98 protein-coding genes and 1 pseudogene are annotated in these 93,534 nt (G+C 66.4%); 50 read left to right on the top strand and 49 right to left on the bottom strand.

Features of this window, described 5'->3' with window-relative positions:
* From CHB74_RS21630 to CHB74_RS12885, 8 genes and pseudogenes are all read right to left on the bottom strand, one after another.
* Nucleotides 1-110: pseudogene (locus CHB74_RS21630) on the bottom strand (IS5/IS1182 family transposase); the annotation flags it as partial.
* 79 nt (nt 111-189) lie between these two features.
* Nucleotides 190-663 (bottom strand): hypothetical protein, encoded by a 474-nt coding sequence (locus CHB74_RS12915; protein ID WP_089220030.1) that lies wholly within the window; start codon nt 661-663, stop codon nt 190-192.
* Between the two features lie 217 nt (nt 664-880).
* The gene (ssb, locus tag CHB74_RS12910; protein WP_089220029.1) at nt 881-1,450 is read right to left on the bottom strand and encodes a single-stranded DNA-binding protein; all 570 of its coding nucleotides are present in this window, start codon (nt 1,448-1,450) and stop codon (nt 881-883) included.
* Nucleotides 1,451-1,572: 122 nt separating this feature from the next.
* Nucleotides 1,573-4,794 (bottom strand): autotransporter outer membrane beta-barrel domain-containing protein, encoded by a 3,222-nt coding sequence (locus tag CHB74_RS12905; protein ID WP_089220028.1) that lies wholly within the window; start codon nt 4,792-4,794, stop codon nt 1,573-1,575.
* A gap of 196 nt (nt 4,795-4,990) precedes the next feature.
* Nucleotides 4,991-7,450 (bottom strand): TonB-dependent receptor, encoded by a 2,460-nt coding sequence (locus CHB74_RS12900; RefSeq protein ID WP_089220027.1) that lies wholly within the window; start codon nt 7,448-7,450, stop codon nt 4,991-4,993.
* Nucleotides 7,423-8,388, bottom strand: a complete 966-nt coding sequence (locus CHB74_RS12895) for a FecR family protein (protein WP_089220044.1) — start codon at nt 8,386-8,388, stop codon at nt 7,423-7,425. The genes CHB74_RS12900 and CHB74_RS12895 overlap by 28 nt, the downstream gene beginning before the upstream one ends.
* Before the next feature lie 48 nt (nt 8,389-8,436).
* Nucleotides 8,437-9,009 (bottom strand): RNA polymerase sigma factor, encoded by a 573-nt coding sequence (locus tag CHB74_RS12890; protein ID WP_179220829.1) that lies wholly within the window; start codon nt 9,007-9,009, stop codon nt 8,437-8,439.
* The gene (locus CHB74_RS12885; RefSeq protein WP_089220026.1) at nt 8,966-9,655 is read right to left on the bottom strand and encodes a YggS family pyridoxal phosphate-dependent enzyme; all 690 of its coding nucleotides are present in this window, start codon (nt 9,653-9,655) and stop codon (nt 8,966-8,968) included. The genes CHB74_RS12890 and CHB74_RS12885 overlap by 44 nt, the downstream gene beginning before the upstream one ends.
* A 58-nt stretch (nt 9,656-9,713) precedes the next feature.
* On the opposite strand from CHB74_RS12885, the gene CHB74_RS12880 reads away from it, so the two are divergent.
* On the top strand, nt 9,714-10,232 hold the full coding sequence (locus CHB74_RS12880) for a thiamine phosphate synthase (protein ID WP_245842890.1): 519 nt from the start codon (nt 9,714-9,716) through the stop codon (nt 10,230-10,232).
* Here CHB74_RS12880 and CHB74_RS12875 read toward each other — a convergent pair.
* Nucleotides 10,222-10,812 (bottom strand): hypothetical protein, encoded by a 591-nt coding sequence (locus CHB74_RS12875; protein ID WP_342746596.1) that lies wholly within the window; start codon nt 10,810-10,812, stop codon nt 10,222-10,224. The two genes, CHB74_RS12880 and CHB74_RS12875, sit on opposite strands and share 11 nt — an antisense overlap.
* 407 nt (nt 10,813-11,219) lie before the next feature.
* Between CHB74_RS12875 and CHB74_RS12870 the strand changes: the two genes are divergently transcribed.
* From CHB74_RS12870 to holA, 4 genes are read left to right on the top strand one after another with little or no spacing between them, the layout of a single operon-like run.
* Complete coding sequence (locus CHB74_RS12870; protein WP_089220024.1) at nt 11,220-11,666, top strand: DUF3576 domain-containing protein; 447 nt, start codon at nt 11,220-11,222, stop codon at nt 11,664-11,666.
* A gap of 11 nt (nt 11,667-11,677) precedes the next feature.
* The gene (gene leuS, locus CHB74_RS12865; protein WP_089220023.1) at nt 11,678-14,197 is read left to right on the top strand and encodes a leucine--tRNA ligase; all 2,520 of its coding nucleotides are present in this window, start codon (nt 11,678-11,680) and stop codon (nt 14,195-14,197) included.
* Nucleotides 14,194-14,697 carry an LPS assembly lipoprotein LptE gene (lptE, locus tag CHB74_RS12860; RefSeq protein WP_089220022.1) on the top strand — a complete coding sequence of 168 codons (504 nt, stop codon included), beginning with the start codon at nt 14,194-14,196 and terminating at the stop codon, nt 14,695-14,697. Before leuS ends, lptE begins: the two co-directional genes overlap by 4 nt.
* Entirely contained in the window at nt 14,694-15,722 is a 1,029-nt protein-coding gene (holA, locus tag CHB74_RS12855) for a DNA polymerase III subunit delta (RefSeq protein ID WP_089220021.1), read from the top strand. Before lptE ends, holA begins: the two co-directional genes overlap by 4 nt.
* 24 nt (nt 15,723-15,746) lie before the next feature.
* Here the strand turns inward: holA and CHB74_RS12850 are convergent, their stop codons facing one another.
* From CHB74_RS12850 to CHB74_RS12825, 6 genes are read right to left on the bottom strand one after another with little or no spacing between them, the layout of a single operon-like run.
* Nucleotides 15,747-16,643: a ParB/RepB/Spo0J family partition protein gene (locus CHB74_RS12850; RefSeq protein WP_089220020.1), complete on the bottom strand. Its 897-nt coding sequence runs from the start codon at nt 16,641-16,643 to the stop codon at nt 15,747-15,749.
* A complete protein-coding gene (locus CHB74_RS12845; RefSeq protein WP_089220019.1) occupies nt 16,640-17,434 on the bottom strand; it encodes a ParA family protein in 795 nt (264 codons plus the stop codon). The genes CHB74_RS12850 and CHB74_RS12845 overlap by 4 nt, the downstream gene beginning before the upstream one ends.
* Nucleotides 17,431-18,069, bottom strand: a complete 639-nt coding sequence (rsmG, locus tag CHB74_RS12840; RefSeq protein WP_089220018.1) for a 16S rRNA (guanine(527)-N(7))-methyltransferase RsmG — start codon at nt 18,067-18,069, stop codon at nt 17,431-17,433. Before rsmG ends, CHB74_RS12845 begins: the two co-directional genes overlap by 4 nt.
* Nucleotides 18,066-19,925, bottom strand: a complete 1,860-nt coding sequence (gene mnmG / locus CHB74_RS12835; RefSeq protein ID WP_089220017.1) for a tRNA uridine-5-carboxymethylaminomethyl(34) synthesis enzyme MnmG — start codon at nt 19,923-19,925, stop codon at nt 18,066-18,068. The genes rsmG and mnmG overlap by 4 nt, the downstream gene beginning before the upstream one ends.
* Before the next feature lie 54 nt (nt 19,926-19,979).
* Nucleotides 19,980-21,266 carry a tRNA uridine-5-carboxymethylaminomethyl(34) synthesis GTPase MnmE gene (gene mnmE / locus CHB74_RS12830; protein ID WP_089220016.1) on the bottom strand — a complete coding sequence of 429 codons (1,287 nt, stop codon included), beginning with the start codon at nt 21,264-21,266 and terminating at the stop codon, nt 19,980-19,982.
* A 10-nt stretch (nt 21,267-21,276) separates the two neighbouring features.
* A complete protein-coding gene (locus CHB74_RS12825) occupies nt 21,277-21,510 on the bottom strand; it encodes a DUF6489 family protein (protein ID WP_089220015.1) in 234 nt (77 codons plus the stop codon).
* Nucleotides 21,511-21,576: 66 nt separating this feature from the next.
* On the opposite strand from CHB74_RS12825, the gene CHB74_RS12820 reads away from it, so the two are divergent.
* From CHB74_RS12820 to CHB74_RS12805, 4 genes are read left to right on the top strand one after another with little or no spacing between them, the layout of a single operon-like run.
* Nucleotides 21,577-22,029, top strand: coding sequence for a methylated-DNA--[protein]-cysteine S-methyltransferase (locus tag CHB74_RS12820; RefSeq protein WP_089220014.1), 453 nt, complete (start codon nt 21,577-21,579; stop codon nt 22,027-22,029).
* Nucleotides 22,030-22,032: 3 nt separating this feature from the next.
* A complete protein-coding gene (locus tag CHB74_RS12815) occupies nt 22,033-22,728 on the top strand; it encodes a dienelactone hydrolase family protein (protein WP_089220013.1) in 696 nt (231 codons plus the stop codon).
* Nucleotides 22,725-23,705: a quinone oxidoreductase family protein gene (locus CHB74_RS12810; protein ID WP_089220012.1), complete on the top strand. Its 981-nt coding sequence runs from the start codon at nt 22,725-22,727 to the stop codon at nt 23,703-23,705. Before CHB74_RS12815 ends, CHB74_RS12810 begins: the two co-directional genes overlap by 4 nt.
* 44 nt (nt 23,706-23,749) lie before the next feature.
* A complete protein-coding gene (locus CHB74_RS12805) occupies nt 23,750-24,025 on the top strand; it encodes a DUF6665 family protein (protein ID WP_089220011.1) in 276 nt (91 codons plus the stop codon).
* A gap of 37 nt (nt 24,026-24,062) precedes the next feature.
* Here CHB74_RS12805 and CHB74_RS12800 read toward each other — a convergent pair whose 3' ends face one another.
* The 5 genes from CHB74_RS12800 to hemE form a co-directional block, all read right to left on the bottom strand.
* Nucleotides 24,063-24,734: a TerC family protein gene (locus CHB74_RS12800; RefSeq protein WP_089220010.1), complete on the bottom strand. Its 672-nt coding sequence runs from the start codon at nt 24,732-24,734 to the stop codon at nt 24,063-24,065.
* A gap of 127 nt (nt 24,735-24,861) precedes the next feature.
* A complete protein-coding gene (rho, locus tag CHB74_RS12795; protein WP_089220009.1) occupies nt 24,862-26,118 on the bottom strand; it encodes a transcription termination factor Rho in 1,257 nt (418 codons plus the stop codon).
* A gap of 176 nt (nt 26,119-26,294) precedes the next feature.
* The gene (locus CHB74_RS12790; RefSeq protein WP_089220008.1) at nt 26,295-26,819 is read right to left on the bottom strand and encodes a metal-dependent hydrolase; all 525 of its coding nucleotides are present in this window, start codon (nt 26,817-26,819) and stop codon (nt 26,295-26,297) included.
* Nucleotides 26,820-26,835: 16 nt separating this feature from the next.
* A complete protein-coding gene (locus CHB74_RS12785; RefSeq protein WP_425442277.1) occupies nt 26,836-27,303 on the bottom strand; it encodes a CopD family protein in 468 nt (155 codons plus the stop codon).
* A 9-nt stretch (nt 27,304-27,312) separates the two neighbouring features.
* Complete coding sequence (hemE, locus tag CHB74_RS12780) at nt 27,313-28,374, bottom strand: uroporphyrinogen decarboxylase (protein ID WP_089220007.1); 1,062 nt, start codon at nt 28,372-28,374, stop codon at nt 27,313-27,315.
* A gap of 312 nt (nt 28,375-28,686) precedes the next feature.
* On the opposite strand from hemE, the gene CHB74_RS12775 reads away from it, so the two are divergent.
* From CHB74_RS12775 to CHB74_RS12730, 10 genes are all read left to right on the top strand, one after another.
* Complete coding sequence (locus CHB74_RS12775; RefSeq protein ID WP_089220006.1) at nt 28,687-29,511, top strand: pyruvate, water dikinase regulatory protein; 825 nt, start codon at nt 28,687-28,689, stop codon at nt 29,509-29,511.
* Nucleotides 29,508-30,104, top strand: coding sequence for a Maf family protein (locus tag CHB74_RS12770; protein ID WP_089220005.1), 597 nt, complete (start codon nt 29,508-29,510; stop codon nt 30,102-30,104). The genes CHB74_RS12775 and CHB74_RS12770 overlap by 4 nt, the downstream gene beginning before the upstream one ends.
* On the top strand, nt 30,101-30,967 hold the full coding sequence (gene aroE, locus CHB74_RS12765) for a shikimate dehydrogenase (RefSeq protein WP_089220004.1): 867 nt from the start codon (nt 30,101-30,103) through the stop codon (nt 30,965-30,967). Before CHB74_RS12770 ends, aroE begins: the two co-directional genes overlap by 4 nt.
* Nucleotides 30,964-31,560, top strand: coding sequence for a dephospho-CoA kinase (gene coaE, locus CHB74_RS12760; RefSeq protein WP_089220003.1), 597 nt, complete (start codon nt 30,964-30,966; stop codon nt 31,558-31,560). Before aroE ends, coaE begins: the two co-directional genes overlap by 4 nt.
* 9 nt (nt 31,561-31,569) lie before the next feature.
* Nucleotides 31,570-32,283 (top strand): DNA polymerase III subunit epsilon, encoded by a 714-nt coding sequence (gene dnaQ / locus CHB74_RS12755; RefSeq protein ID WP_089220002.1) that lies wholly within the window; start codon nt 31,570-31,572, stop codon nt 32,281-32,283.
* Nucleotides 32,284-32,358: 75 nt separating this feature from the next.
* Nucleotides 32,359-32,943, top strand: coding sequence for a ribosome hibernation-promoting factor, HPF/YfiA family (hpf, locus tag CHB74_RS12750; protein WP_089220001.1), 585 nt, complete (start codon nt 32,359-32,361; stop codon nt 32,941-32,943).
* Between the two features lie 31 nt (nt 32,944-32,974).
* Entirely contained in the window at nt 32,975-33,472 is a 498-nt protein-coding gene (locus tag CHB74_RS12745) for a PTS sugar transporter subunit IIA (protein ID WP_245842889.1), read from the top strand.
* Nucleotides 33,462-33,932 (top strand): PaaI family thioesterase, encoded by a 471-nt coding sequence (locus CHB74_RS12740; protein WP_089219999.1) that lies wholly within the window; start codon nt 33,462-33,464, stop codon nt 33,930-33,932. The genes CHB74_RS12745 and CHB74_RS12740 overlap by 11 nt, the downstream gene beginning before the upstream one ends.
* Nucleotides 33,929-34,270, top strand: coding sequence for a DUF1491 family protein (locus CHB74_RS12735; RefSeq protein ID WP_089219998.1), 342 nt, complete (start codon nt 33,929-33,931; stop codon nt 34,268-34,270). The genes CHB74_RS12740 and CHB74_RS12735 overlap by 4 nt, the downstream gene beginning before the upstream one ends.
* Before the next feature lie 44 nt (nt 34,271-34,314).
* Nucleotides 34,315-34,800, top strand: coding sequence for an MmcB family DNA repair protein (locus CHB74_RS12730; protein WP_089219997.1), 486 nt, complete (start codon nt 34,315-34,317; stop codon nt 34,798-34,800).
* 9 nt (nt 34,801-34,809) lie between these two features.
* On the opposite strand, the gene CHB74_RS12725 is transcribed toward CHB74_RS12730, so the two are convergent.
* Nucleotides 34,810-35,421, bottom strand: a complete 612-nt coding sequence (locus tag CHB74_RS12725; protein ID WP_089219996.1) for an ankyrin repeat domain-containing protein — start codon at nt 35,419-35,421, stop codon at nt 34,810-34,812.
* Nucleotides 35,422-35,483: 62 nt separating this feature from the next.
* On the opposite strand from CHB74_RS12725, the gene CHB74_RS12720 reads away from it, so the two are divergent.
* The 3 genes from CHB74_RS12720 to CHB74_RS12710 are packed head-to-tail and all read left to right on the top strand — an operon-like array spanning nt 35,484 to nt 37,205.
* Nucleotides 35,484-36,080: an SCO family protein gene (locus CHB74_RS12720; RefSeq protein WP_089219995.1), complete on the top strand. Its 597-nt coding sequence runs from the start codon at nt 35,484-35,486 to the stop codon at nt 36,078-36,080.
* Nucleotides 36,068-36,508 carry a YcgN family cysteine cluster protein gene (locus tag CHB74_RS12715; protein ID WP_089219994.1) on the top strand — a complete coding sequence of 147 codons (441 nt, stop codon included), beginning with the start codon at nt 36,068-36,070 and terminating at the stop codon, nt 36,506-36,508. The genes CHB74_RS12720 and CHB74_RS12715 overlap by 13 nt, the downstream gene beginning before the upstream one ends.
* Nucleotides 36,489-37,205, top strand: a complete 717-nt coding sequence (locus CHB74_RS12710) for a M48 family metallopeptidase (protein ID WP_245842883.1) — start codon at nt 36,489-36,491, stop codon at nt 37,203-37,205. The genes CHB74_RS12715 and CHB74_RS12710 overlap by 20 nt, the downstream gene beginning before the upstream one ends.
* Here the strand turns inward: CHB74_RS12710 and CHB74_RS12705 are convergent.
* The 5 genes from CHB74_RS12705 to CHB74_RS12685 all read right to left on the bottom strand — a co-directional run bounded on the left by CHB74_RS12705 (nt 37,181) and on the right by CHB74_RS12685 (nt 42,582).
* Nucleotides 37,181-39,247, bottom strand: coding sequence for a transglycosylase domain-containing protein (locus tag CHB74_RS12705; protein WP_245842882.1), 2,067 nt, complete (start codon nt 39,245-39,247; stop codon nt 37,181-37,183). The genes CHB74_RS12710 and CHB74_RS12705 overlap by 25 nt on opposite strands.
* Before the next feature lie 66 nt (nt 39,248-39,313).
* Entirely contained in the window at nt 39,314-39,712 is a 399-nt protein-coding gene (gene msrB / locus CHB74_RS12700; protein WP_089219993.1) for a peptide-methionine (R)-S-oxide reductase MsrB, read from the bottom strand.
* A gap of 32 nt (nt 39,713-39,744) precedes the next feature.
* Entirely contained in the window at nt 39,745-40,818 is a 1,074-nt protein-coding gene (locus tag CHB74_RS12695) for an NAD(P)/FAD-dependent oxidoreductase (RefSeq protein ID WP_089219992.1), read from the bottom strand.
* On the bottom strand, nt 40,797-41,489 hold the full coding sequence (locus CHB74_RS12690; protein WP_089219991.1) for a methyltransferase domain-containing protein: 693 nt from the start codon (nt 41,487-41,489) through the stop codon (nt 40,797-40,799). Before CHB74_RS12690 ends, CHB74_RS12695 begins: the two co-directional genes overlap by 22 nt.
* Before the next feature lie 7 nt (nt 41,490-41,496).
* The gene (locus CHB74_RS12685; RefSeq protein WP_425442276.1) at nt 41,497-42,582 is read right to left on the bottom strand and encodes a type III polyketide synthase; all 1,086 of its coding nucleotides are present in this window, start codon (nt 42,580-42,582) and stop codon (nt 41,497-41,499) included.
* Nucleotides 42,583-42,794: 212 nt separating this feature from the next.
* Here CHB74_RS12685 and CHB74_RS12680 point away from each other — a divergent pair, with 212 nt between their 5' ends.
* Genes CHB74_RS12680 through aptA form a run of 9 tightly spaced genes read left to right on the top strand, consistent with a single transcriptional unit; the run spans nt 42,795 to nt 53,372 of the window.
* On the top strand, nt 42,795-44,300 hold the full coding sequence (locus tag CHB74_RS12680) for an aldehyde dehydrogenase (RefSeq protein ID WP_089220038.1): 1,506 nt from the start codon (nt 42,795-42,797) through the stop codon (nt 44,298-44,300).
* Nucleotides 44,297-45,670, top strand: coding sequence for a glutamine synthetase family protein (locus CHB74_RS12675; protein WP_089219989.1), 1,374 nt, complete (start codon nt 44,297-44,299; stop codon nt 45,668-45,670). Before CHB74_RS12680 ends, CHB74_RS12675 begins: the two co-directional genes overlap by 4 nt.
* Nucleotides 45,671-45,687: 17 nt before the next feature.
* Entirely contained in the window at nt 45,688-46,563 is an 876-nt protein-coding gene (locus tag CHB74_RS12670) for an ABC transporter permease (RefSeq protein ID WP_179220831.1), read from the top strand.
* Nucleotides 46,560-47,399, top strand: a complete 840-nt coding sequence (locus tag CHB74_RS12665; protein ID WP_089219987.1) for an ABC transporter permease — start codon at nt 46,560-46,562, stop codon at nt 47,397-47,399. The genes CHB74_RS12670 and CHB74_RS12665 overlap by 4 nt, the downstream gene beginning before the upstream one ends.
* Nucleotides 47,399-48,523, top strand: coding sequence for an ABC transporter ATP-binding protein (locus tag CHB74_RS12660; protein ID WP_089219986.1), 1,125 nt, complete (start codon nt 47,399-47,401; stop codon nt 48,521-48,523). The genes CHB74_RS12665 and CHB74_RS12660 overlap by 1 nt, the downstream gene beginning before the upstream one ends.
* Nucleotides 48,520-49,284: a gamma-glutamyl-gamma-aminobutyrate hydrolase family protein gene (locus CHB74_RS12655; protein WP_089219985.1), complete on the top strand. Its 765-nt coding sequence runs from the start codon at nt 48,520-48,522 to the stop codon at nt 49,282-49,284. The genes CHB74_RS12660 and CHB74_RS12655 overlap by 4 nt, the downstream gene beginning before the upstream one ends.
* A gap of 3 nt (nt 49,285-49,287) precedes the next feature.
* Entirely contained in the window at nt 49,288-50,697 is a 1,410-nt protein-coding gene (locus CHB74_RS12650) for an aminotransferase (RefSeq protein WP_089219984.1), read from the top strand.
* A gap of 9 nt (nt 50,698-50,706) precedes the next feature.
* Nucleotides 50,707-52,056, top strand: coding sequence for a glutamine synthetase family protein (locus CHB74_RS12645; protein ID WP_089219983.1), 1,350 nt, complete (start codon nt 50,707-50,709; stop codon nt 52,054-52,056).
* 2 nt (nt 52,057-52,058) lie between these two features.
* A complete protein-coding gene (aptA, locus tag CHB74_RS12640) occupies nt 52,059-53,372 on the top strand; it encodes an omega-aminotransferase AptA (RefSeq protein ID WP_089219982.1) in 1,314 nt (437 codons plus the stop codon).
* A gap of 12 nt (nt 53,373-53,384) precedes the next feature.
* Here the strand turns inward: aptA and CHB74_RS12635 are convergent, their stop codons facing one another.
* Nucleotides 53,385-54,680 carry an NAD(P)/FAD-dependent oxidoreductase gene (locus tag CHB74_RS12635; RefSeq protein ID WP_089220037.1) on the bottom strand — a complete coding sequence of 432 codons (1,296 nt, stop codon included), beginning with the start codon at nt 54,678-54,680 and terminating at the stop codon, nt 53,385-53,387.
* 86 nt (nt 54,681-54,766) lie between these two features.
* On the opposite strand from CHB74_RS12635, the gene CHB74_RS12630 reads away from it, so the two are divergent.
* Nucleotides 54,767-55,861 (top strand): ABC transporter substrate-binding protein, encoded by a 1,095-nt coding sequence (locus CHB74_RS12630; protein WP_089219981.1) that lies wholly within the window; start codon nt 54,767-54,769, stop codon nt 55,859-55,861.
* Between the two features lie 25 nt (nt 55,862-55,886).
* Here the strand turns inward: CHB74_RS12630 and CHB74_RS12625 are convergent, their stop codons facing one another.
* On the bottom strand, nt 55,887-56,558 hold the full coding sequence (locus CHB74_RS12625; protein ID WP_089219980.1) for a DUF4893 domain-containing protein: 672 nt from the start codon (nt 56,556-56,558) through the stop codon (nt 55,887-55,889).
* A 216-nt stretch (nt 56,559-56,774) separates the two neighbouring features.
* On the opposite strand from CHB74_RS12625, the gene CHB74_RS12620 reads away from it, so the two are divergent.
* A complete protein-coding gene (locus tag CHB74_RS12620; RefSeq protein ID WP_089219979.1) occupies nt 56,775-57,746 on the top strand; it encodes an alpha/beta hydrolase in 972 nt (323 codons plus the stop codon).
* A gap of 144 nt (nt 57,747-57,890) precedes the next feature.
* Here the strand turns inward: CHB74_RS12620 and CHB74_RS12615 are convergent, their stop codons facing one another.
* The 4 genes from CHB74_RS12615 to CHB74_RS12600 are packed head-to-tail and all read right to left on the bottom strand — an operon-like array spanning nt 57,891 to nt 62,891.
* Nucleotides 57,891-60,395 (bottom strand): ABC transporter permease, encoded by a 2,505-nt coding sequence (locus tag CHB74_RS12615; RefSeq protein ID WP_089219978.1) that lies wholly within the window; start codon nt 60,393-60,395, stop codon nt 57,891-57,893.
* Nucleotides 60,395-60,880: a Rid family hydrolase gene (locus CHB74_RS12610; protein ID WP_089219977.1), complete on the bottom strand. Its 486-nt coding sequence runs from the start codon at nt 60,878-60,880 to the stop codon at nt 60,395-60,397. Before CHB74_RS12610 ends, CHB74_RS12615 begins: the two co-directional genes overlap by 1 nt.
* The gene (locus CHB74_RS12605; RefSeq protein ID WP_089219976.1) at nt 60,877-61,557 is read right to left on the bottom strand and encodes an ABC transporter ATP-binding protein; all 681 of its coding nucleotides are present in this window, start codon (nt 61,555-61,557) and stop codon (nt 60,877-60,879) included. The genes CHB74_RS12610 and CHB74_RS12605 overlap by 4 nt, the downstream gene beginning before the upstream one ends.
* 5 nt (nt 61,558-61,562) lie before the next feature.
* Entirely contained in the window at nt 61,563-62,891 is a 1,329-nt protein-coding gene (locus tag CHB74_RS12600; protein WP_089219975.1) for an efflux RND transporter periplasmic adaptor subunit, read from the bottom strand.
* A gap of 247 nt (nt 62,892-63,138) precedes the next feature.
* Between CHB74_RS12600 and CHB74_RS12595 the strand changes: the two genes are divergently transcribed.
* Nucleotides 63,139-64,542, top strand: a complete 1,404-nt coding sequence (locus CHB74_RS12595; RefSeq protein WP_089219974.1) for a sigma-54-dependent transcriptional regulator — start codon at nt 63,139-63,141, stop codon at nt 64,540-64,542.
* Nucleotides 64,532-65,875, top strand: coding sequence for a sensor histidine kinase (locus tag CHB74_RS12590; protein WP_089219973.1), 1,344 nt, complete (start codon nt 64,532-64,534; stop codon nt 65,873-65,875). The genes CHB74_RS12595 and CHB74_RS12590 overlap by 11 nt, the downstream gene beginning before the upstream one ends.
* Nucleotides 65,876-65,933: 58 nt before the next feature.
* On the opposite strand, the gene CHB74_RS12585 is transcribed toward CHB74_RS12590, so the two are convergent.
* From CHB74_RS12585 to CHB74_RS12570, 4 genes are all read right to left on the bottom strand, one after another.
* The gene (locus tag CHB74_RS12585) at nt 65,934-66,140 is read right to left on the bottom strand and encodes a hypothetical protein (RefSeq protein WP_425442274.1); all 207 of its coding nucleotides are present in this window, start codon (nt 66,138-66,140) and stop codon (nt 65,934-65,936) included.
* Between the two features lie 25 nt (nt 66,141-66,165).
* Nucleotides 66,166-66,696, bottom strand: coding sequence for a nuclear transport factor 2 family protein (locus CHB74_RS12580; RefSeq protein WP_089219972.1), 531 nt, complete (start codon nt 66,694-66,696; stop codon nt 66,166-66,168).
* A gap of 92 nt (nt 66,697-66,788) precedes the next feature.
* On the bottom strand, nt 66,789-68,195 hold the full coding sequence (fumC, locus tag CHB74_RS12575) for a class II fumarate hydratase (RefSeq protein WP_089220035.1): 1,407 nt from the start codon (nt 68,193-68,195) through the stop codon (nt 66,789-66,791).
* An 87-nt stretch (nt 68,196-68,282) separates the two neighbouring features.
* Complete coding sequence (locus CHB74_RS12570) at nt 68,283-68,768, bottom strand: SspB family protein (RefSeq protein ID WP_089219971.1); 486 nt, start codon at nt 68,766-68,768, stop codon at nt 68,283-68,285.
* Between the two features lie 79 nt (nt 68,769-68,847).
* On the opposite strand from CHB74_RS12570, the gene hisB reads away from it, so the two are divergent.
* The 7 genes from hisB to CHB74_RS12535 all read left to right on the top strand — a co-directional run bounded on the left by hisB (nt 68,848) and on the right by CHB74_RS12535 (nt 73,965).
* Entirely contained in the window at nt 68,848-69,450 is a 603-nt protein-coding gene (gene hisB / locus CHB74_RS12565) for an imidazoleglycerol-phosphate dehydratase HisB (protein ID WP_089219970.1), read from the top strand.
* Nucleotides 69,440-70,063 (top strand): imidazole glycerol phosphate synthase subunit HisH, encoded by a 624-nt coding sequence (gene hisH, locus CHB74_RS12560; protein ID WP_089219969.1) that lies wholly within the window; start codon nt 69,440-69,442, stop codon nt 70,061-70,063. Before hisB ends, hisH begins: the two co-directional genes overlap by 11 nt.
* Nucleotides 70,063-70,797 (top strand): 1-(5-phosphoribosyl)-5-[(5-phosphoribosylamino)methylideneamino]imidazole-4-carboxamide isomerase, encoded by a 735-nt coding sequence (hisA, locus tag CHB74_RS12555; RefSeq protein ID WP_089219968.1) that lies wholly within the window; start codon nt 70,063-70,065, stop codon nt 70,795-70,797. The genes hisH and hisA overlap by 1 nt, the downstream gene beginning before the upstream one ends.
* Entirely contained in the window at nt 70,794-71,555 is a 762-nt protein-coding gene (gene hisF / locus CHB74_RS12550; protein ID WP_089219967.1) for an imidazole glycerol phosphate synthase subunit HisF, read from the top strand. Before hisA ends, hisF begins: the two co-directional genes overlap by 4 nt.
* Nucleotides 71,556-71,589: 34 nt before the next feature.
* A complete protein-coding gene (locus tag CHB74_RS12545) occupies nt 71,590-71,910 on the top strand; it encodes a phosphoribosyl-ATP diphosphatase (protein ID WP_089219966.1) in 321 nt (106 codons plus the stop codon).
* Nucleotides 71,911-71,919: 9 nt separating this feature from the next.
* Nucleotides 71,920-72,300 carry a histidine triad nucleotide-binding protein gene (locus tag CHB74_RS12540; protein ID WP_089219965.1) on the top strand — a complete coding sequence of 127 codons (381 nt, stop codon included), beginning with the start codon at nt 71,920-71,922 and terminating at the stop codon, nt 72,298-72,300.
* A 102-nt stretch (nt 72,301-72,402) separates the two neighbouring features.
* Entirely contained in the window at nt 72,403-73,965 is a 1,563-nt protein-coding gene (locus tag CHB74_RS12535; protein ID WP_089219964.1) for an amino acid permease, read from the top strand.
* A 113-nt stretch (nt 73,966-74,078) separates the two neighbouring features.
* Here the strand turns inward: CHB74_RS12535 and CHB74_RS12530 are convergent, their stop codons facing one another.
* Both CHB74_RS12530 and hisC read right to left on the bottom strand, forming a co-directional pair.
* Complete coding sequence (locus tag CHB74_RS12530; protein ID WP_089219963.1) at nt 74,079-74,987, bottom strand: prephenate/arogenate dehydrogenase family protein; 909 nt, start codon at nt 74,985-74,987, stop codon at nt 74,079-74,081.
* Nucleotides 74,987-76,087, bottom strand: coding sequence for a histidinol-phosphate transaminase (gene hisC, locus CHB74_RS12525; RefSeq protein WP_089219962.1), 1,101 nt, complete (start codon nt 76,085-76,087; stop codon nt 74,987-74,989). Before hisC ends, CHB74_RS12530 begins: the two co-directional genes overlap by 1 nt.
* 211 nt (nt 76,088-76,298) lie before the next feature.
* On the opposite strand from hisC, the gene CHB74_RS12520 reads away from it, so the two are divergent.
* Nucleotides 76,299-76,574 (top strand): hypothetical protein, encoded by a 276-nt coding sequence (locus CHB74_RS12520; protein ID WP_089219961.1) that lies wholly within the window; start codon nt 76,299-76,301, stop codon nt 76,572-76,574.
* A gap of 91 nt (nt 76,575-76,665) precedes the next feature.
* Here the strand turns inward: CHB74_RS12520 and CHB74_RS12515 are convergent, their stop codons facing one another.
* Both CHB74_RS12515 and CHB74_RS12510 read right to left on the bottom strand, forming a co-directional pair.
* Nucleotides 76,666-77,514 (bottom strand): 2OG-Fe(II) oxygenase, encoded by an 849-nt coding sequence (locus tag CHB74_RS12515; RefSeq protein WP_089219960.1) that lies wholly within the window; start codon nt 77,512-77,514, stop codon nt 76,666-76,668.
* A 105-nt stretch (nt 77,515-77,619) separates the two neighbouring features.
* Nucleotides 77,620-78,171, bottom strand: a complete 552-nt coding sequence (locus CHB74_RS12510; protein ID WP_245842881.1) for a DUF3617 domain-containing protein — start codon at nt 78,169-78,171, stop codon at nt 77,620-77,622.
* Between the two features lie 53 nt (nt 78,172-78,224).
* On the opposite strand from CHB74_RS12510, the gene uvrB reads away from it, so the two are divergent.
* Together uvrB and CHB74_RS12500 are read left to right on the top strand one after the other, a co-directional pair.
* Nucleotides 78,225-80,414, top strand: a complete 2,190-nt coding sequence (gene uvrB, locus CHB74_RS12505; protein ID WP_089219959.1) for an excinuclease ABC subunit UvrB — start codon at nt 78,225-78,227, stop codon at nt 80,412-80,414.
* Nucleotides 80,415-80,485: 71 nt separating this feature from the next.
* Complete coding sequence (locus tag CHB74_RS12500; RefSeq protein WP_089219958.1) at nt 80,486-80,770, top strand: hypothetical protein; 285 nt, start codon at nt 80,486-80,488, stop codon at nt 80,768-80,770.
* A 12-nt stretch (nt 80,771-80,782) separates the two neighbouring features.
* Here CHB74_RS12500 and CHB74_RS12495 read toward each other — a convergent pair whose 3' ends face one another.
* Nucleotides 80,783-82,273, bottom strand: a complete 1,491-nt coding sequence (locus CHB74_RS12495) for a DUF389 domain-containing protein (RefSeq protein WP_245842879.1) — start codon at nt 82,271-82,273, stop codon at nt 80,783-80,785.
* Between the two features lie 97 nt (nt 82,274-82,370).
* Here CHB74_RS12495 and nhaA point away from each other — a divergent pair, with 97 nt between their 5' ends.
* Together nhaA and CHB74_RS12485 are read left to right on the top strand one after the other, a co-directional pair.
* On the top strand, nt 82,371-83,585 hold the full coding sequence (nhaA, locus tag CHB74_RS12490; protein ID WP_281253540.1) for a Na+/H+ antiporter NhaA: 1,215 nt from the start codon (nt 82,371-82,373) through the stop codon (nt 83,583-83,585).
* A gap of 46 nt (nt 83,586-83,631) precedes the next feature.
* Entirely contained in the window at nt 83,632-83,961 is a 330-nt protein-coding gene (locus tag CHB74_RS12485) for a PilZ domain-containing protein (protein WP_089219956.1), read from the top strand.
* A 117-nt stretch (nt 83,962-84,078) separates the two neighbouring features.
* Here CHB74_RS12485 and CHB74_RS12480 read toward each other — a convergent pair whose 3' ends face one another.
* The 7 genes from CHB74_RS12480 to gpmA form a co-directional block, all read right to left on the bottom strand.
* Nucleotides 84,079-85,008, bottom strand: a complete 930-nt coding sequence (locus CHB74_RS12480) for an electron transfer flavoprotein subunit alpha/FixB family protein (RefSeq protein WP_089219955.1) — start codon at nt 85,006-85,008, stop codon at nt 84,079-84,081.
* On the bottom strand, nt 85,005-85,754 hold the full coding sequence (locus CHB74_RS12475) for an electron transfer flavoprotein subunit beta/FixA family protein (RefSeq protein WP_089219954.1): 750 nt from the start codon (nt 85,752-85,754) through the stop codon (nt 85,005-85,007). Before CHB74_RS12475 ends, CHB74_RS12480 begins: the two co-directional genes overlap by 4 nt.
* A 44-nt stretch (nt 85,755-85,798) precedes the next feature.
* A complete protein-coding gene (gene sucC / locus CHB74_RS12470) occupies nt 85,799-86,998 on the bottom strand; it encodes an ADP-forming succinate--CoA ligase subunit beta (protein ID WP_089219953.1) in 1,200 nt (399 codons plus the stop codon).
* Nucleotides 86,999-87,100: 102 nt separating this feature from the next.
* Nucleotides 87,101-87,418 (bottom strand): hypothetical protein, encoded by a 318-nt coding sequence (locus tag CHB74_RS12465; protein WP_089219952.1) that lies wholly within the window; start codon nt 87,416-87,418, stop codon nt 87,101-87,103.
* A gap of 43 nt (nt 87,419-87,461) precedes the next feature.
* Entirely contained in the window at nt 87,462-88,526 is a 1,065-nt protein-coding gene (locus CHB74_RS12460) for a 5-(carboxyamino)imidazole ribonucleotide synthase (protein WP_089219951.1), read from the bottom strand.
* A 10-nt stretch (nt 88,527-88,536) separates the two neighbouring features.
* A complete protein-coding gene (gene purE / locus CHB74_RS12455; protein ID WP_089219950.1) occupies nt 88,537-89,025 on the bottom strand; it encodes a 5-(carboxyamino)imidazole ribonucleotide mutase in 489 nt (162 codons plus the stop codon).
* A gap of 66 nt (nt 89,026-89,091) precedes the next feature.
* Nucleotides 89,092-89,778 (bottom strand): 2,3-diphosphoglycerate-dependent phosphoglycerate mutase, encoded by a 687-nt coding sequence (gene gpmA, locus CHB74_RS12450; RefSeq protein WP_089219949.1) that lies wholly within the window; start codon nt 89,776-89,778, stop codon nt 89,092-89,094.
* 114 nt (nt 89,779-89,892) lie between these two features.
* Between gpmA and CHB74_RS12445 the strand changes: the two genes are divergently transcribed.
* Complete coding sequence (locus CHB74_RS12445) at nt 89,893-90,609, top strand: dienelactone hydrolase family protein (protein WP_089220032.1); 717 nt, start codon at nt 89,893-89,895, stop codon at nt 90,607-90,609.
* 32 nt (nt 90,610-90,641) lie between these two features.
* On the top strand, nt 90,642-91,304 hold the full coding sequence (gene pdeM, locus CHB74_RS12440; RefSeq protein WP_089219948.1) for a ligase-associated DNA damage response endonuclease PdeM: 663 nt from the start codon (nt 90,642-90,644) through the stop codon (nt 91,302-91,304).
* Nucleotides 91,305-91,315: 11 nt separating this feature from the next.
* Here the strand turns inward: pdeM and CHB74_RS12435 are convergent, their stop codons facing one another.
* Entirely contained in the window at nt 91,316-92,047 is a 732-nt protein-coding gene (locus tag CHB74_RS12435; protein WP_089219947.1) for an SDR family oxidoreductase, read from the bottom strand.
* 223 nt (nt 92,048-92,270) lie between these two features.
* Here CHB74_RS12435 and CHB74_RS12430 point away from each other — a divergent pair, with 223 nt between their 5' ends.
* Entirely contained in the window at nt 92,271-93,176 is a 906-nt protein-coding gene (locus CHB74_RS12430) for an AraC family transcriptional regulator (protein WP_089220031.1), read from the top strand.
* Nucleotides 93,177-93,534 lie beyond the last annotated feature (358 nt).

Here is a 93,534-nt window from a genome sequence, read left to right as displayed (position 1 = left end):
TCGAGAAACAGTCTGCCATCACTGCGCGGGCCGCGCTTACCCTTGCGGCCGCCCGGAACAAACTCTCGCAATCGCTCCCACTGATCGTCCCGCAGCACTTCCCCTTCCACGCCAACCTCCAAAAGTCAGCGTTGAATCAGAAATCCAGTCCAACGTGAATCCCTAAAATGTCACTACAGCCTAGAGCGATCAGGCGGCCATCTGCGGGGCTTCCGCCAGCATGCTCTCCCAATTTTCGACCGTGACGAAATCGAGATATTCGCGCTGCATCTCGGCGGTCAGCACCTCGATCAACTGGCAGCCGTCGATCCACAATTCGATCACGCGGAACTTGCCCTCGCGCGAGCAGACCGCCGCCGGCCAGCCTTCGCGCGCGCCGATGGCGAGCACGGCGTCGATCGACAGCGGCGACGCGATGGCGAGGTGGGTGGCATTGTGGCGGCGCGCTTCGGCGGCGAGGCCGATCACCCCGCCTTCGGCCTCGTGCATCGCGGTGCCGCGCGGATAGACCTCGATGATCGTTCCGCGATCATCATCGGCGAAGGCGACCCAGGATTCGACGCCGACCGGCGGAAAGGGCAGCGCCTTGCCGCGCCACAGCTCGGCAATGACGGTGGCGGTGTGGCGGGGATGATCGGCCTCGATCGACGCATGGAACAACATGGGGACAGCCTCTTCCTGGAAACGGACGCCCGCAGGCGATGCCGCCCCCTGCCCCCACCAGGCCCGCCCGCCGACGCCGGCGAGGCGGAGAGACCCGATCGTTCGACGGCCGCGCAGGATCCGCGATGAAGCCGTCAATCGCCACGACGGACATGAAAACGGCCGCCCCGGATGGGACGGCCGCCGATTACGCCGCAATGCCGTCGCCGCGATTCGATCAGAAAGGCACGTCGTCGTCGAGATCGCTGTCGAACGGGTTGGAGGGCCGTGCACCGCCACCCGAGCCGCCGCCCGAGCCGCCACGGCTGCCGCCGCCGAAACCGCCGCCGCCGCCGCCCATGCCGGTGGAGCCGAAGCCGGGATCGTCATCGCCCCAGCCGCCGCCGGATGCACCGCCACGGCCACCGCCACCCATGCCGCCACCGCCGCCTTCGCCACGGCCGTCGAGCATGACGAGCTGGGCGTTGAAGCCCTGCAGCACGATTTCGGTGGAATAACGGTCCTGGCCGGACTGGTCCTGCCACTTGCGGGTCTGCAGCTGGCCTTCGATGTAGACCTTGCTGCCCTTGCGCAGATATTGTTCGGCGGTGCGGGCGAGGCCTTCGTTGAAGATCGCGACCGAATGCCATTCGGTCTTTTCACGGCGTTCGCCGGTCGCCCGGTCCTTCCAGCTTTCGGACGTGGCGATGCGCAGGTTCACGACCTTGCCGCCATTCTGGAAGCTGCGCGATTCGGGATCGCGGCCCAGATTGCCGACGATGATCACCTTGTTCACGCTGCCTGCCATATTGGTCGTCTCCCGAAATCAGGGAAACCATCTAGCATCTGCGGGCGGCGCTGCAATCCGCCCCGGATAAATTCCCGTCCGCGATACGCAACACGCGGACGGGATTCCCCGGGGGGCCGGGATCAGAAGCCGATATTGAGCGACGCGCGGAACGCGATCGCGGCGTGGCCCTGCTGTTCTTCGGCGGAGAATTCGCCGCCGGCGGTGAAGCCCGAATTGCCGCCGAGCAGGCGCAGGCGGCCCACCCAGCCATTGGTGCGATCTTCCGGCGTGAGGGTGAATTCCTCGCCACCTGCAAAGCGCGCCGTGGTGGTGCCGAGCGCGCCGCCGATGAGCTGGCGACGGCCGCCTTCGATTTCGGTGCGGAACCAGCCGCCTTCGCTATCCTTGCCACCGAAATTGAGGCCGACGGCGATCGTGCCGTTGGCGGCGAATTCATCGCTGGTGCGGCTGGACACGATCAGGTTGAACGCATCGCCGCCGCCGGTTTCCGAATAGCCCTTTTCATGCAGGCGATAATAATCGACCGAAGCGGCCGGACGGACGCTGATGCGGCCGAACTGCATTTCATAGGATGCGCCGCCGGCGGCCGAGAACAGCGTGCCATCCCACTTGCCGCGCGCCTGCCGGGAGACTTCTTCCGATCCGACGACGCCGGCGAAGTTCCGCTGGCCCTTGAAGTTGATGTAGGCGCCCGAGGCGCGCGCGAAGGTGTGGAGCGCGCCGAAATCGGCCCGCCAATAGCCGGCCAGTTCGAACTGGTTGGACGAAACCTCGTTGTCGGTGCCGCCATCGGCATCCTTGCCGTAGAGATAAGCGAGCGACAGGCCGAAATTGCCGGCTGCCTCGGTCTTGATCTCGGCGCCGCCACCGGCACCCCAGCCCGAAATATCGTAGCCGGCGGTGTCGTCGATGCTCTTCGACGTGCCCCAGGCGACCTGCTGAAGCCAGAAGCCCCATTCGCCCATATCGGCGACAGGCGCGCGCGGATCGGCGAACATGCGCGCGCTGGCGCGTGAACCCGAAGTCACCGCCTCGAACGTGCCACCGGCATGATCGGGCAGCATCTGGCGCAACTGCTTGCGGAAGCGATCGCCACTGGCGATGTCGAGGAAGGCGCCGGCGACCTTGGTGTCCTTGTCGAGCACCGCGAACACGGCGTCATAAGCGGCCGCCTGCGAGGCGTTGAGGCCCAGTTCGGTGGCCGATTTGCGCTGGATGTTGATCGCCAGCTCGTTGGGGTTGGTGCCGGCGACCACGCTGCTCTTGAACAGGAAGGGCAGCGAGGCTTCCGCCGTGGCGAGATTGCCGCCACCCGTGAGCGTGCCGGCCTGGAGGAAGGTGTAGGTGCCTTCCGAATCCGCGACATTGGCGAGCCGGATATTGACCTTGGAGCCGGCGGCGAAGTTCGCTTCGCCCGCCACCTGATAGAGCGTGCTGGTGTCGGTCTTGCCGTCGATATTGACGCGGATCGTGCCGGCATCGCCCACGGTGAGCGAGCCGATCGCCACCGCGCCGCTGTTGCCGAGATCGAGCGAGCCGCCCGCGACGTTGACCGCCAGTCCCTGCGCACCGGCCAGCGTGCCGGCAAAGCGCGCCGTGCCGCTGATTGTCAGGCTGTCGGCGCCGCCACCGAAATCAGCCGTGCCGCTGAACGAGGAGGTGCCGGTGAGCGTCATGACGTCGTTGCCCGCGCCGAAGCTCGCCTTGCCGCCATAAGCGGCATCGCCCGAAAGCTGGAGCCGGTTCGCGCCTTCGCCGAAGCTGGTATTGCCCGCAACGCTGCCATCGGCGATGTCGAGCGTATCGCCACCGGCGCCGAAGCGGATATCGCCCTGGATGGTCGGCGCGGCCTTGCCCTCGGCCACGGCAGTCTGCTTGACGGTCACGCCGCTGGTGTTGGCCGCAACGTCGATCGCGACATTGCGGTCGGAGGTGGCGGTGGCGCCCGAGGCGACGATGATCGCGCTGTTTTCGATCAGCGTGACGGTGCCGGCCTTGTCCGAAATCGCGGTCGCCGCGCCGTCGGCAGTGGCGGTCGCGCGGATTTCGCCGCTGTTGCGGATGGCGCCGACATTGGCGCCGGCATCGATGCGGATCGCGGTCGCCTGCGAGGTGGCGCCGGTGCCCGACTTCGCGCCGACCCCGCCGCTGTTGCGGATTTCGTTGACGCTGGCGCCGCTGCCGATACGCATCGCGGTGGCCGACCCGCCGGCACCGTTGGCGACGGCGGTCACCGCGCCGCCGACGGTGAGGCCGCCGGCAATGGCGACCGTGCGGCCCTGGCCGCCGATGACGAGGCCGTTGGACGATACGCCGGTGAACACGCCGTCACCCGCGATCGAGCCATTGATGACGAGGCCATGGCCATTGGCGTTGCCGGCAAGCGCGCCGATCACGACATCGTCGGTCGCCGAACCGATCTCGACCGCCGCCGCAGAGCCATAAGACGTGATGGTGGCGGTGCCTTCCTTCGCATCCTCGATGCCGTCCTTGTCCTCGTCCTTGTCGTCGGCGTTGGTGTCCTTGGGCGGGACTTCGAAGATGACGCCGCCAGCGACATTGCCGGCGATGCGGAGCGCCGGGCCGCCCTGTAGCAGATCATCGGCATCGAGCTTCGACTGATCGGACGCGGAAAGGCTGCGATAGCCCGTCGCGGTGATCGAACCCTGCACCGTCAGCTTGCCGCCGACATCGCCATCGATCGCGACGCCCACCGAATCCTTGCCGCGCACCGCAATCGCGCCCGTCAGCGTGACATTGCCGCTGACATCGCTGGTGCGGACGCCGAAACCGCGATCGCCGACGACATCGATCGTGCCGGCGGTGCTGAGCGCGCCGGTGAGCGGCCCGCCGAGCAGGATGCCGCCCGAATCATTGCCTTCGATCTTGATCGTGCCGCTATGCGCGACGTTGCCGGTCATCGCGCCGGCGGTGCGGATCGCGAAGCGGTTGCTGCCCTGGGCGAACGGACCATCGATATCGCCGTCCTTGTCGGTGTCGGTCGGCTCGTAGGTTTCATCGATGACGATCGTGCCGCTGTTGGTGATCGTCGTCGCGAGGCCGGCATTGACGAGAATACCGGTCGCGTTGTTCGCGTTGCTGAACTTGATCGAACCTTCGTTGGTGACCTTGTTCGCGCTGTCGACGGTGACGGCGGCGCCGGCCGTCGCCGGCTCGATCGACCCGGCGCTCGAAATCTTGATGTCGTCGGCCGCGCCGCTTTTGATCGTCGAGGTGGCGACGGCGCTGGTGCGCTTGTCGCCAATGACGGTTTCGGCGTGGAGCGGCGTGGCGAGGAGGACGAGCGGCGTCAGGCAGGTCGTGGCGAGCAGGCTACGCATCGAAAATCATTTCCCTTTTGCGGTGCGGCCGGCCTTCGCGCGACGTTTTGGGGGGACACACGAGACCGACCGTCATCGCCTAAGACGATGCCGCCGCCGCGCAGCCTTGGCCGCCTGTCGCAAATTTGGTCTGGAAATCCGGTGAAACCGGATGTGCGGCGTCAAATTCGCGGGACGCGAATATTCAAACGCCCGGTCAGAAGCGGGCGTCGAACCCGAGCCGCACGGTGCGCGGGCGCAGCGGCGTGATCTGATCGATGCGATTCATCAGGAACGGCGTGCCGAGCGCGAAGCGGTTGCCAACCGCATCGGCAAGATTGGTGACGGTGAAGCTGACGCCGAAATCGGGCCGGCCGATGCGCGCGGTGAGCGCGGTATCGAGATAATCGCCCTGCGCTTCGCCCAGCACCGGCCCGACGCCGAGCCGCGAACTGCCGACATAACGCAGATTGGCGCTGAGCCGGAGATCGAGCGCATCGCTGATGAAGGTCTGATAATCGACACTGCCGCGCGCCGAGAATTGCGCGACATTGGGCAATTGCGACAGGCGGGCGAGCTGGAACACCGGCACCGGATCGCTCACCTTGCTGTCATTATAGACGAAGGCCGCCTCCACCGAGAGGCCCGGCAACGGGCGCAGGCCGGCACTGGCCGCAAGCGAATAGATGCGGCCATCGCCGATATTGGCGGTGGTCGGCAGGCCGGCGCTGTCGATGAAATCGGCCTGAATATCGTCCCACTGGGTGACCGAGAAGGTGGCGGCAAGCTGGAAGCCGCCCCAGCCCGGCGCGCCATAACGCGCGCCCGCTTCCCATGAGGCGATCTGATCGCGGCGGAACTGGCGGACGAAATCGCCTTCCACGGCAAGGCCGCCGGGGCGAAAGCCCTGCTGGTAGCGGGCGAACAGGATGAAATCCGGCAGGACGTTGGCCGACACCGCGAGCGACGGCAGCACATTGGTTTCACTGCGGCTGCCCCGCACCGCACGATCGAAGGCGACGTCGACGGCCACATCCTCGCCCTCGCCCGACAGCCGCGAATGGGTGAGCCGCGCGCCGGCGGTAACGAGCAGGCCATGGCGCAATTCGATGCTCGCTTCGCCATAGCCGGTATATTCGCGGATCCGGTTGGTGACGCCGGTCAGTGGCGTCGGCACGCCAACGGGCCCCAAGGAGCGGGTCAGCCGCGCGCGATTGTCGAGAAAGCTGATTCCCATGACCCAGCCGAAGCCATCGCGCATCGGCCGCGACAGCCGGGTTTCGCTGGAAAAGAAGCGCGTATCGTTATTCTGGGCGAAGACCAGCGGCTGCGGCGCCAGGGGTGCAGCCTGCGCGAGCAGCGGCCATTGCCGCGCCCCATCGCCCGAAGCATCGGGCGGGGCATCGGCCATCCCTTCGGGCACGGTCGCATCATAACGTTCGTCGAGCTTCTGGCTGGCGAGCCCCGTCGACGAGACGAGCCGCAGATCATCCCAATCCTTGACGATAACGAGATCGGCGAGCGCGTAACGCCCGTCAAAACCCTGGTCGACCAGCGTCGACCGGGTGAGGCGCGGCCCATCGCGATCGGCATATTGGCTGTCGGCGCCGTGAATCTTCTGGAAGGTGCCGCCAAGATCGACCGTCCAGCCATCGCCGGGAAGGAGCCTGAGCGTCGCCCGCGCGCCGTATGTGTCGGTGCGGTTGACGTCATTTTCGTCGCGGGCGGGATTGTCGATATAGCCGCCTTCGCTGACGCCATAGCCGACGATACGCAGCGTGGCGGCATCACCGGCGACCGGCAGGTTGACCATCGCCCCGAGATCGCCGCCGGGCTCGCCGTGCTGGGTGGCGCTGACGCCCGCCGAGGCGCTGGCTTCGACCCTGCCGGGCCGGGGCGCGTTGCGCACGACGCGGACGATGCCGCCAAGCGATCCCGCGCCGTAAAGCGTGCCATTGGGCCCTTCGATCACCTCGACCGAGGCGATATCGTAGAGCTTGAGATCGGGATCGGGCGCATTGTAGCTGAGCCGCACGTCGCCGAAATATTGCCCCACCGTCGCCTGAGTCGGGCCGGTGAAGCTGGAATCGGCAATGCCCCGGATGAACAGCTTGTTCCGCCCTGCCCCGAGATGGGTGGAGGAGAGATTGGCCTGCCGGGCGAGAATCGCATCGGTGCCTCCGGTGCCGCCCAGTGCAAGATCGCGCCCGTCGAGCACGCTGACCGTGGCAGGATAATCGCCCAGCCGAATATCGCGCTTGCTGGCGGTGACGATGATATCGGTGCCTGCGGGTTCGACCGCCGCGATCGTGGTCAGCACCGCCGGGGTGACGGGCTGCGCGCGGCGCGCACGACGGGCCGGCGTGATCCGCCAGCCGCCGCCGGCCAGCGCCTCCGCCTTGCCGCCAGCCGCGCGGGCGAGCCGGGTAACGGCCTCGCGCCCGCTCATCCGGCCGCGTATCACCGGCACCGGCCGCGCCCATAGCCCGGCATCGGGCACGCTGACGCTGATCCGCGCCTGGGTGGCGAGCAGAGCCACCGCGTCCCCCAGCCGCCCCGCCGGCAGATCGATCTGCGCCGCCGACGCGGCCACGACCGGCGACGCAAGCGCCAGCGCCGATGGCACCGCAAGCAGGAAGGGGAAGCGGATCACTTGTCTCTGGCGGTCAACACCCATCCCTGCTGGCCACGTTCGACGGTAACGTCAAGCAAGGGGCCAAGGCGGGCAAGGAAGCGATCGTCATTGCGCTCAAGCGCAATCGCGCCACGGAAGGGCCGCGCGGCAACATCGGGCGCCGCCGTGATCGCGAGCCCGAGATTGCGATGCAGATCGGCCGCAACATCGCCGATCGGCGCGCCATCATAGACCAGCCGGTTCTGGCGCCACGCCACCATCGCGGCCGGATCCGCCGCACGGCGCCTGACGACGGCATCGCCATCGCGCACCATCAGGGTGCGGCCGGCGGGCAGCGAGACATTTTCGGCGCCGGGATTGTAGATCACCTCGCCCTCGGCCACGGCGACCGACAGGCGCCCGCCATCGCGGACGACGTTGAAGATCGTGCCGACATCGCGCAATTCGGCGCCAGCGGCGTGGACAATGAAGGGGCGATCATCGTCATGGACGACGGTGAACAGGGCTTCGCCGCGATCGAGCGTTGCGACGCGGGCATCGCGGCGATCGAGAATGAGCCGGGTCGCGCCGTTGAGATCGATGCTGCTGCCATCGGCGAGGCGGACGCTGCGCCGTTCGCCCGCCGCGGTTTCAATGCTGTAGGGATCGGGCCGCGACTGGAGCACCGCATAGCCCGTCATCGCAACCAAAGACGCCGCGACCGCCCCACCCAGCCAGCCGCCAAAGCGGCGGCGCGACAGCGAAGAAGGCGCGATGCGGACGGTGCCGGACACAGGATCGGGCGCTGAAACGGGCGACGGCGCAACGGCGAACCAGTCACCGATATCCGCATCGAGCGCGGCCAGTTCCTGATAGATGGCGGCACGCGTGGGATCTTCGGCGAGCCAGTCGCCAAAGGCTTCCCATTCGTCGAACGCGGGATCGCGCTGGCGGACCAGCCAGTCGATCGCCGCATCGCGGATCTGCATGTCATCCATCATTGCCACGCCTCCTTGACGGAGTCGTCGGCCGCCAGCCTCAGTGCAGGTTCATTCCGCATCGAGCCGGCCTTTCAGTTCGATCATCGCGCGATAGGCGCGGCGCAGGTCGCTTTCCACCGTCGACAGGCTGACACCCAGTTCGGCGGCGATCTCGCGCTGGGGAATCCCGTCCAGCCGATGGCGGCGGAACACGGCTTCCGCGCGCGGCCCAAGTGCGGCAAGCGCCGCATCGGCATGACGCAGCCGTTCGCGCGCGATCAACACGCGTTCGCCGCCAGGGGCGTCGGACACGCCCGGCACCGTCGCGCCCGCCGCGTCGCTCCAATCCCGATCGCGCCGTTCGCTGGTGCGCAGAGCGCGATGGCGATCGACCATCAGATTATTGGCGGCGCGATAGAGATAAGCGAGCGGCTGGCCGACCGGCCCGGCCGGCGCGGCCGAAACCCGCATCCAGAGTTCCTGCAGAACATCTTCCGCGGCCTCCCCCGCGCCATGCGCGGCGAGAAAGCGCAGCAGCCGATCGCGGTTCTCGAAAAAGACCGCTTCAAGGCCGCTGGTCGTCACGGCGATCCCGCGTTCAGCCCGCCCGGGCGCCGAACAGGGCGGTGCCGACACGGACATGCGTCGCGCCGAGCATCACCGCCGTTTCGAAATCGCCCGACATGCCCATGCTGAGCCCGGCAAGACCATGATCGCGCGCCAGCTTGGCCAGCAGCGCGAAATAGGGGGCGGCTTCGGTATCGGCCGGCGGCACCGCCATCAGCCCGATCACCGGCAGGCCGGCGGCGCGGGCGGTATCGAGCAGCGTGGGCAGATCGCCGATCGCGCAACCGCCCTTCTGCGCCTCTTCGCCGATATTGACCTGGATGAAGCAATCCGGCCGGTGGCCGGTGCGATCCATCGCCGTGGCAAGCGCCGTCACCAGCGACGGGCGATCGACCCCGTGAATCACATCGAACAGGCGCACTGCATCCTCCGCCTTGTTCGACTGGAGTTGACCGACATGATGGAGACGGAGCCCGGGCGTCGCAGCCTTGAGGGCGGGCCATTTGGCCTGCGCTTCCTGGACGCGATTTTCGCCGAAGCTTCTGTGCCCGGCTTCGATCAGCGGGGCGATCGCTTCGGCCGGCTGGGTCTTGGAAATGGCGATCAGCTCGATAGCGGCGGGCTTGCGCCCGGCAATGCGGGCAGTGCGCGCGATGCGGGCGCGCACCGATTCGAGCGGCGGGAGATCGTCTGCGGCGACAGGGTCTTCGTGTGGAACCATGGGCGCTGCTATAGGGATGCCGATGATCCACCGCCAGCCTTGCCCGCGCCTCTGGGTGATGACCGACCCGCGCATGGGTGAGACCCTGTGGGACATATTGGCCGATGTTCCACGTGGATCAGGCGTGGTGTTCCGCCATTATGGCGTGCCCGATCGGCGCGCCATCTTTGAACGCGTGCGCCGGATCGCGCGCGCGCGGCGGCTGGTGCTGGTGCTGGCCGGCCCGCCGGCACTGGCGATTCGGTGGAAGGCCAATGGCGCGCACGGCCCCTCCCCCCATCGTCACAGCCCCCGCCCGCTGCTGCGCACCGCACCGGCGCACAACGCCCGCGAACTGGCAAGAGCGACGGGCAAGCATGCGGTATTCGTGTCGCCAGTGTTCGCCACGCGATCCCACCCCGGCGCCCGGCCGCTGGGGCCGGTGCGATTCGGCCTTCTCGCGCAAAAGGCCCGCCTGCCGGTGATCGCGCTGGGCGGGATGAACGCGCGCAATGCCGGACGCAGCAGGCGATTCGGGGCGATGGGCTGGGCGGCGATCGACGGGCTCACGCCGCGTCGGAAGGCAATCAGAACTTGAAGGCGGTGCCGATATAGACGGCCTGGCTGTCGCGCCGCTCATCCTCGGACGGCATCAGGCGATCGCGCTGGAGGCGATAGCGCACGCCGCCGGTGACCGCGAGATTGCGGGTCAGCGCGTAAGAGCCGCTGAGATCGGCCGAAACCGCCTCTTCCGCGCCGATCAGGCGGGTCTGGACGTCGGTCGGGCGATCGGAACCGAGCTGGAACTTGGTGCTCCACTTCGGCGCATTATAGCTGACGCCGACATCGAAGCTTTCGCGGCCGGGCAGCAACCCGCCATCGACGCGTGCCACTTCGCCGGTGAGCGCGAAACGCTTCCAGCCCACCGCGACGCCAAGATTATATGCGGTCGGCGCGATGCTGGTCGACGGCGGAGCGGCGGTGCGCTGCGCTTCTTCCTTCGTCGCCGCGCGGGCACGGACCGCGACGGTGACGCCGCGCCGATTCGTCGCCGACGAGGCCGGCGTGAAACGGAAGGCGTTGCCGCCGCCCGACAGGCCGGCGCTGTTGAAAGCGGCCGCGAGCTTCGGATTCGCCGCGGCCGGCGTGAACGAGCCGAGGCTACCCGGCGCGCTCAACGAAATCGCCGGTGCCCGCTGTTTCGCTGGCTTGACCGACGCGGAAATCGCGGGCGCAAGCGCGAGGGCGCTGGCCGCAATTGCGCCCCCCGCCCATCCAGCAGCTTTGCGACTCACGATCATAGGTGCATTCTCTCCCTGCAATCTTCGCCTAACATGAACAGGCATCACGGTTCCACCGTTCGTCGGCGAATCCGCACGGCCTGTTGCACTAATTCCACAATCCCACCCACGCCAGCTTCCGAAGCTGCCGCCGAGGCCAACGCAACGCAATCGGTTCGGCCGCGCAATCCGACGCAACATGGCGCGCGCGCGACGAGCCGATCGCCCGCCTGCTTGCGCGCTTGCGAGGCGGCGGAGAGCATCTATAACGGCCGGCGATAATCGTATCCTTCAAGGACTCTTGCATGGCCCGCTCGCCCGTTTCCAAGCTTGCCCTGACCACCGCGCTGACGGCGCTGGTGGCGCTTTCCGCCTGCGGCGGAGGCAAGGAGCGGCCCCAGACGGACCTCGCCGCGTCGCGCGTGACCTCGATCGGCGTCAACGCGTATCTGTGGCGCGCCGCGCTCGACACCTTGTCCTTCATGCCGATGGCGCAGGCGGATTCGAACGGCGGCGTGCTGGTGACCGACTGGTACGTCAACCCCGCGCTCGCCACCGACCGGATGAAGGTGACGGTGACGATCCTCGATCAGGATCTGCGCGCCGATGCCCTGCGTGTCGCGGCGTCGCGCCAGGTGCTGCAGAACGGCCAGTGGGTCGACGCGCCGGTGCAGGCCGCGACCGTGCAGAAGCTGGAAGAAATCATCCTCACCAAAGCGCGCGACCTGCGCCGCGCGTCCGTCGCCGGCTGAGGAGCGCATCCATGACGACGCGGTTCAACCCGCAGGCCGCGGACAAACGCTGGCAGGCGGTATGGGACGAGCGCGCGACCTTCCGCGCGGATGACAACAGCCCCAAGCCGAAAAGCTATGTGCTCGAGATGTTCCCCTATCCTTCGGGGCGCATCCACATGGGCCATGTCCGCAACTATACGATGGGCGACGTGCTGGCGCGGTTCCGGCGGATGACCGGGCATGAGGTGCTGCACCCGATGGGCTGGGACGCCTTCGGCATGCCGGCCGAAAATGCCGCGATGGAAAAGAAGGTCCACCCCGGCAGCTGGACCCGCGACAATATCGCGGCGATGAAGGCGCAGCTGAAGCGGCTGGGCTTCGCGCTCGACTGGAGCCGCGAACTCGCCACCTGCGAACCCGATTATTATGGCCAGGAACAGGCGCTGTTCCTCGACCTTTATGCCGCCGGCCTCGTCTATCGCAAGGAATCGGCGGTCAACTGGGATCCGGTCGACATGACCGTGCTCGCCAACGAGCAGGTGATCGACGGGCGCGGCTGGCGTTCGGGCGCGCTGGTCGAACGGCGCAAGCTGAGCCAGTGGTTCCTGAAGATCACCGACTTCGCCGACGAGCTGCTGGACGGGCTGACCACGCTCGATCAGTGGCCCGAAAAGGTGCGGCTGATGCAGGAAAACTGGATCGGCAAGAGCCAGGGCCTGCGTTTCACCTTCCAGCTCGACGACGCCGCCGCCGGCCATGCGAGCTTCGACGTGTTCACGACGCGGCCCGACACGATGTTCGGCGCGAGCTTCGCGGCGATCTCGGTCGATCATCCGATCGCGCTGGCGCTGGCCGCCGGAAATGCGGAACTCGCCGCCTTTGCCGAGGATTGCCGCCGCACCGGCACCGCCGCCGCCGAGATCGAGACGGCCGAGAAGAAGGGCTATGATACCGGCCTGTCGGTGGTCCACCCGCTCGATCCGAGCTGGAAGCTGCCGCTGTTCGTCGCCAATTTCGTGCTGATGGATTATGGCACCGGCGCGGTGTTCGGCTGCCCAGCGCATGACCAGCGCGATCTGGATTTCGCGCGTAAATATGCGCTGCCGGTCCAACGCGTCGTGGCCCCCTCCCCCGAGGAAGCCGGCGTCGCGATCCACGACGAAGCCTATACCGGCCCCGGCAAGCTGGTGAATTCGCGCTTCCTGGACGGCATGGCGGTCGAGGAAGCCAAGGCCGCCGTGATCGCGCGGGCCGAAAGCGAAGGCTGGGGCACCGGCACAACGGTGTGGCGCCTGCGCGACTGGGGCGTTTCGCGCCAGCGTTACTGGGGCACGCCGATCCCGATCATCCATTGCGAGGCCTGCGGCCCGGTGAGCGTGCCCAAGGCGCAGCTGCCGGTGGTGCTGCCCGAGGACGTGTCGTTCGACATTCCCGGCAATCCGCTCGATCGCCATCCGACGTGGAAGCATGTCGATTGCCCGAGCTGCGGCAAGCCCGCCCGGCGCGAGACCGACACGCTCGACACCTTCGTCGATTCCAGCTGGTATTTCATCCGCTTCGCCAGCGCGCCCAAGGACCAGCCGTTCGACCGCGTCGTGGCCGAACAATGGCTGCCAGTGGGGCAATATATCGGCGGGGTCGAACATGCGATCCTCCACCTGCTCTATTCGCGCTTCTGGACGCGCGCGTTGAAGCGGATCGGCAAGATCGACGTGGCCGAACCCTTCACCGGCCTGTTCACGCAGGGCATGGTGACGCACGAAACCTATAAGGCACCCGATGGCCGCTGGCTCAGCCCGGAGGAAATCGCGAATAAGGACGGCGCCTTGACGATCGTCGACACGGGCGAGGCGGTGACGCTCGGCCGCGTCGAGAAGATGTCCAAGTCCAAGAAGAATGTCGTCGATCCGGGGCCCATCGTCGATCAATATGGCGCGGACGCGGTGCGCTGGTTCATGCTGTCGGACAGCCCGCCCGAACGCGACCTCGAATGGAGCGAAAACGGCATCGAGGGCGCCTGGCGCTTCGTCCAGCGCCTGTGGCGTCTGGTGGGCAGCGTCGCCGCCGCCGAGGGCGAGGACAAGGAACTCGATCGCAAGCTTCACCGCACCGTCGCCGGCGTGGCCGAGGATGTGGAGGCGCTGTCGTTCAACAAGGCCGTCGCCAAGCTCTACGAACTCGCCAACGCGATCGAGAAGGCCAAGCCGTCCGCATCGCGCAACATGGCGGTGCGCACCGTCGTCCGCCTTGTCGCGCCGATGGTGCCGCATCTCGCCGAAGAGGCGTGGGCGATGCTGGGCGAGGACGGTCTGGTCGCCGACGCCGCGTGGCCGGCGGTCGATCCTGCTTTGCTGGTCGACGACGAGGTCACGATCGCGATCCAGATCAACGGCAAGCTGCGCGACACGCTGACTGCGCCCAAGGGCACCGACAAGCCGACGCTGGAAGCGTTGGCGCTGGGATCGGACAAGGTGATCCGCCTGCTCGAGGGCAAGACGCCCAAGAAGGTGATCGTCGTCCCCGATCGGCTGGTGAACCTCGTCGCATGATCCGTCACGCGCCCCTCGCCGGCCTGCTGCTGGCTGCCGCCGCTTTGTCCGGCTGTGGCCTGCGCCCGCTTTATGCCGATGGTGGCAAGGGCAGCGTGGCGCAATCGCTGAGCCAGATCGAGGTGGCACCGATCCCCGGACAGGCCGGCTGGCTGGTCCGCAACGCGGTCAGCGACCGGATGGCCGCCGGGGGATCGGGCGAGAAGCGCTATCGGCTGGAAATCGAGCTTGATGACCAGCTGACCGGCTTCGGCGTGCGCCGCGACAATGCGGTGACGCGCGAACGCCGTACGCTGCGCGCGCGTTACCGGCTGGTCGATGGTGCGACCGTCGTGCTCGACGCGACCGCCGGATCGGACGCCGGCATCGATGTGGTCAGTTCCGAATATGCGACGATCGCGGCCGAACAGACCGCGCTCGAAAATCTCGCCCAGCAGATCGCCGACCAGATCGTCACCCGCCTCGCGCTGTACGCCAAGCGCACCCAAGCGGAGCAATGAAGGCCAACCAAAGGCAGGTGGAACAGGCGCTCGACCGCGCCGATCCGGCGATCCGTTTCTACCTGCTCCACGGCCCCGATGAATCCGCGTCGCGCGCGCTGGCCAAGCGCATCGCCAAGGCGCTGGGCGCCGATGCCGAGAAGGTGGAACTTGCCGGCGGCACGCTGAAGGGCGATCCCGCGCTGCTGGCCGACGAAGCCGCCGCGATCGCGCTGTTCGGCGGGCCGCGTTATGTGGTGATCGACCCCGCCGGCGACGAGATTCTCGATGCCGTCGATGCGTTGCTGGCGCTACCGCAGGCAGGTAACCCGGTGGTGGCCGTGGCCGGCGCGCTGCGCAAGGATTCCAAGCTCCTCAAGCTCGCTACCGCCGCCGACACGGCGATGGCCTTTGCCAGTTATGTACCCGAAGGCCGCGATGCCGATCGCGTCGCTGTTGCGCTTGGCCGCGATCATGGCCTGCAATTGCGGCCGGATATCGCCCGCCGGCTGGCCGCCGCCGCGGGCAATGACCGCGCCGTACTGGAACAGGAAATCATCAAGTTCGCCACCTTCCTCGATGCGGCGCCGGATCGCCCACGTGAATTGGATGATGACGCGCTTGACGCGTTGGGCGCCGATGCCGAGGAAGGCGATCTTTCCCGGCTGGTCGATACCACGCTGGCGGGCGACATGGCGGCCGCGGACGCCGAACTGAGCCGCCTGCTCGGCATCGGCACCGATGCCATCCCCATCGTCCGCGCCTTCCAGCGGCAATTGCTGCTGCTGGCGCAGCTGCGCGCCGAAGTGGCCGAAGGCCAGTCGATCGACGCAGTGATGGCGGGGCCTGCGGGCCGCGCGGTGTTCTGGAAGGAGAAGGACAAGGTGGCCCGGCTGCTCAGCCGCTGGAGCCCCGAGGGGCTCGCCACCGCGCTCGCCCGCATGGCCGAGGCGGGCCGGCAGGCGATGCGATCGGGCGGGGCCGGCGGGATCGCGGTCGAAGCGGAGATCCTGGCACTCGCCCGCGCCGCCCAACGCATGCGCTGAGCGGCCACGGCACAATTTAAGCGATCAGATCGGCTCGCCGCTCAGCCGCTGGCAGATCATGTCGAGCTGATCGAGCGACGAATAAGCGATCGTCACCGTACCGCCCTGCCCCTTGTGCTGGATCGCCACCTTGAGGCCGAGCATGTCGCCAAGCTGCCGTTCGAGCGCGGCAATATCCGAATCGCCGCTCTTAAATTCCACCGACGGCGCCTTGCCGGTTGCCGCACGCGCCTTGCGGGCGAGTCCTTCGGTTTCGCGCACCGAAAGCCCCCGCTCGACGACTTCGCGCGCCAACGTCTCGGGGTCGGCCGCCGTAATCAGCGCGCGCGCATGCCCCATCGACAGCGCGCCATCAGCAACCATGCCGCGCACCGGCGCCGGCAGATCGAGCAGGCGAAGCAGATTGGCGACGTGGCTGCGCGACTTGGCGACCAGGCGGCCGAGCGCTTCCTGCGTATGGCCATAATCGCGGATCAGCCGGCTATAGGCCTCGGCCTCTTCGATCGCATTGAGATCCTCGCGCTGAATATTTTCGATGAGCGCGACTTCAAGCGTTTCCGCCTCGCTGAAATCACGGATGATGACCGGGACTTCGTGGAGCTGGGCGCGCTGCGCCGCCCGCCAGCGGCGTTCGCCGGCGACGATCTGATAGCCGGTACCATGGGGACGGACGACGATCGGCTGGATCACGCCCCGCGTGCGGATCGACTGCGCCAGTTCCTCCAGCGCTTCCTCGTTGAAATGGCGGCGCGGCTGGCCGGGATGCGGACGGATCGCCGCGACGGTGACGATCTGAACGCCTGGCGTCCGCGCCTCGCCTTCCGCTGCCACCGGCTGTTCGCGGGCCACCTCGCCCAACAAGGCGGACAGGCCCCGGCCGAGGCCGGAAGGACGGCGACGGATCGCGGATTCCTCACTCATGCCGCAGCCACCTTGGCCGGCGCGAGCTTGGGCAGGCGGGCGATAAGTTCGCGGGCCAGCGCCATATAGGCTTCCGATCCGGCGCAGCGATAATCGTAGATCAAGGCGGGAACCCCATGGCTGGGTGCTTCGGACAGACGGACGTTGCGCGGGATCACCGTCTGGAAAACGACCGGCCCGAGCGTCGCGCGGACATCCTGCGACACCTGCTCGGACAGCCGGTTGCGGCGATCATACATGGTGAGCGCGATGCCCAGGATGCTGAGATCGGGATTGAAGCGCGCGCGCACGCGTTCGATGGTGGTGAGCAGCTGGCTGAGCCCTTCGAGCGCGAAGAACTCGCACTGCAGCGGCACCAGCAGCGACTGGGCGGCGACCAGCGCGTTGACCGTGAGCAAGCCGAGCGACGGCGGACAATCGATCAGGCAGATATCCCAACGGCCATCGGCGGCCTCCGCCAGCGCCATATCGAGCCGGTGGGTGCGGTTATCGACATCGATCAGTTCGATCTCCGCCCCCGAAAGATCGACCGTCGCGGCGATCAGATCGAGACGCGGAACGCGCGTCGCGATCACCGCTTCCTCAACCGTGGCATCGCCGGTGAGCAATTCATAGGAAGAACGGACACGCGCCGCCTGATCGACACCAAGGCCGGTCGACGCATTGCCCTGCGGATCGAGATCGATCAGCAGCACGCGCGAACCCGTGGCGGCGAGCGCCGTCGCCATGTTGATCGCGGTGGTCGTCTTGCCCACCCCGCCCTTCTGATTCGCGATCGCAATCCGGATCATCGCGCTTTCCCTGGCTTGATGTTTCTCGGCCTGACATCGGTGGCGACGATCACCCCCGCCGCTGGATCGGTCACGCTCGGTTCGATCCGGAACACACCCTGCCACGTCCGTCGCACCTGATCCAGTTCGTCCTGCGCGCTTCGTCCCTTGGGAAGCACCCATTGCGTCTCCGCCGTCGAAAAGCGGTGGGCCAGCGCGAGCAATTTATCGAGCGGCGCGAAGGCGCGCGCGCTGATCACCGCGAAGGGCCGCGTGGCGACAAGCTCAAGTCGCCGGCCTTCGACCGACACGCGATCGGCCAGCCCCATACGCGCGACGGCCCCCTCGAGAAACTCGACCCGCTTGCGCCGGGACTCGACCAGCGTCATCGGCTGATCGGTAAGTGCGGCGACGACGAGACCGGGAAAGCCCGGCCCCGATCCGAGGTCCATCCACGCCCCCTTGGCGTAGAGCAGGAGCTGCGCCGAATCGACGATATGGCGCTGCCAGATATCGGGAATGGTCGACGCCGCGACGAGATTCTGGCGGGCATTCTCCTCGACGACCGCCGCGACCAGCGCCTCCAGCCGCTCCCATGTTTCACGTGAAACATCGAAATGATCGGCGAGCCAGGCCCGTGCTTCGGCCTCGCTCATGCCGCGCGACGCCGGACATGGACGAGAATGGCAGCGAGCGCCGCCGGGGTGATGCCCCGGACCCGCGACGCCGCGCCGATCGTTTCCGGGCGGGCCCGGCTCAATCGCTCCACCATCTCGTTGGAGAGGCCGGCAATGCCTTGGTAATCGAGATCGACAGGAACGCCGACCGCCTCGTCGGCGCGCAACCGGCGGATCTCGTCCTCCTGCCGCGCCAGATAGGGCGCATAATGCGCGTCGGTACGAAACTCATCGAGAATATCGGCGGGAATGTCGGCCAGTCCCGGGGCAAGCGTGAGCAGCGCGTCGCGGCCGACGCCGGGGAAGCGCAGCCATTCGACCAGCGGGCGCACGCTGCCGTCGCGCGACACATCCGCCCCGGCATCGGCCATGCGATCCGCCGACACGCGGTCCGCCGTCGCTTCGGCGAGACGGGCGCGTTCCGCTTCGCGCGCGGCGAACCATGCCCGGCGTTCGGGGCCGACGATGCCGGCAGCGATGGCGGCGCCGGTCAGCCGCGCGGGCGCGTTGTCCGCACGCAGGCGCAGGCGATATTCGGCACGGGCGGTGAGCATGCGATAGGGCTCGGTAACGCCGTGCAGGACCAGATCGTCGACCATCACCCCGATATAGCTTTCGGTGCGAGCGAAGCGCATCGGCGCATGGCCGGCAACTTCGGCGGCCGCCGACATGCCCGCGACCAGCCCCTGCGCCGCCGCTTCCTCGTAACCCGTCGTGCCGTTGATCTGCCCGGCGAGGAACAGGCCGGTAACGCCCCGCACCGCAAGACGTGAATCGAGCGCGCGCGGATCGACATGATCATATTCCACCGCATAGCCCGGCTGGACGATGACGGCTCGCGCCAGCCCGGGAATGCTGCGGACGAGCGCGTCCTGCACATCCTCGGGCAACGACGTGGAAATGCCGTTGGGATAAACGAGATGGGTATCGAGCCCTTCGGGTTCGAGGAAGATCTGGTGACCGTCGCGATCGCCGAAACGCACCACCTTGTCCTCGATCGACGGACAGTAACGCGGGCCCTGCCCTTCGATCACGCCCGCATAGAGCGGCGAACGATCGAGCCCGTTGCGAATGATCGCGTGGGTTTCGGGCGTGGTGCGGCTGATCGCGCAGAAGAGCTGCGGCGTTACCCTGCCTGCGCCGAGCGGCGACATCGTCCACGGATCGACATCCGATTCCTGGCGTTCGAGCGCAGCCCAGTCGATAGTGCGGCCATCGAGACGCGGCGGCGTGCCGGTCTTGAGGCGCGCGATCGGTAGATCAAGCGCACGCAGTTGCTCGGCCAACGGCACCGAAGCCGCTTCCCCTACGCGCCCCCCCGCAATGTTGCGCATGCCGAAATGGAGCCGCGCATTGAGGAAGGTGCCGGTGGCGAGGACAACGGCGCCGGCCGCGAGCGCGCGACCGTCGGCCAGCGTCAGGCCGGTGACCTTGCGCGCATCCTTCACGTCGAAAAGAAGCGCGGCGGCCTCGCCCTCGACGATGGTCAACGTCGGCAGTTCAGCGAGGAGCGCATGAATCGCATCGCGATAGCGGCGCCGATCGGCCTGCACGCGCGGGCCCTGCACGGCTGCGCCCTTGCTGGCGTTGAGCATGCGATAATGGATCGCGGCATGGTCCGCCGCGCGGCCGATCAATCCATCGCAGGCATCGACTTCACGGACGAGATGGCCCTTGCCCAATCCGCCGATCGCGGGATTGCAGGACATCGCGCCGATCATGTCGCGGCGCATCGACACGAGCGCGGTGCGCGCGCCCATGCGCGCGGCTGCCGCCGCCGCCTCGGTGCCGGCATGGCCGCCGCCGACGACGATGATGTCGAAGCTGTCAGGCATAGGCCCGCGCTATGCGACGCGGGCGATCAAGTCAAAGATGTTTCACGTGGAACATCATTTGCCGATGCAGAATCGTCCGAAAAGGCCGTCGAGCATATCCTCGATCCCGGCCCGGCCCGTCACGCGGTCCAGCGCAGCGCGCGCGATTCGGAGGCCTTCGGCGAAGAGCAGCGCCTCCTGCCCCTTCCCCAGCCGCAGACCATCGAGCGCATCGACCAGCGCGTCACGCTGACGAAGGTTGAGCGCGATTTCGGACTCGCGCGGCAGCAAGCGTGCCGCGCGCTCGGCAATCGCCCGGCGAAGATCACCCATCCCCTGCCCCGTCACCGCCGACACCGCAATGTCGGTGTCAGCGCCCGGGACCGCGACATCGCAGCGCGCGGCGACACGTAGGGTCGCAGGCAGATCAGGCGCGTCCTCGGGGCGACCAAGCCACAACAGGATGTCCGCTTCCTCGACCGCGCGCGACGCGCGGGCAATGCCGATACGTTCGACCGGATCGTCGCCGTCGCGCAGGCCCGCGGTATCGATCAGCAACAGCGGCCAGCCATCGAGCGCCACGGGCGCTTCGAGCACATCGCGGGTCGTGCCGGGAATATCGGTGACGATCGCCGCGTCGCGCCCGGCAAGCGCGTTGAACAAGGTCGACTTGCCGGCATTGGGCGGCCCGGCCAGCACGACACGAACGCCGTCGCGCAACCGTTCCGCCGGAGGCGCGGCGAGCAGTTCGGCGATCTCAACCGCGACCTCGTCGGCGATCGCGCGCGGGCGGGCATCGTCGCCCTCGACATCATCCTCGTCGCCAAAATCGAGAATGGCCTCGATCCGCGCCGAAGCCTCAAGGATGCGGTGCTGCCAGGCATCGACCTTCTGACTGAGCACGCCACCCATCAACGCGAGTGCATTGCGCCGTTGGGCCTCCGTTTCGGCGGCGAGCAGATCGGCCAGCCCTTCGGCCTCCGCAAGATCGATCGCACCATTGGCGAAGGCCCGGCGGGTGAACTCGCCAGCACGGGCGGCGCGCAATCCAGCCATCCCGCTCAAGGCGCCGAGAACGCGATCGATCACCGCGCGGCCGCCATGCACATGAAGCTCAGCCAGATCCTCGCCCGTGGCCGTGCCCGGGCCAGGAAACCATAAAGCGAGCGCGTGATCGAGCCGCGCCCCATCCGCAGGATCGACCAGCCAGCGCAAGGCCGCCTGGCGTGGCCGGGGCAAGCCACCGGCCATGGCCGCCAACGCGGCAGCGGCGGCCGGGCCGCTGATCCGGATGATGCCGATCGCCGCCGGCGGCGCGCCGCTGGACAGGGCGAAGATCGTATCGTCGCGCCGATCGGTCACGGGCAGGGCGTCATTTCTTGGTGCCGCTCATCTGATCGAAGATCTGGCGCCACATGTTCATCCCCGCCTCGCCCATCGGCGCCCAGCTCTGCATGAGCGTGGCGATGCTGTCCGGCGTGATGCCGTCTTCGATCGTGCGGCGCATCTTTTCGAGGTAAAGTTCGTGGACGCTGGTCAGATCGGGCAGACCGAGAAATCTGCGGGCTTCTTCCGGCGTGCAATCGACATCGACGCTGATCTTCATTTCCACCGTCTCCCCTGCTTGAGCGAGCGCTGTTCCTGCTGGTAAAGCGTCCGGGGAGAACGGTCCATGTCGCATGCTACGCTTCAGAGCCCGATCGGACCGATTCTTGTATCGGCGGACGACAAGTTGCTGACTGGCGTGCGTATCGGCGCCAGCGATCTGGCCGATGCACCGACGCCGCTGTTGCGCGAAGCGATCGCCCAGCTGGCCGCCTGGTTCGAAGGACGGCTAGTCGATTTCGATCTGCCGCTGGCACCCCTGAAATCTCCACGTGGTGAAGATCATAGCGCCGCGATTTGCGCCATTCCTTACGGTGAAACAGCCAGTTATGGCGAGCTGGCGCGGCGCATATCCTCCTCGCCCCGGGCAATCGGGCAGGCATGCCGCCGCAATCCGATGCCAATCATCATCCCCTGCCACCGCGTGCTCGGCGCGGGTGGCGTCATCGGCCATTATACCGGCGGCGAAGGGATCACGACCAAGCTGTGGCTGCTGCAGCGCGAACAAAGGAAGGGCTGAAACATGGGAACGACCATTTCGATCGACGCGCTGGACGGCAGCGGCAGCTTCAACGCCTATCTGGCCGAACCCGCCGGCGGCAACGCCAGGGCGGCGGTGATCGTGATCCAGGAAGTGTTCGGTATCAATGCCGGCATTCGCGACAAGGCCGACGAACTGGCCAGGCAGGGCTATCTGGCGGTCGCGCCCGATCTGTTCTGGCGGCTCGAACCGGGCATCGAGCTCGATCCCGACACCCAGTTGCAGCAGGCGCTCGACCTTTTCCCCAAGTTCGACCAGCAAAAGGGGATCGAGGATATCGAGGCGACGATCAAGGCGACGCGCGCGCGGGTCGATGGCGGCAAGGTCGGCTGCGTCGGTTACTGCCTGGGTGGTCGACTGGCCTATATGACCGCCACGCGCACCGATATCGACGCCAGCGTCGGCTATTATGGCGTCGGCATCGACGGGCTGCTCAATGAAAGCCACGCGATCGCCCGGCCGCTGATGCTCCACATCCCGACCGTCGACGGCTTCGTTCCCCCCGAGGTGCAGAAGCGGATGCACGAGGGGCTCGACAGCCATCCACGCGTGACGCTGCATGATTATGTCGGCCTCGATCATGGTTTCGCGACCCAGTTCGGCAAGCGCCGGGTGGATGACGCAGCCGAGCTCGCCGATTCGCGGACATCGGCCTTCTTTGCCGAGCATCTGGCATGAGCAAAGCGTGGCGGATCGTCATCCGCGCAACCGGCGGACCCGAGGCGATGGAGCGCGAGGATATCGCGCTCCCCACCCCCGGCGCAGATGAGGTGCGGATCCGCCATGACGCCATCGGCGTCAATTTCATCGATACCTATCATCGCAGCGGGCTCTATCCCCTGCCCCTCCCCGCTGGACTCGGCACGGAGGCGGCGGGAACGATCGATGCGGTGGGTGCGGCCTGCGATCCGGCGTGGATCGGCCGCCGCGTCGCCTATACCGCCAAGACGCCCGGCACCTATGCCACCCACGGGCTGGCCAGCGTCGACCGGCTCTACCCCCTGCCCGACGCCATCGGCAGCGATGCCGCCGCCGCCATGCTGCTGAAGGGGCTGACTGCCTGGATGCTCATCGAACGCGTGGCACGCATCACGCCCGGCCAGTCGGTGCTCGTCCACGCCGCCGCCGGCGGTGTCGGATCGATCCTCGTCCCCTGGCTCAAATCGATCGGCGCGACGGTGATCGCCCATGCCGGCAACGCCGCCAAGGCCGAACGCGCCCGCGCCGCCGGCGCCGACCACGCGCTATGTGTGCCATTCACCGAGCTGTCAGCCAAAGTGCGTGACCTGACCAGCGGGCGGGGCGTGGACGCCGTGCTCGACGGGGTCGGAGCGGATAGCTGGGCAGCGTCGCTTGCCAGCGTCGCCAAGCGCGGCATCCTCGTCACTTATGGCAATGCCTCTGGCCCGGTGCCGCCGATCTCGCCGCTGGACCTGCTGCGCGCGGGTTCGATCTTTCTGACCCGGCCGACGATGTTCGACTATCTGGAAGAGGAAGCCGATCGCAAAACGGCGGGCGAGCGGCTGTTCGCCCTGATCGCCGATGGCACCATCCATGCCGATATCGGCCAGCGTTTCGCGCTGAGCGACGCCGCCGAAGCGCATCGCGCGCTCGAGGCCCGGGCGACGACGGGATCGACGATCCTGATCCCGTGATGCGGCGCAGGCCCCCTCTCCCGCTGCAGTGCCCATAGGCCCACATGCGCGAAACCGGCATCGAACGCGAGATCGCCGGCGAGAAAGCGGCCTCGCTCGGCCGCGCAGGCAAGGTTGTGGCGGAAAGCCTGGCGGCGCTGCGCGCGCTGCCGCAGAGCGCGGACCGATCGCGCGTGGCGCAGCGCGCGGCGGATGCCGTCCACGCCTTGCTCATCCAGCGGGAGAGTTGCGGGCTGCGCGACGAGCGCGCCGTGTTTCGCGATTATCAGGTGCCGGGCGAGGTGATCGCGCGTATCGGCGCGATCCCGAGACCGGAATGATGGGAGACGCCGCCCGACAGGACGGCGCCCAGCCATATCAGTTGAAGATGTGCATCACGCCGACGGAGGGATCGACCCAGCCGTCATAGATCATCTTGACCGCGACATAGAGGATCACGACGAGGCCGACATAAGCGATCCAGCGGTAACGCTCGATATATTTGGCGATGAAGTTCGCCGCGACGCCCATCAGGGCCACCGAAAGCACCAGCCCGACAATCAGGATGCCGGGATGCTCGCGCGCGGCACCGGCCACCGCCAGCACATTATCGAGGCTCATGCTGACATCGGCCACCGCAACCGCCCAGGCCGCGCCGGCGAAACTCTTGGCCGGGTTCACGCCCGACGCCTCGTCGCCATAGATTTCGGGCGAACCGGGGCTGCCGCCGGCCGGATGCAGCTCGCGATACATTTTCCACGACACCCACAAGAGCAGCAGGCCGCCGGCGAAGATCAGGCCGACGATCTGCATGAGCTGGGTGACGACCAAGGCGAAGGCGATCCGCAGCACCAGAGCGGCGACGATGCCGATCATGATGACCTTGCGGCGCTGATCGGCGGGCAGGCCCGCAGCAAGTGCGCCGACGACGATCGCATTGTCGCCGGCCAGCATGATATCGATCATCAACACCTGGCCGAACGCGGCGAGCGCCGAGGGCGACCCGATATTGGAGAAGTCGTTGACGATATGGTGCCAGAGCTCGAGCATCAGCGGCCTTTTAGCGGATTCCAAAGCGGACGCGCCACAGCGATCCTCCGCCATGGCGCGCCAGACATATTAGGTTGCAGAAGCCGCCCCTGCGGGCGGGCCCGTGGCGGATCAACCGCCGGCGGGCTTACTGGTTCATCGAATCGAAGAAATCCTCGTTGGTCTTCGAATCCTTCATCTTGTCGAGCAGGAACTCCATCGCGTCGATGGTGCCCATCTGCATGAGGATGCGGCGCAGCACCCACATCTTCGACAGCTTGGCCTTGTCGACCAGCAGCTCTTCCTTGCGGGTGCCGGACTTGCCGACATCCATCGCCGGGAAGATGCGCTTGTCGGCGACCTTGCGATCGAGGACGATTTCCGAGTTACCAGTGCCCTTGAACTCTTCGAAGATCACTTCGTCCATGCGGCTGCCGGTATCGATCAGCGCGGTGGCGATGATCGAGAGCGAGCCGCCTTCCTCGATATTGCGGGCGGCACCGAAGAAACGCTTCGGGCGCTGCAGCGCATTGGCATCGACACCGCCGGTCAGCACCTTGCCCGACGAAGGAACGACGGTGTTGTAGGCGCGGCCGAGACGCGTGATCGAATCGAGCAGGATGACGACATCCTTCTTGTGCTCGACCAGGCGCTTGGCCTTTTCGATCACCATTTCGGCGACCTGGACGTGGCGCTGCGCGGGTTCGTCGAAGGTGGAGGAAATCACCTCGCCCTTCACCGAACGCTGCATGTCGGTCACTTCCTCGGGCCGCTCGTCGATCAGCAAGACGATCAGGAAGACTTCCGGATGGTTGTCGGTGATCGCCTTGGCGATGTTCTGGAGGAGCACCGTCTTGCCGACGCGCGGCGGCGCCACGATCAGCGCGCGCTGGCCCTTGCCCTGCGGCGCGATGATGTCGATCACGCGGGCCGACTTGTCCTTGATCGTCGGATCCTGCGGATCCAGCGTCAGCTTCTGCTCGGGATAAAGCGGCGTGAGGTTGTCGAAATTGACCCGATGGCGAACAACATCGGGATCATCGAAATTGACCGAGACCAGCCGGGTCAGCGCGAAATAACGCTCGCCATCCTTGGGCCCGCGGATTTCGCCTTCCACGGTATCGCCCGTGCGCAGGCCAAACTTCCGAACCTGGTTGGGCGAGATGTAGATATCGTCCGGGCCGGCGAGATAGTTCGCTTCGGGACTGCGCAGGAAGCCGAAGCCGTCGGGCAGCACCTCGATCGTGCCGAGGCCCATGATCTGCTCGCCATTTTCGGCCTGCACCTTGAGGATCGCGAACATCAGATCCTGCTTGCGCAGCGTCGATGCGCCCTCGACACCGAGTTCCTCGGCCATGGCCACGAGTTCGGCGGGCGATTTTTTCTTCAGGTCCTTGAGGTGCATCACTGGTTCCTGGGCAGGAAGCGACGGAAAACGCGCAAAATGGGCGATAATGATCAGGAAATAGGCCCAACACGGACGGTGGACCTCTGTTTCGGGCGGTTAAGCAAGGCGGAGATTCAAGTCAAGCGCGGGAAAACCCCGAGTCAGCGGATTTAGCAACGCCCGGGCGCGGCGGTTCAGGCGGTGGATCCGCGTCGAAATCGGCATGCGAGCAGAACGACGAGACACGGCAATCCGATCCACAGAAATTCCGACGCCAGCACGGCAAGGCCCCGCAGCGACAGGAAATCCACCCCGATCGGCGATACCGCGATCGGACGGAAAGGCGCGAAATAGCGCGCATCGGACCAGGGCCAGAGCAAAGCCACGCCAAGCCCGCCATCGGTGAGCATATCGAGCAGCCCATGCGACGCAGCGGCGGAAAAGAGGAAAAGGAAAGAGCGGAGCCGCGTTGCGCCGAACCAGCGCGCGAGAACGGCACCGCCCAAACCGATGATACAGGCACTGGCCAGCGCATGGCTCGCCCCGCGATGCCCGAAGGCATCGGCATAGGGAATGCCGAGCGCGAACGCAGCGACATCGGCATCGGGCAGCATCGCGGCAGCAGCGCCGGCGATCAGCAGCCGTGGCGCGACGACCTTGCGGCCAAGGCCGATGCCAAGCGCCAACGGCAGCAAGGCGTGCGCCATGATCGTCGGCATGGGCTTGTGGCTTGGCCTAGAAGGGCCGCACGATCACCAGGATGACGATGATCGCGGTGGCGATGCCGGGGATCTCGTTCATCATCCTGAGCGGCTTGTCGCTCACCGGGCGGAAGCCCCTGGCCATCTTCTTGGCATAGCCCACCGCCCAACCATGATAAGCCGACAGCCCGAGAACGGCGGCAAGCTTGGCGTGGAACCAGCCTTCCTGGAACGCACCGACATTCACCGCCAGCACCAGCCCGATCACCCATACGATGATCATCGCCGGGTTGATGATGATCTTCCTCAACCGGTTTTCCCGGTCGATCCACAGCCGGTCTTCGGCCGAGCCCGGCGGCACCGGCTGGTGATAAACCAGAAAGCGCGGCAGCATGAACAGGCCCGCCATCCAGAAGATCACGAAGATGATATGGGCCGCCTTCACCCAAGGGTAGGCTGCGCCGAGAAAACCGATGCCGGGGAACGCGATGGCGAGGTCCATGGCCTAGCTCTAGCGTGCCCGTAACAGTTGGAGCAAGCGTTCCACATGCGCGATCGGCGCATCGGGCAAAATGCCATGGCCGAGGTTGAAGACATGCGGCCGGGTGGGGAAGGCCGCGCGGATCGCGGCGACCGCCTGGTCGAGCGCCTCGCCGCCGGTGATCAGCGCCAGCGGGTCGAGATTGCCCTGCACCGGCAGCCCTTCCGGCAGGCTGGCATCGGCCCAGCGCGGATCGACCGTTTCATCAAGGCCAAGCGCATCGACGCGGGTTTCGCGGGCATAAGCCGGCAACTTGCCACCCGCCCCCTTCGGAAAGCCGATGATCGGCGTCGACGGATAACGGGCGCGGAGCGTTTCGACGATCGTGACGGTGGGCGCGATCACCCAGCGTTCGAACTGCGCGGGCGAGAGACTGCCGGCCCAGCTGTCGAAAAGTTGGATCGCATCGACACCGGCCTCGATCTGGCCGGCGAGATAATCCACCGTAGCGGCAACGATCGCATCGATGATCGCCTGAAAGGCTGCCGGATCGCGATAGGCCATGCGGCGCGCCTCGGCCTGTTCGCGGCTGCCCTGCCCCGCCACCATGTAGGTCGCAACCGTCCATGGCGAACCCGCGAAACCGAGCAAAGTGGTTTCCGCCGGCAGCTGGGCGCGGACCAGACGCACCGTTTCATACACAGGCGCCAACCGCTCGGGCGCAGCGGTGAGATTGGCGAGCAGATGATCGACGAGGCGTGGGGCGAGACGTGGCCCCTCGCCCGTTTCGAACCAGAGATCCTGGCCGAGCGCGTGGGGGATGACGAGGATGTCGGAAAACAGGATCGCGCCATCGAAACCGAAGCGACGGATCGGCTGGAGAGTCACCTCGGCGGCCGCTTCGCTATCGTGGACGAGTTCGAGGAAACCGCCCTTTTCGGCCCGGAGCGCACGATATTCGGGCAGGTAGCGCCCGGCCTGACGCATGAGCCAGACGGGCGGCGGATCGCGCCTTTCCCCGCGCAGAACGCTCAAAAGAGGGCGGTTTAGCGACGCTTCGGCGTTCGGCGACGTGCCGGATTCGAACCCCATAACTATCCAATCTTTAGAATCTTAGAGATTCTGTAGAAGATTGTAGGACCGTGGGAAACTGGGGGTAACTTTCCGGCCCCGATTCAGCCAACAGCTTGACTCGATGAGTCGGCCGCTGACTCCACAGAGTCGTTGAATCGCTCCCCGTTATCCACAGACCGGGATTCGGCGCACCCCTGTTGTGGAGGAATCGCTGAACCGAGTCAGAATGGCGGGGGTGGAATCCTTGGCTTGAATCCATGCCCAGCTTCACGCTAGCGCGATCCCCATGGTTTTCCACAGGGCTATGCCCATGACGGCCCGGGAGGGGCGATGATCCGGCTGCATCTCCATTTGCTGTCCGATTCCACCGGCGAGACGCTGGAGAATATCGCCAAGGCCGGCCTCGCCCAGTTCGACGGGGTGGAGACGATCAAGCATTTCTGGCCGATGGTCCGCTCCGAAGGCCATCTCGATCGCGTGCTTGTCGAAATCGCGCAGCGGCCGGGGCTGGTGATCTTCACGCTGGTCAATCACGAGATCCGCCAGCGGCTGGAAACGCGCTGCCACGCGCTTGGCCTGCCCACCGTGTCTGCGCTCGACCCGGTGATCGACGCCTTGTCGCGCGTGCTCGGCCAGACGGCGATGGAACGGCCCGGGCGGCAGCATATCCTTGATGCGGCCTATTTTGCCCGCGTCGAGGCGATCCAGTTCACCATCGCGCATGACGACGGCATCGGCGCGGAGGATTGGGAGGATTCGGATGTCGTGCTGGCCGGCGTGTCGCGCACGTCGAAGACGCCGACGTCGATCTACCTCGCCAATCGCGGCTATAAGGTCGCCAACATCCCGCTCGTCCCGCAATCGCCGCCGCCGCCGTCGCTGTTCCAGCTCAAGCGGCCGATCGTCGTGGGGCTGACCACCAGCCCCGACCGGCTTGTCCAGGTGCGGCGCAACCGGCTGCTTTCTCTCAACCAGGCGCCGGAGACCGACTATGTCGATCAGGAAGCGGTGTCGGCCGAGCTGGCCTTTGCGCGCCGCATCTTTTCGGACAATGGCTGGCCGGTGATCGATGTCACCCGCCGTTCGATCGAGGAAACGGCGGCCGCGATCATCAATCTGGTCAATGAACGCCGCAAGCCGGAGAATGGCGAATGAGGCTGATCCTTGCCTCGCAATCGGCCGCGCGCCGCGCAATGCTCAACGATGCCGGGGTGCCGCATGACGCCATGGCGCCGGGGGTGGACGAGGATGCGGCCAAGGCGGCGCTGAAGGCGGACGGCAATGATGCGCGGCGGATGGCGGACGCGCTTGCCGAATTGAAGGCGATCAAGCTGTCGCGGCGTTTTCCGCAGGATCTCGTGCTCGGTTGCGATCAGACGCTGGCGATGGCCGATGGCGCGATGCTCGACAAGCCGGCGAGCCGCGACGATGCCGCCCGGCAATTGCAGGGCCTGCGCGGCACGACCCACAAGCTGACCAGCGCGGCGGTGATCTGCCTGGGTGGCGAGCCGATCTGGCGGCATGTCGATGTGGCGCGGCTGACCATGCGTAACTTTTCCGATGCCTGGCTCGATGCGTATCTCGATCAGGAATGGCCGGCCATCGGCGGTTGCGTCGGCGCCTATCGCCTCGAAGGATTGGGCGCGCAGCTGTTCGCGCGGATCGAGGGAAGCCATTTCACCATCCTCGGGCTGCCCTTGTTGCCGTTGCTCGATTATCTGCGCGTTCGCGGAGTGCTGGGATCATGAGCCTGCCCAATGCCGTTCTGCCCAAGGCGGAGGTGATCGGCGATCCGATCGCCCATTCCAAATCGCCACTGATCCACGGCTTCTGGCTGGCCAAGCTCGGCATGGACGGGCTGTATGAAAAGACGCGCGTGGCGGGCGAGGATCTCGGCGCCTTCTTTGCCGATCGGCGCGATCGCCCCGGCTGGCGGGGTTGCAATGTCACCGTGCCGCACAAGCAGGCGGTGATCCCTTTCCTCGATCGGATCGATCCGGTCGCCGCGCGGATCGGCGCGGTCAACACCGTGGTTGTGACGCCCGAGGGGCTGGTGGGGCACAATACCGATGCGGCCGGTTTTCTGGAGCCGCTGCGCCACCTGCTGGCCGAGCGACATCTTTATCGCATGGCGCGCATCCTTGGCGCGGGCGGCGCGGCCAAGGCGGTGGCCCATGCGCTGGCCGGCCATGGCTTCACGCTGGTGATTGCGGCGCGCCGGATCGAGCAGGCCGAGGCGCTGGCCGCCGAGATCGACGGGGTCGACACCCATGTCGCGACGCTCGATCATTTCGCCGATGCCACCGATTTCGCCTTCGACGATCGCGAGAGCATGTTGGATATCGTCGTCAACACGACGCCGCTGGGCATGACCGGCCAGCCCCCCCTCCCCTTCGATTTCAGCCATGTTCCGCCCGGCGCGCTGATCTACGATATCGTTTACGCGCCGCTGGAAACCGCGTTGCTGGCCGAAGGCCGCGCGCGCGGCCATGTCGGCGTCGACGGGCTCGACATGCTGATCGGCCAGGCGGCCGAGGCGTTCCGCCTGTTCTTCGGCCAGCCGGCGCCGCGCGAACATGATGCCGAACTGCGCGCGTTGCTGACCGCATGAAATTGCTGGGGCTGACCGGTTCGATCGGCATGGGCAAATCTACCGTCGCGGCGATGTTCCGTGCCGAGGGGGTTCCGGTGTTCGATGCCGATGCCGAGGTCCATCGCCTGCAGGGGCCGGGCAGCCCGCTGCTGCCGGCGATCGAGGCGCTCCACCCCGGGACGACCAGCGTGGAAGGCGGGGTCGATCGCGCGGCGTTGCGTCAGGCCGTGTGGGGCGATGACGTGGCGCTCGCGCGGCTGGAACGGGTGATGTATCCGGCGCTCAACCGGGTGCGGGATCGCTTCCTGCGCCGCCATCGCGCCCGGCCGCTTGTCGTGCTCGACATACCATTGCTGTTCGAAAAGGGTGGCTGGCGGAAAGTGGATGCCATCGTGGTGGTATCGGCGCCGGCCTGGGTGCAGCGCCGCCGCGTGCTGCGCCGCCCCGGCATGACCCAGGCGCGGCTGACACATATCCTGTCACTTCAGACACCTGATCCCGAAAAGCGGCGCCGCGCCGATTTCGTGATCGATACCGGCGGTTCGCTTGTCACGACGCGCGCGCAGGTTCGGCATGTCATCGCTTGCCTAACCCGCCCGGGAGGCCGATAAACGACTCAAATGCGTGAGATCGTCTTCGATACCGAAACCACTGGCCTCAGCCCCGCTGACGGCCACCGCCTCGTGGAAATCGGCTGCGTCGAACTGATCAATCGGGTCGAGACGGGCCGTACTTTCCACGCATATTTCAACCCCAACCGATCGATGCCGAGCGAGGCCGAGGCGGTGCACGGGCTTTCCAGCATCTTCCTGTCGGACAAGCCCTTTTTCGCCGATGGCGTGGCCGATCTGCTCGATTTCGTCGGCGATGCGCCGCTGGTCGCGCACAATGCCAGCTTCGACTTCACCTTCCTCAATGCCGAACTGGTGCTGTGCGGACGCGATGGCATCAACCTCGCCCGCATGGTCGATACGCTGGCAATCGCGCGGCAGAAGCATCCCGGCGCCAAGCATTCGCTCGATGCGTTGTGTTCGCGCTACGGCATCGATCGCAGCCATCGCGTCAAGCATGGCGCGTTGCTCGACGCCCAATTGCTCGCGCAACTCTATGTCGAACTCACCGGCGGCAGGCAGATCGGCCTGTCGCTCAGAAGCGAACCGGCGGCGATCCTGTCGTCGGACGCGCGGTCCGTTCCGTCCCAGGAACGGTCCGCAGCCCGCCCGGTGCGGCCCCCGCGGCCGCACACGGCCAGCGCGGAGGAAATTCTGCGCCATCAGGCATTTGTCTCCAAGCTGGTCGACCCCATATGGGAAAGTGCAGGGCCGCCCGGTTGACCGGGCACCTGACCGGGCCTAAGGCCGCGGCCGCTCCGACCCTGGTGCGGTCGCACAATTATCGGAGGTGAAGCCATGGAAATCCGCGTTTCGGGTCATCAGGTCGATACCGGCGATGCGCTGCGTGCGCATGTCGACGAACGGCTGCAGGGCATCGCCGACAAGTATTTTTCGCGAAGCCTTTCTGCCCAAGTGACCTTTGGCAAGGGACCGCACGACAACGGTTTTTCATGTGATATCGTCGCCCATGTGATGCAGGGCGTGATCCTCAAGGGTTCGGCCAATGCGATGGAAGCGCACCCCGCCTTCGACCTCGCTGCCGATCGCATCGAAACGCAGCTTCGCCGCTATATGAACCGCCTGAAGGACCGGCATAGCGCCGGTTCGGGCGCGGTGAACGGCGCCAAGATCGATGCCGGCTACACCGTTTTCGGCGGCACCGCCGAGGTGGAGGACATGCCGACGGCGGACAATCCGGTGATCATCGCCGAAACCCGCGTCGACGTGCCCGAAGCGACGGTTTCGGATGCGGTGATGATGTTGGATCTGCGCAACACCGGCGCCCTTCTGTTCCGCAACAGCGGCACGGGTGCGTACAATATGGTCTATCGCCGCAACGACGGAACAATCGGCTGGGTGGAACCCCAGCGCGCGGCCTGAATGGGAACCCGAGCGGACAGTGAATGATGAAGTGAATGCAGCCGCCACCACGGCGCGGGCGCCGGACGACCTCAGCGATCTGCTGACGCCCAATGCCGTGGTGGCCGCGCTGGCGGTTCCCAACAAGAAGGTGCTGTTCCAGCAACTGGCGACGACCGGCGCGAAGCTGGCCGGCGTCGACGCCAAGCTGGTGACCGAACGTCTGGTGGAGCGCGAACGGCTCGGCTCCACCGGCTTCGGCGGCGGCGTGGCGATCCCTCATGGCAAGATCGACGGGCTCGATGGCGTCGTCGGCGTGTTCGCGCGGCTTGCGGCGCCGATCGACTTCGCGGCGATCGACGACATGCCGGTCGATCTGGTCTTCCTGCTGCTTTCGCCCACCGATGCCGGGGTCGAACATCTCAAGGCGCTGGCGCGGGTCAGCCGCCGGCTGCGCGATCGTGCGTTCGTTGCCAAATTGCGCGGCGCGGGTTCGGAAGACGCGCTCTACGCGCTGTTCGCCAGCAGCGAAACGCGCAATGCCGCCTGACAGCGCGGCCGCCGATCAGCCCGGCGAAGCGCATTTCCGCGCGCTGGAATCGCTCTACGCGGCGGCGCCGATCAACCAGCTATTCCCGTCGCGGCTGGAAATCGTGGAGCCGGGTTTCGCGCGCATCCATTTCCGTGTCGATGAACGCGTCCACCATGCCGCGGGCGCTGCGCATGGCACCAGCTATTTCAAGATGCTCGACGATGCCGCTTTTTATGCGGCGAACAGTCTGGTGAGCGAGCATTTCCTGCTGACCACGGCGTTCAACCTGTTCTTCACCCGGCCGATCCATGGCGGTGATGTTATCGCCGAAGGCCGTTGGATCAGCGGCCGGCGCCGCGTTCTGGTGGCCGAGGCGCGGCTGATCGACGCCGACGGCGAGGAGGCCGCGCGTGGCAGCGGCACCTTCATGCGATCGCGCATCCCGCTCGCCGAACTGCCGGGCTATCGGTTGCCGTGAGCGGGCGGCTGGCGGCCGGCCTGTTCGTTTCCGCGCTGATCCGGCGGATGGAAGCGACGGGCGGCAGCGCGGCGGTGCTGGCCAGGGGTGATGCGACCGCCGGCGCGGTGCTGATCGTGATCGCCGATCGCGGGTTCATTCAGGCGGTGCTCGAACGCACGCTCGACCCCAAGGGCCATTATCATTGGACGACGACCGGCCCCGATGACCTGAATGCACCAGGCGTGCTGTTCGAATATTATGAGAAGCGGCGGCGCTTTGACCCAGATCTGTGGGTGGTCGAACTGGACGGCGCGGAGGCGCGCCGCATCGCCGACGAGGTGGCGGGCGACGACTGATCGATCGGCTTTCCTTCGTTCCTGTCTTGTTCTAACATCGGGCGATGGCGAGCCCCCCGCAGGATTGTTTCGACGATCGTCCGCTGATCGCGGCCGATGTGGCGCGCGGCGTATCGCGGCTGCTGTTCCGCCAGGATGTCTATGCCTTGTGCGAGGTGCCGTTGAACAATGGCCGGCGCGCCGATCTGTTTGCCATCGACGCACGCGGGCAGATCACCATCGTCGAGATCAAGGTGTCGAAGGCGGATCTGCGTGGCGACGGCAAATGGCCGGAATATCTCGATTATTGCGACCGGTTTTTCTGGGCGGTGCCGCAGGGCTTCGATCTGTCGCCCTTCGAGGAGCCGGGCTTTCGCCCCGAGATTGCGGGGCTGATCGTCGCCGATCGCTATGACGCGGCGGTGATCCGTGATGCGGCGCGGCGGCCGATGGCGCCCGCGCGGCGCAAGGCCGAGACGCTGCGCTTCGCCCGGCGTGGCGCGCTCCGCATGCTTGGCGCGCTCGACCCCGGGCTAGGCGGGATGGACTGAGCGGAGGTTTTAGAGCGTCGGGCCGGCCACGGCGCCCTTGGGCTTGGCGGGCTTGGCCTCGTCGATCATCTTCAGGATCAGGTCCGACCGGCTGTCCTGCGCGGCGAAATCGCGGGCGGACATGCCGGTGACGCGATCGGGCTGACGGGCATTGGCGCCGGCGGCGAGCAGCACGCGTACCGATGCGACGTCGCGGTTCTGAACGGCGATGATCAGCGGCGTTTCGCCACGGCCATTGGTGGCGTTCACATCGCCCCGGCGATCGGCGAGCACCTGGATGCCATCGGCGAAGCGCAGCTGCGCCGCCGTCAGCATCGGCGTATTGCCTTCATTGTCGCGCAGATTGGGGTTGGCGCCCTTGCCGAGCAGGAAGGACAGCCATTGCGCGTCGCGGCGCTTGACGACGATGTGCAGCGCGGTTTCGCCGGTCGAATAATCCTTGGTGTTGACCATCGTCGAGCCGGGCTTCTCGACCGCTTCGGTGACGGCGGCGCCATCCTTGTCGCGCACCGCCTTCAGAAACTTGTAGGATTCCGAAAATTGGGCCGATGCGGGCGCTGCCGCCATCACCAGAGCGATCCCGGCCGCGATCCACCGTCCCGAAAAACCCCAAGTCCGCATATCCGATCGTCCCGTCTCATGACGCCTGAGCGCCGCACTTGCGTTGGCGGCAATAGCAAAGCATGGCTGGCCTTGCCATGAACAAAGCCCGCATCGCCGCCATCCTCGCCCCCTTGCTGTTCGCCGCCTGCCAGGCCGCGCCCGGCGAAGCGCCGCTGGCCGGCGCCAAGATGGGCGGGCCGTTCACCCTGACCAGCCAGACCGGCGCTAAGGTGAGCGACACGCAGTTCGCCGGCCAGTACCGGCTGATCTATTTTGGTTACAGCTATTGCCCCGATGTCTGCCCGGTCGATCTGCAGAAGCTGATGCAGGGGTTGCAGAAGCTGGAGAAGCAGGACGCGGCCAAGGCGGCGAAGATCCAGCCGATCTTCATCACCATCGATCCCAAGCGCGATACGCCGGATGTGCTGAAGCAATATGTGTCGGCCTTCCACCCCCGGCTGATCGGGCTGACCGGCAGCGAGGCGGAGATTGCCGCCGTCGCCAAGGAATATGCTATCTATTATCGCAAGGCCGAAGGCGGCACCGCGGATGCCTATCTGGTCGATCATGCGCGGCAGGCCACGCTCTACGGCCCGACGGGCGATCCGATCGCGCTGATCCCGCAGGATGGCACGCCCGATGACATCGCGGCGGAACTGGCGAAATGGGTGAAGTGAAGCCCTTCTGGGAGACGATCCCGCTCGACAAGATGAGCCGCGAACAGTGGGAATCGCTGTGCGACGGTTGCGGCAAATGCTGCGTCCACAAGCTTGAGGACGACGATACGGGCGAGCTGTATCCGACCAACATCGCCTGCCGCCTGCTCGATCGCCGCACCGGCCAGTGCCGCGATTACAAGCATCGGCGGGCCTATGTGCCCGAATGCGTGCGGCTGACGCCCGCCAAGCTCCGCCAGATCGACTGGCTGCCGTCGACCTGCGCCTATCGCCTGGTCGATGAAGGCCAGCCGCTGCCCGAATGGCATTATCTGGTGTGCGGGGATCGCGAGGCGGTGCATCGCGCCGGGGAATCGGTGCGCGGCTGGACGGTTTCGGAAAGCGAGGCCGGCGAATTCGAGAATCATATTGTCGACCGGATCCTCTGAGCCGGTTTTTGCCGGTGGCGGGCGGATCCGGCCGCTGACGATCAAGCGGATGGCACAGGCGCGTGCATTGCGGCTGGCGGTGGACCCGCGCGACGGCACCGTGCGGCTGACAATGCCCAAGCGCGCCGCGCTGGGCCACGCGCTCGCCTGGGTGGAATCGAAACGCGGCTGGATCGAGGCGGCGCTTGCGCGGTTGCCGGCGACGGTGCCGATCGAACCGGGCGGCGCCGTGCCGTTCGAAGGCCATCTCCGCCAGATCGACTGGCAGGAAGGCCGGCCGCGCGCGGTGCGGCTGGAGGAGGACCGCTTCATCCTTGGCGGCCCGCGCGAGACGATGGCGGCGCGGCTGATCCGCTGGATGCGCAGCGAGGCGCTGGTCCGGCTCGATGCGGAAACGCGGGCGATGGCGGCGAAGGCGGGCGTCAGCATCGCGCGGGTGGCGATCGGCGATCCGCGATCGCGCTGGGGCAGCTGCTCGTCCGCCGGCGATATCCGCTATAGCTGGCGCCTGGTGCTGGCGCCGGTCGCCGTGCGCGAGGCGACCGTCGCGCATGAAGTGGCGCATCGCCTGCACATGGACCACAGCCCGGCCTTCCACGCGGCGGTGTGCAAGCTGCTGGGTCGCGATCCCGCCACCGAGCGCGCCTGGCTGCGCGCGAACGGCGCCGCGCTTTACTGGTTGGGCCGCGAAGGCTGAGGCGGGTTGCGTTGCGGCTGGGGCCGTTCGGTGCGGCCCAGCGCATCATCAAGCCAGCGATCGTCCAGCCGTTCCTGCGGCTCGGCCGGGGCGGGGGCCGGTTCGGCTTCGGGCAGCGGCTCCGGCTCGATCCCCGGATACGGGGTTACGGCGGCGCCATTTTCGTCGACAAAGCCTTCGGTCGGTTCGCCATAATAGGCTTCGGCGTCGGGCTCGAGCTGCCATTCGGGCAGGGTGACTTCGGTCTCGAACTTCTCGATCGGGCGCTTGGCGACCGCGACCTTCATGAAATCGCGGAAGGCGGTGGCCGGCGCGCGGCCGCCCTGCAGCCCGCCGACCGCCTTGGCATCATCGCGGCCCATCCATACGCCGGTGGTGAGGCCGCTCGAAAAGCCGAGGAACCAGCCATCCTTGTTCGACGATGTGGTGCCGGTCTTGCCGGCGACGGGGCGGTCGATCTGCGCGGCGCGCGCCGTGCCGGTGTTGACCGCGGTCTGCAGCAGATCGGTCATCTGCGCGGCCACATAAGGCGCGACCAGCACGCGCTGATCGTCGGGCTGATGTTCGTAGAGCATCTCGCCCTTGCCCGTCGTCACCTTGACGATGCCATAAGGCACGACCGCGACGCCCTTGCGGCTGACCGCGGCGAAGGCGCGCGTCATATCGATCAGGCGGACGTCGGAGGTGCCGAGCACCATCGACGGGTGGGTGTTGATCGGCGTGGTGATGCCGAAGCGGCGCGCCATGTCGGCGACGGTGGAATAGCCGACTTCCTGGCCCAGCTTCGCCGCGACCGTGTTGATCGAGAAGGCGAAGGCGGTGCGGATATCGATTTCGCCCGAATAACGGCGGCTCGAATTGCGCGGGCTCCAGCCATTGATGTTGATCGGTTCGTCGACGACGATGTCGGCCGGCGTGTGGCCGTTTTCGAGCGCGGCGAGATAGACGAACAGCTTGAACGCCGATCCGGGCTGGCGCACGGCCTGCGTGGCGCGGTTGTAGATCGACGACACATAATCCTTGCCGCCGACCATCGCGCGCACCGCGCCATCCTGATCGAGCGAGACGAGCGCGCCTTGCAGCCCTTCGGGCGTGTTGGCGCGGATCGCGGCATCGGCGGCGCGCTGCATGTTGAGATCGAGCGTCGTCCACACGTCGATCGGCTGCGTCGTTTCCTCGATCATGGTGTCGAGCTGGGCCAGCGCCCAATCGGTGAAATAGCGGACGCTGTTCTGCTTGGGCTCGGGCGCGAGCGTGACGTTGAGCGGGTTGCCGGCTTCCATCTCCGCCGGGGTGATCATCCCCTGTTCGCGCATCAGGCCGAGGACGACCGAGGCGCGGCCGACGGCGGCTTCGGCATCGGCGGTGGGCGAATAATTGGACGGCGCCTTGACCAGTCCGGCGATGATCGCGGCTTCGCCCAGCGACAATTCGGTCCCGGGATGGCCGAAGAATTTGCGGCTGGCGGCATCGATGCCATAGGCGCCACCGCCGAAATAGACGCGGTTCAGATAAAGCTCGAGGATCTCGTCCTTCGAGAATTTCCGCTCCATCGCCAGCGCGAGAATCCATTCGCGGAACTTGCGGCCGAAGGTGCGGGTGTTGGTCAGGAAGATGTTGCGGGCGAGCTGCTGGGTGATCGTCGATCCGCCCTGCACCCAGCGGCCGCGTTCAACCCGGACCATGACCGAACGGACCAGCGCGATCGGATCGACGCCGGGATGATAGCGGAAGCGCCGGTCCTCGGTCGCGACCATCGCATTCTTCATTTCCTGCGGAATGCGATCGAACGGAATCCACTGGCCGTAGCTCGGCCCCAGCGACACGATCACCGTGCCGTCGGCGGCGTGGACGCGCACCATCTGGCCGTTGGGCGAGCTTTGCAGTTCATGATAGCCCGGCAGGGTCGACCGCGCGATCAGCACGGCGACGACGAGCGCGACGAATGCAGCAAGGCCCGCGAACAGGCCATATTTGGCCACCTTCACGGTCGTGCCCCACAGGGAGCTGCGCTGCGGCTTGGGACGCTTCTTGGATGCCATCTTCAGAGCGTGCGCTTAGAGCCTATGCCGCCGCATCACAAGCCGCGACGCGGCGAGCGGCAGGCTTCAGTCGCCGCGGCCCTTGAAGTCGAGCGAGACGCTGTTGATGCAGAAGCGCATCCCGTCCGGCCCCGGCCCGTCGGGGAAGACATGGCCGAGATGCCCGTCGCATTTCGCGCAACGCACCTCCACCCGGCGCATGCCGTGGCTGGTATCGGCATGTTCGGTCACCGCGTCGGGCGAGAAGGGGTGGGTGAAGCTGGGCCAGCCGCTGCCCGAATCGAACTTGGTGTTGCTGTCGAACAGCGCGGCACCGCAGCCGGCGCAGCGATAGACGCCGGGGGCCTTGTTATCGGTGAGGACGCCGCTGAACGCGCGTTCCGTGCCGGCTTCGCGCAGCACATGATATTGCTGGGGCGTGAGGCGCTTGCGCCATTCCTGTTCGGAAAGATCGAGTCGGTCCATGGGCCGAAATGTGGGTGGCGGCGGCGCGGCGGTCAATGGCCGATACGGGTGAGCCGGGCGGCGATTCCGACAAGGCCGGGGATTCGGGCGGCCGCCACCAGCAGCGGCGCGCTCCCGCCTTCGGCCATGCGCCGTCCGGCGCCGGCGATCAGCAGCGGGCGGTGGGCGCGGGCCGCGAAGGCGGCGGCATAAGCGGCAGGCGACGTTCCGGTGAGGCGGGCGGTGGCGGCCGCGCGGCCCGAGGCGAGCGCGATGGCGATACCGTCGCCGGCCAGCGAGGCGATGACCGCGGCCTGATCGCCAATGCGGTAGAGCGTCTGGTTGGCGGCCCGGTCGCGCCACCCATAGGGCAAGCCGGCGATCGCCTGCCAATCGGCCTGCGCGCTCGCTTGGCCGAGCCGATCGGCGAAGATCGGAGATTCGCGGGCGAGGGCGGCGAGCAGGGCGGCCGGGGTGCCACCGGCTGCCGCCAGGCGTGAGCGGGCGACCGACAGGCAGAGATTGGCCTGGCCGTCTTCCTGAATCAGCAGGCCGGCATAGCCATGGCGGAAGAGATGCAGTTCGATCATGCCGGCCAGCGCGCGGGTCAGTGCGGGCGTGGGGGTGAGGCGGGTGCGCAGGCCGACGGCAGAATCGGGCGCGCGCGGGCGGGGGGCACCGCGCAGATCGTGCTTGCCGGTGGCGAGGATGATCGCGTCGGCCGCAATGCCATCGCCATCGAACCGGGCGACGCCACCTTCGATCGCGCGAACCGGCCGCCCCGATTCAAGGACCGCGCCGGTGGCGACTGCGCGATGGCGTAGCGCGGCATCCAATGTCGCGCGCGATAGCCCGGCGGCGGCGAAGGGCAGGGGGGCTTCGGCGACGCGGCGGCCGGCGATGAGGCGCAGCCGGGTGATCGGCCGGGCGCCGAGCGCGACGGGATCGATACCCAGACCGCCCAGCAAAGCGAGCGAATCCTGGCTGAGAAAGCCGCCGCAGACGATCTGCTGGGCGGTGGCGTGGCGTTCGAGGAGGAGGGGGCGCTGCCCCGCACATGCGAGCGTGATCGCGGCGGCGCATCCCGCCGGGCCGGCGCCGATGATCAGCGTATCCGTTCGACGCATAGCCGGAACGGGAAGCGACGGACGACACGGGCCGAAGCGGCGTCCGCTTGACTGAGCAGCGCGTGCCATTCGGGCGGACGGAAGGCGCGTGCGATCGACAGGGTGCCATCGGCAGCGACGATCGGGTGCCAGCGCATCAATGCGGCGAGGATCGGGAAGCCGGCATGGGCGAAGCGATGACGGTGGAGATCGTTGACCATCCATCCGATGCGGGCATGCGTTTCCATGAAGCGGAGGAAGGCGAGCAGCTGATCGTCGGTCATGTGATGGGCGACGAGGCTGGAGACGATGATATCCCAGGGTTCGCTTGACAGATCGGCATAATCGCCGGTGCGATAATCGATCGCCATGCCGGCCGGCGTGGCAGCGCTGGCGGCGGGCGCGCTGTTGGGGTTGAGATCCACGCCGACGAGTTCGGCGGCGATGCCGCGGTTGTCCGCCCAGCGGGCGACGCGGCGGAGCATATCGCCCTGGCCGAAACCCACGTCGAGCAGGCGGAAGCGTGGCTGCCGGCCGACCGCGCGGGCTAGGAAAGCGAGCGTTGGCCGGGCGGCGAGGGTGACGGTGTTGACGCGGGCGAGATCGGAAAGGACGGCGGCATAATCGGCCGGCGGCAAGGCCGGATCGTCCATCCGTTCGTCCTGCCGGGCGCGCTGGGCGAGCATGGCCATGCTGCGATCAGGCCGGGTGGCCGAAGCCGAAGCCTTCGGCGGCGAGGCCGGGGCCAAAGGCAAGCGCCACGCCTTCGCCGGCCGCCCCGTCGCCAACCCGGCCTTCGGCCAGCATGTCGGCAAGGACGAACATCAGGGTGGCGGATGACATGTTGCCGAAGCGCTGGAGGATGGCGCGCGAGGGCTGGAGCGCATCGGTGTCGAGGCCGAGCCCATGTTCCACCGCATCGAGGATCGAGCGGCCGCCGGCATGGACGGCCCAGCGCGCGATGGCGGTTGCGTCGCGCCCGCCGGTGATCGCCGCGCGGACGGCGGGATCGATGAGCGCCTGGCCGATCCGGCCCGGCACCTCGCCCGACAGGTGCATGACGAAGCCGTGATCGCCGATCGTCCAGCGGATCAGATCGTCCGATCCGGGCAGTGTGGCGGCGAAGAAGCGGGTGAGCGGGAGGCCGGAGGGTTCGGCGGTGACGAGCGCGGCGGCGGCGCCATCGCCGAACTGGAGCATGGCGAGCAGCGGTTCGAGCTGGGTGACGGGGCGCAGATGGAGGCTCGACAGCTCGACGGTGACGACGAGCACGCGTGCGGCGCGATCGGACCGCGCGATATGGTGCGCGACGCGCAGCGCGGAGACGGCGGCGTAGCAGCCCATGAAGCCGACGAGGGTGCGTTCGACATGGCCGCCAAGGCCGAGGCGGGCGGCGATGATCTGGTCGATCCCGGGCGCGACGAAGCCGGTGCAGCTGGCGACGACGAGATGGGTGATGCCGGCAAGCGCGACCCGTTCGCCGAGATCGGCGATGGCGCGAAGCGCCAAGGCAGGGGCGGCATCGGCGTAGAGCGCCATGCGCGCAGCCGTCGTCGGCATGGTGCCGGCATAGAAACCGCCGGGTTCGACCGGCGATCCGCCATCGGCCGCGCGCGGCAGCACTGACCAGCGATGGGCGATGCCCGAACGCTGCGCCATCCGCGCGAAGAGCGGCCGTTCGCGCTCGCCCAGCTGCGCTTCGGCCCAGGCGATGAAGGCGGCGTGGATATCATGGTCGGGGACGGCAGTGCCGATTGCGGCAATGTGGGCGCGGGGTCGATCCAAGGGCGGTATCCCTATGGTCCGCCATCCGAAATGCATGGCGCGGGCGACACTATCCGTCGCCCTGTGGCATAACGCAATCATGTGGACGCCGGTTGCCGGCCCGCCCGATCTGGCGGAGCCGGCGAATGCGGGCCGGGCAGGCGCAATTTGGCGGCTTCCCTCGGCCGATGGGGCTGCATATAGTGTGATCACAGTTGGAGGTTGCAGGGATCGTGACGCAGGGACTGGCGGAGAATCTGGCGAAGATCGCGGCGCTGACGCTGCCATCGCTGGCGGTGATCGACGGCGAACTGCGGCCCGCGCGCGCTGGCGGCACCTTTGCCAATATCTCGCCCCGTGACGGCAGCCTGCTGGCCGATGTCGCGGCGGGCGATGCGGCGGACGTGGACATCGCCGTTGCCGCCGCGCGGCGCGCGTTCGACGATGGGCGCTGGCGCAATCTGACCGCGAAGGCGAAGAAGAAGATCCTGCATCGGCTGGCCGATCTGATGGCGGCCCATGCCGAGGAGCTGGCGCTGCTCGAGGCGATCGACACCGGCAAGCCGATCCGCGACGCGGCGGCGGTGGACGTGCCGCTCGCCTGCGATTCGGTGCGTTATTATGCCGAGGCGCTGGACAAGCTGTATGGCGAGGTCGGCCCGCACCATCCCGGCCGGCTGTCCTATGCCGTGCATGAACCGTTGGGCGTGATCGGCGCGATCGTGCCGTGGAATTTCCCGCTGCACATGGCGATGTGGAAGGTTGGCCCCGCGCTCGCCATGGGCAATTCGGTGGTGCTGAAGCCGGCCGAGCAATCGCCGATGACGGCAATCCGCGTCGCCGAGCTGGCGCTGGAGGCGGGCGTGCCGGCCGGCGTGTTCAACGTCGTGCCCGGGTTGGGCGAGACGGCGGGCAAGGCGCTGGCGCTGCACATGGACGTCGACATGATCGCCTTCACCGGATCGGGCGTCGTCGGCCGGCTGCTGATGCAATATTCCGGGCAGAGCAACCTGAAGCGGGTGAGCCTGGAACTGGGCGGCAAATCACCCCAGATCGTCTTTCCCGATTGCCCCGACATGGCGGCGGCGGCGCGATCGGCGGCGTGGAGCGTATTTTACAACCAGGGCCAGGTGTGCACGGCGGCATCGCGCCTGCTGGTGCATGAATCGATCCGCGAGGCGTTCGTGGCCGAGGTCGTGAAGGTGGCGTCGCGTATCGAAGCGGGCGATCCGCTGGACCCGGCCACGCGGTTCGGCGCGATGGTCAGCGAAAGGCAGATGGAAACCGCGTTGCGCTATATCGGCACGGCGCGGGCCGAGGGCGCCGATCTCAGGCTGGGCGGCGGTCGCGTGCGGGACGAGACCGGCGGCTTTTATGTCGCGCCGACGATCTTCGACCGGGTGACGCAGGATGCGACGCTGGCGCGCGAGGAGGTGTTTGGTCCGGTGCTGGGCGTGATCGGTTTTGCCGACGAGGCCGAGGCCTATCGCATCGCCAACGACACCGTTTATGGGCTGGCCGCCGGCGTGTGGACCGCCGATCTCGATCGCGGGATGCGGGCGACCCGCGCGCTCCATGCCGGGCAGGTGTGGGTGAATGGCTGGGATGCCGACGATATCACCATGCCCTTTGGCGGGTTCAAGCAATCGGGCTTCGGTCGCGATCGCAGCCTGCACGCGATGGAGAAATATGCCGATCTGAAGGCGGTCAGCTTCACCATTCGGGGAGGCGGGGCATGAGCCGCGCGGGCTTCGTCGCCGATCCGGGCGAACTGAAGGCGTTTCTGGACGCCCATCCCCACATCACCCTGTTCGATCTCTTCTACACCGGCCTGTCGGGCGTGCCGCGCGGCAAGCGGCTGCGGCGGCACGAGCTGGAAGCGGTGTATGATTATGGCCGCTTCCTGCCGGGTTCGATCCAGGTGGTGGATATCACCGGCCGCGATTGCGAGGATACCGGCATGGTGTGGGAGGATGGCGATGCCGATCGCCGCGCCCGGCCGGTGCCGGGCGGGATCGTTCCCGCGCCTTGGCTGGGCGAGGATGTCGGCCAGCTGATGTGTTCGCTCCACGAACTGGACGGCACGGTGTGCGAACTCGATCCGCGCGCCATCCTGCAACGCGTGATTGACCGCTTCACCGCCGACGGGATGACCCCGGTGGTGGCGTGCGAGCTGGAATTCTATCTGGTCGACGGCCGGCGCGGCCGCGATGGCTCGGTCCGCCTGCCGCGCGGCATGGCGACCGCGACCGAGGTTTATGGCCTGCCGCAGGTGGAGGAGGCATCGCCCTTCCTGCGCGATCTGTGGGCGGCCGCCGATGCGCAGGGGATTCCGCTGGAAGGCGTGATTTCCGAATGCGCGCCGGGCCAGCTCGAGCTGACCCTGAAGCACAAGGCGGATGCGTTGCGTGCCGCCGACGACGCCGTCGCCTATAAGCGCGCGGCCAAGGGCGTGGCGCGGACGCATGGCTGCGACGTGACCTTCATGGCCAAGCCCTGGGCCGACCGCGCCGGCAGCGGGCTGCACCTGCATGTCAGCGTGAACGACGCGGCGGGCAACAACCTGTTCGCCGATGAGGATGTCCACGGCTCGCCGATGCTGCGCCACGCGATCGGCGGGATGGGCGCCTTGCTGGCGGAATCCATGGCGATCTTCGCCCCCAACGCCAACAGCTATCGCCGGTTCAAGGCCAACAGCTACGCGCCGACCGCGCCGACCTGGGGGGTGAACAACCGCACCGTGGCGCTGCGTGTCCCGGCGGGGTTGGCCCACACCCGCCATATCGAACATCGCGTGGCCGGGGCCGACGCCAATCCCTATCTGGCGGTCGCGGCGCTGCTGGCGGCGGTGCATCATGGCATCGCCCACCGGATCGACCCCGGCGCGCCGGTGACAGGCGATGGCTATGCGGCCGCCAGCGCGGCGGGCGCGAGCCTGCCGACCAACTGGTTCGATGCGGTGCGGCTGTTCGATCAGTCGCGCGTGCTGCGCGACTATTTCGGTGACCGGACGGTCGACATGTACGGCATCGTCAAGCGCACCGAGCAGGCGCGCTTCTACGAACAGGTCACGCCGCTCGATTATGACTGGTATCTCAACAACGCCTGAAGCTGGGGGGCATGGCGATGGAAGAGGATTGGAAACGCGCCAAGGGGCCCTTCGCCATCATCTTCTCGCCCCCGGCCTTCTGGTTGTTCCTGTTCTTCGTCGTGCCGCTGGCGATCGTCTGGGCCTATAGCTTTGGTGAGAATGTCGGGCCGACGACGATCGAGATCAGCGGCACCTTTCGCCACTATGTCCGCGCCGGCGATCCGGTCTATCTCGATATCTTCCTGAAATCGCTGTGGATGGCGGCGCTGACCACGTTGCTGTGCCTGATCGTCGGCTTTCCGGTGGCGCTGGCGATCACCTTCGCGCCCGACAAGGCCAAGGCGTGGCTGCTGCTGCTGATCATGCTGCCTTTCTGGACCAACCTTTTGATCCGCACCTATGCGCTGATGGCGGTGCTGCGGCGTGAAGGTTATGTCAATTCGGGGCTGGGCTGGCTGGCCGAGCATCTGGGCATCGCGTTCGAGCCCTTGCCGCTGCTCCACAATAATTTCGCGGTGGTGCTGGGGCTGGTCTACGTCAACCTGCCCTTCCTGGTGCTGCCGCTTTATGCCGCGCTCGACCGGCTGGACCGATCATTGCTGGAAGCGAGCCTGGACCTGGGCGCGGGGCATCTGCGCACGATCCGCGAGATCGTGGTGCCGCTGGCGCTGCCGGGCATCCTTTCGGGGCTGCTGATCACCTTCATCCCGGCTTTGGGCAGCTATCTGACCCCGGATCTGCTGGGCGGGCCGGACAGCCAGATGATCGCCAATGTGATCGAACGCCAGTTCAAGCGCGCCAATGACTGGCCGTTCGGCGCGGCGCTTTCGTTCATCCTGATGTATCTGACCTTCATCGCGATCGCGGGGCAGGCGGTGCTGGCGGGCCGGCGGCGGAGGATGATGCGATGAGCCGCGAAGCGATCGGACCGCTCGATTATCTGCGCCGCTGGCCGCTCCGGCTGTGGATCGCGCTGGTGGCGATCTTCCTTTATGCGCCGCTGATCACCCTGATGGCGTTCAGCTTCAACGAATCGAAGCGCAACATCATCTGGACCGGTTTTACCTTCGACTGGTATTTTAAGGCGTTCCGCAACGCCGGCCTGCTGGAAGCGTTCACCAATTCGCTGACCATCGCGGCGCTTTCGACGGCGATCAGCGTCGTCCTCGGCGCGCTGGTCGCGGTGGCCTGCTGGCGGTTCCGCTTCCCGTTCAAGGCCGGGTTCGAAGGCACGCTGGCGTTGCCCATCGTGGTGCCCGAAATCTGCATGGGTGTGGCGATGCTGGTCTTCTTCTCGCGCGTGATGCCCTGGCCGGCGGGGTTGCCCTGGCCGCTCAACCTGGGTGCGATCATCATCGCCCATGTGTCCTTCTGCTTCCCCTTCGTCGCGGTAATCGTCCGCGCGCGGCTGGCGTCGTTCAACCGCGAGCTGGAGGAGGCGGCCAAGGATCTGGGGGCGAGCGAATGGCGGTCGTTCATGGACGTGCTGGTGCCGCATATGCGCCCGGCGCTGGTGGCGGGGGCACTGCTCGCCTTCACGCTCAGCCTCGACGATTTCGTCATCACTTTCTTCACCGCCGGGCCGGACACGGTGACCTTCCCGGTGAAGGTCTATTCGATGGTCCGGTTCTCGGTGACGCCGGAGGTGAATGCCGCGTCCACCGTGCTGATCGTGCTGACCGTGCTGCTGACGGCGATCGGATTGAAATTGCAGGGCCGTGAAGTGGCCAAGAGCGGGGGCGCCTGATGGTGGGAAAGACGCTGATCCGGATCGAGGGCGTCACCAAGCGCTTCGGCCAGTTCACGGCGGTGGACGACGTGAATCTGGAGATCGAGGAGGGCGAATTCTTCGCGCTGCTCGGCCCGTCGGGCTGCGGCAAGACGACATTGCTGCGGATGCTGGCCGGGCTGGAGGTGCCGAGCGACGGCCGCATCCTGATCGATGGCGAGGATATGGCCGGGGTGCCGCCCAACAAGCGCCCGGTGAACATGGTGTTCCAATCCTATGCGGTGTTCCCGCACATGAGCGTTGCGGACAATGTTGCCTATGGCCTGCGCATGGACGGGGTGGCCAAGGCGGAGCGCGCCGAACGCGTGGCCGACGCGCTGGCGCTGGTGAAACTGGACGGCATGGAGGATCGCAAGCCGGACCAGCTTTCCGGCGGGCAACGGCAGCGCGTGGCGCTGGCGCGTGCACTGGTGAAGCGGCCGCGCGTGCTGCTGCTCGATGAGCCTTTGTCGGCGCTCGACGCCAAGCTGCGCGAGGCGATGCGATCCGAACTGGCCCAGATTCAGGACAAGGTGGGCGTGACCTTCGTCATGGTGACGCACGATCAGGACGAGGCGCTGGCCATGGCGACGCGCTGCGCGGTGATGAATCGCGGGCTGTTGCAGCAGGTGGCGAGCCCGACCGACCTTTATGAATATCCCGCCAATCGCTTCGTCGCCGATTTCATCGGCAGCGTGAACATGTTCGAGGGGCGGCTGACGGTGGACGAGCCGGACCGCGCGGTGATCACATCGTCCGCATTGCCCGTGCCGATCTATGTCGATCATGGCGTGACGGGTGCGACCGGGACCGCGGTATGGGCGGCGATCCGGCCTGAGAAGATCGAGATGCTGCACCGGCCCGACGGCGGCCTGCCGCCGCGCGTGGCGGGCGTGCCAGAGGGGCATAATGTGGTGCCGGGGCGGATCTGCCACATCGCCTATCTGGGCAGCGAAACGGTGTATGACGTGCAGGTCGACAGCGGCGCGCGGATCAAGGTGCTGCGATCCAATGTCGCGCGCTATGAGGAGCGGGGCTTCGACTGGGAACAGCCGGTGTGGCTGGCCTGGCATCCGCGATCGCCGGCGGTGCTGCTGTCATGACCCGTCCGCTGCTGGGCATCACCGCGTGCAACCGGCCGTTCGGCGAGGAAGCGGCGCAGGTGGTGATCGACCGCTATATGGAATCGGCGATGCGCCATGCCGATGCGGCGGCGCTGCTGATTCCGGCCCGGCCTGATCTGATGACTCCGCGCGAGGCAGCCGAGCGGATCGACGGGCTGTTGCTGACCGGAAGCCCGTCCAATGTCGGCCCCGAACGCTATGGCGACGCCGACGGCAAGGGTCCGTTCGATCCCGCCCGCGACGAGATGAGCCTTGCGCTGATCGACGTGATGATCGCCATGGGCAAGCCGGTGTTCGGCATCTGCCGGGGATTCCAGGAAATCAACGTCGCCTTTGGCGGCACGCTCGATCGCGGGCTGGGCGATGCCGGCCGGGCGCTGGCCCATCATGCGCCGGACGGGGTGCCGATCGGCCCGATGTTCGCGCACAGCCATGACGTCACCCTCGCCCCGCAGGGCGTGCTGGCGCGGGCGCTGGGGCGCGAGCGGCTGACCGTCAATTCGGTTCACTTCCAGGGGGTGAAGCGGCTTGGCCAGGGGCTGAGCGTGGAGGCGACGGCACCCGACGGGGTGATCGAGGCGGTGTCCGCCACGCCCGGCGGAACCCCGGTGCTGGCCGTGCAATGGCATCCCGAATGGCAGACCGACCGCGATGCGGCGTCGCTCGGCTATTTCGGCATCATGGGCCGCGTGCTGCGCGGCGAGCGTTTTCCGACCGTTCCAGCCAAGGAAGGTGTGTGACCCGTGCGTAATTACGACATCCCCGCGCTGCGCAAGCAGGACATTGCCCATCATCTGCCCGCGCAGGCGAATTACAAGCTGATCCAGGATCTGGGTGGCAGCCGGATCATCACCCGCGCCGAAGGATCGACGATCTGGGATGGCGAGGGGCACGCCATATTGGATGGCATGGCGGGGCTGTGGTGCGTCGATGTCGGCTATGGCCGCGAGGAACTGGCCAAGGTCGCGTATGAACAGATGCTGGAGCTGCCTTATTATAACAGCTTCTTCCGCACCGCGACGGTGCCGGCGGTGGAGCTGGCGACCAAGATCGCGGGGCTGCTGGGCGGCGAATTGCAGCATGTGTTCTTCAACTCGTCGGGCTCGGAATCGAACGACACCGTGTTTCGGCTCGTCCGCCATTATTGGACGCTGAAGGGCAAGCCCGAGCGCCAAGTGTTCATCAGCCGGCGCAATGCCTATCACGGATCGACCGTGGCCGGTGCGAGCCTGGGCGGCATGGCGTTCATGCATGCGCAGGGCGGGCTGCCGATCCCGGGGATCGAACATGTGATGCAGCCCTATCAGTTCGGTGAGGGCTTTGGCGAGGATGCGGAGGCGTTCGGCCAGCGCGCCGCCGACGAGATCGAGGCGCGCATCCTGAGCGTGGGGCCGGACAAGGTGGCGGCGTTCATCGGCGAACCCGTGCAGGGCGCCGGCGGCGTCATCATCCCGCCGCCCGGCTATTGGGCGCGGGTGGAAGCGATCTGCCGGAAATATGGCATATTGCTGGTGTCGGACGAGGTGATCACCGGCTTTGGCCGGCTGGGTAAGTGGTTCGGATTTCAGCGTTTCGGCTATACGCCCGACATCGTTTCGATGGCGAAGGGGTTGTCGTCCGGCTATCTGCCGATTTCGGCCACTGGGGTCAGCCACGAGATCGTCGAGACGCTGCGGGCCAGCAATGACGATTTCGTCCATGGCTACACCTATTCGGGCCATCCGGTGGCCGCGGCGGTGGCGCTGCGCAACCTGGAGATCATCGAGCGCGAAAAGCTGGTCGATCGCGTCGCCGGCGATATCGGCCCCCATTTCGCCAGGGCGCTGAAGAGCCTCGACGATCATCCGCTGGTGGGCGAGACGCGCAGCTGCGGGCTGCTGGGCGCGGTGGAGATCGTGTCCGCCAAGGGCACCAACCAGCGTTTCACCGGCAAGGAGGGCGCGGCCGGCCCGGTGGTGCGCGACGCCTGCATCGCCGGCGGGCTGATGGTGCGCGCGATCCGCGACACGATCGTGATGTGCCCGCCTTTCGTGATCACGCATGACGAGGTGGACCGGATGATCGCGATCATCCGTGCCGCGCTGGACGAAAGCGCGGCCGTGCTGGCGAAGATGCACGCGCCTGATCATGTCGAGGTGGAGACGTTGGGGTGAGGTGATTTTATGAGTACCAGCTTCCGCGAGTGGATCGCGGCGAACGGGATCAGCGAGATCGAATGTCTCGTCCCCGACATGAATGGCGTCATCCGCGGCAAGGTGTGGCCGGCGCAGAAATTCCTGCAATCGGTGCATAATGGTTCGCTGCGGATGCCGAGCAGCATCTTCAGCGTCACCGTGACCGGTGAATATGCCGACGAGCCTTCGGAGGCGGAGAGCTTCAGCGACCCGGACGTGTCGCTCCATCCCGATCCGGCCTCGCTGTGCGTCGCGCCGGGGTTCAAGACGCCGACCGCCTTCGTGTTCGCCGACGCGCATCACAAGAATGGCGATCCGTTCGAAATCGCCCCGCGCCATGTGCTGAAGAAGGTGCTGGGCCTGTATGACAAGATGGGCTGGGAGGTGGTGGTCGCCCCCGAGCTCGAATTCTACCTGACCAAGATCAACACCGATCCCGATTTGCCGCTGGAGCCGCCGGCCGGGCGATCGGGCCGGGCGGAGACCGCACCCCAGCCTTACGGGCTCGAAGCGGTGACCGAATATGAGGATCTGATCGAGGATATTTACGAGCAGGCAGAGGATGCCTCGCTCCATCTCGACACGATGATCCACGAGGCGGGGACCGCCCAGCTCGAGATCAACTTCAACCATGGCGATGCGATCCACCTGTGCGATCAGGTGCTGGTGTTCAAGCGCATCGTCCGCCAGGTGGCGCTGAAGCACGGCGTCTATGCCACCTTCATGGCCAAGCCGATGGAGCATCAGCCGGGCAGCGCGATGCACCTCCATATCTCCGCCAATGACAAGCTGACCGGGCGCAACCTGTTCGGCGAAAAACCGGACGGGCTGTCGCAGACCTTCCGCCATTTCGTCGGCGGGCTGCAACGCTATCTGCCCGAATGTGCGCCGTTGTTCGCGCCGAATATCAACAGCTTCCGCCGCATGCGGCCGGGCCATGCCGCACCGATCAACCTGCAATGGGGCTATGATAATCGCAGCTGCGGGCTGCGCGTGCCGATTACCGATGTCGCCAATACCCGGATCGAGAACCGCACGCCGGGCGCTGACGCCAATCCCTATCTCGCGCTCGCCGCGTCGCTGGTCTGCGGCTATCTCGGCGTGCGCGACCGGATCGAGCCCGCGCCGATGGTGGAAGGCAATGCCTATCTCTACCAGCGCACGCTGCCCCGCAATCTCGACGAGGGGCTCGATCGCTTCACCGAATGCGCCGATGTGATCGAACTGCTGGGCGAAAAATTCGTCCGCGCCTTCCTGCTCATCAAGGCCGACGAGCTGAACGCCTATCAGGGCGTGATCAGTTCGTGGGAGCGTGACCATCTCTTGCTGAAGGTGTGACAATGCCGGATCTGCCCAATGATCTCGCGGCTTTCTGGCTGCCCTTTACCGACAATCGCGGCTTCAAGGCCGAACCCCGTCTGCTCGCGCGCGCCAGGGACATGCATTATTGGACGCCGGACGGGCGACAGATCCTCGACGGCACGGCGGGCTTGTGGTGCGTGAATGCGGGCCACACGCGGCCACGGATCGTGGAAGCGATCCAGGCGGCGGCGGCCGAGCTGGATTTCGCGCCGACCTTCAACCTCGCTCATCCGCTGGCCTTCAAACTGGCGAGCCGGGTGGCCGAGATCGCGCCCGACGGGCTGGATCATGTGTTCTTCACCAATTCCGGGTCGGAGGCGGTGGATTCGGCGCTCAAGATCGCGCTCGCTTACCAGCGCAGCGTGGGGCAGGGCAGCCGGACGCGGCTGATCGGCCGGGCGCGCGCTTATCATGGCGTGAATTTCGGCGGTGTTTCGGTGGGAGGCATCGTCAACAACCGGCGCAGCTTCCTGAACCTGCCCGGCGTCGACCATCTGCCGCACACCTATAACCATGCCGAGCAGGCGTTCAGCCGGGGCGAACCCGCATGGGGCGCGCATCTGGCCGATGCGCTGGAGGATCTCGTCAATCTCCACGGAGCCGAAACGCTCGCGGCGGTGATCGTCGAACCGGTGGCGGGGTCGACGGGCGTTTTGGCGCCGCCCAAGGGCTATCTCCAGCGGCTGCGCGAGATCACCCGGCGCCACGGCATCCTGCTGATCTTCGACGAGGTGATCACCGGCTTCGGCCGGCTGGGCGCGCCATTCGCGGCGCAGGCTTTGGGCGTCACGCCCGACATGATCACCATGGCCAAGGGGCTGACCAACGGCGCGGTGCCGATGGGGGCGGTGGCGGTGGCCGATTCGGTCCACCGCGCGATCGTCGACAATGCCGCGCCGGGCATCGAACTGTTCCACGGCTACACCTATTCGGGCCATCCGCTGGCCGCCGCCGCCGGGCTGGCGGCGATCGAAACCTATGCGGAGGAGGGGCTGTTCGCGCGCGGTGCGGAACTGGCCGGTTATTGGGCCGATGCGATCCACGGCTTGCGCGATGCGCCGCATGTTGTGGATATCCGCACGATCGGGCTGGTCGCCGGAATCGAGCTGGCGCCGCGCGCCGACGCGGCGGGCGCGCGCGGCAAGACGGTGTTCCACCGCTGCTTCGACGATGGCCTGCTGATCCGCGTGACCGGCGACATCATCGCGCTGTCGCCGCCGTTGATCATATCCACCGCGCAGATCGACGAGATCGTCGGGCGGATTCGGGATGCGCTGGGCCAGGTGGGCTGAGCGGACGACGCCTTACAAGCGATCCCGAAGCGCGAACATCGACATGGCGGCGACGAGCGTCGGCCAGCGCAGCCAACGGCCGCCAGGGAAGGGCGGCACCGGCAGGCGGGTGAGACGGTTGAAATCGTCGCTGCCGGCGACGATCGCATCGCCGATCAGCTTGCCGAAATAGGGTGCCAGCACGACGCCGAGACCGGAATAGCCGCCGATTGCGGTGAGGCCGGGTTCGAGATCGCGGACAAAGGGCATGCGGGTGGGTGTGATGGCGAGGGTGCCGCCCCAGCCATATTCCAGCCGCGCATCGGCGAGCTGCGGGAAGACGCGGAGCATGTGCGGGCGGACGAAGCCGGGAATGTCGGCGGGAAAACGCCAGCGATAATTTTCGCCACCGCCGAAGAGCAGGCGGTGATCGGGAGTCAGGCGGAAATAATAGACGACGAAGCGTGAATCGGAGACCGCGACATTATCGCGGATCAGCGAGCGGGCGCGCGCCTCGCCCAGCGGTTCGGTGACGGCGATGTAATTGTTGATCGGCATCACCCGCGCTTCGACGGGCCGCGAAAGTCCGTGTAGATAGCCGTTGCCGGCGAGGATGACGCGCGCTGCGCTGATGGTGCCGCGATCGGTTGTGACCCGCCAGCCGCCGGTGGCGCGGGCGAGCCCCGTCGCACGGGTGCGTTCGTGAAGGCGGGCCCCTGCGGCATATGCGGCGCGCGCCATGCCCAGTGCGAGGTTGAGCGGGTGGAGATGGCCGCCGCGCCGATCGAGAATGCCGCCATGATAGCCACGCGCGCCGAGCATTTCGGCGAGCTGTTCGCCATCGACATAGTCGACATGCGGATAATCATAATGGGTCCGCAATCTCTCCACCGCCGCGCGGCTGTGGGCGCAATAGCGGCGCTTGTGATCCACGTGGAACAGCCCGGGGGTGAAATCGCAGGCGATGCCATGATCCGCGATCAGGCGATCGAGATGATCGCGCGCATCGATCGCGATCCGCCAGAGATGGCGGGCGTCGTCCGGCCCGACCGCGCGTTCCAGCCATTCGGGATCGCGGCGCTGGCCGACATGCGCCTGCCCGCCATTGCGGCCCGACGCGCCCCAGCCGATCCGCGCCTGATCGATCAGACGGACGGCGATGCCGGCCTGCGCCAGCCGGAGCGCGGCGCCGAGCCCGGTATAGCCACCGCCGATGATGCAGACATCGCATTGCACATCGCCATCGAGCGGCGGGGCAGGCGGGCCCGATTGCGCCGTGGCGGCATACCAGGAGGGAGGATAGTCGGGATCGTCGTTCAGCCCCTGCATCAAATCGGCCCCGCTGTTGCAACGCGGCATTGACGGCCGCGATCTGTGATCTTAGCTTTCCCGCGACATAGCAGAAGGGGGCTTTGATGACCGACCTGCCGACGATCGTGCCGCCGCCCTCTCGCCGGGGGTTTCTTGCAGGGCTTGGCATCGCGGCGGTGGGGCTCAGCTTCACCTCGCTGGCCGGTTGCGGCAAGGGCGGCGAGAGCGGAGCCAAGGCCAAGACGCTCAATTTCTACAATTGGGACACCTATATCGGTGAAACCACGCTGGCCGATTTCAAGGCGGCGAGCGGCATCGACGTGAACATGAGCTTGTTCGCGACCAATGACGAGCTGTTTGCCAAGCTGCGCGGCGGCAACCAGGGCTATGACGTGATCGTGCCGACCAACGATTTCGTCCAGCGCATGGTGGCGGCGGACATGCTGATGCCGCTCGATCATGCCAAGATCCCGAACTTCAAGAATGTCGCGCCCGAATTCCAGGATGCCAAGTTCGATCCCGGCCGCAAATATTCCATGCCCTATACCTGGCTGGTGATGGGGCTGGGCTATCGCAAGTCCAAGATGGATGGCGTGCCGGACAGCTGGAAATGGGTGTTCGATTCGGATCGTTACAAGGGCCGCATCGCGCTCGTTTCCGAAGCGGGCGATCTCGTCCGGCTGGCGATCAAATATCTCGGCAAGCCGATGAACACGAGCGACCCTGCGGTGCTGAAGCAGGTCGAGGACATGCTGATCAAGCAGAAGCCCAATGTGGCCGTGTTCCACGAGGATAATGGCCAGGATCTGCTGCTCGCCGGCGATGTCGACATCGCGATCGAATATAATGGCGACATCGCCCAGATCATGCGCGAGGACAAGGATATCGGCTTCGTCGTCCCCAAGGAGGGCAGCCAGATTTCGTCCGATTGCCTGGCGATCCCCAAGGGCGCGCCCAACCCCGATGTGGCGCATGAGTTCATCAACTATCTGCTCGACGCCAAGGCCGGGGCGGAGATCAGCAAGACCATCCAATATCCGACGCCCAACGCAGCGGCGAAGGCACTGATGGACGACGCCTACAAGAATAGCGACGTGATCTTCCCGCCCAATCTCGGCAACAGCGAATATGCCGAATATGTGAACGAGGATCTGTCGCGGCGTTACGAGGAGATCATCACCCGCGTCCGCGCGGCCTGATCCGGCGGACGGGGCACCGCTCGGCTCAACTCGCCAGCTTGGGCGGCGTGGGGGCGGGCGGCGGCACATCGGGGACGAGTTCGATCACGTCGAGCCCGTCATCCTGCCGCAGCAGCACCAGCCGCCACTGGAAATCGGCGACGCGTTCGAGCACGCCCACCGTATCGGCGGCGCGCCGATCGCCATAAGCCGGCGCCGCCTTGTCGGTGCCGCGCGCCGTGGTGCCGAGGAAGACGAGTCGGCGATCGTCATCCGGCCACAGCCGGCCGGCCGGCCGATCGCTGCCGGTGGCCTTGGTGAGCGTGGTGAGATCGCCTTCCTCCGCGACGAAGCAGAACCAGGGCTGGAAGGACTGGAAGCCGCCATAGCGACCGGGTTCGAAGCGCAGGGTGCGGCAGCGATAGCGGCCGGGCGGCAGCAGCGGGCGAACCAGCGCGGCGTGGGGATCGAGCAGCTCCCCTTCGGCGCTGACCGCCGGCTGGCGCCAGCCCTTCACCGCAGTCAGCACCTGCTGCCAGCGGGCGGGCAGGGTTTCGATCCCGGCGGCGTCCTCGGCCGTCGCGACATCGCGCCATGCGGTGGGAACGGGCGGCGCTGGTTCGACCATGCCGATCGCGGCCGGGGGCTCGGCAGGCGGCGTCGTGGTGCAGCCGATCGCCAGCAGGAACAACAACAATAACGGGTTCTTCGACGTCATAATACGCTCCGTCGGGACCGTCAGGCCAAGCCCTGCGCCCGAAGCGTTAACAAATTGCTAACATTTCGGTGCCGCAAAGGCAGGTTTAACCGATTTTTGTAAGAATTTCGCCGATGCGCCCAATTTTCGATTCATGGCCATACTGTCCCGGCCCACCGGCGACAGCGGGGGCATGGCGCGATAGCTTGATTCCATTCAGCAAAAGGGATTGAGACGATGGCCGAATGGATGCATCGCCGCGCGCGCGTGAACGGCATCGACATGCATTATGTGGAACAGGGGGAAGGGCCGCTGGTCATCCTTGCCCATGGCTTTCCCCACCTCTGGTATAGCTGGCGGCACCAGATTCCGGCGATCGCCAAGGCTGGATGGCGCGTCGTCGCGCCCGACATGCGCGGCATGGGCCAGACCGATGCGCCGGCCGACCCCGCCGCTTATGATTGCACGCACACGGTGGGCGATCTGGTTGGGCTGCTCGACCATCTGGGCGAGGAGAAGGCGGTGTTCGCCGGCCTCGATTTCGGGGTGTTCGCGATCTACGATCTGGCGGTGCGCCATCCCGAACGGGTGGCGGGGATCATCGGCCTGCAGAACCCGCACACGCCGCATCTGCCCGATCTTTCGCCGCTGAAGGAAGCGGCCGAGATGGCGGCGAAGCATTTTTCGCATATCCATTATTTCGTCGACGAGCCGGGGCTGGCCGATGCGGCGCTCGACAAGGATCCCCGCGATTTCCTGACGGCGGTGCTGTGGGGCCTGAGCGGATCGCACCATCTGCTCGATATGTGGAATTACCCGCCCGGCACCGCCTATCGCACCGCGCTGCCCAATCCGCCGGCGCTGCCGTGGGACTGGATGGGCGAATGCGACATGGAATATTATGTGTCCGAATATAGCCGCTCGGGCTTCACCGGCGGGCTCAACTGGTATCGCGCGATGGACCTGCGCTGGGAACAGCGCCGGGCCTATGAAGGGGTGAAAACGCAGGCCCCCTTCTTCTTCATCGGCACCGAAAATGACGTCGATCTGGAAGGATTCCATGGCGAGGATCCGCTGGGCGCGATCAAGCTCCACCATGCCGATGTTCGTGCGGTGGAGATGCTGCCGGGCGCCGGCCATCTGGTGCAGATGGAACAGCCCGAAGCCGTGACCACGCTGATGCTGAAGTTCCTCGCCACGCTGCGCTAGCACCTGATCGTTCGAGGCGGAGGCGCCAGGCGCGTCCGCCGAGATCGTGAATCAGGTTCGCTTCAAGCGATCAAGGTCAAGAAACGCGATCGCCCCGCCCGCCGGTGGGCGGACAGGGCGATGCGCCGCTCCGAAAGATAAGGGCTATTCGTAGCGGAGCGCGTGGATCGGGTTGGCGCGCGCGACGCGGAAGGCGTGGCTGCCGATCGTGGCCACCGCGATCGCCAGCGCCAGCGCACCGGCGAGCAGGAAGGGCGTCGGCCCCAGCGCGATCCGGCTGTCGAAGCTGTTGAGCCAATCGCGCATCACCCACCAGGCGACCGGCCAGGCGATAAGGTTGGCGATCAGCACCGGCCGGCTGAACTGCCAGACGAGCAGGCGGACGATATCGCGCGTGCGGGCCCCCAACACCTTGCGAATGCCGATTTCCTTGGTGCGGCGTTCGGCGGTGAAGGTGGCAAGCCCGAACAGCCCGAGGCAGCCGACGACGACCGCGAGCACCGCGAAGGCGGCGAACATCTGGGCGCGGGCCGCTTCCTTGGCGTAAAGCTCGCGTACGATATCCTCGCTGAAATTCGCTTCGAACGGGGCATCGGGCACGATCTTCTTCCACGCCTGTTCGATGCGATCGCGCACGGCGCGCGGATCGCCAGTGTAGCGCACGACCAGCACGTCGGCATTGTTGTCGTTGCGGGTGATCATCATCGGATCGATCGGCGTGCGGATCGACCGGAAGCGCGAATCGTCCATCACGCCGACGATGGTGACCGGGGTCAGGCCATATTTTTCGCTGTCGACCATGCTGGTGTGGACGGTCTTGCCCACCGCATCGGCAGGCGTGGCGAAGCCGAGGCGGCGGGCGGCGAGCGCATTGACCACCGCGTTGACGCCGCGCCGGGCGAGCGCCTGTTCGGCCACCGGATCTTCGGGGAAGGGGACGGTGGCATCATCCGCCGGACGGTTACGATCGAGCTTGCGGCCGGCGAGCATGCGGATGCCCATCGCGTCCACCCATTCGGGATCGGCGGCATAGGTGCCGATGGTCACGAATTCGCGGCGGCCGGGGATCTGGAAACCGCGGCTGCTATTGTTGCGGGTGTTCACGCCCATGCCGGTGCCGGCGACCAGGGTGACGCCTTCGACGCGGCGAATTTCATCCTTCAATGTTTCCCGCCGGCTTTCGATCTGGCGGCGGCCGAAATCCTCGACCTGCAGGATGCCGTCGCGGCGATAGCCGGGATCGACGCTCTGCGCATACATGGTCTGCGCATAGATGATCGCTGTGCAGATGATCAGGCCGATCGACACCGCGAACTGGCCGACGACGAGGATGCTGCGCAGCCGCCCCGAGCCTTCGGTGTCCGCCGCCGAACGATTGGCCTTGAGCACGCGGGCCGGCTGGAAGCGGGAGAGGACGAAAGCCGGATAGAGGCCGCCGGCCACGCCGACGACAATGACCAGCCCGACGATCGGCAGCAACACGCCATCGGCGCCGAAATAACGGAGCTGCAGGCGGGCATCGAGGAAGTTGGAGAACAGCGGCAGCAGCAATTCCGCCAGCGCCAAAGCGACCAGCATCGCGATCGCCGCGACGAGGATCGATTCGCCGACGAACTGGCCGATCAGCTGGCGGCGATTGGCGCCGAGCACCTTGCGCAGCGCGACTTCGCGGGCGCGCTGGCTGGCGCGCGCGGTGGCGAGGTTGGTGAAGTTGACGCAGGCCATGCCGAGGATGAGCAGCGCGATCACCGCGAAGGTGTAGACGGTGCGTTCGTCATTGCCCGGCGACATCGCCGCGCCCTGCGCTTCGCCGAGGTGGATGTCGCGGACATTGACCAGACGCCAATCCTGCTCGTCACCCGCATTGTAGCGGAGATCACCGACATTCTCGTCGGCGATGTTGCGCTTTTCCCAGGCCGGGAACTGCGCCTGCAGCGTCTTGGGATCAGTGCCGGGCTTGAGCTGCACGAACACCCAGCCCGATTGCCAGCCCCATTCGCGCATGAATTCGGGCTGTTCGGAGAAAAAGCTGACCGGATCGATGCGGGCGACGATCGTCAGGTTGAAGCTGCTATTCTTGGGCGGATTCTTGACGATGCCGGTGACGCGGAAATCCATCGTCCGGCCACGGGTGACCATCGTCATCGTCTGGCCGATGATGTTGGTGGTGCCGAAGCGCTTGACCGCTTCCGCCTCGGTGAGGACGACCGAGCCTGCTTGCGCCAGCGCCGTGGCCGGGTTGCCCACGGCGAACGGGAACTGGACGATATCGAAGAAGGGCCCATCCACCATCAGGATGTCATTGGCGGCGGTGGCCTGCCCCTCCTTCAGCACGACGGGGCTCGAACTGAGCGCGAAGACCGACTTTTCGACCTGCGGAAAATCCTTCTTCAACATCGTGCCGGCGACATAGGAGGTCATCTGGATGTTGAATTGCTGCCCCGTCTCGCGCGAGGTGTAGAAGGACTGCAGCTCGTAGGTGTTCTCGGCATTGCCGAGGAAACGATCATAGGTGAATTCGTAGCGGACGAAGAGCAGGATCAGGATGCAGGCCGCCATGCCGATGGCGAGGCCGAGAATGTTGATGAGCGCATAGGCCCGGTTCTTCGCCAGCGAACGCACGCCGACGGTGAGATAATTGCGCCACATCAGCGCTCTCCCTGCTGGGGGGCGGCGGCACGCCGCGCCACGATCTTGATTTCGGTCAGCCCGTCATCGGGGACGAGGCGATCGACGTCGATCGCCGTCCAGGCCGGAAAGGGTGCACGGATATATTTGCGCTGGACGGCCGCCATCGCGTCGAGCTGGGCCGACACATCGGTGTGGAAGCTGGTGATGTCGACAACATCGTCCCAGCTGGCGCCAGCGCGCTTCAGTACATCGCCGATCTGGCGATAGGCGCGTTCATAGGCGGCCGACAGATCCTTTTCGCCCGGCGCCGCGCCGGCGACTATGCCCGAAAGATAGATGGTATCGCCGGCGATAACGGCATCCGCAAAGCCGTAGCGTTCCTGAAAGGCGCGGGCTTCGGGATGCGTGGCCATCAGCACCGTCGCATCCTGCCGCGCACCGGCCTGGGCCGCGACGGGCAGGAGCGCGATCGGGAGCGCGAAGGCGGGCCGCCAGCGGATCATGCCGCGCGGCGCCGTTCGACGAGCACGCGGCCGTCGAGCATGTTGACGACGCGGCTGGCATAATCGGCATGGGCGGGCGAGTGGGTGACCATGACGATGGTGGTGCCGTCGCGATTGAGCGCCTGCAGCATGTGCATCACCTCTTCGCCATGCTGGGTGTCGAGATTGCCGGTCGGTTCGTCGGCAAGGACGAGCGCCGGCTTGCCGACGACCGCGCGGGCGACCGCGACGCGCTGTTGCTGGCCACCCGAAAGCTGGCTCGGCCGGTGATCGGCGCGATGCGCGATGCCGACGCGATCCATCACCTGATCGACCCGCTTGCGGCGTTCGGCAGCCGGGATGCCGTGATAGAGCAAGGCGAGCTCGACATTTTCGCGGACCGACAGCTCGTCGACCAGATTGAAGCTCTGGAAGATGAAGCCGATATGGCGCTTGCGGATATCGGCGAGCTTGGGTTCGGGCAGCCCCGCCACTTCATGCTCGCGGAAGCGATAGGAACCGCCGGTCGGGCTGTCGAGCAGGCCGAGAATGTTGAGCAGGGTCGATTTCCCGCAACCCGAAGGCCCCATGATGGCAAGGAATTCGCCGTCGAGAATGTCGAGGTCGATCGCGTCGAGCGCGGTCGTTTCGACGGTGTCGGTGCGATAGGTGCGGGAAAGGTTGCGCAGGCTCAGCATCGGCTTCAGTCCTTGTCCGAGGTGTCGAGATCGAGCCGCGCCTTGTCGACGAGGCCCGTATAGGGCGAGGTGATGACGCGTTCGCCGGGTTCGAGCCCGTCGAGTACTTCGATGAAATCGGCATTGCGGCGGCCGAGGCGGACATTGCGCTTTTCGGCGCTCTTGCCGTCGGGCGCGACGACGAACACCCAGGCGCCGCCGGTATCGTTGTAATAAGCGCCGTTGGGCACGATCCGTGCGGGCGTGGGATCGCTCAGCGTCAGCTTCGCCTGCAGCGTCTGGCCGCGCTGGATGCCCGACGGTTCCGCGCCGACGAATTGCAGGTCGACCTCGAACTGGCCGTCGCGGACCTGCGGATAGATCTTGGCGACCTTGAGCCGATAGGTCTTGCCGCCATGATCGAGCGCGACGCGCTGGCCGGGGGCGACGCGGCCGAGATAATATTCGTCGACGCCGGCGACCAGCTTGTTGCGGCCGGGGCTGTCGATCTGGCCCAGCCGTTCGCCCTGGTTCATCGACTGGCCGACCTGGATGGAGAAAGCGGTGAGTTGGCCTGCCACCGGCGCGCGCAGGTTGAGCGCATCGAGATTGGCATTGGCGATGCCGAGGCTCGCCTGCAGCGATTCGGCTGATCTGCGCAGCTGGGCGAGCTGTTGCGATTGCAGCCGTTCGTCCGTCGCCTGCGCGGTGCGCAGCACGGCGGCGCGGCGCTGCTGGAAGCGATAATCCTCGGCGGTGTCGGCAAAGGTCTTCTTCGCCACCCAGCCCTTTTCGACGAGCGCGGCTTCGCGCTCATATTGGCGGTGGACCTTGGCGGCGGCGGCATCCGATTCGATGATCGCGCGCTGATTGTCGAGCCGGTTGCGTTCGAGCGCGAGTTCCTGGCTGCGCATATTGTTGAGCTGTTCGGTGACTTCGGTCTGCCGCGCGAGCACCGACAGTTGCAGATCGGCGTTGGACAGGACGGCGAGCAGCTGGCCCTTGGCGACGGTCGCGCCGTCTTCGACCAGCACCTTTTCCACCCGGCCGCCTTCGACCGCGTCGAGAAAGACGGTGACGAGCGGGGTGACGCGGGCACGCAGCGGCAGGAAATCGTCGAACACGCCCTGCCGCACCTCGCCGATCGAGAGGCGCGCGGCGGCGACCGTCTGGCTGTCCCCCGATGGGGCGAGCACCCAGAAGCCGGTCAGCGCGCTCAGCGCCACGCCGGCGGCGATGCCGAGCTTCACGCGCGGCGAAACCCGCTTCTTTTCGACCACGCGATCCATGCCGCCGCCGGAGGGCGCGCCCGATGGACCGCTGGGTTCGTTCGATTTGAGGGTGACGACAGACATGCCGCTGCCGTCGCAAGGTGCGTGCCAGTCACTCTACACCCTGAAAATCGCGGATATTCCGGCAATCGTTACAGCGGCGTTGTCCGGTTTCGGACATTGCGACTGTCCGCGAACGGACAATATGCGGGCGGGCGTGCGCAAAACGTCCGGAAATCGCGGGATTTGCGTCGCTCACCGACTGGCACGCAATTTGATTGTCCGTTTTCGGACAGCCCTTAAGAAAGGGCGGCCGCATCGGGGAGTGAGCATGGCCAGCGACAAGCCTTTCGACCTGTGTCTGGTCGTCGACGACGATGAGGATATCCTCCTCGCCGCACGCCTCCTGCTGCGCCAGCTGTTCGGCGAGGTGGTGACCACGACGCAGCCCGACGAGGCGCTGGCGCTGATGCGGACCCGCGCGCCCGATGTGATCCTGCTCGACGCGAATTTCGCGCGCGGGGCCACCGACGGCGCCGAAGGATTTCGCTGGCTTGGCCGGATGCTGGAGGTCGATCCGCAGGCGGTGATCGTGCTGATCACCGCGCATGGCGGCGTGCAGGTGGCGGTCAACGCGATGAAGCAGGGCGCGACCGATTTCGTGACCAAGCCCTGGGCGAACGAACGGTTGCTGGCGACGGTGCGAACGGCGGCGCAGCTGCGCGCCTCGCGCCGCGAAACCGGGGTGGAAAAGGCCAAGGTGGCGGCGATCGCCGCGCCGCCGGCGGGGGGCGAGACCCCGCTGCTGGGGCAATCGCCGGCCATGTCGCATGTCCTGTCGCTGATCGAACGCGCCGCGCCGACCGACGCCAATGTGCTGATTCTGGGCGAGAATGGCACCGGCAAGGAATTGGTGGCGCGGGAGATTCACCGCCGCTCGCGCCGCGCCGATGGCGTCATGCTGTCAGTCGATCTGGGCGCGGTGGCCGACAATCTGTTCGAATCCGAACTGTTCGGCCATGTCAAAGGCGCCTTCACCGACGCGCGCAGCGATCGCGTCGGCCGGATGCAGGCGGCCGATGGCGGTACGCTGTTTCTGGACGAGGTGGGTAATCTGCCGCTGCACCTGCAGCCCAAGCTGCTGACCGCGCTGGAACAGCGCAAGGTGACGCCGGTGGGGGCGAACCGGCCGGTCGATTTCAACGTCCGCATCGTCGCCGCCACCAATCTGGCGCCCGACCGGCTGGCCGATGAGGCGGTGTTCAGGCCCGACCTGTTGTTCCGGCTGAACACGGTGGAGATCGAATTGCCGCCGCTGCGCCGCCGGCGTGAGGATATTCCCCTGCTGCTCGATCACTTCCTGCGTTTCTATGCGCGGAAATATGGCAAGCCCGAGCGGGCCTTGCCGGCCGATCTTCTGGCCGAACTGGTCGCTTATGACTGGCCGGGCAATGTCCGCGCGCTGCGCCATGCGGCGGAACGCGCGGTGGTGCTGGCCGATGGTAATGCCTTTGCCGCCGCCGATTTCCCCCTGCCGCGCGCCGGCGGGGCGAGCGTTCGCCTTTCGGCCGAGGCTTCGCCGCCGCCCCCGCAAGACCTGAATCTCGAGCGGGCCGAACGCCAGATGATCGAACGGGCGTTGAAGAAACATGCCTATAATATCTCGGCCGCGGCGACCGAATTGGGGCTGACCCGGGGCTCGCTCTATCGGCGGATGGAAAAGCATGGGCTTTGAGCGCGCTTTCGCCTGGGGGCTGGCCTGGCGCGTCGCGCTGATCGTCGCGCTGGCGCTCGCCTTCGTCTGGACGCTCCACCAGCCCGCCCTGGGCGCGGCGCGGATCGTCGCCGGGATCGGCGTCGCCATCGCCATCGGCTTTTTGTGGGCGCATATCCGGCGGACCAATGTGGAATTGTCGCGGTTCGTGGAAAGCGTGCTGCACGGCGATCTTTCGCAGGCTTTCGCGCGTGAGGGCACCGGCAGCGGCTTCGATGAACTCGGCCGGACGCTCGACGCCGCGATGCGTCGGCTGCGTGAGGAGCGCATGGCGATCGCCGACGAGGGGCGCTTCGCGGCCGCGCTGGTCGACGAATCACCGGTCGCCTTGCTGACGATCGATGATGAAGGGCGGATCGACCTCGTCAACAAGGCCGCGCGCAAGCTGTTCCGCCGGGTGGCCGGCGTGCGCCGGGCCGATTTCGCGATTCACGGATCGACCTTCGTCAGCGCGCTCGAGGCGATGCAGCCCGGCCAGCGGCGGCTGACGACGATGCTGATCGACGGCGCGGCGCAGCGCGCGATGCTGGTGGCGGCCGGCGTATCGCGCACGGGGCAGGGCATGCGGCTGATTTCGGTGCAGCCGATTCAGGGCGAACTCAACGCCGTCGAAATCGGGGCGCAGGCCGATCTCGTCCGCGTGCTGACGCATGAAATCATGAATTCGATGACGCCCGTCACCTCGCTCGCGGCAAGTGCTGCCGGGCTGATGGAGGAGATTGACGATGGCAGCGATCCCGCGATCGCCGATGCCCGCACGGCGGTGGAGACGCTGGCGCGGCGTGCGGCCGGCATCATGCATTTCGTGGAAACCTACCGCCAGTTCATCCGCACGCCCGAAGTGACCGTGCGCCGCTTCGCCGCGCGGCCATGGGCGGAGGAGATCGGCCGGCTGTTCGCGGCATCCGATCAGGGCAAGGCCGCGCGGCTCGCGATCGAGGTACAGCCCGACGATCTGCTGCTCGACGGCGATCCCGACCTGTTGGCGCAGGTGGCGATCAACCTCGTCAAAAATGGCGCTGAGGCGGGGGAGGGCCATGCCGACGCTGCCGAGGTGCGGTTGCGGATGGAGCCCGTGCCGGGCGGCCGGACGCTGATCGCGATCAGCGATAATGGTCCCGGTATCGCGTCGGAGTTTCGCGACGACGTGTTCCTGCCCTTCTTCACCACCAAGAAAGCGGGAACCGGCGTTGGGCTGAGCCTCGCGCGCCGGATCGTCGTCGCGCATGGCGGCGCGATCACGCTCGCCCCGGCCGAAGCCGGTACGGGCGCGCGGTTCGAGATTGTTGTCTAGCTAAAGCGGCCCGACGGCAGCGGAAGCGCGTGGGCGCCTCCGCTGCGGCTGATCCGTGTTACGGGCGTGGGGCCTGACGTTCGCGGTGACGATCATAGGCCTTCTTGGCGACATAGGCGCCGCCCAGCGCGATACCGAGCGGGCCGAGCCGGCGCAGACCGCCCGCCACCGCAGCGCCCAGCACCGCGCCCTTGACGCCGCTGCTGCCATCGCGCCGATCGAGTTCCCGACCCACGAGCGCGCCGATCAGCTTGCCGATCATCATCTTCTCCCGCCTGTCCGGGGCGGCCTTATGCCGCCCAGGAGATCATGTTGGAGATGTCGGTGCGGTCGGCCGGTTTCAAGCCCTGCTTGGCGAGCATGTTCGATTTGATCTCGACGTCGGCCGGGAAGGTATCCACGAACTCGATCACGCGATCATATTCGGTGCGGGCAAGCTTCCACTTGCCGTCCACCCGGCGATACTGGTCGCGATAGATGGCGGTGCCGTGCGTGCGCGTGCGATGCGCGACGTTCACGAAGATGTCCTCGAGATACCAGATGCCTTCGGCCGTATCGTCGCCGGTCAGCGTGATTTCCGGTTGGTGGCCCTGGTGCATGGCCGCGCAATCCGAGTTGAAGGAGTTTGCCAGGAAGACCAGCATATTCTCGCGGCCCTCGAGCTTCACCTTATAGCCGCCACCGCGATATTCGACGGCGATATCGTCGGTGAACATGTCGGTGAGCAGCGCCATGTCGGCGGTGTCGATCGCGCGGAAATAACGGTGCTTGAGGGTCCGGATATCCTCGAAGTCCGAAAGTTGCTGCAGCGTATAGGCCATGATGCTCTCCTGAATCCGTGCCTTGGGCTAACGCCGGCCGGCTCACCGCGCAACAAGCGGGCGGCAGCGCGTGGCCGCGTCGCGAAAGCCCGTCACTTTAGGGCTAAATTGTCGCCCACCATGGTTTCCGGCCGGACCACGCGATCGAAGGTGGCGGCGTCGACAAGGCCGAGCGCCAGACCCGCCTCGCGCAGGGTGAGACCGTTGGCATGGGCGTGCTTGGCGATCTTGGCCGCATTGTCATAACCGATTTCGGGGGCGAGCGCGGTCACCAGCATCAGCGATCGATCGAGCAGTTCGGTAATGCGGGTGCGATTGGCCTCGATCCCTTCGACGCAGCGTTCGGCGAAGCTGGCCATGCCGACGCTCAACAGATCGATCGAACGCAGGACATTGGCGCCGATCAGCGGCTTGAACACGTTGAGTTCGAGATGGCCCTGCATGCCACCGACGGTGACGGCCTGATGGTTGCCGATCACCTGGGCGGCGACCATCGTCAGCATCTCGCACTGGGTGGGGTTGACCTTGCCGGGCATGATCGAGCTGCCGGGCTCGTTGGCGGGCAGATCGAGTTCGCCCAGCCCGGAGCGCGGGCCGGAGCCGAGCAAGCGTATATCATTGGCGATCTTGGTGAGCGCGACGGCAAGCGTGTTGAGCGTGCCCGACAAGTGGACGAGCGGATCGTTGGAGGCGAGCGCCTCGAACTTGTTGTCGGCGGTGCGGAAGGGAAAGCCGGTCAGCCCGGCGATCGCGGCGGCGACATCTCCATCGAAGCCGGCGGGCGCGTTGAGCCCGGTGCCGACGGCCGTGCCACCCTGTGCCAGCGCCGCCATGCCGTGGCGGACGGCGGGTTCGATTCGGGCGCGGCAGCGATAGAGCTGGTGGGCATAGCCCGAAAATTCCTGGCCCAAGGTGAGCGGGGTCGCGTCCTGCAAATGGGTGCGGCCGATCTTGACGATACCGCCCCACGCCTGCGCCTTGGTTTCGAGCGCCGCGTGCAGCCGGTCGAGCGCGGGAAACAGCGCCCGTTCGACCGCGAGCGCGGCGGCGATGTGGAGCGCGGTGGGAAAGCTGTCGTTCGACGATTGCCCGCGATTCACATCGTCATTGGGATGGACGGGTGATTTGCCGCCGCGTTGGCCGGTGAGAATCTCGTTCGCGCGGCCGGCGATCACCTCGTTCACGTTCATGTTGGTCTGGGTGCCCGATCCGGTTTGCCAGATGACCAGCGGGAATTGCGCGTCGAGCTTGCCGCCGGCCACTTCGCCCGCCGCCTGATCGATCGCGTCGGCGATTTCGGGGGCGAGGCCGTGGTGGCGATTCACCCGCGCCGCCGCCTGCTTCACGATGGCAAGCGCGTGGACGATGCCGATCGGCATCCGTTCCTGCGTGGCGAAGGGGAAATTCTCGATCGACCGCTGGGTCTGCGCGCCCCAATAAGCGTCGGCCGGCACCTCGATCGCGCCGATGCTGTCGGTTTCGATGCGGCTGTCGGGCATGCGCGTCTCCGTCATCCCGGCAATGCGCCGGATGACAAGGAGATGGCGAGGCCGCGCGGCATATTCCAGCCCGCGCGGAAGGCCCGATTATTTTTTGCGGGTGAAATCGACCGAGACGACGTTCGACCCGTCCTCGATCGGTTCGGCGATCGGCGCATCGTTGCCGGCGGCGCCGGTTTCCTGCGGTTCTTCATCATCTTCGACCTGCGCCTGGAACTGCAGGGCGAAATTGACGGCCGGATCGACGAAGCCCGTCACGGCGGCGAAAGGAATCACCAGTTTCGACGGGACCTGGTTGAACGAGAGGCCGACTTCGAAGCCGTCGGGCCGCACCTTGAGATCCCAGAAACGATGCTGGATGACGATCGTCATCTCGTCCGGGAAGCGTTCGACAAGGTGCTGCGGGATATCGACGCCCGGCGCACCTGTCTTGAAAGTAATGTAAAAATGGTGCTGGCCGGGAAGGCCGCCATTGGCCTGAACTTCGCCAAGCACGCGGCCGACAACGGCGCGCAAGGCCTCCTGGACGATCTCGTCATACGGAATCAGGCTGTCTGCGGGCGTGTCGTTCATAGCTACCTTCGTGAACATTGTCCCATTCAGGGTCAAGAGGCGCGTTGCGTGATCGGGCAACGTCGCTATTAGGGCGCGCATGCGTACGGCCACCATCAAGCGGACGACCAGCGAGACCGACATCCTTGTCGAACTGAACCTCGACGGGACTGGCAGCTACGACGTGTCGACCGGAATCGGCTTTCTCGACCATATGGTCGAGCAGCTTTCCCGCCACTCGCTGATCGACCTGAAGGTCAAGGTGAAGGGCGACCTTCATATCGACCAGCACCATACCGCGGAGGATAGCGCGATCGCGATCGGCGAGGCGCTGACCAAGGCGCTGGGCGATCGCAAGGGCATCACGCGCTACGGCACGGCCTATGCGCCGATGGACGAGACGCTGACCCGCGTCGCCATCGACATTTCGGGGCGGCCCTATCTGGTGTGGCGATCCGAACTGAGCCAGCCGCGGCTGGGCGAGATGGATTCGGAGCTGTTCGAGCACTGGTTCCACAGCTTCGCGCTGGCGGCCGGCATCACGCTGCACGTCGAGACTCTCTACGGCCGCAACAACCATCATATCGTCGAAAGCGCCTATAAGGCGCTGGCCCGCGCATTGCGCATCGCGGTCGAGATCGACCCGCGCAAGGCCGATGCGGTGCCGTCCACCAAGGGGACGCTGGGGGGCCATGGCAACTGAGCGCATCGCGCTCGTGGATTATGGCGCGGGCAACCTGAAATCGGTCGAAAACGCGCTCCGGGCCGCCGGTGCCGCGACGGTGGACGTGACCGCCGATCCGGCCGTGGTGCGGACGGCCGATCGGATCGTCCTGCCCGGCGTCGGCGCCTTTGCCGCCTGCATGGGCGCGCTTTCCTCCATTCCCGGCATGATCGCGGCGATGGACGAGGCGGTGCGGGCCAATGGCCGGCCCTTTCTGGGCATTTGCGTGGGCATGCAGTTGCTGGCCGATGCCGGCGAGGAACATGGCCGCCATCCGGGGCTGGGCTGGATCGGCGGAACGGTGCGGGCGCTGGCGCCCGCCGATCCCGCGCTCAAGGTGCCGCACATGGGCTGGAACGATGTTCGCCCGACGGGCACGTGCGGGCTGATCGAGGCCGGCGAGGCTTATTATCTCCACAGCTATGCCTTCGACGTGACGGATCCCGCGCATCTGGCCGCGACCACCGACCATGGCGGCGCGGTGACGGCGGCGGTGGCGCGCGACACGATCGTCGGCGTGCAGTTTCACCCGGAAAAGAGCCAGGCCTATGGGCTGGCCTTCCTCTCCCGCTTTCTTGCCTGGAAACCCTGATGTCGCTGATCGTCTTTCCCGCCATCGACCTCAAGGCCGGCCAGGTCGTCCGCCTGGCCGAAGGCGATATGGCCCGCGCCACCGTTTATGGCGACGACCCCGCCGATCAGGCGCGCAAGTTCGCCGCCGCCGGTGCGGACCATCTGCATGTCGTCGATCTTGATGGCGCCTTTGCCGGTCGCGCGATCAATGCCGATGCGGTGGAAGCGATCATCCGGGCCTTTCCCGGCAAGGTGCAGGTGGGCGGTGGTATTCGCGATCGCGCGGCTGTCGATCGCTGGTTGGGGCTGGGGGTCGATCGCGTGGTGATCGGTTCGGCCGCGCTCGACGACCCCGATTTCGTGCGCGAGGCCGCGCGCGACCTGCCGGGCCGCATCGTCGTCGGCGTCGATGCCCGCGACGGGTTCGTCGCGACGCATGGCTGGGCCGATGTGTCCGACGTGCCGGTGATCGAACTGGCCAACCGCTTCGCCGATGCCGGCGTCGCCGCCCTGCTGTTCACCGATGTCGGCCGCGATGGTTTGCTGAAGGGCTGCAATGTCGATGCGACCGTGCACCTGGCCCGCCACACCAATATCCCGGTGATCGCCAGCGGCGGCGTTGCCGATCTGGGCGACATTCTGGACCTTGCCCGCAGCGCAAGCGAAGGCATCGAAGGGGTGATCACCGGCCGCGCGCTTTACGACGGCCGGCTCGATCTGGCCGAGGCGCTGCACGTGGCGCGGGGCCGATGACGGTCCGCACGCGGATCATCCCCTGCCTCGACGTGGCCGGCGGCCGGGTCGTCAAGGGCGTGAACTTCGTCGATCTCGCCGATGCCGGCGATCCGGTGGAACAGGCCCGCATCTATGACGCGGCCGGCGCCGATGAACTCTGTTTCCTCGATATCACCGCGACGCATGAAGGGCGCGGCACGATCCTCGATGTCGTCGCACGGACGGCGGCGGTGTGCTTCATGCCGCTCACCGTGGGCGGCGGCGTGCGTGCGGTGGAAGATGCGCGCGCGTTGCTGCTGGCGGGCGCCGACAAGGTGGCGGTCAATTCCGCCGCCGTCGCGCGGCCGGAGCTGGTGGCCGAAATGGCCGAACGGTTCGGCGCGCAATGCGTCGTCGGCGCGGTCGACGCGCGATCGGTGGCGCCGGGCAAATGGGAGATTTTCACCCATGGCGGGCGCAAGCCGACCGGGATCGACGCGGTCGCCCATGCCGTGCGGCTGGCCGAGCTGGGCGCGGGCGAGCTGCTGATCACGTCGATGGACCGCGATGGCACGCGTGACGGCTATGACCTCGCGCTGACCCGCGCGATTGCCGATCGCGTGCGCGTGCCGGTGATCGCCAGCGGCGGTGTCGGCGCGCTCGACCATCTGGTCGCGGGTGTGACTGAAGGCCATGCCAGTGCGGTGCTGGCGGCATCCATCTTCCATTTCGGGCACCATTCGATCGCCGAGGCGCGCGCGGCGCTGCGCGACGCGGGCCTCGCCGTTCGCGCCTGATTGACGGCGGCGGATGCGGGCGGCAGGAGAGATCATGGCTGAAACGCTCTCCCGCCTCGAACAGACCATCCGAAGCCGCAAGGGCGCCGATCCTTCGGCATCCTATGTCGCCAAGCTGTTCGCGCGCGGGCGGCCCAAGATCGCCCAGAAGCTGGGCGAGGAAGCGGTGGAGGCGGTGATCGCGGCGATGGCCGACGATCGCGAGGAACTGGTGAAGGAAGCAGCCGACCTGCTGTTCCACCTTACCGTCCTGCTTGCCGACATGGATGTACCGCTTGCCGAGGTGCTGGCCGAGCTGGACCGGCGAGAGGGCGTTTCAGGGATCGCCGAAAAGGCGGCACGCCCACAAAAATAGGATCGAAGGATGCCGATCGACGCCACCCTACCTTATGATGACGACAATATTTTCGCCCGCATCCTGCGCGGCGAAATCCCCGCCAAGACCGTTTATGAGGACGAGTTCGCGCTCGCCTTCCACGACATCAACCCGCAGGCGCCGACGCATCTGTTGGTGATCCCCAAGGGACGCTATGTTTCGTGGGACGATTTTTCGGCCCGCGCCGAAGACAGGGAAATCGCCGGTTTTGTAAGGGCCGTCGGTCATGTCGCGCGCGAAGCGGGGCTGGTCGAGCCGGGCTATCGGCTGCTCGCCAATTGCGGGATCAACAGCCATCAGGAGGTGCCGCACCTCCATGTCCATATCTTCGCCGGCCGGCCGCTGGGGCCGATGCTCGCCCGCACATAATCTGTTGCGTGGTGAAGATTAGCCTTTAGGCTCTTTGCAACATTATTTCCGGTCATGACCGCAGATGTGGCCATGCTCCGATCGCCTCGGGGAAGCACCTCAATGATATTTGGCCGCGTCAAACCGCTCGACGCCATTCTGCGTACCGCAGAAAAGAAATCGCTGCACCGATCGCTCGGTGCATTGCAACTCACCCTGCTGGGGGTGGGCGCCATCATCGGCACCGGCATTTTCGTGCTGACCTCCGAAGCCGCGCAGAAGGCGGGGCCGGGCATGATGATCAGCTTCGTCATCGCCGGCGCGGTCTGCGCCGTCGCCGCGCTCTGCTATTCCGAACTCGCCTCGATGCTGCCGGTTTCGGGATCGGCCTATACCTACAGCTATGCCGTGATGGGCGAGATGCTGGCCTGGCTGGTCGGCTGGGCGCTGGTGCTGGAATATGCGGTGGCCGCATCCGCCGTTTCGGTCGGCTGGTCCGGCTATTTCGTCGGGCAGTTGCGGGGGTGGTTCGGGATTGAATTGCCAACCGAATTGATCGCCGGCCCGTTTGCGGGCGGCGTCATCAACCTGCCGGCGGTGTTCATCGCCCTGCTCATCACCGGACTCCTCATCCGCGGCACGACCGAGAGCGCGCGGGTCAACGCGGTTCTCGTCGCGATCAAGGTGACCGCGCTGACCGTTTTCATCGTCCTCGCCATTCCGGTCATGAAGATGGAGAATTTCGAGCCGTTCACGCCAATGGGCTGGGCCGGCCATAACGGCGCCGGCGTGATCGGCGCCGCGGCTTCGATCTTCTTTGCCTATGTCGGCTTCGACGCGGTTTCGACCGCCGCCGAGGAAACCAAGAATCCCCAGCGCAACGTGCCGATCGGCCTGATCGGTTCGCTTGCGATCTGCACCGTCTTCTACATGCTCGTCGCTGCCGGTGCGATCGGCTCGCCGCTTGGCTCGCAGCCGGTGACGAGTGCGATGGGCGAGTGGCTGGCGCCGGGTTCGGCCGGGCTTTCGGCGCGCTGCACCGAGCTGGCGGCGCTTGGTCATGAGCCGTTGTCCTGTTCCAAGGAAGCGCTGGCGCACGTGCTGCGCGAGATCGGCTATCTCAATTTCGGCAATCTGATCGGCCTCGCCGCCTTCCTGGCGCTGCCGTCGGTCATCCTGGTGATGATCTATGGCCAGACGCGCATGTTCTTCGTGATGTCGCGCGACGGCTTGCTGCCGGAGAAGCTGTCGACCGTCCATCCGAAGTGGAAGACGCCGCACATCATCACCGCGATCACCGGCATCGGCGTGACGCTGGCGGCGGCGTTCCTGCCGGTCGGCAAGCTTGCTGATATCGCCAATGCCGGCACGCTTGCGGCATTCGTGGCCGTCGCCATCTGCGTCGTCGTGCTGCGTCGTCGCGAACCCAACCGTCACCGGCCGTTCCGCACGCCTGCCTTGTGGCTCGTCGCGTCGGCGACGGTGATCGGCTGCGTCGGCCTTTATCTGAGCCTGCCGTTCGAGGCGCAGATGGTGCTGCCGATCTGGGGTGGCGTGGGCCTGCTGCTCTATTTCGCTTATGGCTATCGCGCGAGCCATCTCGGTCGCGGGCTGGTCGAGGTCCATGAAACCGATGCGGACGCCCCACCGCCGCCGCAGGAGGTGGAGCGGCCGTTCAACGCCTGATCGGCGGACGTCCCAAGCACAAGGAAAAGGCCCGCTCCGGTGTGTTCCGGGGCGGGCCTTTTCTATTCTGGGTGGCGGCGACGTGGGGTCGTCGCCGCGAATTCCCCAATCTTTCAGTCGTGGCTGCGGCCGAAATCGGGGCGGGCATCGTCCTGGCCCTGCTCGATGATCGAGCGGCGGATGGCGCGGGTGCGGGTGAACAGTTCGAACAGCGTGTCGCCATCGCCCCAGCGGATCGCGCGCTGCAGCGCGGTGATATCCTCGGAGAAGCGCTGGAGCATTTCCAGCACCGCATCCTTGTTGGCGATGAAGACATCGCGCCACATCGTCGGATCGGACGCGGCAATGCGGGTGAAATCGCGAAAGCCGCCGGCCGAATATTTGATCACCTCGCTCTGCGTCACCTCTTCGAGATCGGAGGCGGTGCCGACGATGGTGTAGGCGATCAGGTGGGGCAGGTGGCTCGTCACCGCGAGGACGAGATCGTGATGGCGCGCGTCCATCGTCTCGACCTTGGCGCCAAGCCCTTCCCAGAAAGCGGCGAGACGCGCGACGGCTGCTTCCGATGCGCCTTCGGGCGGCGTGAGGATGCACCAGCGCCCGTGGAAGAGCGAGGCGAAACCCGCGTCGGGTCCGCTATTCTCGGTGCCAGCGACGGGGTGGGCCGGGATGATGGTGGCGCCGGGCAGGGCGGCGGCCAGCGCCGCCGCGACGCCCGCCTTGGACGATCCGACATCGCTGACGATGGCATCGGCGGGAAGCTCCGGCGCGATCGCTTCGGCCACGGGGCCCATCGCGCCGACGGGCACGCACAGGATGACGAGATCGGCATCGGTGACGGCGGCGCCGGGCGTGTCGGCGATATCGTCGACCAGATCGATTTCGCGCGCGCGGTGGCGAACGGCGGGATCGCCGTCATGTCCCGTCAGCTGCACCGTCGGCATATGCTGCCGCACGGCGCGCGCGATCGACGAGCCGATCAGCCCGAGCCCGATGATCGAGACGCGCGCGAAGGGCAGCATCAGTTCGCTTCGCCGACGATCTGGCGCAACGCGGCGGCAAGGCCGCGCGTCTCTGCTTCCGTGCCGATGGTGATGCGGAGCGCCTGTGGCAGGCCCTGGCCGGGCAGCCAGCGGACGATATAGCCGTGGTCCATCAGCTCCTTATAGGCCTGCTCTGCCGAAACCTTGCCTTCGAACAGGACGAGGATGAAGTTCGCCTTGGACGGAATCGCCCGCAGCCCGGCATTGCCAAGGCTGGCGATCTCGCTTTCCAGCCAGGCCCGCCAGCGATCATTATGCTCGCGGCTGTGCGTGACGAAGGCGGTGTCGTCGAGCGCGGCGATGGCGGCCATCTGGCCGGCGGTGGTGACGTTGAACGGCGCGCGGATCTTGTGCATCGCCTGGATCACCGGCGCCGGGCCATAGCCCCAGCCGATCCGTTCGGCTGCCAGCCCGAAAATCTTGGAGAAGGTGCGGGTGACGAGAACATTGGACGCGTTCTGCGCCAGTTCGAACGCGCCGTCATCGTCCGCCGGATCGAGATATTCGGCATAGGCCTGATCGACGACGAACAGGCAATCCGAAGGCAGGCTGGCATGGAGCCGGAGCAGTTCGCCACGCGGCAGGAAGGTGCCGGTCGGGTTGTTGGGATTGGCGAGAAAGACGACGCGGGTGCGTTCGGTGACATGCGCCAGCAGCGTATCGACGCAGGTCGCATAATCCTTGTCGAGTGCTTCGACCGGGGTCGCGCCGACGCGGCGGGCGGCGATGGGATAGACCGAGAAGCCGTAGCGGACGAACAGCACTTCATCGCCGACACCGGCAAAGGCGCCGGCGGCGAGGTGGAGCACTTCGTCGGACCCGGTACCGTGGATCACGCGCGCGGGATCGAGCCCGTAATGCGCCGCGATCCGTTCACGCAGCGCCGTCGCGCCGGCATCGGGATAGCGATCGAGCGATGTCGCGCCGGCGGCGAAGGCGGCGCGCGCCGCATCGCCCGTGCCGAGCGGATTTTCGTTGGACGACAGCTTGGCGACCTTGCGGCCGTCATCGGTGGTGGACCGGCCGGGCACATAAGGCGCGATGGCGTCGATCCAGGGCTTGGGCTTGGGCGCAGTCATGGGCCGGGGCCTTAGCGCAGCGCTGCGCGAATTGCATCCCAAAGCAGGTGCGGGCGATGAGGTTCATATGAAGCCGCCGACGCGTGTTCGTGCTGATTTCCCACGCGGAACGAAGTCGGCGAAAGAACAGACGTAAGCCTGCAAAGATGATATTTACCGCTGCTGAAATTCATGTCAGTCCCGCATCGGGAAATGAGTTGGGGAAGTGATAATGCTGCGAATTGTGTTTGCTGCGGCTTTGCTGATGGCGGCGACGCAGGCGTCGGCCGAACCGCAGGCGCGCGAATCGGTGGATGCGCCGGAACGGGCGGGCGACAAGGAGGATCGGATCGTCTGCAAGAAGTTCAACAAGATCGGTTCGCTGGTGGCCAGCTACAAAACCTGCAAGACCGTGCGCGAATGGCGGCGCGAACGTGAAAATATCCGTTCGAACACCAATATCGGCGCCTGCGGCGGCACGGCCGAAGGCGCTCCCTGCGCGCTATGATGCACCTGCCACCCGCCGCGCATGTGCGGCGGGTGGTGGCTTGCGCGAGGGCGCCTAGATAGGCGCCGGCGTGTTCCGATCGTCAGGCGGCTCAGCCGAGACCGACGCGCCGCATCACCTTGCGGGTCAGCGGCTGCAATCGGCGGGGCACCCAATCATTGACGAAATGGTGGCGCTTGACCTGCCAGTCGGTGCGATCATGCGTTCCGGGGCGCGGACGGAAGACGGTGGTGCGTTCGGGCACCGCCCCGGCGCCATCCGGGAAGGCCGTGTAATAATAAAGCGCGATCGAGCGGCGGGCGCGATCGGGCGGGCAGGCCAATGGCTCCGGGTGGCCGTGAAAACTGTCGAGCGCGGTGTTGAACAGCACGGCGCGGCCAAGCAGCGGCGCCACCGAATGCTGGCGGGCCTTCATCTCCTTGTCCCACAGCTCGAGGTTGCCGCCATATTCCTCCGGCCAGTCTTCATTCAGATAGATCAGCAGGTTGAGCCGCCGCTCGACTTGCATCCGGCCGTGAATGTTGAAATCGGCATGCACCGACAGATGGCCGCCGGTGCGAATCTCGTGAAGGCCGCCGCCGAGATAATAGGGATCGGGAATCAGGCCTTTGATCCCTGAAATCGCCTCGACGAAGCGGATGAAGGCATCGCTGTTGAGCTCCGCCAGCAGGTTGCGCACCAGCCCGCTTTCGACGGTGTTGGGATGGAACTGATATTTCAGCCGTTCCTGATCGCGGTTGAAATGGTTGCGCCCCGTGGTCGACGGAAATTCGCTGAGCACCCGGCGGAGCAGCCCGGCATCGAGGAAATCGTCGATCACCGCATGGGGAAAGGGGTTGGCCGCAGCATAAGCCGCGGCGCGCGCTTCGCCCGCTGCCTGGCATTCGTCCGCATCGAAATGAAGATAATTACCAACTTCACGTACCGTCAGGACAGGCATCTGGCATTGCCTCCGTCACGCTTCGCGACCCTTGGTGGTATAAAGCAACCGGCCGCTGGCCGAAATGGCCCGGCTGCATCGATCGACGCGATGGGGGCGCCTGCCTCAGCCTTCACACATGTCGGCGACATGGCGGCCGCTGGACCGAACGACCATCTTCATCGCGCCGGCACCTTGCGCGCCTTCGCCGGTCATGGTCATCGTCAGATCATAAGCGTCGGCATCGTAGTTGCCGGCCATCGCCATTCGCATCGGCCCGCTCTGGCCCTGGCCTGCGTCGCAGACGATGACGGCGTCGAGCTTGCCGCCCGCCATGTCGAACTTCTCCGACTTGCAATTGCCGCTCTTGACGTCGGGATGGGCGAAGAAGTCGGCCGGCGGGCGCTCGGCCTGTTCGGGCGTCACGCAATTCTTGAAATTGGTTTTGCGGCCGATATTCGATTTCAGCATCGCGGGATCGACGCCGCTGATCTCCATCGAGACGATTTCGGTCGTCGCATCCCAAGCCCCGGCCTTGATCCGCACCTGATCGACCACGGTGGGCGCCGGGCTCGCCTCCGCTGCCTCTTCGGCTTTCTTGTCGGTGGCCTTGCCGCAGGCGGCGAGCGCAAGCAGCGAAACGAGAATCAGCGTGCGAGAATGGATCCGAGAGTTCATCGAGGTGCCCCCACGATTGCGAACGAAGCGGCAACATCCCATATTCGACGGCGATGGCAATCCAGATTCGCACCAGCCTGGCCGAACCGGAAACCGGCGACAGCTTCGTTCCCCACCGGCCCGAGCGGCCGCCCAAGGCGGAAGGTGGCAAGCCGTTCAAACTGGTTTCGGACTATCAGCCTTCGGGCGACCAGCCCGGCGCGATCGCGGAACTGGTGGAACAGGCGCAGGCGGGCGAGCGCGATCAGGTGCTGCTGGGCGTCACCGGTTCGGGCAAGACCTTCACCATGGCCAAGGTGGTCGAGGCGCTGCAGCGCCCCGCCTTGGTGCTGGCGCCGAACAAGATCCTGGCCGCCCAGCTTTATGGCGAGTTCAAGAGCTTCTTCCCCGACAATGCGGTCGAGTTCTTCGTTAGCTATTATGATTATTACCAGCCCGAGGCCTATGTGCCACGGACCGACACCTACATAGAAAAGGAATCGTCGATCAACGAGGCGATCGACCGGATGCGCCATTCGGCCACCCGATCGCTGCTGGAGCGCGACGATGTGCTGATCGTCGCGTCGGTTTCGTGCCTCTATGGCATCGGATCGGTCGAGACCTATTCGGCGATGATCTTCGACCTGAAGAAAGGTCAGACGGTCGACCAGCGCGAGATCATCCGCAAGCTGGTGGCGCTGCAGTATAAGCGCAATGATCAGGCCTTCACCCGCGGCACGTTTCGCGTGCGCGGCGACAATCTGGAGATCTTCCCGTCGCATTATGAGGATTCGGCCTGGCGGATCGGTTTTTTCGGCGACGAGATCGAGGAGATCACCGAGTTCGACCCGCTGACCGGCAAGAAGGCGGCGTCGCTCGATTCGATCCGCGTCTATGCCAACAGCCATTATGTGACGCCGGGGCCGACCCTGAAGCAGGCGAGCGAGGCGATCCGCCACGAGCTGGGCGAGCGGCTGAAGGAATTGCAGACCGAGGGCAAGTTGCTGGAGGCGCAGCGGCTGGAGCAGCGGACGAATTTCGACCTGGAGATGATCGCGGCGACCGGAAGCTGCGCGGGCATCGAAAATTACAGCCGCTTTCTGACCGGCCGCCTTCCGGGTGAGCCACCGCCGACGCTGTTCGAATATCTGCCTGAAAATGCGCTGTTGTTCGTCGATGAAAGCCACCAGACGGTGCCCCAGGTCGGCGGCATGGCGCGGGGCGATCATCGGCGGAAGATCACGCTGGCCGAATATGGCTTCCGCCTGCCGAGCTGCATCGACAACCGGCCGCTGCGCTTCAACGAATGGGATGCGATGCGCCCGCAGACGGTGTGCGTTTCGGCGACGCCGGGTTCGTGGGAGATGGAGCAGACCGGCGGCGTCTTCGTCGAACAGGTGATCCGCCCGACCGGGCTGATTGACCCGCCGGTGGAAGTGCGGCCGGTGGAAGACCAGGTGGACGATCTGGTGCGCGAATGCCGCGCGGTGGCCGAACAGGGCTATCGCGCGCTGGTGACGACGCTGACCAAGCGGATGGCGGAGGACCTGACCGAATATCTGCACGAGGCGGGGCTGAAGGTCCGCTACATGCATAGCGACGTCGAGACGCTGGAGCGCATCGAACTGATCCGCGACCTGCGCCTTGGCGTCTATGACATTTTGGTCGGCATCAACCTGCTGCGCGAAGGCCTCGACATTCCCGAATGCGGGCTGGTGGCGATCCTCGATGCCGACAAGGAAGGCTTCCTGCGATCGGAAACCTCGCTGATTCAGACGATCGGTCGTGCGGCGCGCAACGCCGAGGGCAAGGTGATCCTCTATGCCGACCGGATCACCGGATCGATGGAACGCGCCATGGCGGAAACCCAGCGCCGCCGCGAAAAGCAGGTCGAATATAATATAGCGCACGGCATCACGCCGGAGAGCGTGAAGCGCGCGGTGGCGGACATTGTCGGCCATCTGGCGTCGAAGGACCAGGTGACGGTCGACACCGGCATCGAGGATCGGCCCCACATGGTCGGCCATAATCTGCGCGGCTATATCGAGGAACTGGAGGGCCGGATGCGCAAGGCCGCCGCCGACCTGGAGTTCGAGGAAGCCGGCCGGCTGCGCGACGAGATTCGCCGGCTCGAGCAGCAGGAACTGGGCCTGCCGGTCGAGGAGCATCGTGCGCCGATCAGGGGGCATTCGACCGAGGGCAAGCCGGGCACGCGCAAGACCCGCTTCGGCAAGACGCAGCGCAAGTTCGGCGGGCGGCGCTAGCGCACGGAAATCGCGGAACCGCAGGCGATCTGAGGCATTATCATCGGGAGGTCATTGGGACTGGCCTGCCGATGCTTTCGAAATATCTCATCCTTGGCATGCTGGGCTGCCTGTGCGGCGGCACCGCGCTGGCGGCGCCTGCCACGCCCGCCAGCCCGTCACGGCCATCCGCGCGTTCGGTGGTGATCAGCGAACGCTGGAAATCGCCGGTGGAAAGCGAATCGGTGGCCGAGGCGGCGCGATCGCGCTGGATGCTGGGCGAACTGGCCGACAGCTATGCCGATGACCGCAATGGCCTGCGCTGGCGCCTGCAAGGGCCCAAGGTGAAGGTGCGGATGCCGCTCAGCCTGCACTGAGCGGCCATCGCTTCATTCCGATTCCTCGGGGGCCAGCCATTCGAGACGGAGCGTGCCGGCCGATCCGCTGCGGCGGGCATCCACCTTGCGGGTTTTCAACTCATCGAGAACCACATCGGCCTGCGCGGTCGTGCCGCCGGCCACGCCGATCGGCACGCGAATGCGCGCTTGCGCCCAGGCGGCGGTGTCGAGCGCGGCGGCATCGGGCACGTCATCGGTGAAGCGCACGGACGGCAGCGGCGCGGCCGGCGGGATCAGCGTGACCGACCAGCCCGTCATATTGGCGGCGGCGCGTTGTTCGAGCAGGCGATAGGCCGCCATCGTGGCGCCGGGAAGCGGCGTCGCGGCGACGATGACGCGGCGATTGGTGCGATCGAGCGTCACCTGTTCCTTCGACGCGCCGGTCGCCACCGACAGGCGTTCGAGCAGGGTGGCGACCTGGCTTTCCTGCACCCGGCTGAGTTCACCGGCCTGCGCGGCGGCAAGCTCCGCCGTTTCGGCGTCGCGCGCGGCGGAGCCGATGCGGACCTGATAGATTTCGACATTCACCGGCCGTTCGAGCTGGCGGCTAAGTTCGGCGATGGCCTTGGCATTGGCGTTGGCGACGAGCGCCGGGGTCAGCACCTCGGCGCGGACGGTGAGCGGTTCGGCGGCATAATCCACGTCGATGTCGGACAGCCGGGCATTGCCGGCGAACTGGGCGCGGACGACATCGCGGGCCTGGCGGGCGGCCAGCGTTTCCCACGCGATCTGGCGCAGGGTGAGCGCGAGCGGCACCGACAGGATGACGAGCGTCGCGATCAGCAATGCACCCTGCCAGCGTGACTGGCTGGGCGAGAGGTGCGAGGCGAAGCCGTAGAGCCGGGCCATCAGCGTGGCGGAGAGCGCGATGGTGATGAGGTTGGTGATGAACAGCAGCAGCGCGCCGCCGAAGACCGCGCTGTTCCACGTCGCGAGGCCGAATCCGACGACGGCGAGCGGCGGCATCAAGGCGGTGGCGATGGCGACGCCGACGATCGTGCCGCTCTTGCCCCGGATCATCGCATAGCTGCCCGCCAGCGCGGAGAAGAGCGCGACGAGCAGATCGAACAGATTGGGCCGGGTGCGGGCCGCGATTTCGGACGTGACCGTCTGGATCGGCGAGACCGCGACGATCAGCGCGGTGAACAGCACGGCGATCACCGCGCCGAGCGCGAGTGCGGTGGCCGATCGTTTCAGCTCGTCGAAATCGAACAGAGCCAGCGCGAAGCCGACGCCGATGATCGGCCCCATCAGCGGCGAGATGAGCATGGCGCCGATGACGACGGCCGGCGAGGAGAGCAGCAGGCCTAGCAGCGCGATGCCCGCCGACATCAGGATCATGAACAGATAGCGCGGCGACCAGGCGGACTCTTCATGCACTTTCTGGATCACGTCGACATGATCGACGGTGGCGATGGCGTGATGCTGCCACCACCGGCGGATGCCGTGCGCGTTCGTCTTTTTCGCCGTCTCCATCCCCATTTCGGAGGCTCTTGGTGCCATTTTCATACTCTCAAGGTTCAAAACAGGGCCGTCATGGTCTACCCCAATTCGCACCGATTGCCGACGAGGAGCGACAGTGACCAAGGCCGCCGAACGCCGGGGTGCGAATTCCGCGCTGCGTGATTTCCTGAAATCCGAGGCATCGGGCGGCATATTGCTGATGATCGCCGCCGCACTGGCGATGATCGTGGCCAACAGCCCGCTCGCGGAAGCCTATTTTCATTTCCTCCACATGGAAACCGGGCCGGTCCTGACGCCGAAGCTGGGGCCGATGACGGTGCATCTCTGGATCAACGATGCGCTGATGGCGCTGTTTTTCCTGCTCGTCGGGCTGGAGATCAAGCGCGAATTCGTCGACGGGCATCTGGCGACCTGGAAGGATCGCGGCCTGCCGATCGTGGCGGCGGCGGGCGGCATGATCGTGCCGGCGATGGTCTATCTGGCCGTCACCCGCGATGCGCCGGGGCTCGCCCGTGGCTGGGCGATCCCGTCCGCCACCGACATCGCCTTCGCGATCGGCGTGCTCGCCTTGCTGGGCAGCCGGGCGCCGGCGTCGCTCAAGCTGTTCCTGACGACGGTGGCCATCGTCGACGACATGGGCGCGGTGGCGATCATCGCGCTTGCCTATACCGCCAGCATCGGCGGGCCGGCGTTGCTGGCGGCGGGCGTGCTGTGGGGCACGATGTTCATTCTCAACCGCGCCGGCGTGATCAAATTGTGGCCCTATCTGCTGCTTGCCATCGGCCTGTGGTTCGCGGTGCTGCTGTCGGGCGTTCACGCCACCATCGCCGGCGTGCTGGCGGCGATCGCGATTCCGATCCGCATCACCCCGGCCGCGCCCGATGCTGCCGATTCGCCGCTGCACCGGCTGGAACATGGGCTGCACCCCTGGGTGGCTTATGCGATCGTGCCGCTGTTCGGCTTTGCCAATGCCGGCGTGTCGCTGGCGGGCGTCGGGCTTGAACAATTGCTGGCGCCGTTGCCGGCAGGCGTGGCGCTGGGCCTCGTCCTTGGTAAGCAGATCGGCATTTTCGCGAGCGTGCGGATCGCGGTCGCGCTCGGCATCGGGGAACGGCCGGCGGGCGCCACCTGGCTGCAGGTCTATGGCGTCGCGCTCTTGTGCGGCATCGGCTTCACCATGAGCCTGTTCATCGGCGGGCTGGCCTTTGCCGATCCGCAACTGGTGGACGAGGTGAAGATCGGCGTCCTCGGCGGATCGCTGGTTTCGGCATTCGCCGGATATTTGTTGCTACGCGTCGCACCAAGATATCGAACTACAAGCCAAAATTAAGGATCACGCGGTAAGCTGCCTGCTCCGGTGGAGTAGGCGGGCGACTTTGCGCATCTTGGCGGTGATCCATGAACAACGGAGCGAGGATGCGCGCAGCGATGCGCGTCGCCCGGTGGACCTGAATGCCAGCCTGCGCATGGCCGGGATGAAGGGGATCGGCTGCGTCGTCTCCAACATCTCGATCGCCGGTTTCATGGCCAAAAGCTATGCGCCCGTGCAGCCGGGTAGCCTGATCTGGCTGCGCGTGCCGGGCTTTGCCGCGCTTTCCGCGCGGGTGGTGTGGTGCGACGATGGGCGAATCGGCTGCCAGTTCGAAACACCGATCACGCCGGAAACGCTGGTCCGCATCGTCGCCGAGGCGCCGAATCTGCACTGACGATCAGCGCATGGGCGATCGGTGCTGGCGACCGCGTGGATCGCCGGCAGGCCCGCGAGGCCAAAGAAAAAGGGCGGCCCTTGCGGACCGCCCTCATTCTGTTTCGCTTCAGGGCGATCAGAGCTTCGACGTAAGCTCCGGCACGACCTTGAAGAGATCGCCGACGAGGCCGATGTCCGCGACCTGGAAGATCGGGGCGTCTTCGTCCTTGTTGATGGCGATGATCGTCTTCGAATCCTTCATGCCGGCAAGGTGCTGGATCGCACCCGAGATACCGACCGCGATATAGACTTCCGGAGCGACGATCTTGCCGGTCTGGCCGACCTGATAGTCGTTGGGCACATAGCCCGCATCGACCGCGGCGCGGCTGGCGCCGACGCCCGCGCCGAGCTTGTCGGCCAGCGGTTCGATGATGGTGTGGAAGTTTTCGCTGTTCTGGAGCGCACGGCCGCCCGACACGATGATCTTGGCCGAGGTGAGTTCCGGACGCTCCGACTTGGAGATCTCGGCGCCGACGAAGCTCGACAGGCCGGCATCGCCCTTGCCCGAAACGGCTTCAACCGAGGCCGAACCGCCGTCCGTCGCCGCCTTTTCGAAGGCGGTGCCGCGCACGGTGATGACCTTCTTGGCATCCGACGACTGCACCTTGGCGATCGCGTTGCCGGCGTAGATCGGCCGGGTGAAGGTGTCGGCCGATTCGACCGACAGGATGTCGGAGATCTGCATGACATCGAGCAACGCGGCGACGCGCGGCGCGATGTTCTTGCCGTTGGACGTGGCGGGCGCGACGAACGCGTCATAGTTCGCCATCAGATCGACGACGAGCGGGGCGACGTTTTCGGCGAGCGCGTGGCCATAGGCCGCGTCGTCGGCGAGCAGCACCTTGGCGACGCCCGCGATCTTGGCGGCGGCGTCGGCCGCAGCCTGCGCGCCGGCGCCGGCGACGAGCGCGTGGACTTCGCCCAGCTTGCCGGCGGCCGTGACGGCGGCCAGCGTCGCATCCTTCACGGACGCATTGTCATGTTCGACGAGGACCAGAACGCTCATGCCGCAACTCCCAGCGCCTTGAGCTTGGCGACAAGCTCGTCAACATCCGCAACCTTCACGCCCGCGGTCCGCTTCGGCGGCTCGGAGACGTTGAGGGTCTTGAGGCGCGGCGTGGTGTCGACGCCATAATCGGCCGGGGTCTTCTGCGCGAGCGGCTTGGACTTGGCCTTCATGATGTTCGGCAGCGACGCATAGCGCGGCTCGTTCAGGCGGAGATCGGTGGTCACGATCGCCGGCGCCTTGAGGCTGACGGTTTCGAGACCGCCGTCGACCTCGCGGGTGACGGTGACGGTGTCGCCGGCGACTTCGAGCTTCGACGCGAAGGTGCCCTGCGGACGGCCGGTGAGGGCCGCCAGCATCTGGCCGGTCTGGTTCGAATCGTCGTCGATCGCCTGCTTGCCGAGGATGACGAGGCCCGGGGCCTCCTCATCGACGATGGCCTTCAGGATCTTGGCGACGGCGAGAGGCTCGACATCGCCCTCGGCGACGACGAGGATCGCCCGGTCCGCGCCCATGGCGAGCGCGGTGCGGAGCGTTTCCTGCGCCTTGGCTTCACCGATCGACACCGCGACGATCTCGGTCGCCACGCCCTTTTCCTTCAGGCGGATGGCTTCCTCGACGGCGATTTCGTCGAACGGGTTCATCGACATCTTGACGTTGGCGAGATCGACGCCGGTGCCGTCCATCTTCACGCGCGGCTTCACGTTGTAGTCGATCACCCGCTTCACGGGCACGAGTACCTTCATGTCCTAATCTCCTTCGGCTGTCCTTGATTTCCCGGGGAGGGCAATCAGGCGGCCTTCTTCACCTGCGCCACGATCTTCTTCGCGGCATCGCCGAGATCGTCGGCCGGCACGATCGGCAGGCCGCTATTGGCGAGGATGTCCTTGCCCTGCTGGACGTTGGTGCCTTCGAGGCGGACGACCAGCGGAACCGAGAGGTTCACTTCCTTGGCGGCCGCGACGATGCCATCGGCAATGATGTCGCAGCGCATGATGCCGCCGAAGATGTTGACGAGAATGCCTTCGACCGCCGGATCGCTGAGGATCAGCTTGAACGCCGCCGTGACCTTCTCCTTCGTGGCGCCGCCGCCGACGTCGAGGAAGTTCGCCGGGAAGGCGCCGTTGAGCTTGATGATGTCCATCGTCGCCATGGCGAGGCCGGCGCCGTTGACCATGCAGCCGATGTTGCCGTCGAGCTTGATGTAGGCGAGATCATGCTTCGAGGCTTCGACCTCGGCGGGATCTTCCTCGGTCTCGTCGCGCAGCGCCAGGATGTCCGGGTGACGGAACAGCGCGTTCGAATCGAAGCTGACCTTGGCGTCGAGGACGAGCAGCTTGCCGTCGGTGGTTTCGATCAGCGGGTTGATCTCGAGCATCGACATGTCGGTCGAGGTGAAGGCGGTGTAGAGCTGCTGGGCGAGCTTCACGGCCTGCTTGTTGAGATCGCCCTTGAGCTTGAGCGCGAAGGCGACGGCGCGGCCGTGGTGCGGCTGGAAGCCTTCGGCCGGGTCGATGGTGATGGTGCGGATCTTCTCGGGCGTCGAGTGGGCGACTTCTTCGATGTCCATGCCGCCTTCGGTCGACACGATCATGGCGATCCGGCCGGTCTGACGATCGACCAGCATCGACAGGTAATATTCCTTGGCGATGTCGGCGCCGTCGGTGATGTAGAGGCGGTTCACCTGCTTGCCGGCTTCACCCGTCTGGATGGTGACGAGCGTGTTGCCGAGCATGTCGGTGGCGTTGGCGCGCACTTCGTCGAGCGTCTTGGACAGGCGGACGCCGCCCTTGGCTTCCGGCGCGAGTTCCTTGAACTTGCCCTTGCCGCGACCACCGGCGTGGATCTGGGCCTTCACGACATAAAGCGGCCCGGGCAGCTTGCCGGCGGCGGCAACCGCCTCGTCAACGGTGAGGGCTGCATGGCCCGCGGGAATCGCGACGCCGAACTTCGCCAGCAGTTCCTTGGCCTGATATTCGTGGATGTTCATGACGCTCCCAGCCTGATCCGGTTCAAAATCCGCCGGCCTAAAGCATGAAAGTGTCGCGAATGAAAGCCCACAGGCGTGCTTGCTGGCGCAAAGATGGGGCGATTAGCCTGCTATCGCGCAGCCGAGGCCGGCCCGGCTGACCACCGAGAAGATCTCCGGATCCTGCAAGGCACGGAGTTGGTAGAGAAACTGATCGACGGTCATCCCGCCCACATCCTTCTCCGGCAGCTTCGCCAGCGATTGCAGGCGCCTGAGCTGGGTGATCGACAGGCGATCCACCATCCGTTCGGCCATGCAGGAGGCGACCGGCGGCGCGATGCCGGCATCGATCAGCGAGGTGCGGACCTTGGCTTCGGGCGTGACGGAAGCGCAGCCGGCAAGCGGCAGCGCGCAGGCGAGGAGCCAGGGAAAAATTCTCATCGTGGTGCTTTGTGTCCGATTCGATGAACCCGGGCTGAGCGGATTATTCGCCGAGCAGCCGGGTGACATGGCCCATCTTGCGGCCCGGGCGGGGATCGCCCTTGCCATAAAGGTGCAGGTGCGCGGTGGGATCGGCGAGGATGGCGGCCCAGTCGTCCGCCTGCGTGCCGATCAGGTTGCGCATTTCGACTCGCGGCGCGGCGCGCGCGGTCGATCCCAGCGGCAGGCCGCAGATCGCCCGGACGTGATTCTCGAACTGGCAGGTCACCGCGCCCTCGATCGTCCAGTGACCGCTATTGTGGACGCGCGGGGCCATCTCGTTGAACACGGGGCCGGCTGCGGTGGCGAAATATTCGACGGTCAGCACGCCGACATAATCGAGCGCGTCGGCCACCGCGCGGGTCATCTCGATCGCTTCGGCCGCCTGCGCCGCGATCAGCGCGCCCGCGGGAACGGTGGAGGTGGCGAGGATGCCGTTTTCATGAACATTGTCCGGCACGTCCCAGGTGGCGAAGCCGCCATCATGGCCCCGCACCGCGATCACCGAAAATTCGCGATCGAAGCGGATGAAGCCTTCGAGCACCGCCGGACGGCCGCCGATCGCTTCCCAGGCGGCCTCGGCATCGTCCGCCGACTGGAGCCGGGCCTGGCCCTTGCCGTCATAGCCGAAGCGGCGCGTCTTCAGGATGGCGGGCGCGCCGAGTTCGGCAATCGCGGCGCGAAGCCCGGCAAGATCGTCGACCGCGCGATAGGGGGCGGGCCGGAGCCCGAGCCGCGCGACGAAATCCTTTTCGGTCAGCCGGTCCTGCGCGACTTCCAGCGCCGCCAGATTGGGGTGCAGCCGCTGCGACAGCATGCGGAGCGGCGCCACCGGCACATTTTCGAATTCATAGGTGACGACATCGACCGAGGCGGCGAAATCCGCCAGCGCGACCGAATCGTCATAGCTGCCCTGCGTCCACCCCGCCGTGACGTCGCCCGCCGGGCCGCTGGCCTCGGGCGCGTAGATATAGGAGCGATAGCCGAGTCGCGCCGCCGCCATGGCGAGCATCCGGCCAAGCTGGCCGCCGCCGACGATGCCGATACGCGATCCGGGGGGGACGATCATCGGGTCTGCTTCACTCCGGGGTTTCGGCGACGTCGGCGGTCTGCTTCGCGCGCCAGGCATCGAGCCGGGCGGCGAGCGCGTCGTCGGTCGTCGCGAGAATGGCGGCGGCGAACAAAGCCGCGTTGACGGCACCGGCGCGGCCGATGGCGAGCGTGCCGACGGGGATGCCGGCCGGCATTTGGACGATCGACAACAGGCTATCCATGCCGCTCAACGCCTTGGATTCGACCGGCACACCGAGCACCGGCAGCCGCGTCATCGACGCCGCCATGCCGGGCAGGTGCGCGGCACCGCCGGCGCCGGCGATGATCGCCTTGAGCCCGCGGTCGGCCGCCGACTTGGCATAATCATATAGCCGGTCGGGCGTGCGGTGGGCGGAGACGACCTTGCACTCGTGCGCGACGCCCAACGCTTCCAGCGTTTCGGCGGCGTTGCGCATCGTTTCCCAATCGGAACGGGACCCCATGATGATCCCGATCAACGGCCCGGTGTCGGCCATGTCGTCTCCCCGGCAAAGCGCGGCCTTTAAGGAATCGCCGCGCTTTGCGCAATGAAGTCGGTGCGCTCAGCGTTCCGACAGATAATAGCGGTCCTTCGCGCTCAGATCGTCGGCGAGCTCGTAGACGATCGGCTGGCCGGTCGGGATTTCAAGCTCGGTGATCTCGCTGTCGGGGATGTTCGACAGGTGCTTGACGAGCGCGCGCAGCGAATTGCCATGCGCCGAGATCACGACGCGCTGGCCGCTCGTCAGCGCCGGGGCGATGCGGGCATCCCAATAAGGCAGCACGCGCGCGATCGTGTCCTTCAGGCTTTCGGTCTGCGGGATGGCGATCCCGGCATAGCGGCGATCCTGCGACAGATCCCACTCGCTGCCCGCTTCCAGCGGCGGCGGCGGAACATCGAACGAGCGGCGCCAGATCTTGACCTGGGCATCGCCATGCTTGGCGGCGGTCTCCGCCTTGTTGAGGCCGGTCAGCCCGCCATAATGGCGTTCGTTGAGCCGCCAGTCCTTTTCGACCGGAAGCCACAGCCGGCCCATCGCCTCAAGCGCCAGATTCAGCGTCTTGATCGCGCGGGTCTGCAAGCTGGTGAAGGCCATGTCGAAATCGAGGCCCTTGGCGGCCATCAGCTCGCCCGCGGCCTTGGCTTCGGCGATGCCCTGTTCGGTCAGGTTGACATCCCACCAGCCGGTGAAGCGGTTTTCGAGGTTCCAGGCCGACTGGCCGTGGCGGATCAGGACAAGCGTGGGCATGGGGTCTCCTGTGCGGGTGTCGGGGGCCTCTTAGCGTCCATTTCGCGAGTCTCAACATTGTCATGCGCTGGCGCGACATGCGATGCGCGCATGATCGACGGAGGAAAGACGCAGATGACCATCCAGACGCGGCCCCTGATCTATGATGCGCCCGGCGGCACGTTCGAAGGCGTGATCGCATGGGATGACGCGGCCACCGGCCCGCGCCCCGGCGTGCTCGTGTCGCACAACTGGATGGGGCAGGATGATTTCGACACGGGCAAGGCAATCGCGCTCGCCGAGCTCGGCTATGTCGGCTTTGCGATCGATCTCTATGGCCAGGGCCGGCGCGCGACCAATACCGACGAGGCGATGGCGTTGGCGGGGGAGCTGGGCAGCGATCGTGCCGTGCTGCAGGCGCGGATCAACCGGACGCTCGAATTGCTGCGGGGCTTGCCCGAAGTGGATGCCGGCCGCACCGCGGCGATCGGCTTCTGCCTTGGCGGCAAGTGCGTGCTCGATCTCGCGCGGTCGGGCGCGGATGTGGATGGCGTCGTCAGCTTCCATGGCGTGTTCGATGCACCGCCCTTCGCCAACAAGCCGATCAGCGCCAAGGTGCTGGTGCTCCACGGCTTCGAGGATCCGCTGGCGACCCCCGACCAGACGGTCGCGCTTGGCCGCGAGCTGACCGACGCCGGAGCCGACTGGCAGATTCACATGTACGGCAACACCAGCCACGCCTTCACCGCGCCGGGCGCGAACAATCCCGACTTCGGCCTGCTTTATGATGCGAAGGCGGATCGGCGATCCTGGCAGGCGATGCGTAATTTCCTCGACGAATTGTGGGGCTAGCGCCGGGCGCTGCGCCGGTTCTATAGCGGAGCATGGTTCGCTTTTCGTTCTGCGGCGTGGAGATGGCGGCGCAGGCCCATGGCGCACTGCTGCTGCCGGCGCGCCGCGCGCTGCTCGTCGCCGATCTCCATCTGGAGAAAGCGAGCTGGTTCGCGGCCGGCGGGCAGATGCTGCCGCCTTATGATTCGATCGCGACGCTGGCCGATCTGGCCCGTGTCGCCGAACAGACCCGCGCGGCCGAGATCTGGTGCCTGGGCGACAGCTTTCATGATTCGGCGGGCTGCGATCGATTGCCGGAGCAAGCGGAGGCGATGTTACGGGCGTTGACCGGGCGCACGCGCTGGACCTGGATCACCGGCAACCATGATGCGGGTCTGGTCGATCGCTGCGGTGGCGCGGTGGTGCGCGAGGCGGAGGTGGACGGGCTGATCCTGCGGCACGAGGCCGATCCCGCCGATCCGCGACCCGAGCTTTCCGGCCATTTCCATCCGAAATTGCGAATCGCGCTGCGTGGCCGCCAGGTGGCCCGGCGCTGCTTCGTCGCCAGCGCCACCAAGCTGATCCTGCCCGCTTTCGGTGCGCTGACCGGCGGGCTCGATGCGAACCACCCCGAAATCGTCCGGGCGGTTGGCCGCGACGCGCAGGCGCTCGTCCCCCTGGCCGATCGCCTGCTGCGCTTCCCGCTCGCCGCCTGAAGCCGGTCCGCTCAGGGCTGGGCGGTCGGGCGGACGATGATCTCGTTGACGTCGACATTGCCCGGCTGCTCGATGGCGAAGCCGATCGCGCGGGCAATCGCATCCGCCGGGATCGCGATCTGGCGATAGCGATCGATCATCGCGGCGGTATCGGCATCGGTGATGGTGTGCGCGAGTTCGGATTCGGTGGCGCCCGGCGAGATCACGGTGACGCGGATATCGTCATTCTCGACACGCAGACCTTCGGACAGCGCCATCACCGCGAACTTGGTTGCCGAATAGACCGCCGATGTCGGCATCACGCGATGCCCCGCGACCGACGAGACGTTGACGAAATGGCCGTGCCCCTGCGCCTTCATGCGCGGCAGCGTGGCGGCGATGCCGCTGAGCACGCCCTTGATGTTGACGTCGATCATCCGGTTCCACTCGTCCACTTTGAGCGCGGCGAGCGGCGATAGCGGCATCAGGCCGGCATTGTTGACGAGCACGTCGATATGCCCGTGGGCCTCGATCGCGAAGTCGACGAACGCGGTCATGTCGGCCGGATCGGTCACGTCGAGCGGGCGATAGATGGCCGAGCCGCCGGCGCAGCGAATCTCGGCCGCGATGGTTTCGAGCCGGTCGGCGCGGCGCGCGCCGAGAACGACATGGGCGCCGCGGCCGGCAAGGTGACGGGCGGTCGCTTCGCCAATGCCGCTGCTGGCGCCGGTGATAAGGACGACCTTGTTGGCGATGTCGGACATGGATGGGCATTCCTTGTTTGGAGGGCGGCCCGCTTTGAAGTGGGCCTTGCCTGGGGGGAGCGGGCGTCACGGGACGGGGGCCGCTGCGGCCCTATAAATGCCGGCGCCGATGGCCCGGGCGGTAGCCGGATGCTCCGCCATGATTGCACGATCCTCCGAACCATGGGCCGCGCCCTTTCCGCCATGCGTTGGGCATGGCAGGCCATCATCAAGGAGAATGGCGATGGAAGCTCTCGATCGGCTGGCGTCCCTGATTGAACGATACGCGATCGTGGACGGCACGCATGAGACGGCGATCCCCCGGCTGATGCTGGTCCGGTCGTCCCGGCCGACCGAGCCGGCGCACGCGATTGCCGAACCGGCGCTTTGCCTGGTGGCGCAAGGCCGCAAGGTCGCGATGCTGGGCGACGGTATCTATAGATATGATCGCGCGCGTTATCTGTTGGTGTCGGCGGATCTGCCGCTGATCGGCCATGTCACTGAGGCGAGCGCCGAGCGACCCTATCTATGCGTGCGGCTGGGCCTCGACCGGACGTTGCTGTCGTCCCTGGTGGTCGAGATGGCGGCGGGTGCCCGCCCCGCCCCGACCGGCACGCCCCCCGGATTGATGCTGACCCCGGTTGCCGCAGAGCTCGCCGATGCGGTCGCCCGGCTGGTGGCGCTGCTCGATCGGCCGTCCGACATTCCGATCCTCGCGCCGCTGATCGAACGGGAGGTGCTCTATCGCCTGCTGACCGGCGACCAGCATGAACAGGCGCGCCATATCGCAATGAGCGACGGACGGCTGGCGCAGGTGAATCGGGCGATCGACTGGATCCGCCGCAATTTCGCCGAAGGGTTCCGGATCGAGACGGTGGCGGCCGAAGCCGGCATGAGCGCCTCGTCGCTCCACGAGCATTTCCGTGCCGTCACCGCGATGAGCCCGTTGCAATATCAGAAGCGCATTCGCCTGCAGGAAGCGCGCCGGCTGATTCTGGCCGAAGGGCGCGATGCGGCGCAGGCGGGATTCACCGTCGGCTATGACAGCCCCTCCCAGTTCAGCCGTGAATATGCCCGGCTGTTCGGCGCACCGCCGCTGCGCGATGTCGCCCGGATCAGGAGCGACCCCGATGGGATGCTCGTCGCCTGATCGAATCGTTCACCGCTGATTGATTCGGCTGATTCTGTGGGTGTGATTCTGTGTGCGTGGGGTGTGTGAAAGCGGCTTGGGGAGCGGGTTTGGTGGGGATTGTGGGGTGTTGCGGCGGGGTTTGGGGCAGGTGCTGGCGGGGTTGGGGCGAGGGTTGGCGGGTGGATTGGTTGAGGTCCGGTTAGCGGATAAATTCGTTGTAATTCCGCATGTTGACCATGGATGGCAACAAAAGTGTAAAATGGTTGTTGACGGTGTTGGGCGATCCCCATAGAAGCCCCTTCACCGGCGGCGGTGACACGGTGTTTCCCGGGTCGCTTCCGCGCCTCTCCAGATCGGTAAAACGGTCTCCCTGGGT

This window comes from Edaphosphingomonas laterariae, assembly GCF_900188165.1.
Taxonomy (GTDB): domain Bacteria; phylum Pseudomonadota; class Alphaproteobacteria; order Sphingomonadales; family Sphingomonadaceae; genus Sphingomonas_E; species Sphingomonas_E laterariae.
The sequence above is the reverse complement of the archived record's forward strand: the minus strand, read 5'-3'. Positions and strand labels throughout refer to the sequence as shown.

Bases quoted from the DNA above. Each gene is read 5' to 3' on its own strand.
- rsmG (WP_089220018.1), bottom strand. From the start codon at position 18,069: ATGAGCGAGGCCGAAGCACGGGCCTGGCTCGCCGATCATTTCGATGTT.
- CHB74_RS12705 (WP_245842882.1), bottom strand. From the start codon at position 39,247: ATGGCATCCAAGAAGCGTCCCAAGCCGCAGCGCAGCTCCCTGTGGGGC.
- CHB74_RS12600 (WP_089219975.1), bottom strand. From the start codon at position 62,891: ATGTCTGTCGTCACCCTCAAATCGAACGAACCCAGCGGTCCATCGGGC.
- pdeM (WP_089219948.1), top strand. From the start codon at position 90,642: ATGGTTCGCTTTTCGTTCTGCGGCGTGGAGATGGCGGCGCAGGCCCAT.
- CHB74_RS12445 (WP_089220032.1), top strand. From the start codon at position 89,893: ATGACCATCCAGACGCGGCCCCTGATCTATGATGCGCCCGGCGGCACG.
- hisC (WP_089219962.1), bottom strand. From the start codon at position 76,087: ATGACTGCGCCCAAGCCCAAGCCCTGGATCGACGCCATCGCGCCTTAT.
- CHB74_RS12800 (WP_089220010.1), bottom strand. From the start codon at position 24,734: ATGCTCGAGCTCTGGCACCATATCGTCAACGACTTCTCCAATATCGGG.
- CHB74_RS12595 (WP_089219974.1), top strand. From the start codon at position 63,139: ATGGCCAGCGACAAGCCTTTCGACCTGTGTCTGGTCGTCGACGACGAT.
- CHB74_RS12740 (WP_089219999.1), top strand. From the start codon at position 33,462: ATGCCGCCTGACAGCGCGGCCGCCGATCAGCCCGGCGAAGCGCATTTC.
- purE (WP_089219950.1), bottom strand. From the start codon at position 89,025: ATGGCCGACACCGGGCCGTTGATCGGGATCATCATGGGGTCCCGTTCC.
- hisH (WP_089219969.1), top strand. From the start codon at position 69,440: ATGGCAACTGAGCGCATCGCGCTCGTGGATTATGGCGCGGGCAACCTG.
- sucC (WP_089219953.1), bottom strand. From the start codon at position 86,998: ATGAACATCCACGAATATCAGGCCAAGGAACTGCTGGCGAAGTTCGGC.
- CHB74_RS12820 (WP_089220014.1), top strand. From the start codon at position 21,577: ATGTCGCATGCTACGCTTCAGAGCCCGATCGGACCGATTCTTGTATCG.
- CHB74_RS12890 (WP_179220829.1), bottom strand. From the start codon at position 9,009: ATGTCCGTGTCGGCACCGCCCTGTTCGGCGCCCGGGCGGGCTGAACGC.
- CHB74_RS12620 (WP_089219979.1), top strand. From the start codon at position 56,775: ATGGCCGAATGGATGCATCGCCGCGCGCGCGTGAACGGCATCGACATG.
- CHB74_RS12570 (WP_089219971.1), bottom strand. From the start codon at position 68,768: ATGAACGACACGCCCGCAGACAGCCTGATTCCGTATGACGAGATCGTC.
- CHB74_RS12535 (WP_089219964.1), top strand. From the start codon at position 72,403: ATGATATTTGGCCGCGTCAAACCGCTCGACGCCATTCTGCGTACCGCA.
- CHB74_RS12540 (WP_089219965.1), top strand. From the start codon at position 71,920: ATGCCGATCGACGCCACCCTACCTTATGATGACGACAATATTTTCGCC.
- CHB74_RS12785 (WP_425442277.1), bottom strand. From the start codon at position 27,303: ATGGACCTCGCCATCGCGTTCCCCGGCATCGGTTTTCTCGGCGCAGCC.
- leuS (WP_089220023.1), top strand. From the start codon at position 11,678: ATGACGACGCGGTTCAACCCGCAGGCCGCGGACAAACGCTGGCAGGCG.
- CHB74_RS12545 (WP_089219966.1), top strand. From the start codon at position 71,590: ATGGCTGAAACGCTCTCCCGCCTCGAACAGACCATCCGAAGCCGCAAG.
- CHB74_RS12660 (WP_089219986.1), top strand. From the start codon at position 47,399: ATGGTGGGAAAGACGCTGATCCGGATCGAGGGCGTCACCAAGCGCTTC.
- aptA (WP_089219982.1), top strand. From the start codon at position 52,059: ATGCCGGATCTGCCCAATGATCTCGCGGCTTTCTGGCTGCCCTTTACC.
- CHB74_RS12915 (WP_089220030.1), bottom strand. From the start codon at position 663: ATGTTGTTCCATGCGTCGATCGAGGCCGATCATCCCCGCCACACCGCC.
- CHB74_RS12590 (WP_089219973.1), top strand. From the start codon at position 64,532: ATGGGCTTTGAGCGCGCTTTCGCCTGGGGGCTGGCCTGGCGCGTCGCG.
- CHB74_RS12530 (WP_089219963.1), bottom strand. From the start codon at position 74,987: ATGCTGCCCTTCGCGCGCGTCTCGATCATCGGGCTCGGGCTGATCGGC.
- hemE (WP_089220007.1), bottom strand. From the start codon at position 28,374: ATGGGGTTCGAATCCGGCACGTCGCCGAACGCCGAAGCGTCGCTAAAC.
- CHB74_RS12715 (WP_089219994.1), top strand. From the start codon at position 36,068: ATGGGTGAAGTGAAGCCCTTCTGGGAGACGATCCCGCTCGACAAGATG.
- uvrB (WP_089219959.1), top strand. From the start codon at position 78,225: ATGGCAATCCAGATTCGCACCAGCCTGGCCGAACCGGAAACCGGCGAC.
- CHB74_RS12805 (WP_089220011.1), top strand. From the start codon at position 23,750: ATGCGCGAAACCGGCATCGAACGCGAGATCGCCGGCGAGAAAGCGGCC.
- hisB (WP_089219970.1), top strand. From the start codon at position 68,848: ATGCGTACGGCCACCATCAAGCGGACGACCAGCGAGACCGACATCCTT.
- CHB74_RS12465 (WP_089219952.1), bottom strand. From the start codon at position 87,418: ATGAGAATTTTTCCCTGGCTCCTCGCCTGCGCGCTGCCGCTTGCCGGC.
- CHB74_RS12880 (WP_245842890.1), top strand. From the start codon at position 9,714: ATGACCGACCCGCGCATGGGTGAGACCCTGTGGGACATATTGGCCGAT.
- CHB74_RS12430 (WP_089220031.1), top strand. From the start codon at position 92,271: ATGGAAGCTCTCGATCGGCTGGCGTCCCTGATTGAACGATACGCGATC.
- CHB74_RS12845 (WP_089220019.1), bottom strand. From the start codon at position 17,434: ATGATCCGGATTGCGATCGCGAATCAGAAGGGCGGGGTGGGCAAGACG.
- CHB74_RS12520 (WP_089219961.1), top strand. From the start codon at position 76,299: ATGCTGCGAATTGTGTTTGCTGCGGCTTTGCTGATGGCGGCGACGCAG.
- CHB74_RS12695 (WP_089219992.1), bottom strand. From the start codon at position 40,818: ATGCGTCGAACGGATACGCTGATCATCGGCGCCGGCCCGGCGGGATGC.
- CHB74_RS12690 (WP_089219991.1), bottom strand. From the start codon at position 41,489: ATGGCCATGCTCGCCCAGCGCGCCCGGCAGGACGAACGGATGGACGAT.
- CHB74_RS12810 (WP_089220012.1), top strand. From the start codon at position 22,725: ATGAGCAAAGCGTGGCGGATCGTCATCCGCGCAACCGGCGGACCCGAG.
- CHB74_RS12495 (WP_245842879.1), bottom strand. From the start codon at position 82,273: ATGGGGATGGAGACGGCGAAAAAGACGAACGCGCACGGCATCCGCCGG.
- CHB74_RS12675 (WP_089219989.1), top strand. From the start codon at position 44,297: ATGAGCCGCGCGGGCTTCGTCGCCGATCCGGGCGAACTGAAGGCGTTT.
- CHB74_RS12610 (WP_089219977.1), bottom strand. From the start codon at position 60,880: ATGATCCGCTGGCGGCCCGCCTTCGCGCTCCCGATCGCGCTCCTGCCC.
- hisF (WP_089219967.1), top strand. From the start codon at position 70,794: ATGACGGTCCGCACGCGGATCATCCCCTGCCTCGACGTGGCCGGCGGC.
- CHB74_RS12815 (WP_089220013.1), top strand. From the start codon at position 22,033: ATGGGAACGACCATTTCGATCGACGCGCTGGACGGCAGCGGCAGCTTC.
- CHB74_RS12850 (WP_089220020.1), bottom strand. From the start codon at position 16,643: ATGAGTGAGGAATCCGCGATCCGTCGCCGTCCTTCCGGCCTCGGCCGG.
- dnaQ (WP_089220002.1), top strand. From the start codon at position 31,570: ATGCGTGAGATCGTCTTCGATACCGAAACCACTGGCCTCAGCCCCGCT.
- CHB74_RS12895 (WP_089220044.1), bottom strand. From the start codon at position 8,388: ATGATGGATGACATGCAGATCCGCGATGCGGCGATCGACTGGCTGGTC.
- CHB74_RS12605 (WP_089219976.1), bottom strand. From the start codon at position 61,557: ATGCTGAGCCTGCGCAACCTTTCCCGCACCTATCGCACCGACACCGTC.
- CHB74_RS12790 (WP_089220008.1), bottom strand. From the start codon at position 26,819: ATGCCGACGATCATGGCGCACGCCTTGCTGCCGTTGGCGCTTGGCATC.
- CHB74_RS12900 (WP_089220027.1), bottom strand. From the start codon at position 7,450: ATGGGTGTTGACCGCCAGAGACAAGTGATCCGCTTCCCCTTCCTGCTT.
- fumC (WP_089220035.1), bottom strand. From the start codon at position 68,195: ATGCCCGACAGCCGCATCGAAACCGACAGCATCGGCGCGATCGAGGTG.
- CHB74_RS12475 (WP_089219954.1), bottom strand. From the start codon at position 85,754: ATGAAGGTACTCGTGCCCGTGAAGCGGGTGATCGACTACAACGTGAAG.
- CHB74_RS12645 (WP_089219983.1), top strand. From the start codon at position 50,707: ATGAGTACCAGCTTCCGCGAGTGGATCGCGGCGAACGGGATCAGCGAG.
- coaE (WP_089220003.1), top strand. From the start codon at position 30,964: ATGAAATTGCTGGGGCTGACCGGTTCGATCGGCATGGGCAAATCTACC.
- gpmA (WP_089219949.1), bottom strand. From the start codon at position 89,778: ATGCCCACGCTTGTCCTGATCCGCCACGGCCAGTCGGCCTGGAACCTC.
- CHB74_RS12730 (WP_089219997.1), top strand. From the start codon at position 34,315: ATGGCGAGCCCCCCGCAGGATTGTTTCGACGATCGTCCGCTGATCGCG.
- CHB74_RS12885 (WP_089220026.1), bottom strand. From the start codon at position 9,655: ATGGTTCCACACGAAGACCCTGTCGCCGCAGACGATCTCCCGCCGCTC.
- lptE (WP_089220022.1), top strand. From the start codon at position 14,194: ATGATCCGTCACGCGCCCCTCGCCGGCCTGCTGCTGGCTGCCGCCGCT.
- CHB74_RS12655 (WP_089219985.1), top strand. From the start codon at position 48,520: ATGACCCGTCCGCTGCTGGGCATCACCGCGTGCAACCGGCCGTTCGGC.
- CHB74_RS12515 (WP_089219960.1), bottom strand. From the start codon at position 77,514: ATGCCTGTCCTGACGGTACGTGAAGTTGGTAATTATCTTCATTTCGAT.
- CHB74_RS12580 (WP_089219972.1), bottom strand. From the start codon at position 66,696: ATGGCCTATACGCTGCAGCAACTTTCGGACTTCGAGGATATCCGGACC.
- holA (WP_089220021.1), top strand. From the start codon at position 14,694: ATGAAGGCCAACCAAAGGCAGGTGGAACAGGCGCTCGACCGCGCCGAT.
- CHB74_RS12625 (WP_089219980.1), bottom strand. From the start codon at position 56,558: ATGACGTCGAAGAACCCGTTATTGTTGTTGTTCCTGCTGGCGATCGGC.
- msrB (WP_089219993.1), bottom strand. From the start codon at position 39,712: ATGGACCGACTCGATCTTTCCGAACAGGAATGGCGCAAGCGCCTCACG.
- CHB74_RS12825 (WP_089220015.1), bottom strand. From the start codon at position 21,510: ATGAAGATCAGCGTCGATGTCGATTGCACGCCGGAAGAAGCCCGCAGA.
- CHB74_RS12870 (WP_089220024.1), top strand. From the start codon at position 11,220: ATGGCCCGCTCGCCCGTTTCCAAGCTTGCCCTGACCACCGCGCTGACG.
- CHB74_RS12720 (WP_089219995.1), top strand. From the start codon at position 35,484: ATGGCTGGCCTTGCCATGAACAAAGCCCGCATCGCCGCCATCCTCGCC.
- ssb (WP_089220029.1), bottom strand. From the start codon at position 1,450: ATGGCAGGCAGCGTGAACAAGGTGATCATCGTCGGCAATCTGGGCCGC.
- CHB74_RS12435 (WP_089219947.1), bottom strand. From the start codon at position 92,047: ATGTCCGACATCGCCAACAAGGTCGTCCTTATCACCGGCGCCAGCAGC.
- CHB74_RS12905 (WP_089220028.1), bottom strand. From the start codon at position 4,794: ATGCGTAGCCTGCTCGCCACGACCTGCCTGACGCCGCTCGTCCTCCTC.
- CHB74_RS12770 (WP_089220005.1), top strand. From the start codon at position 29,508: ATGAGGCTGATCCTTGCCTCGCAATCGGCCGCGCGCCGCGCAATGCTC.
- CHB74_RS12665 (WP_089219987.1), top strand. From the start codon at position 46,560: ATGAGCCGCGAAGCGATCGGACCGCTCGATTATCTGCGCCGCTGGCCG.
- CHB74_RS12510 (WP_245842881.1), bottom strand. From the start codon at position 78,171: ATGAACTCTCGGATCCATTCTCGCACGCTGATTCTCGTTTCGCTGCTT.
- hpf (WP_089220001.1), top strand. From the start codon at position 32,359: ATGGAAATCCGCGTTTCGGGTCATCAGGTCGATACCGGCGATGCGCTG.
- hisA (WP_089219968.1), top strand. From the start codon at position 70,063: ATGTCGCTGATCGTCTTTCCCGCCATCGACCTCAAGGCCGGCCAGGTC.
- CHB74_RS12500 (WP_089219958.1), top strand. From the start codon at position 80,486: ATGCTTTCGAAATATCTCATCCTTGGCATGCTGGGCTGCCTGTGCGGC.
- rho (WP_089220009.1), bottom strand. From the start codon at position 26,118: ATGCACCTCAAGGACCTGAAGAAAAAATCGCCCGCCGAACTCGTGGCC.
- CHB74_RS12775 (WP_089220006.1), top strand. From the start codon at position 28,687: ATGATCCGGCTGCATCTCCATTTGCTGTCCGATTCCACCGGCGAGACG.
- CHB74_RS12585 (WP_425442274.1), bottom strand. From the start codon at position 66,140: ATGATGATCGGCAAGCTGATCGGCGCGCTCGTGGGTCGGGAACTCGAT.
- CHB74_RS12670 (WP_179220831.1), top strand. From the start codon at position 45,688: ATGGAAGAGGATTGGAAACGCGCCAAGGGGCCCTTCGCCATCATCTTC.
- CHB74_RS12615 (WP_089219978.1), bottom strand. From the start codon at position 60,395: ATGTGGCGCAATTATCTCACCGTCGGCGTGCGTTCGCTGGCGAAGAAC.
- mnmG (WP_089220017.1), bottom strand. From the start codon at position 19,925: ATGCCTGACAGCTTCGACATCATCGTCGTCGGCGGCGGCCATGCCGGC.
- CHB74_RS12725 (WP_089219996.1), bottom strand. From the start codon at position 35,421: ATGCGGACTTGGGGTTTTTCGGGACGGTGGATCGCGGCCGGGATCGCT.
- CHB74_RS12480 (WP_089219955.1), bottom strand. From the start codon at position 85,008: ATGAGCGTTCTGGTCCTCGTCGAACATGACAATGCGTCCGTGAAGGAT.
- aroE (WP_089220004.1), top strand. From the start codon at position 30,101: ATGAGCCTGCCCAATGCCGTTCTGCCCAAGGCGGAGGTGATCGGCGAT.
- CHB74_RS12460 (WP_089219951.1), bottom strand. From the start codon at position 88,526: ATGATCGTCCCCCCCGGATCGCGTATCGGCATCGTCGGCGGCGGCCAG.
- CHB74_RS12630 (WP_089219981.1), top strand. From the start codon at position 54,767: ATGACCGACCTGCCGACGATCGTGCCGCCGCCCTCTCGCCGGGGGTTT.
- CHB74_RS12635 (WP_089220037.1), bottom strand. From the start codon at position 54,680: ATGCAGGGGCTGAACGACGATCCCGACTATCCTCCCTCCTGGTATGCC.